The sequence below is a fragment of the Streptomyces sp. ADI96-02 genome, assembly GCF_003846185.1.
In the GTDB taxonomy this organism is placed as follows: Bacteria; Actinomycetota; Actinomycetes; order Streptomycetales; family Streptomycetaceae; genus Streptomyces.
This window is the reverse complement of sequence record NZ_ML123034.1, coordinates 2,257,697-2,339,809: the sequence shown is the minus strand read 5'-3', so window position 1 is coordinate 2,339,809 and position 82,113 is coordinate 2,257,697. Positions and strand designations below refer to the sequence as shown.

Here is an 82,113-nt window from a genome sequence, read left to right as displayed (position 1 = left end):
CAGCGCGTCGCAGACCGCCGCGCTGCGGTGCCGCTTCGCCCACTGCCCGCGCATTAGCTCCACGGCCTTCTCCGCCTCCCCGTGGTCGGCCGCGTGGCGGGCCGCGACCAGCGATTCGTCGACCCCGGCCGCCTGCGCCGACGCCAGCAGGTCCGCCAGCTTCGCGTACTGCGTACGGGCGTCGCCGTCCAACTCCAGCGACTCGTACAGCTCGGCCAGTTCGAGCACGTCCTGCGGGCGCGGAAGCGTCGCGACCGCCTTCTGGTACGCCGCCAGCGCCTCGTCGGGGCGCTCCAGGGCCGCCAGCGCGCGGGCCCGCCCCGCCTGCGAGGCGTGGCTGCCGGGGTCCGTGCGCAGCGCGGCGTCGAACTGGGCCAACGCCTCCTCCGGCTCCCCGCGCTCCCAGGCCAGCTCGCCCAGCCGGTGCAGCGCCCCGGCCTTCTCGGCGGGGGCGGTCGCCAGGTCCGCCGCCTCCCGCGCCAGGGCCAGCGCGTCCTCACGCCAGCCCTGGCCCCGGTAGAGGTCGGCGGTCCGGCCCAGCGCCGGCACGCCCTTGCGCAGTTCGCCGAACTTCTCCGTGGCCGCGGTCGCCGCCGTCCGGTCGCCCAGCCCCTCGTACGCGTCGATCAGGACCGGGTACACGCTCCAGGCGCCCGGCTGCCGGGCCTTCACCGTCTCGCCCCACCTCTTCGCCGCGAGGAAGTCGTGCCGCGCGTTGGCCAGCGCCGCGAGCCCCACCCATGCCCGCGTGTTGCCGCGTTCGCCGGGCTCCGCCGCCAGCGAGCGCTTCAGGGCGTCCTCGGCCCGCCCGTAGTACGCGGTGTCCGCCGAGCGCCGGCCCCACTCGACGTACGCCGCGCCCAGCGCCGCCCATGACGGCGCGTCGGCGGGGTGGGACTTCACCCACTTCTGCCGGTCTCCGATGAGCGCAGTCAGGTCCGAGAGCGAGGCCGGGGAGCCCGCGGTGGCCGCAGCCTCGGCCCGTTCGACCGGCCCCGGGGTCCTCGGCCCCGCGTCGCGCCCGCCGTCCGGTACGGCCACCAGAGCTCCGGCGACCAGGACCCCGGCCGCGACCGCCCCGAGCGCGGCCCGGCGCAGGGTCGTGCGCAGGGTGGGAGCCGGCGGCGGAAGCGCCGTCGCGCCCTCGGTGGGCGCGTGCGGCTGGTGCGGCGGGTCCAGCGGGTGCCCGGACGGCTCGAACGACGTGGACGGCTCGGACGGCACGGCCGGTCCGGACGGCACGGACGGTTCGGTCGGTCCGAACGGTTCGGACGGCTGGCGGGACTCCGGATCCTGCGGCGGCATGACATCCATGGCCCTCACTGTGCGCCAGTCATACGAGCACACCGCGTCTTGGGATCGTCGTCGCAGACGGGTTCACACCATTGGCCCCGGGTGTCAGGCTTGGATCATGAGCGATCTCCTCGAACGGCTGCGCGCGGGTCTTCCACCGGAGACCCTGATCACCGACGCGGACGTCACCGCGTCGTACGCCCACGACATGGCGAGCTTCTGCGAGGCGGGCGTCCCGGCCGTCGTCGTCCTGCCGCGCACGGTCGAGCAGGTCCAGCACGTCATGCGGACCGCCACCGCGCTGCGCGTCCCGGTCGTCCCGCAGGGGGCCCGCACGGGCCTGTCCGGTGCGGCCAACGCCTCGGACGGGTGCATCGTGCTGTCCCTGGTGAAGATGGACCGGATCCTGGAGATCAGCCCGGTGGACCGGATCGCCGTCGTCGAGCCGGGCGTCGTCAACGCGACCCTGTCACGCGCCGTGAACGAACACGGCCTCTACTACCCCCCGGACCCCTCCAGCTGGGAGATGTGCACGATCGGCGGCAACATCGGCACCGCGTCCGGCGGCCTGTGCTGCGTGAAGTACGGCGTCACCGCCGAGTACGTCCTCGGCCTGGAGGTCGTCCTCGCCGACGGGCGGCTGCTGACCACCGGCCGCCGCACCGCCAAGGGCGTCGCCGGCTACGACCTCACCCGGCTCTTCGTCGGCTCCGAGGGCAGCCTGGGCATCGTCGTCAAGGCCGTCCTGGCGCTCCGGCCGCAGCCGCCGCAGCAGCTCGTCCTCGCCGCCGAGTTCCCCTCCGCGACCGCCGCATGTGACGCTGTGTGCCGAATCATGGAGCGTGGTCACACCCCGTCACTCCTCGAACTGATGGACCGGACGACCGTACGCGCCGTCAACGCGCTGTCGGGCATGGGGCTGCCCGAGACCACCGAAGCACTGCTGCTCTGCGCCTTCGACACCCCCGATCCGGCGGCCGACCTCGCCGCCGTCGGAGCGCTGTGCACCGCCGCCGGAGCCACCGAAGTGGTCCCCGCCGACGACGCGGCCGAGTCCGAACTCCTCCTCCAGGCGCGCCGGATGTCGCTCACCGCGCTGGAGACCGTCAAGTCCGCCACGATGATCGACGACGTCTGCGTACCGCGCTCGCGGCTCGGCGCGATGCTGGAGGGCACGGCGGCCATCGCCGAGCGGTTCGACCTCACCATCGGCGTCTGCGCCCACGCGGGCGACGGCAACACCCACCCCGTCGTCTGCTTCGACCACACCGACCCCGACGAGTCCCGCAGGGCCCGCGCCTCCTTCGACGAGATCATGGCGCTCGGCCTGGAACTGGGCGGGACGATCACCGGCGAACACGGCGTCGGCATCCTGAAGAAGGAGTGGCTGGCCCGCGAACTCGGCGAGACCGGAATGGAGTTGCAGCGGAACGTCAAGGCGGCCTTCGATCCGCTCGGCCTCCTCAACCCCGGCAAGCTCTTCTGACGCCCGCCCCGATGATGTCGCCCGGCCTCGCCGACGCGGCCCCCTTCGCCGATGCCGCCCGCCGCCGCCCCCGCCGACGGCCGTCCTCACGCCTCGCCTTCCTGCGGCGACGACTCGTCCGAGGACCACGGCTCGCTCAGCCAGACGTCGTCGGCGGGCAGCGGGGCCAGCAGCTCCGCCAGCGCCTCGTCGAGGCCGAGCCGTTCGCTCTCCGTGCCCGGCGGCACGATCCGCAGCGTCCGCTCCACCCACGCGGCGGCAGCGGCGGACGGCACCTCCAGCAGGGCGTTGCCGTCCGGAGAGGTGAGGGCCACACAGATCACGCTGTGCTGGCCGACCTTGGTCGGCCAGATCCGCACGTCCCCGCCCCCGCACGGCCGGAACACCCCCTCCACCAGCAACTCCCGTGCGAACGTCCAGTGCACGGGCGACTCGGAACCGATGTGGAACGCGATGTGCACGGCGTACGGATCGTCGGTGCGATACGTCAGCCGGGCGGGCACGGGGATCGAGCGCTCGGGCGACAGGACGAGTTTCAGCTCCAGCTCACGTTCGACGATGTTCATCATGACGGTGCACGACCTTCCGGTGCTCGCGGGCCGGTCCCGTGACCGGCCCCGGCAGGAGAGAGCGCCCTCCACTTCGTTCATTACGCGACTTTCCGGAAAATCTTCGGCCCGTCCGCGAAGCGCGTGTCCCAAACACCCGGACCGGCCCGGCCGCGGTCGGCGGTCTGGTAGATGTGGACTCCTGTATGGAGGCCGTCCGCCCTCCCGGCGCCGAACGGCCCGAGGCCACCAAGAGATACGGGACCCGCTGATGAGCGCGCCAACTCCGGCACCCGGTGACGAGAGCCCCCGCGAGGGCTACTACCCCGACCCGTCCATCCCCGGTTACGTCCGGTACTGGAACGGCGCTTCCTGGGTGCCCGGGACGAGCCGTCCCGCCCCCGACCAGCAGCGGACCGCGTCGGCGGGCGCGCCGATGGAGGAGACCGGTCCGATCTTCTTCGACGAGGAGGACGACGCGCCGGACGGCTCGAACGCCCTGGACGCCTTGGAGCCCGGCCCGGCTCCGGTGGCCGGGGCCCCGCACGGCGCGGCCCGCTCGGAGGCCGCCTCCGTGTGGCAGGCCGACACCGCGCGGCAGGGCGGGTTCGGCGGCGAGCGGGACCGCCGGGTCTCCTGGGGCGACCCGGTTCCGGAGCCCGCCGCGCCGCCGCAGGACCGCCCCGGCCGGCCGGCCCCGGCGGGGCAGCCGGCGCCCGCCGGTCCGGCCGACCCCCGTACCGCCGCCGACCCCCGTGCCGCCGCCGAGCCTCGTGCCGCCGCCGACCCCCGTGCCGCCGTCGCCCAGGTCCCGGACCCGGGCTCGGCCTCGGCCGGCGGTGCCCTGCCCGGCATGCCGGACGGTGGCGGGCGGACGACTCCCGGCGGAGCCGGCGTGCGCCCGCCCACCGAGGGCACGGTCACCATCCGCGCCCTCGACCGGGGCGGCGAGAGCGTTCCGCCGCGCGGGCGCGAGGCGGACGCCGCGCCGGGCGAGGGCACGTTGACGATCCGGGCGACGGGCTCCGGCGCCGTCGCCCGCCGCCCCTCCGGCAGCGCGCCGCAGCCGCCGACCGCGCTCCGGCCGGCCGCCGCACTCCCGCCGGCCGCCGTACCCCCGGACCCGGCCGCGCCCCGGCCCGCCGCCGTGCCGCCGCAGGCCGTGCCCCCCGTGCAGCAGCAGCCCGCACCGGCCGCCCCGCAGCGGGCCGCGCTCCAGGGGCCGGTCCGGGCCCCCGCGCCCGACCTCGCTCCGGTGCAGCCCGCACCGCCTGCCCCGATGGCGTCAGGATCCGGCGGTGGCACCACCTCCTGGGCGCAGCAGGTCCACCAGCTGGCCCAGCCCGAACCGCGGCGGCACCAGCCGTTCGCGCAGCCCGGCGCGGACCAGCCCGTCGTCCCCTGGAAGCCGCCGGTCGACGATCCCTTCCAGCAGCTCGCCCGTTCCCAGGCCGCGGCCCGGCCCGCCGGTCTCGGGAAGCGGTTCGCCGCCCGGCTGGTCGACAGCCTCGTGCTCGGGGCGGCCGTCGGCGCGGTGGCCGCGCCCCTGGCCACCCGGGCGCTGGACCACATCGACCGGAAGATCAGCGCGGCCGAGCAGACCGGCCGGACCGTCACCGTCTGGCTGCTGGACTCCACCACCGGAGCCCTGCTCGGGACGCTGCTGGCGGCCTTCCTCGTCCTCGGTTTCCTCCTGGAGGCGCTGCCCACCGCCAAGTGGGGCCGCACGCTCGGCAAGAAGCTCCTCGGGCTCGACGTACGGGACATCGAGTCCCACGACGCGCCCTCGCTCGGCGCCGCGCTGCGGCGGTGGCTGGTCTACGGAGTGCTGGGCCTGCTCGTCATCGGGGTGGCCAACGTCCTGTGGTGCCTGGTCGACCGGCCGTGGCGGCAGTGCTGGCACGACAAGGCGGCCCGTACGTTCGTGGCGGGCTGACCGGGCGTCACGGCTGACCGGGCGTCACCCGGGCGTGGGACGGCCCGCGGAGCCGTATGCCGCCCGGCGTCCCCCGAAAGCACCTGAGCCGTTGCGGCCCTCGGAGGTGCGGGGTGCACTGCCCCCATGAGCAACGACCAGCCGACGCCCGGCCAGCCGCCCGAGGACGATGATCCGTTCCTCAAGAAGCCGCAGGAGCCTACGCCGCCGTCAGCGGGTTCGCCGTACGGGAACGTTCCGCCGCCCCCTCCGCCGCCGCCGAACGATCCGTACGGTGGTGGCGGCGGCTACGGCGGTGTCGATCCGCTGGCCGGAATGCCGCCGCTGGCCGAGCCGGGCAAGCGCGTCCTGGCGCGGCTCATCGACTTCCTGATCATCTCGATCCCGCTGTACCTGATCTCGCTGCCCTGGGGCGGCGCGGTCGACGTCTCCTCGGACAACGGCGACGACGGCTTCGGCGACGCGGTCGGCAACGCGTACACCGGACACCAGCTGCTGTGGTCGCTCATCGGGCTGGTGGTCTACGTCGCCTACGACACGTACTTCACTCACAAGGACGGGCGCACGCTCGGCAAGCGCCTGCTGAAGCTGCGTGTGGCGATGCTCAACGACGGGCGGGTGCCCGACGTCAGCGCCTCGCTGCTGCGGGCCGTCGTGCTGTGGGTTCCGGCGCTGCTGTGCTGCCCGTGCCTGTGGTGGCTGATCAACATCGTGCTGATGTTCATCGACAAGCCCTACCGGCAGGCGCTGGAGGACAAGGCGGCCAAGACCGTGGTCGTCGTGGCCCGTTAGACCCCGCCTTCCTGTCCTTCCGTTCGCCCATCCCCGCCCCCGGTTCAGCGGCGCAGCGAGTGCTCCTCGGTCCGCTCGGACGTGCGGGCGGCCGGGACCCGGCGCGGGGCCGGCCCGTCCGGGGCCCGGTGGGCGAGGGCGGCGGGCCGGACCGGGCGCGGGGCCGGCAGCACCGCGGCCACCAGGAGCCCGAGCGCGAGGGCCGCCGTGCAGACGGCCGCCACGGCGACGTCCGACGCGGCGCCGGACAGCAGCAGCAGGGCGAGGGCCGAGACGATGACGGTGGCCGAACCGTAGGCGAACTGTGCGGCAGTCGGACGCGGCATGGCGGTTCCGTCCTCGGGACGTCGGATGGGTCGGGCGGTCGACACGGTCGCGGGCGTCGAGCGACCTTACGACGGTGGATGCCCGACCCGGGCGGGCGGTAAGCGGGGCTTCCCTGTGGTGCCGGTGCACAGGGGGCGCACGGATTCACGCTTCTCACCAACCGGACGGTTCGACGCGCCTGTTGGCGGCGAATGTCCGCATTCCGGAAGAGCGCTCCTGCATAGTGCACTTGGTCTGTGCAAGTCAAGGTCTGTCTTTTCTCTCGTAACTCCGATCAAATGTCGTCACTTGTGACGCGTTTACGCGCGCGGCCCTCTTCACACCCCCCTGGCCGCTGCGCGGACGCCCGGGGAGGACTGCATCAAGTGACCAATCAGAGACGGGCACTTCGCACCGCTGCTGTTGTCGTGGCCATGGCCGCGACCGCCGCGACGGCGTCGACCTTCGCCACCGCCCAGGCGAACGACTCAACGTCGGGTTCGGGTGCTTCCATCGTCGACCGCCGTGACCCGGCGCCGGCCAAGGGGCACCAGAAGCACGACCTCGAAGGTCCCTTCAGCGAGCAGCAGGCCGCCGAGCGCGAGGCCGCGCTGGAGCAGGTGCTGTCCGGGGACAAGAAGGTCGCGAACCGGAGCGGTTCGCAGGTCGTCAAGCTCGGCGACAAGAAGTACGTGGAGCTGGGCCGGGAGAAGACCGACAAGATCTTCACCATCCTGCTGGAGTTCGGCGACAAGGTCGACGACACCACCATGATCGACCCGGACGGCGACGGCCCCAAGCCGCCCGTCCAGAAGTACGGCGGCACCCCGGGCCCGGCGCACAACCAGATCGCCAAGCCGGACCCGAAGAAGGACAACAGCACCGCCTGGAAGGCCGACTACAACCGCAAGCACTTCCAGGACCTCTACTTCGGCGAGGGCAAGGGCGTCAACTCGCTCAAGACCTACTACGAGAAGACCTCCTCGGGCCGCTACTCGGTCGAGGGCGAGGTCTCCGACTGGGTCAAGGTCCCGTACAACGAGGCCCGCTACGGCTCCAACTACTGCGGTTCGACCAACTGCGCCAACGTCTGGGACGCGGTCCGCGACGGCGTCAACGCGTGGGTCGACGACCAGAAGGCCAAGGGCCGTACGACGGCGCAGATCAAGGCCGACCTGGCGGAGTACGACGCCTGGGACCGCTACGACTTCGACGGCGACGGCAACTTCAACGAGCCGGACGGCTACATCGACCACTTCCAGCTGGTCCACGCCGGTGAGGACGAGTCCGCCGGCGGCGGCGCCGAGGGCACCAACGCCATCTGGGCGCACCGCTGGTACGCCTACGGCACCAACGCCGGCGCGACCGGTCCGGCCGGCAACAAGGCCGGCGGCGCCGAGATCGGCGACACGGGCATCTGGGTCGGCGACTACACCGCACAGCCCGAGAACGGCGGCCTGGGCGTCTTCGCCCACGAGTACGCCCACGACCTCGGCCTCCCGGACCTGTACGACACCTCCGGCGGCGGCGAGAACTCGGTCGGCTTCTGGTCCCTGATGTCGGCGGGCTCCTGGCTCGGCACCGGCAAGGGCGAGATCGGCGACCTGCCCGGCGACATGACGTCGTGGGACAAGCTCCAGCTGGGCTGGCTCGACTACGCCAAGGCCAAGGCGGGCAAGACCTCGCTGCACAAGCTGGGCGTCTCGGAGTACAACACCAAGGACAAGCAGGCGCTCGTCGTCGAGCTGCCCGAGAAGGCCGTCACCACCACGGTCGTCAAGCCCGCCGAGGGCGCGAAGCAGTGGTGGAGCGACATGGGCGACGACCTGTCGAACACCCTGACCCGCTCGCTCGACCTGACGGGCAAGTCGAAGGCCGTGCTCGACCTCTCGGGCTGGTACGACATCGAGGCCGACTACGACTACCTCTACACCGAGGTCTCGGAGAACGGCGGCTCCAGCTGGACCCCGCTCGACGGCACCGCCGACGGCAAGGCCATCCCGCGCGACGCCAGCGACAAGCCGGCCCTGACCGACGTCTCCGGCGCGTACAAGAAGCTCTCCTTCCCGCTGGACGCCTACGCGGGCAAGAAGATCGACCTCCGCTTCCGCTACCAGACCGACGGCGGCGCGGGCGGCAAGGGCTTCACGGCCGACGGCATCAGCGTCACCGCCGACGGCGCCCCGCTCTTCTCGGACAACGCCGAGGGCGACGACAACGGCTGGACCGCGAAGGGCTTCTCGCGGATCGGCGAGTCCTTCACGCAGGACTACCCGCAGTACTACATCGCGGAGAACCGCCAGTACGTCTCGTACGACGAGACCCTGAAGGTCGGCCCGTACAACTTCGGCTTCTCCACGACCCGCCCCGACTGGGTCGAGCACTACTCCTACCAGACGGGTCTGCTGGTCTGGCTGTGGGACACCTCGCAGAAGGACAACAACACCTCGGTCCACCCGGGCCAGGGCCTGATCCTTCCGGTCGACTCCCACGCCAAGCCGCTCAAGTGGACGGACGGCACGGTCCTGCGCAACAAGATCCAGCCGTTCGACGCGCCGTTCAGCTGGTACCCGAACAAGGGCTTCACGCTGCACAACGCCGACGTGCCGCTGAAGATCAAGCCGTCGCTCGGCGCGCCGGTCTTCGACGACCGCAAGGGCACCTACTGGTACGCGGAGAACCCGACGGGCAGTGTCAAGGTTCCTGACACCAACACCCGGATCTCCATCGTCAGCCAGCCGCGCGACGGCTCGACGATGACGCTGCTGGTCAGCCCCTCGGGCAAGTAGTACCGCATCACCGCAGGTCAGACCATGATCGGCCGTCGCCCTCTAGCGGGCGGCGGCCGATCGTGTTTAGGTGCCTCTTGTCCGTATTCTTATTGACACGACGTCTCATGGGGGAGCGCGCGGTATGGCCGACGGAGGTTTCTGCAGGTTGCCGAACGGCACGGTGGTGGTGGCCCTCACCCTCACCCGCCCGGCCGACGGAACGGCGCCGTGCGGCGGCGCGGCCGGAGCGCCGGGCGCGCCGGTCCGGGTGCTGGTGCACGCCGCGAACCGGGCCCGCGCCCTGACCAGGCTGCGGAACCTGGGGCTGCGCGCCGTCTACCTGCGCGGCAACGCCCGGCCGCCCACGCCGGACGAGATCACGGCGGTGCTGCACCACCCGGACGGCCTGCTCTGGCGGACCGCGCCGCAGTCCGGCCAGGAGCTGTGGCACCCGATCCGGGCGCTGCTGGGCCCCGCCGGACACGCCGGACCCGCCCGCCCGGCGGCCTGAGGGGGCCTGAGGCGGGCTGGGACCGGTCGGGAGCGGCCAGGACGGCGGCCCCGGCGCCTACCCGGCCTCGGCGACCACCGGCGTGCCGGAGAGCTTCACGCCCGCCGTCCGCAGCTCCGCCAGGGCCCGCTCGGTGGTCGGCCCGGCGACCCCGGCGGTGAGGTCGAGCAGTACGTGCGTGACGAAGCCCTCGCGGGCGGCGTCCAGCGCGGTGGCGCGGACGCAGTGGTCGGTCGCGATGCCGACCACGTCGACCTCGGTCACCTCGCGGTCGCGCAGCCACTGGGCGAGACCGGTCCCGTTCTCGTCGGCGCCCTCGAAGCCGCTGTACGCGGCCGAGTACGCGCCCTTGTCGAACACGGTGTCGATCGCGCCGGAGGCCACGGCGGGCGCGAAGTTCGGGTGGAAGCCCACTCCCTCCGTGCCGGCGACGCAGTGCACCGGCCAGGAGCGCTCGAAGTCCGGCGTGGCGGAGAAGTGGTCCCCGGGGTCGATGTGGTGGTCGCGGGTGGCCACGACATGGCGGTAGCCGGGTTGGGCGTCGCCGATCAGGTCGGTGATGGCGGCGGCGACGTCGGCACCGCCCGCCACCGCGAGGCTGCCGCCCTCGCAGAAGTCGTTCTGAACGTCCACGACGATCAATGCGCGGTGCATGGCGGGTCCTTCGGTGGGGGAGGGAGCGGTGAGGTGCACGGGGACGCCATCGAGCCTAAGGGCTGTGCCCCTCTCCGCTCCGCCGCGTCTCACACGTACTCCGTCGGAATCACCGGCTCGCCGCGGGACAGCTGCGTGGCCGACAGCGGCAGCCGGCCGCGGGCCGCGACGTGCCGCTCGCGGGCCGCCTCCAGGGGCTCGCGGGCGACCACCTCGCCGCCGCGCACCAGCTCCACCAGCAGCTCGCTGCCGGCCAGCTCGGCGGGCACCTCGCCGGTGCCGACCACCTCCGCCTCCGCGACCCCGTACGCGTCCATCCGGCGCGCCGCCCACTTGCGCCCGCCCCGGGACGCCTTCGACCCCAGCGACTTCTTCGCCACCGGGACCAGCGCGTCGTCCGGGTCGGCCGAGCCGGCGCGGGCGACCAGTTTGTAGACCATCGAGCAGGTGGGGTGCCCGCTCCCGGTCGCGAGCTGGGTGCCGACCCCGTACGCGTCCACCGGAGCGGCGGCCAGCGAGGCGATGGCGTACTCGTCCAGGTCCGAGGTCACCACGATCTTCGTCCCGGTGGCCCCCAGCTCGTCGAGCTGCTGGCGCACCCGGTGCGCGACCAGCAGCAGGTCGCCGGAGTCGATCCGTACGGCGCCGAGTCCGGGCCCCGCGATCTCCACCGCGGCCCGGACCGCCTCCGCCACGTCGTACGTGTCGACCAGCAGCGTGGTGCCGTGCCCCAGCGAGTCGACCTGGGCGCGGAAGGCGTCGCGCTCGGTGTCGTGGAGCAGGGTGAAGGCGTGCGCGCTCGTGCCGACGGTGGGGATGCCGTAGCGGAAGCCGGCCGCCAGGTCGGAGGTGGTGTCGAAGCCGCCGACGTACGCGGCGCGGGCCGAGGCGACCGCGGCCAGCTCGTGCGTGCGCCGGGCGCCCATCTCGATCAGCCGGCGGCCCCCGGCGGCGGCCGACATCCGCGAGGCGGCGGCGGCGATGGCGGAGTCGTGGTTGAGGATGGAGAGGATCACCGTCTCCAGCAGCACGCACTCGGCGAAGGAGCCCTCGACCCGCACGACGGGCGAGCCGGGGAAGTACACCTCGCCCTCCGGATAGCCCAGGACGTCGCCCCGGAAGCGGAAGTCAGCCAGCCAGTCGAGCGTGGGGCCGTCGACGACCTTCCGCTCGCGCAGGAAGCCGATCATCTCGTCGTCGAAGTGGAAGTTCTCCACCGCGTCCAGCAGCCGCCCGGTGCCGGCGACGACGCCGTACCGCCGCCCCTCGGGGAGCCGCCGGGTGAACGCCTCGAAGACCGAGTGCCGGTCGGCGGTGCCGGCCCGGAGAGCCGCCTGCACCATCGTGAGCTCGTACTGGTCGGTGAAGAGGGCGGTCGACGGTACTCCGACCCGTCGACCAAGGTCCGCTGAGTTCATGGCACGGATGCTACCCCCTATTCGTCAGAGTGACGAGATGTGGGGTCCGTTTGTGCGCCGGCCCCGCTCGGGTGGCAGCATGGGACAGGTGAGCGTTGCTGCCCCCTTAGAGATCGAACGTCCTGAATCCGCCGAGGAGACCTTCGCGGTCCCCGAGCCGGACGTCCCGTGGGTGACGCTCGTCCACAACGACCCGGTCAATCTCATGAGCTATGTGAGCTATGTCTTCCAGGCCTACTTCGGCTACTCCAAGGACAAGGCGCACCGGCTCATGCTCGACGTGCACCAGAAGGGCCGCGCCGTCGTCTCCAGCGGAAGCCGCGAGGAGATGGAGCGCGACGTCCAGGCCATGCACGGTTACGGGCTGTGGGCCACCCTCACCCAGGACCGCAACTGACCGCCGCCCCCGCCCCGCCCGACCCACCATCGGAGAATCCATGGCCGGCCATTTCGAGGCCACCCCAGGCGGCGGCGCGGCCGTCGCGCTCGACGAGGTCGAGATCTCGATCCTGCGCTCCCTCGCCGTGCAGCTGCTCGAACTGATCGGCCCCGGCGACCAGCCGGCCGAGGGCGAGGACCCGCTCGCCGCGCTCTTCGCCGAGGGCCCCAGCGAACCGCCCTCCGACCCCGCCCTCGCCCGCCTCTTCCCCGACGCGTACGGAGGTCCGGGGGAGCGGGCCGCGTCCGCCGAGGCGGACAAGGAGCTGCGGGAGGCGGCCTCGGAGTTCCGCCGCTTCACCGAGAACGACCTGCGCTCGCGCAAGCGCGAGGACGCGCTCGCCGTCGTGCGGACCCTGGACGCCCTCGCGCCCGGCGGGGACGGCGGCGCGGTGCTCACCCTCTCCGGCGACCAGTGCCGCAGCTGGCTCGGCGCCCTCAACGACCTCCGGCTCACCATCGGCGCCCGGCTGGAGGTCTCCGACGAGGACGAGGGCGAGGAGGGCTCGCTCTACCGGCTCCCCGACGGCGACCCGCGCAAGCCGATGGTCATGGCCTACCTCTGGCTCGGCGCGCTCCAGGAGACGCTCGTCGAGACGCTGATGCCGTGAGCCGGCGGGTCCGGGCGGCGTTCGCTCAACGAACGCTCAAATTCGAATAACGATCCTGTCACCCGAACGGCCTTTTTTATTGCGGATGGAAACGCTTGTCCGCTTTTTCCTGTGGTGTGCACCACAGAATGTCCCACGGTGTCCACGGGCGGCCGTGATAAATCTTCACGACCGCCCGGGGACGCCACCCCTGTTCCCGGGGGCGCTACGAGCCGGCCGAACGCCGGCGGCACTCCATCCATATCCGGGGGGATCAGGACCTGATCCGCAGCCAGGGACGGCGCGCGGATCAGCGTGGAGAAAGGCGCACCACCATGACATCGGCGCAGGTCGACGACGGACGGGCCGGCAAGGGACCACTCGGCGTTGAAACCGGGGACACCGAGGCCGGCGAGGGATACCAGCGCGGTCTGGGAGCCCGGCAGATCCAGATGATCGCCATCGGCGGAGCCATCGGCACCGGACTCTTCCTCGGTGCGGGCAAAGCCATCGACCGGGCCGGACCGAGCCTCATCCTGGCCTACGCGATCGCGGGCCTGGTCATCTTCTTCATCATGCGGGCCCTGGGCGAACTCCTCATGTACCGCCCCGTTTCCGGTTCCTTCGCGGAGTACGCCCGCGAATTCCTCGGCCCGTTCTTCGGATTCGTGACCGGCTGGACCTACTGGCTCTTCTGGGTCGTCACCGGAATCACCGAAGTCACCGCCGCGGCCACCTACATGACGTACTGGTGGGACATTCCGCAATGGCTGTCCGCGCTGGTCTTCACCATCATTCTGTTCGGCGCCAACCTGATCTCCGTGAAGCTCTTCGGCGAGCTGGAGTTCTGGTTCTCCATGGTCAAGGTCACCGCGATCATCGGCATGATCCTGATCTGCGCCGGCGTCCTGACCGTCGGCTTCTCCGACGCCGGTGACACCGCGACCGTCTCCAACCTCTGGAACGACGGCGGCTTCTTCCCCAACGGCATCAGCGGCACCCTCATGACGCTCCAGATCGTCATGTTCGCCTTCCTCGCCGTCGAACTCGTCGGCGTCACCGCCGGGGAGTCCAAGGACCCCAAGACCGTGCTGCCCAAGGCCATCAACACCGTGCCGTGGCGCATCGCCGTCTTCTACGTCGGCGCGCTGGTCATGATCCTGTCCGTCGTGCCGTGGTCCACGTTCAAGCCCGGCGTCTCGCCGTTCGTGAAGGCCTTCGAGGAGATGGGGCTCGGCATCGGCGCCGCCATCGTGAACTTCGTCGTCCTGACCGCGGCGCTCTCCTCCTGCAACTCCGGCATGTACTCCACCGGCCGCATGCTCCGCGACCTCGCCCTCAACGGCCAGGGCCCCCGCGCCTTCACCAAGCTCACGAAGAACGGCCTGCCGCTCGCCGGCACCGCCTTCTCCGCCGCCCTGATGCTCGTCGGCGTGTGGATCAACTACCAGTGGCCGGGCGAGGCGTTCAACTACGTCGTCTCCTTCGCCACCATCTCCGGCATGTGGGCCTGGATCATGATCCTGGTCAGCCAGATCCGCTACCGGCGGATGGCCGACGCGGGCCTCCTCCCGCAGTCCACCTTCAAGGCGCCCGGAGCCCCGTACACCAGCTGGTTCGCCCTGTGCTTCATCGGCCTGGTCATCGTCATGATGGCCGTCGACGAGGACGCCAGGATCTCGCTCTACTGCGCACCGCTGTGGGCCCTCCTGCTCGGCGTCTCCTACCTGGTCCTCAAGGCGCGCAATCCGGAGAACACCGCCTTCACCAAGCGCTGACGGCCTCCTCCCGGACCGCCCCGGGCCGCCCCAACGGCCGCGGCGTCCAGCCTGCGGGCCCTCCCGTACCACTCACCGGTACGCGAGGGCCCGCAGGCCCGGCCCGGCCGGCGCACCGGAGGCCGGTCATATCCTGGCGCCATGCTCACCATCACCCAGGCGCTCCACGACCGGATCGTCGCCCACTGCCGCGCCGACCACCCCGACGAAGCCTGCGGAGTGGTCGCGGGCCCGGCCGGGACCGGACGCGCCGAACGCTTCATCCCGATGCTCAACGCCGCCCGCTCGCCCACCTTCTACGAGTTCGACTCGGGCGACCTCCTCAAGCTCTACCGCGAGATGGACGACCGCGACGAGGAGCCGGTGATCGTCTACCACTCGCACACCGCGACCGAGGCGTACCCCTCCCGCACCGACGTCACCTACGCCAACGAGCCCGGCGCGCACTACGTCCTGGTCTCCACCGCCGACACCGACGGCGCCGGCCCCTTCCAGTTCCGCTCGTACCGCATCGTGGACGGCGAGATCACGGAAGAAGACGTGCAGGTCGTCGAGGCGTACTGAGCGCGGCGCCGCTCATTCCGTCTGGCACACTGCACCCCGAGACCCGTACAAGGCAGCAGGAACCAGGAAGCCGGTGCGAATCCGGCACGGTCCCGCCACTGTGACCGGGCCCCCTCCAAGCGCACAGCGCACCGGAGGGCGGCCCGGGAGTCAGGAACTGGCCCGCAGCCTTCCCGCACCGACCAGGGGACGCGGAAATCCCCCGGAGAGGCCCCGCCATGCCCCGGCGCACCCCCGCGCTCATAGCCGCCGCCGTGCTGCTCCCGCTCGCCCTGACCGCCTGCTCGACCCCGGCCGGCGACGACGCCCCGGACGCCGGGCGGACCGACGGGAGGAAGACCGGCGCGAACAGCGACGGCTTCCCCTACACCGTCACCAACTGCGGCGTCACCACGACCTACCAGGCCCCGCCCGAGCGCGTCGTCACCATGAACCAGCACGTCACCGAGATCATGCTGGAACTGGGCCTGGCCGACTCCCTCGTCGGCACCGCCTACCTCGACGACCGGGTCCTGCCGAAGTACGCGAAGGACTACGCCTCCGTACCCGTCCTGGCCAAGGAGTACCCCTCCTACGAGCAGCTCCTCGCCGCGAACCCCGACTTCGTCTACGGCGGCTACGCCACCGCGTTCGCCGCGGGCGACGGCCGCAGCCGCGAGGCGCTGGAGAAGTCCGGCATCGAGACCCGGCTCAACACCGAGTACTGCGCCGAGGACGACACCCCGATGGACACCCTCTACCAGGAGGTCCGCGAGGTCGGCCGCACCTTCGGCGTCGCCGACCGCGCCGAGGCGTGGATCGAGCGGGCCGAGGCGCAGAACGCCGCCATCGCGAAGAGACTGGCCAACGTCGACCCCGTCCCCGTCTTCGCCTACGACAGCGGCGACAGGACCGCCTTCACCGCCGGTGGCAAGGGCATCGGCAACGAGCTGATCGAACGGGCCGGCGGAACCAACGTCTTCGCCGACCTCGACAAGACCTTCGGCGACGCCTCCTGGGAGAACGTCGTCGCCCGCAAGCCCGAAGCCGTCGTGATCTACGACTACGGCTCCACCACCGTCGCCCAGAAGAAGAAGCGCCTCCTCACCGACCCGGCCCTCGCCGACGTCCCCGCGATCAGGAACAAGCGCTTCGCCGTGCTGCCGCTCTCCGACGCCGTCCTCGGCGTCCGCGTCCCCGCCGCCGTCGGCAGACTCGCCGCCCAGCTCCACCCGGCGGCGGAAACGGCGGCCACCGCCCCGTGACCTGCCGCACCCCCGCACCGCGGCGGGCGCTGCGCCGCACCCTGGTCCTCGGCTCCCTGGCCGCGCTGCTGGCCGCCGCCGTCCTCGCCGCGCTCGCCCTCGGCTCCGTCCGCATCCCGCCCGGCCAGGTCCTCGACATCCTGACCGGGCGGGCGGCGGCGAGCCCGTTCCGCACGATCGTCCTGGACGTCCGGCTGCCGCGCGTGCTGCTCGGCGTCGTCGTCGGCGCCGGACTCGCCGTCATCGGCGCCGTCCTCCAGGCCCTCGTCCGCAACCAGCTCGCCGACCCGTTCCTCCTCGGCGTCTCCTCCGGCGCCTCCACCGGCGCGGTCCTGGTCATCGTCCTCGGCGTCGGGGCCACCCTCGCCACCACCGTCACGATCCCCGCCGCCGCCTTCGCCGGAGCGCTGCTCTCCCTGCTGACCGTCTACGCGCTGGCCCGCGGCGGCGGCGGGCTGACCACCAACCGGCTCGTCCTCGCCGGGGTCGCCGTCTCCTACGTCCTGTCCGCCCTGACCAGCCTGATCCTGGTCACCTCCGCCCGCGCCGACCACCTCCAGGAAGTCCTCCACTGGACCCTCGGCGGCCTCGGCGCGGCCCGCTGGGACATGCTCGCGCTCCCCGCGGCCACCCTGGTCCTCGGCACCGCCGTCCTGCTCGCCCTGGCCCGCCCGCTCGACCTGCTCCTGGTGGGCGAGGAGGGAGCCACCGTCCTCGGCCTGGACACCGCCCGCTTCCGGGCCGCCGTCTTCGTCCTCGCCTCCCTCATGACCGGCGTCCTCGTCGCGTACAGCGGTGCGATCGGCTTCGTCGGCCTGATGGTCCCGCACATGGCCCGGATGGCCGTCGGGGCCGCGCACCGCGCCCTGCTGCCGGTCACCGCCCTCGGCGGCGCGCTCTTCCTCGTCCTCGCCGACCTCGCCGCCCGCACCCTCGCCGCCCCGCAGGACATCCCGGTCGGCGTCCTCACCGCCCTGACCGGCGGCCCGTTCTTCCTCTGGATGCTCCGCCGCCGCCCCGAGGGAGCCCCCGCATGACGACCCCGCCCCCCGAGGGAGCCCGCCCGTGACCACCCTGCGCACCGAAGGGCTCTCGTACGGCACCGGCGAGGGCCGCCACCTCGTCGACGCCGTCGACCTGACCGCCGCCGACGGCGAGACGGTCGGACTGGTCGGCCCCAACGGCAGCGGCAAGACCACCCTGCTGCGCTGCGTCTACGGCGCTCTGCGCCCCACCCACGGCCGGGTCCTCCTGGACGGCGACGACCTCGCCGCCCTGCCCGTCAAGGCCCGCGCCCGCCGCATCGCCACCGTCCCGCAGGACGGCCACGCCGGATTCGAACTCACCGTCGGCCAGGTCGTCGCGATGGGCCGCGCCCCGCACAAGCGGTTCTGGGAGGCGGACGACGCCGCCGACGCCTCCCTCGTCGCCGCGGCCCTGTCCCGGGTCGGCGTCGCGCACCTCGAACCGCGCGCCTTCGCCTCGCTCTCCGGCGGCGAACGCCAGCGCGCCCTGGTCGCCCGCGCCCTCGTCCAGCAGCCCGCCCTGGTCGTCCTCGACGAGCCCACCAACCACCTGGACATCCGCTACCAGCTGGAGATCCTCTCCCTCGTCCGCGACCTGGGCACCACCAACCTGCTGGCCCTGCACGACCTCAACCTCGCCGCGTACTATTGCGACCGCCTCTACGTCCTCAAGGAGGGCCGCGTCCTCGCCTCCGGGCCCCCGGCCGACGTCCTCACCACCGAACTGCTGCGCGCGGTGTACGGCGTCGCCGCCGAGGTCAGCACCCATCCGGTGACCGGCACACCCACCGTCGTCTACCTCCCGCACGACCTGGGACAGCCCAGCCCATCCACATGGTGAACGCCCACCATCCGCGATATGGGACGACACTCGGGTTTCCGGACCGGGAATCGATACGATGCCCGCATGGTTCCCTCTGACGTGAGCAAGAAGACGCCGGGCACGCTGCTCGTCGCGCGGCTGCACGTCGACCTGTGCAGGCTCGCCAGCGCGATCTGTCCCGCCCGTAGCCTGCCCGTGAGCCGCCCGGCCTGAGTCGCGGTCCGCGCGCCCACCCACACGCACCACCCCCTGCGCGGGGGCAGAAACGCGCGCCCCACGCCACCTCCACGCTTTCGACAGGAGCCCACGCCATGGCCATCGAGGTCCGCATCCCCACCATCCTCCGCACCTACACCGACGGCGCGAAGGCCGTCGAAGGCAACGGGGACACCCTCGCCGACCTCCTCGCCGACCTGGAGACCCGCCACACCGGCATCCGTGAGCGCATCGTCGACGGCGAACAACTGCGCCGCTTCGTGAACGTCTACCTCAACGACGAGGACGTCCGCTTCCTCGACGGCATCAGCACCCGGCTCAACGACGGCGACAACGTCACGATCCTCCCCGCCGTCGCCGGCGGCATGCGCTGATGCGGTACGACTCCCCGCTGGCGGCCGTGGGGAACACCCCCCTCGTCCGCCTCCCGCGGCTGTCCCCGTCCGAGGACGTCCGCATCTGGGCCAAGCTGGAGGACCGCAACCCCACCGGCTCGATCAAGGACCGCCCGGCGCTCCACATGGTCGAACAGGCCGAGAAGGACGGCCGCCTGACGCCCGGCTGCACCATCCTGGAGCCCACCAGCGGCAACACCGGCATCTCGCTCGCCATGGCGGCCAAGCTCAGGGGCTACCGCATCGTGTGCGTCATGCCGGAGAACACCTCCCAGGAGCGGCGCGACCTGCTCGCCATGTGGGGAGCCGAGATCATCTCCTCACCGGCCGCGGGCGGCTCCAACACCGCGGTCCGCGTCGCGAAGGAACTGGCGGCCGAGCACCCGGACTGGGTGATGCTCTACCAGTACGGCAACCCGGACAACGCGGGCGCCCACTACGCCACCACCGGACCGGAGATCCTCGCCGACCTCCCCTCCATCACCCACTTCGTCGCCGGCCTCGGCACCACCGGCACCCTGATGGGCGTCGGCCGCTACCTGCGCGAGAACGTGCCGGACATCCGGATCGTCGCCGCCGAACCGCGCTACGACGACCTCGTCTACGGACTGCGCAACCTCGACGAGGGCTTCGTCCCGGAGCTCTACGACGCCTCGGTCCTCACCACCCGCTACTCCGTCGGCTCCGCCGACGCCGTCACCCGCACCCGCGAACTCCTCCAGCAGGAAGGAATCTTCGCGGGCGTCTCCACCGGAGCGGCCCTCCACGCGGCGATCGGCGTGGGAGCCAAAGCGGTCAAGGCGGGACAGAGCGCCGACATCGTGTTCGTCGTCGCCGACGGCGGCTGGAAGTACCTGTCCACCGGCGTCTACACCGCCCCGACGACGGAAGCGGCCATCGCGACGCTGCACGGCCAGCTCTGGGCCTGAGCCGCGCCGAGCGCCCCTGGGCCCATGGGCGCGCGAGGAGCGGGGAGCCGGGGCGGAGCCGCCGAAGCCCCCCGCTCCTCGGGCCCCCGCCTCCCCGCGCACCGTCACCTCGCGCCCAGCCCCCGCACCCGCTTCCACACCGCCGGATCCACCGACCCCACCCGGCGGCGGAACCCGCCGAGCGCCACCTCCCGCAGCTCGTCCGTCTCCAGGAAGCTCCGCCGCCCCCGCGCGTCGCCCACCGTCCCCGCCGGCAGCGCGATCACCCCGGGCCGCTCCTCGTGGTGCTTGCTGGTGATCTTGGCGACCAGCGCCGTACGGCTCCGGCCCCGGCCCCGTACCGAGAGCACCAGGCACGGCCGGTCCTTCGACCCGGGCCCGTCCTCGTACGGCACGTCCGCCCACCAGACCTCCCCGGCCCGTGGCGCCCGCCCGTCCCCGCTCCCCGGGCCGCCCTTCGGCCCACGGGGCGGCGCGCCCGGCGGCCGGGTGCGCCCTCCGGGACGCCGCGACCGCGGCCCGCGGTCCGACCGGCCCCGCCCGTCGACCACCGCCGCGACGAGTGCGAGCACCACCACGGCGACCAGCGCCACCCACCAGATCGAGTCCATCCCCCGACCGTACCGGCGGCGCGCACCGGACAGGCCGCGCCGCCGGACTCCCGCCGCGGGCGCGCTTCCATCGAACCGGTGACAGAGCAGGTGAGTTCCCCCACAACGGCAGGCAGCTGAGGAGCGACGCGCTCTTTTGCGCCTTACGCTCGACGAACCGCTCAACGTTCCGGCAGGAACCGCACGAACCCTCCCCGTTCCCACGTCTCGGAGGTTCACGCTCCATGAAGCTCACCGTCGTCGGCTGCTCCGGCTCGTTCCCGTCCACGGGTTCGGCATGCTCGAGCTACCTCGTCGAGGCCGACGGCTTCCGGCTGCTCCTCGACATGGGCAACGGCGCCCTCGGCGAGTTGCAGCGCCATGTCGGTCTCTACGACCTCGACGCGATCTTCCTCAGCCATCTCCACGCCGACCACTGCATCGACATGTGCGCGTACTTCGTCGTGCGCTACTACCGCCACGACGGGGCACGCCCCGTCCCGCTGCCGGTGTACGGCCCGGAGGGCACCGAGCGGCGCCTGACCGCCGCCCACGGCGACACCCCGTCGGAGCGGGCGATGAGCGAGGTCTTCGACTTCCACACCCTCAAGCCGGGCGCGTTCGAGATCGGCCCCTTCGCGGTGCGTACGGACCGGCTCTGCCACCCGGTCGACACCTTCGGCATCCGCATCGAGCACGGCTCCTCCTCCCTCGCCTACTCCGGCGACACCGGGGTCTGCGAGGCGCTGGAGGACCTGGCCCGCGACACCGACCTGTTCCTGTGCGAGGCGTCGTTCGTCGACGGCAAGGAGGACATCCCCGACCTGCACCTGAACGGCCGGGAGGCCGGCGAGGCGGCGGCCCGCGCCGGAGCGCGGCGGCTGGTGCTCACCCACATCCCGCCGTGGACCGACGCGGAGCGCAACGTCGCCGACGCCCGTACGGTCTACCCGGGCCCGGTGGAACTGGCGGCCCCGGGCGCTGTCTACGAGGTCTGAGGCCCGCGCCGGGTACGACGAAGCCCCACCCTCCCGAGGCGGAGGGCGGGGCTTCGGCGGCGTCGGGGTCGTGACGCGGCCGGGGCTACTTCGCCTCGGCCTTGAGCAGCTCGGCCAGCTCCTCGTCCGACTCCCGGCCCGGGGTCGGGAGGTTGAACCGGATGATCGCGAAGCGGAAGACCACGTAGTAGAGCACCGCGAAGCACAGGCCGACCAGGACCAGCAGCCAGGGCTTCGACGCGATGCCGAGGTTCAGCCCGAAGTCGACCAGGCCGGCGGAGAAGCCGAAGCCGTTCTTGATCCCGAGCGCCCAGGTCAGGGCCATCGAGACGCCGGTCAGCACCGCGTGGACGGCGTACAGCACCGGGGCGATGAACATGAACGTGAACTCGATCGGCTCGGTCACGCCGGTGACGAACGAGGTGAGCGCGAGGGAGAACATCATCCCGCCGACGACCTTGCGGCGCTCCGGACGGGCGCAGTGGACGATCGCCAGGCAGGCCGCCGGAAGGGCGAACATCATGATCGGGAAGAATCCGGTCATGAACTGCCCGGCCGTCGGGTCGCCCTCCAGGAAGCGGGCGATGTCGCCGTGCTTGCCGTTGAACTCGCCCGCCTGGAACCACGGGAAGGAGTTCAGCAGGTGGTGCATGCCGACCGGGATCAGCGCACGGTTGGCGACGCCGAAGATGCCCGCGCCGACCGCGCCCGAGCCGACCAGCCACTCGCCGAAGTTGTGCAGACCGGCGCCGAGCACCGGCCAGATGATGCCGAAGACGATGCCGATGAGCAGGCCCGCGAACGCGGAGAGGATCGGGACCAGGCGGCGTCCGCTGAAGAAGCCGGCCCAGTCGGGCAGCTTCGTCCGGTAGAACTTCTGGTACAGCAGGGCCACGACGATGCCCATCACGACACCGCCGAGGACGCCGGCGTTGACCGGTGCGTCGCTCATCACGATCTTGCCGTCGACGACGGAGGCGACCTGCGGGAGGTTGCCGTCGGTGAAGGTGGCGAGCACCTTCTGGAAGACCAGGTAGCCGGTGACGGCGGCCAGCGCGGTGGAGCCGTCCGACTTCTTCGCGAAGCCGATCGCGATGCCGACGGCGAACAGCAGCGGCATGTTGTCCAGGAGGGCGCCGCCGCCCGCCGCCATGTAGCCGGCGAGCTTCGTGACGAAGGCCGGGAACGACTCGCGGCCCAGCATGTCCTCGTTGCCGAGCCGGACCAGGAGGGCGGCGGCCGGCAGGACGGCGACCGGCAGCATCAGGCTGCGGCCGATGCGCTGCATGACGGCCATCACGCCCGCGCCCTTCTTCTTCTCGGCCGCGGGTGCGGTCTCAGCCGTGGTCATCAACTTCCTCCAGAGGGCACGGCGCCGCCCGGATTCAGCGATGTGGGGAGGCGGCGACTCGACAGACGCGGCAGAGAGCCGTGGTCTGTACCACGCAGTGGTGTAGACCAGTTTTAGCACGGTGAGGGTTGTATAAGGAACCTGCGATTCCGCGCTGATTCGCAGTAGCAGATCCGGCACGTTCGGTGACATGCCGAAGGCCCCCGGACCGACTGGTCCGAGGGCCCTCCGCCGCCGGGTCCGACACCCCGGTGGCCAGCTACTTCGTCAGATCCCGCTCGGTCTCCCGCTCCAGCTCGCCCGGCTCGCGGCCCGGCGTCCTGAGGTCGAACTTCGTGATCGCGAAACGGAAGATCACATAATAGACGACGGCGAAGCAGGCACCGATCGGGATGATCAGCCAGGGTTTCGTGTCCAGATGCCAGTTGACGACATAGTCGATCAGCCCGGCCGAGAAGCTGAACCCCGCATGCACCCCCAGCGCCCAGGTGACGCCCATCGAGACACCCGTGAGCACCGCGTGCACGCCGTACAGCAGCGGCGCGACGAACATGAACGAGAACTCCAGCGGCTCCGTCACGCCCGTGACGAACGACGTCAGCGCCACGGAGAGCATCAGCCCGGACACCTCCTTGCGCCGCTCCGGCCGCGCCGTGTGCGCGATGGCGAGAGCCGCGGCGGGCAGGCCGAACATCATGATCGGAAAGAAGCCCGAGGTGAACTGGCCGGCCGACGGGTCTCCCGCGAAGAACCGCGAGATGTCGCCCTGGACCGTCGAACCGTCCGCCTTCGTGAACGAACCCGCCTGGAACCAGAAGAACGTGTTCAGGAACTGATGCATCCCGATCGGGATCAGCAGCCTGTTCGCGAAACCGAAGATCGCCGCGCCCCACGCGCCCAGGTCGATCAGCTGCCTGGAGAACGAGGTCAGCGCGTTCCCCACCGGCTGCCACAGCAGCCCGAACAGCACCCCGAGGACCACGCAGAGGAACGCCATCAGGATCGGCACCAGCCGGCGTCCGTTGAAGAACCCGAGCCAGTCCACCAGCTTCGTACGGTGGTAGCGCTGCCACACCACGGCCGTCAGCAGGCCGATGGTGATGCCGCCGAGCACGCCCGGATTCTGCGGCACGCCGTCCGGCAGCGCCTCGGTCACCGAGTCGTGGACGGGGAACGCCTTCAACACGCCCTGGTAGACGAGGAAGCCGACGACCGCCGCCAGGGCCGTCGATCCGTCCGCCTTCTTCGCGAAGCCGATGGCCACGCCGATGCAGAAGAGCAGCGGCAGCCCCACCTGCCCGTCGAGGATCGCCGTCCCGCCGTTGAGGAGCACCTTGGACGTCTTGTCCCAGAAGGTCCCGTGCAGGTACGAGCCGAAGAGGTTGCCGAGGCTGACGAGCAGGCCCGCCGCCGGGAGGACCGCGACCGGGAGCTGGAGGCTGCGGCCCACCTTCTGGAGCCCCTGGACCGGCCCGTTCCACCATGCCGGCCGGGGTGCCGCCGCAGCGCTCGAACTCATCGGCGTCCTTCCGGAACAAGCCACGTTTGGCGGTCGTTGCAAACTGGTGTAGACCAGTCGCGACACGGTCCGGGGCCCGCTCCGAAGGGCGGAGCGCCGGTGATCATCATCCTTCGGGATCATGGGGTCACCCGCCCGCGAAGTTGGGCCAACCGTGCGTTACCGTGACGAAACGGATCCGCAGCGGGCGGCCGTCTGCGCGCGAAGAACCAGGGAGAAGGACATGGCCACCAAGGCTGAGAAGATCGTCGCCGGACTCGGCGGCATCGACAACATCGACGAGATCGAAGGCTGCATCACCCGTCTCCGCACCGAGGTCCACGACCCGAGCAAGGTCGACGAAGTCGCCCTCAAGGCCGCGGGCGCCCACGGCGTCGTCAAGATGGGCACCGCGATCCAGGTCGTCATCGGCACCGACGCCGACCCCATCGCCGCCGACATCGAAGACATGATGTGACCGGCACCGAAGACATGATGTGACCGGCACCGAAGACGTGATGTGCCCCGGCGCCGAAGACCTGATGTGACCGGCTGACACCCGCCGTACCACCGCCGGACGGCTCCGCCCCCGCGGCCCACGGGCCCCGCACCCCACCCGGGTACGGGGCCCGTCCCGCACCCGGACGACGCGCCGACACCGCACCCGGACGCAGCAGCCCCCGCACCCGAACGGAGCCACCCCCGCCAACGGATAAAGTCGCCCCCATGTCTCGCATCGACGGCCGCACCCCCGAACAGCTCCGCCCCGTCACCATCGAACGCGGCTGGAGCAAGCACGCCGAAGGCTCAGTCCTCATCTCCTTCGGCGACACCAGAGTCCTGTGCACCGCCTCCGTCACCGAAGGCGTCCCGCGCTGGCGCAAGGGCAGCGGCGAAGGCTGGGTCACCGCCGAGTACTCCATGCTGCCCCGCTCCACCAACACCCGCGGCGACCGCGAAGCCGTACGCGGCAAGATCGGCGGACGCACCCACGAGATCAGCCGCCTGATCGGCCGGTCCCTGCGCGCCGTCATCGACTACAAGGCCCTCGGCGAGACCACCGTCGTCCTCGACTGCGACGTCCTCCAGGCCGACGGAGGCACCCGCACCGCCGCCATCACCGGCGCGTACGTCGCCCTCGCCGACGCCGTCGCCTGGGCCCAGGGCAAGAAGATCGTCAAGGCCGGCCGCAAGCCGCTCACCGACACCGTCGCAGCCGTCAGCGTCGGCATCGTCGACGGCACCCCCCTCCTGGACCTCTGCTACGAGGAGGACGTCCGCGCCGAGACCGACATGAACGTCGTCTGCACCGGAGACGGCCGCTTCGTCGAGGTCCAGGGCACCGCCGAGGGCGCGCCCTTCGACCGCAAGGAGCTCGGCGCGCTCCTCGACCTGGCCACCGCCGGCTGCGTCGACCTCGCCACGCTCCAGTCCGACGCACTCGCCCGCACCCTGAACGCGTAGCGACTCACCCTCCCCGGGTAAAGAAGCAACCAAATACACACCGCACAGCGTCGTTACGCACACGGACGCACGGGTCGAACCGTGCGTCCGTCCGCGTACCGATTCCCGGGGAGGGACCGCACCATGGCCTCGCGCCGCCACCAACGCCTCGCACTTGCCACCGCCACCGCACTGCTCGCCGTCACCACCGCCGCGGGCTGCGGCGCACTCGACAAGACCCTCGACTGCGTCCGCACCGCCGACGCCATCGCCACCAGCGTCGACAAGCTCCAGCAGGCCGTCGCCGACGCCTCCGGCGACATCACCCAGGCATCCGAATCCCTGGACGAGATCGACCGCGAGCTGAAGAAGCTCGACGACACCACCGACAACGCCGACCTCTCCCAGGCCATCGGCGACCTCAAGACCGGCGTCACCAACGTCCGCGACTCCATCGAGGGCGGCGACGCCACCCCCGACATCAGCCCGATCACCGACGCGGCCACCGAGATCGGCAAGGTCTGCACACCGTAGGCGGGGCCGCCGCGGCCACCACGAACGGCCGAGCCACCGGTGCGGACGACGGTCGGGCCGGCGCACGGGACGATCCTCGGCCCGGCGCGGGCCCGCACCGGACCGCCCCGTACGCCCCGGCCATAATCGGGCCATGAAGCGCTTGATCCTCGCCACCCGCAACGCCGGGAAAATCACCGAACTGCACGCCATCCTCACCGACGCGGGGCTCGACCTCGACCTCGTCGGCGCGGACGCCTACCCGGACATCCCGGACGTCAAGGAGACCGGCGTCACCTTCGCCGAGAACGCCCTCCTCAAGGCCCACGCACTGGCCCGCGCCACCGGACTCCCGGCCGTCGCCGACGACTCCGGCCTCTGCGTGGACGTCCTCGGCGGCGCGCCCGGCATCTTCTCCGCCCGCTGGTCCGGCACCCATGGCGACGACCGGGCCAACCTGAACCTGCTCCTCGCCCAGCTCGGCGACATCGCGGACGGCCACCGCGCCGCCCACTTCGCCTGCGCCGCCGCCCTCGCCCTGCCCGACGGCACCGAACGCGTCGTCGAGGGCCGCCTGCGGGGCACCCTGCGCCACGCGCCCTCCGGCACGCACGGCTTCGGCTACGACCCGATCCTCCAGCCCGACGGCGAGACCCGCACCTGCGCGGAACTCACCCCGGCCGAGAAGAACGCCATCAGCCACCGCGGCAAGGCGTTCCGGGCGCTGGCACCGGTGGTGCGGGAGCTGGTGGGGTGACAGACGGAGGGCGGTGGCGACCTCCCTGACGGAGGTCGCCACCGCCCTGTCTCTGTGGGCCCGGTGGGACTCGAACCCACGACACACCGGACCTAAACCGGCGCCCTCTAGGCCAGCTGGGGTACGGACCCGCGGGAACCACTCTACTGTGCGGCCCTGGACGTCCTTGAGAAGGTTCGCGTCTGGCTGTGACACGAGGGGCACAGATACCGGAGATTCTCGCGGCGGTTGTCGAGCCGGTCGCCGTTGATGTGGTCGATCTCCAGGACGAGCTGCTTGCCCCGCCAAGCGTCTCCCGTTCCGCACCTCGTGCAGACGCGAGGCACCCCGACATCGTCGAGCGCCCGCCGCAGCTGGGCGGTCTTCGTCCGGGAGGCGCCGGAGTCCGGTCGCCGCAGTACCTGGTCGGCCGACTTCCGGTGGCGGGACCGGTTCCCTCGGCCGTGCCCCTGTCCGGTGAAATGGGCCGTCGACAGGCCGTGTGCTTCGGCGTCCCGCTTCAAACGAGCGCGAGCGCTGCTACTGTCCGCCAGTCCCAAGATCCTCAGCGCGCCCGCCAAGCTGTTTGACCTGGCGATCGCTTCGGCCAGGGCGGTGCGCGGATTCGATGGTGACGTGCACCGCCGCCCGCTGGTGAAATGAGTGGTGTCGATGCCGAGTTGGTCCATTCTCCTTCGTAGATGGCTGTAGGGGCGGTCGCCGGGCGGAAGTCCCAGGTACGTGAACATGTCCCGGATGCTGTGGGAGTGGGCGGCGGCTTCGGCCAGGACCTCCTTCGGATACGTCCGGCGTTCCCGGGCCGGCAGAGCCTCTTCCACGAAATGGGAGGTGTCGATGCCGTAGTGGATGAGCCGGCCGCGTACGTAGCGGAGGGACGCACTGCCCACGGGTGCGCCCAGACGGTGCAGGAGGTCGACGAGGCTGCGGGCCGTGGCGGTGTACCGTGCCAACCGGTCGCGGGGGCAATGGGTGCTCACGCCGCGCTCCGCCGCTTACGTCCGCGATACGTGTCCGTCGTAGCATGGCAATTCGGGCACAGGAAGCGCAGGTTCTCCGGGCGGTTGTCCCACCACTGGCCGTTGACGTGGTCGACTTCGAGCCGGAGCGACTGCCCCAGCCATTCCCCGCGATTGCCGCACTCGGCGCACACGTTCTCGACGCCCCTGCGAACGAGCTCTCGGTGAAGCCGTTCGCCGGGTGCGCGGCCGTCGGACGGGTCGCGGAGAGTCAGCAGGTCGCCCAACGAGCCTCTGGGCCTCCGCCGGCCGGGAGCTCTCGGCGTGAAGTGCGAGGTGTCGATGCACAGGGCGGTGATGCGGCGGCCGATGTGGGCGTGATTCCCGCCGACCGGGCTGATGCCCAGCCCACGCACTACTTCGGCCACACTCGTGGATCGGGCGACCAGCTCACGCAACGTCTCTTCCGTGTGGCGCAGGCGCCCTTCGGTGAAGTGAGAGGTGTTTATGCCCGCCTCTGACATCTTCTTGCGCAGGTAGCGTCTGCTCCCCGGCGTCGGTGTTCCTCCGCACCACCGCACGGCGTCACTCGCGTTCGTCGTCATCCGTGCCGCTTCTTCGAGCAACTCGGGTGTATAGCGAACAGCCATGCCAGTCCTCCTCCGCGTCCGGCCGCGCGTTCGCAGCCTCGTACGGAGTAACGAACCGATTGTCGGACGGTCACGTCCGAAATTCGGTGGCGAGGGGTCCGGTGAGGAGGACGCGGCGGGGGAGGACGCGGTGAGTTCGGCGTCGAGGGGAGGCCCGGGGAAGGCGGCGGTTCAGAACTTCGGGGGCGGTGTCTGGGCCTGGACCAGCGCGGCGGCTTCCTCGTCCGTGGCCACCGAGGGCGGGGAGCCGGCCAGGGGCTGCTGCGCGGTCTCCTTCATGCAGGCCACCGCGATCACCCCGACCAGGGCCGCCGCCATCGCGTAGTACGCGGGCATCAGGTTGGAGCCGGTCCAGCTGATCAGGGCCGTGATCACCAGCGGGGTCGTGCCGCCGAAGATCGACGCGGAGAGGTTGTAGCCGACCGACAGGGACCCGTAGCGGACGTTCGTCGGGAACAGTGCCGGCAGGGCCGCCGACATCGTGCCGAGCAGGCACACCAGCGAGAGGCCGAGCATCAGCATGCCGGCGGTGATCGGCAGGATGCCGTCCACACGGATCAGCAGGAACGCGGGCAGCGACAGGACGAGGAAGCCCAGCATGCCCGTCATCAGCAGCGGCTTGCGGCCGAAGCGGTCCGACAGTTTGCCGACCCGGCTGATGATCAGCATGAGGAACACCATCACGGCGAGCAGGATCAGCAGTCCGTGGGTCTCGCTGTAGCCGAGCTCGTCGGAGAGGTACGTCGGCATGTACGACAGCAGCATGTAGTCGGTGATGTTGTACGCGCCCACCAGGCAGATGCAGAGGATCAGCGTCCGCCAGTGCTGTCGGAAGATCTTGGCGAGGTCGCCCTTGGCGGTGGACTCGACGCCGTCCGCCGCCTCGCTCGCGTGCGCCGTGCCGCCCTCCAGCTTCTGGAAGGCCGGCGTCTCGTCCAGGCGCAGCCGCAGGTAGAGGCCGACCAGTCCGAGCGGTCCGGCGACCAGGAACGGGATCCGCCAGCCCCAGGACTCCATCTGCGCGGTGTCCAGGACGGCGTACAGGGCGGTCACCAGGCCGGCCGCGCCGACGTAGCCCGCGAGCGTGCCGAACTCCAGGAAGCTGCCGTAGAAGCCGCGGCGCTTGTCCGGGGCGTACTCGGCGATGAACGTCGAGGCGCCGCCGTACTCGCCGCCGGTGGAGAAGCCCTGGAGCATCCGGAAGACGATCAGCAGGACGGGGGCCCAGAGGCCGATCGTGGCGTGCGAGGGGATCAGGCCGATGGCGAACGTGCCGACCGCCATGAGGATCATCGTGAGGGCGAGGACCTTCTTGCGGCCGAGTTTGTCGCCCATCGGGCCGAAGAACATTCCGCCGAGCGGCCGTACGAGGAAGGCCACGGCGAACGTCGCGAAGGAGGAGAGGAGCTGGGTCGTCTCGTTTCCGGACGGGAAGAAGACGTGGCCGATGGTGACGGCGAGGTAGGAGTAGATGCCGAAGTCGAACCACTCCATGGCGTTGCCCAGCGACGCCGCCTTCACCGCCCGCTTGACCGCCCGGTCGTCCGTGACGGTGATGTCCGTCCGCCGGAGCCGGGGGTTCCGGCGCTTCCTGATCGCGCGGAAGAGGGTGGGATGACGTTTGACCGCTTCCGGGTCGGCCGCCTGGTGGTGGTCGGAGGCCGCCATGGCCGGATCCTTTCCTCGCAGGTGTTCCAGGAAAGGCTTCTGCGCGGACATGGCGGTCGCAAACCGACTCGATCACCGAATGTGACCTGCGTCATATGTTTTCGGCCGGGAGTGGCCGGGAATCCGATCCGGTCCGAGCAGATCCGATCCGGTCCGATCCGGTCCGGGCTGATCCGGGCTGATGCGGGGCGATTTCGGCCCGATCGGTGTGCCGTGGGGTGCCCCGTCGGCCGCCCCGCCCCGGGCCGCACGGTGTACGCGGGCCGGGGCGGGGGAGGGCAGGGGCGGAGCAGGGGAGGCGGCCGGGGCCGGTCCCGGGCGGTGCGGGTAGCCCGACCGGGCGAACGGATCCGGTCAGATCCCGAGGTCCTTGATGATCTTCGCGACGTGACCGGTGGCCTTGACGTTGTAGAAGGCGTGCTCCACCTTTCCGTCCTCGCCGACCACGACGGTGGAGCGGATGACGCCCGTCACCACTTTGCCGTAGAGCTTCTTCTCGCCGAAGGCCCCGTACGCCTCCAGCGTCTCCTTGGCCGGGTCGCCGACCAGCGTGACCTTCAGGTTCTCCTTCTCGCGGAACTTCGCGAGCTTCTCCGGCTTGTCGGGGGAGACGCCGATGACGTCGTACCCGGCGCTCGCGAGGAGGTCGAGATTGTCGGTGAAGTCGCAGGCCTGCTTGGTGCAACCGGGGGTAAGCGCCGCGGGGTAGAAGTACACGATGACCTTGCGGCCCTGGTGGTCCGCGAGCGAGACCTCGTTGCCGTCGGCGTCGGGAAGGGTGAAGGCGGGAGCGGTGTCGCCGGGCTGGAGTCGCTCGCTCATGTGGTTCTCCTCGGGTGGCGCGTGGGTCGGACGGGACCGAGCGTAATAGGGGTGCCGCCGGGTGTGCGGGGGTTCGAGCTGACAGACTGTCGATGAAGGTTTACCGGACGACGACCACGGAGGCGGCGCAGTGTCGGATGCCAGGAGCCCTGCGCAGATCGAGGCGGACATCATCAGCAGGCGCGAGAAGCTCGCGGTGGTGCTCGATGAGATCGGGGTGCGCGTGCACCCCAAGACGATCATCGGTGACGCGAAGGCGAAGGCGGCGCAGTCCGTGGACCGGACGGCGGGCCGCGCGTTCGTCGCGGTGAACCGGTCGGTGTCGGGCGTGAGGGGCCAGTTCGTCGCCGAGGACGGATCGCCGCGGCTGGAGCGGGTGATCCCCGTGGCCCTGCTCGTGGTGGGTGTGGTGGGGCTGCTCACCCTCTCGTCCCGGCGCGACAGGTGATCGGCCGCACCCCGGAGGCGTACGGTCCGGGGTGGGGCAGGTAGGTTGCGTGCCGTGAGCGAGAACACCCGTGGCGTCGCTGGCGGCGCCCCCCATGACGACGACAAGCTGCCCATCCGGATGCTGCACGACCGGGTGCTGGTGCGCACGGACGCGTCGGAGGGCGAGCGGCGTTCCGGCGGCGGCATCCTGATCCCGGCGACGGCCGCGGTGGGCCGGCGGCTCGCGTGGGCCGTCGTGGTCGCGGTCGGCCAGAACGTGCGGACGGTGGAGCCCGGCGACCGGGTGCTGTACGACCCCGAGGACCGTGCCGAGGTCGAGGTGCGGGGCGTGGCGTACGTGCTGATGCGGGAGCGCGATCTGCACGCGGTGGCGGCGGACCGCTTCGAGGGTTCGGTGGACTCGACCGGGCTGTACCTGTAGTCCGACCGGTAGTCCGACCGGCTGCATCTCTCTACCTGTGGTCCGGCCGAGGCGGAAGGGCCTGGTGACCGTTGTCACCAGGCCCTTCACCGGTTTCTTGCTACGGTGGTGGGACCCCGACGAGACGCGCCGTACCGGGCAGGCAAAGACGACGCACCCGTGTTGTCCGCGTGTTCGTCGTCGGAGGTTCTGTCATGGCCTGGGTTCTGCTGCTCGTCGCCGGTCTGCTCGAAGTGGGCTGGTCGATCGGGATGAAGTACACCGAGGGGTTCACCCGGCTGTGGCCGAGCGTGTTCACCGGTCTCGGGATCGTGGCGAGCATGGTGCTGCTGTCGCACGCGGCGAAGACGCTGCCGATCGGTACGGCGTACGGCGTGTGGGTGGGCATCGGCGCGGCCGGTGCGGCGGTGCTGGGCATGGTCGTGCTGAACGAGCCGGTGACCGCGGCCCGGATCTTCTTCGTCTGTCTGCTGCTGGTGGCCGTCGTCGGTCTGAAGGCGACCTCGGGTCACTGACGCCCTGCCCCTCGCCTTCGCCTTCGCCCGCGTCTTACCGTCTCACCGCTCTACTGTTCGGCGAGGCGCGGGCCGCGGGCCCCTTCGACGACTCCGCCGGTGAGTCCGCCGCCCCCGGTGGCCCCGGAGCCCGCGGTGGAGCCGCCGGTCGCGCCGCCGCCGGTCGACCCGCCCGGCCCGCCGGTCCCGCCTGTTCCGCCGGTCTCTCCCGTCCCTCCTGTCCCTCCTGTCCCTCCTGTTCCGCCCGTGCCGTCCGTGGCGCCGGAACTGTCCGCGCTGCCGGTGGATGTGCCGTCCGCCGTCCCGGTCGTGCCGGGGTCGCGGCCGGGCGGGCCGGGGGTGGACGAGGCGCTGTCGGACGGGGTTCCGGGCGGCGTGCCGGAGGGGGAGTCCGAGGGGTCGGCGGTGGCGTCCGGGTCGTCCGGGTCGTCCTCCAAGGGCGGTTGCGGTTCGTCGGAGTCCGGCGCGATCTCCAGGTCGAAGTCCTGGACCGGCGCGCCGCGCAGCGCGGCCCGCGTGTAGTCGGCCCAGGTCTCGGCGGGCGCGCCGCCGCCGTTGACGCGCGGGAGGCCGAGGGCTCCGTACAGCGGTGTCTGGACACCGGTCTCGGGGTCCTGGCCCATCACGGCGACGACGGTCGCCAGGTCGGGCGTGTAACCGGCGAACCAGGCGGCCTTGTCCTCCTCGGCGGTGCCGGTCTTGCCCGCGGCGGGGCGGCCCGCGGCCCCGGCGGCGGTGCCGGTGCCGCCTTCCACGACGCCGCGCAGGACGTCGGTGGTGGTGTCGGCGGCCTCGCGGCTGACGGCCTGGTCGGCCTGTCGGTCGGGCAGCCTGATCTCGGAGCCGTTCTTGGTGACCTTGTCGACCAGGGTGTACGGGAGGCGCCGGCCGTGGTCGGCGAGGGTGGCGTACGCCTCGGTGAGGTCCAGGACGCTGGCGTTGGCCGGGCCGAGGGCGATGGAGGGGGAGGCGGTGAGGTCGGGGGTGTCGGCGGGGATGCCGAGGGCGACGGCGGTGTCCTCGACCTGGGCGGGACCGACGTCCTGGGCCATCTGGGCGTAGACGGAGTTGACCGACTTGTCGGTGGCGTCGCGGACGGTGATCCGGCCGTAGTCGGCGTCGTCCTCGTTGGCGGGCGCGTACCCGGTGGAGCCCCGCGGGCCCCGCACGGGTCGCTTGTTGTCGCCCTCGTAGACGGTGCCGGGGGTGATGCGCCGGCCGTCCTGGGTGGTGGAGTCGTTGGCGAGGGCGGAGACCAGGACGAACGGCTTGAAGGTGGAGCCGACCTGGTAGTCGCGGCGGGTCGCGTTGCTGACGTACTGCCGGGTGTAGTCGACGCCGCCGTACAGGGCGACGACTTCGCCGGTGTCCGGGACGATGGAGGCTCCGCCGACGCGTACGTTGCGGTCGGCCTCGCGGTCCGGGTCGGTCCGGGACGTCACGTTGGCGTCGACGGCCTCGACGAAGGCGTCCTGCTTCCCGCGGTCGAGGGTGGTGGTGATGCGGTGGCCGCCGGTGGCCAGGGTCTTCGCGTCGATGATCCGGTTGGCGGTGAGGTAGTCCTCGACGGCCTGGACGAGGTAGCCGCGCTGTCCGGAGAGCCCGTTGGGGGGCTTGGCCGGGCCGGGTACGGGGAACGTCGTCGCCGCCCGGTCGGCGGGGTCGAGCCACTTCTCCTTGACCATGCCGTCCAGCACGTAGTTCCAGCGGTCCAGGGCGGCGGGCCTGCTGTCGGGGTGGGCGACGACGTCGTAGGCGCTGGGGGCGTTCAGGAGGGAGGCGAGGTAGGCGCCCTGGGCGGTGGTGAGGTCCTCGACGTTCTTGCCGTAGTACGCCTGGGCGGCGGCCTGGATGCCGTACGCGTTGCGGCCGAAGTAGCTGGTGTTGAGGTAGCCCTCGAAGATCTGGTCCTTGCTCTCCTCGCGGTTGAGCCTGACCGAGATGAAGAACTCCTTGACCTTGCGCGGAACGGTCCGTTCCTGGCCGAGGTAGTAGTTCTTGACGTACTGCTGCGTGATCGTCGAGCCGCCCTGCTTGCCCTTGCCGGTCACCGTGTTCCAGCCGGCCCGGAGCATGGCCTTCACGTCCACCGCGCGTTCGGTGTAGAAGTCGCGGTCCTCGGCGGCGAGTACGGCCCGCTGGACGGTGAGCGGGACCTGGGAGAGGCGGATCTTCTCCCGGTTGACCTCGCCGTCGCGGGCGATGACGCTGCCGTCCCGGTAGAGGTAGACGTTCGACTGGGCGTCGGCGTGGGCGTTGGCGGCCGGGATCTCGACGAGCCGGTATCCGGCGTAGAACCCGCCGACGATCAGGAGCGCGAGGCCCAGCGCCGTGCCGAGGGCCATCCGCCAGGTGGGGAAGAGGCGGCGCCATCCGGTCCTCCGGGGGCGCTTCGTGCGCTTCCTCTTTTTCGGTGCGCGGGGCGCACGCCTGTCGTCCCCGGGGGCGTCCGCGGCGCCGGAGGGGTCCCGAGGGTCCCAGTTCTGCTGCTCGTCGCTCATGTCGGTGGGGCTCCTCGGAGGCGGTCGGTTCATCCATAGTGCCCATTTCGCCGGGAAACCCTCGGATTCTTCGCGATCGTCCCCCGAAATGCGGTCGCGGCAGCCGCCACCCGTGCACTAAGGTCGTGCGCTTTGGCGTCCGGAACGGGTGGCGGCCCGGACACGCGGCGTGCCCGGGGCGGGTGCGCGGCGGCGGGGAGCCGGTCGACGGCGGGGACGAGGGGGCGGCGTGCGGCTGTACGCAGTGGTGGCGGCGGGCTGGTTCCGGCGTTATGCCACGTATCGGACGGCGACGGCGGCGGGGGTGTTCACCAACACCGTCTTCGGCTTCATCATGGCGTACACCTACATCGCCCTGTGGGACGAGCGTCCGCTGCTCGGCGGATACGACACCTCGCAGGCGCTGACGTACGTCTGGCTCGGGCAGGCGCTGCTGATGGCCTGCGCCCTGATGGGCGGCGGCTTCGAGGACGAGCTGATGGAACGCATCCGGACCGGGGACATCGCGGTGGACCTGTACCGGCCCGTCGACCTCCAACTGTGGTGGCTGGCCGGTGACCTGGGCCGGGCCGCGTTCCATCTGCTGGGGCGGGGCGTGGTGCCGATGGTGCTGGGGGCGCTCGCCTTCGACCTGGCGCTGCCCGGCTCCCTGTGGACGTGGCCGGCGTTCCTCCTGTCGGTGGTGCTGGGCGTGGTGGTGAGTTTCGCGGTGCGTTTCCTGGTGGCGCTCTCGGCGTTCTGGCTGCTGGACGGGGCGGGCGCGATGCAGATCGCCTGGCTGTCGGGCCTGTTCTTCTCCGGGATGCTGCTGCCGCTCAACCTGTTCCCCGGGCTGCTGGGCGAGGTGGCCCGCCTCCTGCCGTGGTCCGCGCTGCTCCAGGTCCCGGCCGACGTGTTCCTCGGTACGTACACGGGGTGGGGGCTGGTGGAGGCGTACGCGTTCCAGGGCGGGTGGGCGGTGGTGCTGCTGCTGGCCGGGCGGCTGGTGCAGGCGGCGGCTACCAGGAGGGTGGTGGTGCAGGGTGGCTGACGCGGCGGCGGCGGTGGCGGCCGGTGCGGGCGAGGGCCGGGAGCGGGAGCCGGAGCCGGAGCCCGGAGCGGTAGCGGTAGGGGAGGCGGGTGCGGGACGGGACGCGGGAGCGGTAGGTGAGGCGGGTGTGGAGGCGGGTGCGGAGGCGGTCGGGTCCGAGGGCTTCCCCCTCGACGAGGGCTTCCGCCTCGGCGAGCGCGTCCCGTTCGACCGGCGGTCCCGGGTGGCCGAAGGGCTCAGGGCGTACGGGCTGATCGTGGCCATGTGGGTGCGCTCGACGATGACGTACCGGGCGTCCTTCGCCATGACGACGCTCGGGAACCTCGCCGTGACGGCCTTCGACTTCGTCACGATCATGCTGATGTTCACGCACGTCGACGCGCTGGGCGGATACACGCTGCCGGAGATCGCGCTGCTGTACGGCCTCTCGGCGACCGCGTTCGGCCTGTGCGACCTGCTGCTGGGCTCGATGGACCGGCTGGGGCGGCGGGTGCGGGACGGGACGCTGGACACACTGCTGGTGCGGCCGGTGCCGGTGCTGGCGCAGGTGGCGGCGGACCGGTTCGCACTGCGCCGGGTGGGGCGGATCACGCAGGGGCTGCTGGTCCTCGGCTACGCGGTGGCCTCCCTGGACATCGCCTGGACGCCGCTGAAGATTCTGATGCTGCCGGTGACGGTGGTGAGCGGCGCGGCGATCTTCGGGGCCGTCTTCGTCGCGGGCGCGGCGTTCCAGTTCGTCGCCCAGGACGCCTCGGAGGTGCAGAACTCCTTCACGTACGGCGGGACCACGCTGCTCCAGTACCCGCCGACGATCTTCGCGAAGGACCTGGTGCGCGGGGTGACGTTCGTGGTGCCGCTGGCCTTCGTCGGGTGGCTGCCCGCGCTGTACGTGCTGGGCCGGGAGTACCCGGTGGCGCTGCCGGAGTGGGTGGCGTTCCTGCCGCCGCTGGTCGCGGCGGGGTGCTGCGCCCTGGCGGGGCTCGCGTGGCGGGCGGGGCTGCGGGCGTACCGGAGTACGGGCAGTTGAGCGGGGCGGCGGGGGCGCGGGCGGGCCGCGGACGGACGACGGACACGGAGGAGGGTGCGGGCATGGGGACGGACACAGGGGCCGCCGGTAGGCGGGCGGACATCCGGGCGGGTGCGGGTGCGGGCGGCGGAGTGGGTGCGAGCAGCAGGAAGGCGGATGCGGAGGCCCGTGCGCGTACGGGTGGGCGCACGGGCACGGGCACGGGTATGCGCACGGGCACGGGTACGCGTGCGGGCGCGGACGGCGGTTTCATCGCGCTCGACGGCGTCGAGAAGGTCTTCGAGGTCCGCCGCAGGACGGGCCTGCTGCGCCGCGAACGACGCGAGGTGCGCGCGGTGGACGGCATCAGCTTTCGCGTGGCGCGCGGCGAGATGGTCGGCTACATCGGCCCGAACGGGGCCGGGAAGTCGACCACGATCAAGATGCTGACGGGCATCCTCACGCCGAGCGGCGGCCGGCTGCGCGTGGCGGGCATCGACCCGTCCCGGGAGCGGACCCGGCTGGCCCACCGGATCGGCGTGGTCTTCGGTCAGCGGACCACGCTGTGGTGGGACCTGCCGCTGCGCGACTCGTACCGGCTGATGCACCGGATGTACCGCATCCCCGACCGGCGGTTCCGGGAGAACCTGGACCGGTGCGTCGAACTCCTCGATCTGGGCGAGCTGTTGGAAGTCCCGGTGCGGCAGCTCTCGCTCGGTCAGCGGATGCGCGGCGACATCGCGGCTGCCCTGCTGCACGATCCGGACGTCCTGTACCTGGACGAGCCCACGATCGGGCTCGACGTGATCTCCAAGACCCAGGTGCGCGCCTTCCTGAAGGAGCTGAACGCGGAGCGCGGGACGACGGTCCTGCTGACGACGCACGATCTGACCGACATCGAGCAACTGTGCCGGCGGGTGATGGTGATCGACCACGGCCGGCTGATGTACGACGGTTCGCTCGCCGGTCTCCATGAGGCGGGCGGCAGCGAGCGCATGCTGATGGTCGACCTGGAGCGTGAACTGCCCCCGATCGAGCTGGAGTCGGAGCCGTCCCTGCGGGTGGTCAGGGTGGAGGGCGCCCGCCAGTGGCTGGCCTTTCCGGCGTCGGCGTCGGCGGCCCCGCTGGTGGCGCGGATCGCGGCGGAGCATCCGCTGGTCGACCTCTCGGTGCGCGAGCCGGACATCGAGTCGGTGATCGCCCGGATGTACGAGTCGGGCGCGGCGCCGAGCCCGACGCCTCCGGGCGACCAGGGCGACCAGGGCGACCAGGGCGACCAGGGCGACCTAGGCGACCAGGACGTTCGGGGCGACCAGGATGTTCAGGGCGGTGGCCCGGCGCGGGCGGATCGGGGAGCTGCGGGTCGGTGACGGGGACGGGCGGCTTCCCTAGGCTGCGCGGTATGACAAGTGAACGTCCGGAGATGCGTGCCTCCGATGCCGAGCGTGAGCGGATCGCCGAGGTGCTGCGCGATGCCGTGGCCGAGGGCCGGCTGGAGATGGACGAGTTCGAGCAGCGCCTGGACGCCGCCTACCGGGCCCGTACGCACGGCGAGTTGGAACCGCTCGTCCGCGACCTTCCGGCGTCCGGCTCGGCCGTGGCTCCGGTGGGACCGTCGAGGCCCGCCGCACCGCGCGGCTCCGCCTCGAACTGGCCGGACCGGATCGGCGGCCCCGCGACGTCGAAGGGGGCGTTCGCCTTCTGGGGCGGGTTCAACCGGAAGGGCCGCTGGACGGTGGGGCGGACGTTCACCGCGTTCGCCATGTGGGGCGGCGGCGAGATCGATCTGCGCGAGGCGGACTTCGAGGACCGCGAGACCGTCATCCGCTGCTTCACGATCATGGGCGGTCTGCACGTGACGGTGCCGCCCGAGCTGAACGTCGAGGTCCGGGGTGTCGGCATCATGGGCGGCTTCGGCGAGGGCTCGAACGGCGAGGCCGACCCCGCCCCCGACGCCCCTCGGGTGCGCGTCACCGGCTTCGCGCTGATGGGCGGGGTCGGGGTCGAGCGCAAGCGGACGAAGGCGGAGCGCCGCCGCCTGGAGAAGGCGGCCGAGGAGGCGGAACGGGCATCTGCCGAGCAGAAGCGGCTGGGCGGCGGCGGCCCGGACGCGGCCGGAGGGGGCGGGCGCAAGGAACTGGGCTGAGCAGCGGGCTCGGGGGCGGGGGCTCAGCGACGGGGCTCGGGGGCCGAGCGATGGGCTGGCTCGCCCGGCCGCCGGCCGGCCTGCCCCGCCTGCCCCGCTCGCCCCGGCGGCCCGCCCCGCTCGCCCCACCTGCCCCGGCGGCCCGCCCCGCTCGTCCCGTCGGCCCGGCGGATCAGAGCGCGTCGGACTTCGGGGTGCGGACCCGGTCCACGGACTTCAGGTCCACCTGGTTGCCGAGCGCGCGGTACCCGGCGTCGTTGAAGTGCAGGTGGTCGCCGGAGTCGTACGCCGGGCGGAGCCGGTTCGGCGCGTAGGGATCGCGTACGGCCTCGTCGAAGTCGACGTACGCGTCGAAGACGCCGCCCGCCCGGATCTGCTCGTTGACCGCCAGGCGTACGGCGTTGCGCTCGGGTGTCCAGGTCGGGTAGCCCTCGAACGGGGTCAGCGTCGCGCCGACGACCGTGAGGCCGCGGGCGTGCGCCCGGTCGGTCAGGGTGCGCAGACCGCGCACGATGCGCTGCGGGTCCGTCTCCTGGGGGGCCTGCTGGACGTCGTTGATGCCGAGGGCCACGAACACGGTCTTGGCCCCGGCGACCGAGAGGGCGTCGCGCTGGAACCGGGAGAGGCCGCTGCCGCCCCCGGTTCCAGCGCTGAGGAGGCGGTTGCCCGCGATGCCCGCGTTGGCGACGCCGTACCGGTCGCGCAGCCGGTCCGCGAGGACGTCGGTCCAGCGGGAGTTGGCGTCGGTGGTGGAACCGCTGCCCGCCGTCAGCGAGTCCCCGATGACGACGACGGTCCCGGGCGCGGTGACGTTGCGGACGTCCACGGCGGTCAGATAGCGCCAGTTGGGGTTGGACCAGGTGCCGCGGGCGTCGATGAGGAAGGACGTCTGATGCGTGTTCGGGTGGTAGGTGACGGGGCCGCTCGGGCGCGGGGTGCGGAAGCTGACCTGGAGGTCGGCGTCCGGGGCGACGGGGACGACGACCGGGTCGCTGACGACCCGTCCGCCCGCCGGGACGGTGACGACGGGCGAGCCCTTGAACGTCACCGGGCGGGTGTTCACCGTGGCCTGGTCGACGACGAGCGGGGCGGTGCCGAAGAGGTTGGACAGCGTGATGCGGGCCGCGTCGCCGCCGACGCTGGTGTGCACGACGTTGCGGATGGTGCGCCCGGGGAGGCCGTTCGGGGTGCCGGGTTCGGGTCCGACGGGCGCGGCCGTCCAGGTGGCGATCCAGGCGCCGCCGGAGGTGGCGGGGGCCACGGGGTTACGGGCCGCGGCGTGCGTCTCGGCGGGCGGAAGCGGCGCAGAGCCGGAGCCGGACAGCAGCGTCGTGCCGAGGGCGACGACGGCGGCGAGGGCGGCGGTACCCGCCACCAGGGCGATGAGCAGGGCATACCCCTGGCGCCTGGGCATGTGCGGTGGTTCTCCTTGTGATGATCGTGCTGGTCCCATGATGCGACAGGCCGTGGGGAACTCGACGTGCGGCCCGGGAGTAGGTGAGGTAGGGACAATGCGTACGGCACGGGGGGCGAGGCGTACGCGGACGGGTGGAGCGGATGGACGAGACCGGATCCGGAGAGCAGGACGCGGTGCGAAAGCCAGGGCAGGACCCCGAAGGGACCGGGACGGAAACCGGGCCGGCGGGCAGGGACGGCGGCGACGCCGTGGCGGCCGGTGCGCGCGGCGCCACGACGGGGAAGGATATCGGCGCTGACGGCCCGTCGGCGAATGGCGAGGACGCGCCGGGAGCCGGCTCGCGGTCGGCGGGGCCGCGGCCGGAGGGACCGCAGCCGACGGGGCCGCGGTCGGCGGGCTCGCGGTCGGCGGGGCCGCTGGCCTCGTTCGCGTACACCGCCGCGGATGAGGAGAAGCAGCGCGGCGTACGGCGCATGAAACTCACGGCCACCGGTCTCCTCCTGCTCGTCGCGGTCGTGTACGTCCTGGCCACCTGGGCGAAGAACTCAGGCGTGGCGGGCTGGCCGGGCTACGTCGCGGCGGCTGCCGAGGCGGGGATGGTGGGTGCGCTGGCGGACTGGTTCGCCGTCACGGCCCTCTTCCGGCGTCCGCTCGGGCTGCCGATCCCGCACACTGCCATCATCCCCACCAAGAAGGATCAGCTGGGGCAGTCACTTGGTTCCTTCGTGGGGGAGAACTTTCTCTCCGGAGACGTCATTCGTGACCGAATTCACGCTCTCGGCGTCGGTCGGAGGGTCGGCGCGTGGCTGGCCGAGCCGGAGCACGCCGAACGGGTGACGGCGGAGCTGGCGACGGCGCTGCGCGGTGCGCTGACCGTGCTGCGGGACTCCGACGTGCAGGCGGTCGTCGGCGAGGCGATCACCCGGCGCGCGGACGCGGTGGAGGTCGGTCCGGGCCTCGGCAAGATGCTGGAGCGGGTCGTGGAGGACGGCGGCCACCGCCGGGTCGTCGATCTGGTCTGTGTCCGGGCGCACGACTGGCTGGTGGAGCACGGCGAATCCGTGATGGACGCGGTGCAGGGCGGAGCGCCGGGATGGACGCCGCGCTTTGTCGACAAGCGGGTGGGCGAGCGGGTCTACAAGGAACTGCTGCGGTTCGTCACGGAGATGCGGGACATGCCGGGCCATCCGGCACGCGCGTCCATCGACACCTTCCTCACCGATTTCGCGGCCGACCTCCAGAGCGACGCCGACACCCGGGTGCGGGTGGAGCGGCTGAAGTCGGAGATCCTGGGCCGCGGCGAGGTGCAGGACGTCATCGCGTCGGCCTGGTCCTCGGTCCGGACGATGATCCTCTCGGCGGCCGAGGACGAGCGCAGCGAGCTGCGGCTGCGGGCCCGCGCGTCCCTGATGTCGCTCGGCGCACGGCTGGCGAGCGACGAACGGCTCCAGTCGAAGCTGGACGGGTGGCTGGAGGACGCGGCGGTGTACGTGGTGACGACGTACCGGGCGGAGATCACGTCGCTGATCAGCGACACGGTCGCGAGCTGGGACGCGGACCAGACGTCGAAGAAGATCGAGGCGCACATCGGCCGTGACCTGCAGTTCATCCGGATCAACGGCACGGTGGTGGGTGCGCTGGCGGGCCTGGCGATCTATTCGGTGTCACGGGCCCTGGGCGGCTGATCCACCGTACGGAGTGCCCCGGGTGCCCGGACTGTGTCGGGGCGTCGGGTGCGTCGGGTGTCTCGGGCGCTCCGGGGCCCGGGTGCGTACCCGTTCTGTCGCACGGATACGCACCCGGCTTCAGCGGGCCGCCGCCCGGGCATACGGGCGGGCGGCTGCCCGGTGCTCAGGGAGTACGGGCGCGGAGCGGGTGTCAGCGTGCCCGGCGGGTGACGGCCCAGGAGGCGGCGGCGACCCCGCCCGCCACGGTGAAGACGGCGGGCCAGGCGCCGAGCTTCTTGGCGAGCGGGTGCGAACCGGCGAACGCCGCCACGTACGCCACGGTCAGCGCACCGGCCGCACGCGGCCCGGCCTGACGGTTCCACTCGTACGCCGCCAGCGACCCGGCCGCCGCGAGGGCCACGCCGCCCAGCGGGCGCTTCTTCGTCCACCGGGCAACGCCATAACCCCCGACGAGACCGCTCGCCGCCACCGCCGCTGCCGGAACCTTCGCCATCGCCACCACCATCGCTTCCCTCACGTACCTGTGGTCCTCTTCTCCGCCCGAGGCTAACGCCCACCACGACGCCATCACCGGGCGGCCCGGGCGCGCGACCCCGCGCCGGGGCCCGCCCCGGCCGACGACCCCGCGCCGGGACCGGCCCACGTGCCTCACCCTCTCCCGGGCACCGGCCGAGGCGGGGCGGCCCGAGCCGGTGCGGTTCAGGAACTCAGGGCATCGCTGAAGAATCCGATGGACGGGTTCTCCGGGGTGCCGATGAGGAGAGCGCGGTCGAGCATGCCGTTGTTGTGCTCGCAGCTCGTCTCCGGCAGCAGCACACAGGCATGGCAGGCCGCCATGTTGATCCCTCCGACGCCGCTTCCCTCCGATTCGACGCAGAGGGGATCCGCGGAGCACCAGCGCGCTCTGTCGAGGGCCGAGTCCAGGGATTCCTTGAGGCGGTTGGGCTCCCCCTGGGCGACCAGGCCACCCAGGCTGCCGGCCGAGTCGCTGGTCGCGGTGCAGATGAGGATTCCCGCCATAGGCTCGCTCGCGTACAGGCGCTCCCGCAGCGAGGCCGCCGGATAGCCTCCGTCCAGGCTCCACTCGTTGATCAGAGCGTGCGCGAGGGTGTGGAGGAGAATCATGCGAGGTGAGGCCGGTGAGTCGGGCACGGTGCTCGAGTCCTGGGCGCGTTCGCGCAACATGCGGGCGTGGTTGTCCCGTATGCGATCGGCTCGCGCCGCCACGGCGGCGTTCCGCGCCCAGGAATCCAGGCGCTGTTCGTCGAGCCGGAGGAAGACGCCTTCGCCCTGGACCTCCATCGCGGGCAGCCAGTCCAGCTCCTTCAGGGAGAGGGCGGCTTCGTGGACGTCCGTCCGGGTCTCGGGTGTGTCGACCCGCGAGAAGGACTTCAGGGCACGGACTTCCCGCAGTCGCTTCACGAGCATCGGACCCGTGACCCCGTACGGCGTCAGGACGTCCGCCGGGGACAGGGGATGCTCGCAGACGAAGTGGTCCTGACGGTCCGACTCGCTCTCGGGTCGCCCCTCGACGAGTCGCTCGTACTCCTGCTTGCGGAGCCGGACGAAAGCACCGTCCACCGTGACGTCCCCGTCGGAGCCCGCGTCCTCCTGGTTCTCCGTGGCCAGGAGGGCGATGACCTTGGCGGCCGAGAACTCGTAGTTCCGCTCGATGCCGAGCACCTTGAGGTAGACCCCGATGCCGTGCTCGTCGCGCCGCTCGTACATGGCTCGCAGATCGTCCAGATGGGCTCCGAGCTTGGTGAAGTGCTCCTCGCTGTACGGCGGAATCGACAATGCCGTCCGCACGATCGGCTGCCAGGCCACGGAGGAGCCTCGCTGCAGGGTGCGCGGCCTCTCCGAGCAGGGGTCGGTCGGAGCGTCCTTGAGCCAGGGCCGTTTGCCGCTGCAGAACACCTTCAGGCCGGACAGCGCGGTGGCACTGAAGGCTCCCTCCATGGAGACCTCGGGGACATCACAGGTGCAGGAGACCAGGATCGAGCGGAGCGACGCCGTCTTTCCGCTGGTACGCAGACGCATCTCCCCGCCACAGAATCCGCTGTCGCCCTCCTGCCGGTTACCACGATGCGCCCACTTCCAGTACGGGAAGTCGTCGATGTGGCCCCTGCCGCAGGCCATGACGAAGCGGGAGGGAACGAGGTCCTCCTCGCAGTCACCGCACTCGTTCTTCCCCGGAGGGGAGTTGAACCGGCGAACGTGCTGAAGCGTCTCGCACTTCGGGCACGAGTGCCACAGAGGGAAGCGACGGACGTGCACGCCGTCCTTGCTCGTCTCGTCCGAAGCGGGCGGCAGACGGAACGACTTCACGCCGAGGGCACGGGCCAACCGGTGCTCGGAGATCGTCGGCGCCTCGCTGATGTTCCAGGAGTCCGTTCCGGCCACCATGAACGACTCGTTGTCCACCGCGACCATCGAGCCGACACCATAGGTCGTGATCATCTGGGCGCGGCGCACGGAACCGCGGCGCGGGTAGCTGCGCTCCGGTGCTCCGGCCCTGCGGCGTCGAGCGGGGGGAGGGGTCATCGGGTTGCCTCCATGAACAGGCCGGACTCGGCGTCGACATCGCGCAGACTCCACAGGGTCGGCCAGGCGTTTTCGTCGGTCTCGTCGTCGAAAGCGCGCAGCAGGGAGGGTGTCCGTCGTCCTCGCTTCGGCTCGTAGAGCAGGCCACCCCGGGATTCCGCCAGATGTGACCACCAATCGACGAACTCGTCGTAGGCGTCGGCCGTCGCCGCGTATTCGTCCTTCTCCACCCGTTCGACCCGGTCCAACAGCCTTTCCCGGACAAGCCGGTTCAGATCGTCGCGGAACTCGTCGATCCGTCCTGCGGCGTCGTTGGAACGCGCCGCGGGAATCATGATCCGGGCGAGCGCGACGACGACGGCATGCAGACCCCGCTCGCGGGAGCGGGTGGAGAAGGGGGTCACGCTCGTCGACTCCACCTCGCGATACAGCGCCGAGTGGAAGTGCTGGAAGCTCTCGTAGTGCGAACGGTCGCGTGAGCGGTTGGAGTTGAGCATCACGGCCACCAGCCCGGGGTGGCGGCGTCCCACTCTGCTGGTCGCCTGGATGTACTCGGCGGTCGTCTGGGGCTGCCCCATGACCGCCATCAGCCCGAGCCGATCCACGTCGACGCCGACCGAGATCATGTTGGTGGCCAGCAGGACGTCCACGACATCGGGATGCCCCAGCCTCTGTTCCACCTGCTTGAGACGTTTCGGCACCTCGCTGGAGTTGGCGCGGCTGGTCAGCTCGGTCTGCTCCAGGACCTTTCGTCGTAGGCCGCCGTCGCGGTCTGCCAGATAGCCGAGGTGCGCGTCCACGTCGTCGTGCACCTGGAGCTCCGCCGCGGCCAACAACCTGAGGCTGTTGAAGTAGCCGACGAGCGTCCAGTAGGCGTCGCGGACCTGATCACTGCCCTCGCCCTGCGCGGCCCGGTGGAGCAGGTTGGCGTACGTGCGGATGAGCAGCGTGGACTGGCTCGTACTCGGGGTGAGCAGACCGACGTACTGACGACTCGCCTTGCGCCCCTTGGGCGTCTCGACGGCGAACCACGAGTCCCTGGCGTCGATGCCCGCCGGGGGGAACTGGGCGACATCGCGGGCGAACAGCTTGTTGCCCTGTTCGCCCGCCCGGCGGATCGTCGCCGTCGACGCGATGATCTTCGGCTCGTTCGCGAGCAGATCCACCGCCGTCTCGTACAGGCCGGTGAGCGTTCCGAGGGGACCCGAGATGAGATGCAGCTCGTCCTGGACGATCAGCTCCGGAGGCGGAGTTCCGTCCTGGCGGTCGCGGTTGAACAGCGCGGCGGTCTGCTCACGCCACGGCATCGCGGCGAATTTGTCCACGGTGGCGATCACCAGAGTGGGGCGCGCGTCGTAGACCGCCTCGTCGATCAGGTGGACCGGCAGCCCGTCGTGGAAATCGCACCACGTGTCGGGGCAGCGGACGTGCATCCGCTTCGCCTTCTCGTCCACCTCGTACTGGTACGCGTCGATACGGGTGCCGCACCAGGGGCACGCGTGCAGTTGGACCGGGTTCTTCTCCTGGAGCTCCTTCTCCTTACGGAGCTCCACCAGGCTCTCCTCGGCGACCGACAGTTTGTTGGGCGTGGCGGACTGGCCCACCCACATGCCGATGGAGATGGGCTCCGTCCCCAGGGCCCGTTCGTCACCCAGGCGAATGCGCTCCATGGCGCAGATGAGGGAGGCGGCACGCTCGAACTGCTGCAGAGTGAGCAGCCGCAGGGTGTAGCGCATCAGCACCGTCACGCCGCCGCCGCGCTCGTCCAGCCGCAGGCGTCGCAGGAAGGTCGTGAAGGCGATCAGGCCCAGGTACGCCTCGGTCTTGCCGCCACCGGTGGGGAACCAGAGGAGATCGGCGATGCGACGGTCCTCGTGCTTCGGGTCCACGATCCCTTCGAGGCAGAGGAGCAGGAAGGAGATCTGGAACGGCCGCCACCGGCCCACGGAGGTGTCCGGGGCGCCCGTCCGGCCGTTCTTGACCCACTCGCTGCGTCCACGCTGCTGAGCCATCGCCCGGTTGGCGAGTCGGAACGCCCGCATCGCCCCGGAATCCGTGCCCAGAACCCTGATACCGCGACGCATGCGAGCCAGAGCGGTTCTGCAGTGCTCGATCTGCGTCCGCGCGGGAGCCTCGTGCCGGGTGTCCCGGAATGCCTCCGCCTCCGCCTCCTTGGCGTCGATCCACTCCGCGTACCCGGCCATCAGGCCGTTGAGCGCGGACAGGACCTCGTTCTCGGGGCGGGTTGCCAGCCCCTCCATGGTCAGGGCCGAGTCGTCGATGTCGGGGTTGGAGTCGGTGAGCAGCACGTCGTGTGCCGGCACGAACTCGGTGCGTACGGTGGCGATCTCCGCACGGGAAGTGTTCGGTGCGCCGATGGCGGGAGGAGTCCAGTCCCAGCCCACGGAGCATCCGTGCCCGACGGCGAAGGTCGGCGCGTGACGGTGCAACAGTCGGCTCGTGGCGACCTCCGGATCGAGCCCTCCGCGCTCGGACAGGCGCTCGACGATGCCCCGAACGGCGGATTCGGTGGTGACGGTCAGGCGAGGCTGGTAGAGACAGAAGGCGTCCTGCAGCGCGTACCTTCCCACGCGTTGTGTGTTGATCAACGTGACGGTCACGGTGACCGTTCCGCTCGAAAGAGCCTTCGGGCGGACGACGACGTCCAACGCCGCGCCTTCATGGAGGTCGTCCACCCGAAGGCGACCGGGAACGGTCACGTCGATGGTCACCGGGCGCGGGGACAGCTCCCGCCGACGCCATCGTTCCTTCTGCTCGGACACCGTCCGGGCCTGGGCCCGCTCGGCGGCCACCGGGCGCCCGTCGGCGTCGACGGGATCGTATGCCGCGGCCTCCGTGCGCACGACGAGTCGGGGAGCGACGCCAGGATCGACGGCGAACGTCAGCCCCATGGACGAGGGGCGCCGGTCGCCGACCTGGGCCGCTCCGAGATCGAGCTGGGGTTCTTCGACGTCTCTGCCTCTCCGTACGAGCGGAGCGTCGTCGAGCCCCTCGTTCTCGGCGGCGTCCTCCTGAAGCACCCGCTCGGACTCGGGATCGGAGGACCTGGGGAACAGCACCCCTATCGGGTAGGTGGTGATCGGCGGGTCCTGGGTCAGGATCTCGTCGGCGGATGCGGGTCCGAGCAGATCCTTGCGGAGCTGCTCGACCAGCCCTTCCCGAAGTGCGTAGTGAGCGGCGTGAACGCCCCTGTCCTGCGTCATCCGACGATGCCTTCCTGCGTGGTCCTGCTGACGCGCCTGAAACGGCCGAGCCCCGACATACGGGGCACCGTCCAGATGCCGTGGTCGCCCAGTCCGGCACGGGCGCCTGCGGCGGTGCTGCCGGCGACGCTCTCCAGACAGTCCACCCGGAAGCCGCCGATCTCCACGGGCCAGTTGATCTCCCAGGTCCTGTTGATCTTCAGGGACGTGTGGAGATCCTTGCGGAACCGCTCCGAGACGACGGAGATCGGCCGATCCCCGTGAAAGACCGTGTACGGGGGGCTCTGATCGACGGCCATGGCCAACTCGTGCTGCGGCCGGAGGGTCAGCACGTCACCGGGGGACACCGACGAGGCCAAGTAGTCCTGTACGGTCCCGGCGTCGTCAACGAAACCGTCCGCACCGGGCGGATGCTCCCGACACACATCCCGCCCCGAGGCCACGATGCCGTCGCGGATGTACGGCTTCCAGCCGCCGAGGTACCAGCGTTCGGTGACCCTGTCCCGGCGTACGAGCGCGGTGTCGGGCGCCGCGATGCGGAAGAGGTCGTCCCGGGCACGGGTCATCGCCACGTACAGCGAACGGGCCTCGGCCGCGGGATCGACGTGACTGTGCTGCTTGCGCAGTTCCGCCGTGGTGGTGGGCTCGACCACGATCACCCGGTCGAACTCCAGTCCCTTGGCGCGGTGTACGGTCGACACCACGAGGCCCGCGGGTTCCACGGCCGCGAGGTCGTCCGGGAAGCGCCCGTCCGCCACCAGACGCCGCACGGCCGCCACGTCCATCAGCCCCCGGGGGGCGCGGGCCGCACCGCGCAGGGAACGCCAGATCCTCGAAGGATCCCCGACGGGAACGGTCGGGGCCGCGGAGAGCAGTTCCCGGAAGCGTTCCTCGGTCAACGTGGTGGTGCCGGTCCCGCGGAGGACGGAGCTGACCCAGGCCGGAACCGGCCGATCCTGCAACGCGCGCTGGACACGGTGCGCGACTCCGAGGGAGAACAGTCTCTCGGACAGGACGAGAGCCTGACGGTTGTCCCTGCAGAGGATGGCGCACGTACCCGGGTAGGCCCGGAGGGATTCGACGGTGAATCGATCGTCCAGCGGACCGAAATCCGGGCACGAGAACAGAAGGTCGGTCAGCTGCCGATGGAACTTCTCGCCCGCGGCGTCGGACTCGGCGGGCGCCGAAGGCAGTCTCTTGAGCGCTGCACCGAGGGCCAACGCCGTGCGCGCCTCTTCCGTACGCGCCCGGAAGTTGGCGGTGAGGTGCAGTTCGACGAGGTCGTCCGGATAGGAGGCCCGGAGCCAGTCGAAGAAGTAGTTCGTCTCCGCCGCTCGGGCGTCCTGGTCGGAGACCTGGAAGCCGAAGATCGCCTGGGCGCCGTCCCCCACCACGGTGAAACCGCAACTGTCCTGGAAGCGGTCCAGCAGCGTTTCCACCATGTCGCGGCGGTCACCCACCAGGTCCTGGACCTCGTCGATCACCACATGGGCCGGTGCTCCCTGTTCGCTCTCCTCGATCGCCCCCCTGAGGATGGCCTCGGTCGTCTCCCTGATGCGCTCGTCGAAGCGCAGGGCACTCCAGTCGCGGTCGGGCTGTTCTCCGCGCAACACCGAGTAGGCCCACGAGTCGAAGGTCTGCACCCTTACCCTGCGGGCCTCCCGGGCATGCAGAGCGATCCGTTCGCGCAGCTCGCGCACCGCCGCACGGGAGAAGCTGAGCACCAGGATCTCGCCCGCTTCGAGAGCCTCCTCCTCGTCGCCCATGAGAGCGTCGAGACGACGGACCAGGGTGTGCGTCTTGCCCGCGCCGGCACCGGCGGTGACGAGCAACCGGGCATCCCAGGGCTGCTCGACCACGGTTCGTTGTTCCGCCGTCAGGGCCGGGCTGTCGTGGTACGCGTCGGTCACTTGGCCCTCCACAGGTGCTCGAACTGCGTGAAGGCGAGCGCCTTGCCGTAGTTGGTGATGTTGTCCCGGACGTTGAGGATCAGGCAGGTCTCCTTGCCTCCGTTACCGGGACCGCGAAGACCGCGGCCGATCATCTGCTGGTAGACGTTCGGGCTGTAGGTGGGGCGGGCGACGACAACCGCCCGGGTGGCGGGTGCGTCGAACCCCTGGGTGAGAACACCGTAGTTCGTGAGGACGCGAACGCGCCCGCGGCGGAAGTCGTCGATGCTCTTCCGGCGTTCCCCCACGGAGGTGGCCGAGTCCACCGACGCGGCGGTGATCCCTCGGCCCTTGAGTTTCGCGGCGAGGAACTTGGCGTGCCCCACCGAGGTGGCGAAGACCAGGACGGGCCAGTCCGCGGGCATGTCGCCGATCTCCTCCAGGATGCGCCTGTTGCGGTCGTGGTCGTCGGCGAGACGCTGCTCGGCGGCCTTCGACAGCAGGCTCATCTGATCGGCCCGCTCCTTCTCGTCGTTGGTCAGCTCGATGGTGCCGCCCAGGAGCTCCCGGTGGTCGACCTTGGCCAGCATGCCGAGTTCCTGCAGCTCACCGTAGGCGTCGCCGGTGCGGAAGACTCCGTCGTCGAGTCGCTGTGCACCGAAGCGCTGGACCAGACGCCGGGTCTCCTCGTCGTTCGTGTTGCGGAACGGCGTGGCCGTGAGACCGAGCAGATGGCGCTGTGTCTCGCGGGCCGTCAGCCCCAGCTGTTCGAGGATCTTCGTGTACTGCGGTGAGATGGCCACGTGGGCCTCGTCGACGATGACCAGGCTCGCCTTCCGGAGCCAGGAGTACCCCTCGGTGCCGAGGCAGTTGCCGAGCTTGGCGTCCGTGGCCACGACGAGGTGCGGTCGGTCGCCGACCGGGCCGGCCTCGTTGGTCGTCCACAGCCTGCTGATCGTCAAGGGGCTCTCGGCGCCGACCTTCGACCACACGAAGCTCCAGCTCTGCACCGCCTGCTCGCACAGTTCCTCGGTCTGGGCGATCCAGAGGATGGGGCCGTCCAGCTCTCCCAGGGACTTGACCCAGCGAATCACGGCCTCCGCCGCCACCCGGGTCTTGCCGGCACCGGTGGGCAACGACAGCATGCCGCGTTGCGGTGCGAACCGGTCGAGCATGGCGAACACCTTCGTGGCGAGGCGCTCCTGGTAGTCGTGCAGTCGTGGGAACTCGGTGGGGCCGGGGATCTCGATCCGCGGCGGAAGGGGCGGCGTCCTGGTGCCGGCGAAGGAGTCGGGGAAGCCGAAATCGGCGACGAACTTCACCGCGGGCGAGGAGCCGGTGAAACTCGACGGAGCGTGGCTCGGATAGGCGGCCTGCAGATCACGGACGTGCATCTGCAACACTCCGTCACCGTGGGCGTTGTACGCCATTCGTGCGATCCGGCGGGCCGACGGATCGACGTCGCCCGACTCGGCCCGCTCGCTCTCCAGCAGGCCGGGCGGAAGGCCGGCCCGGAGCGCGGCCTCGCCGATGAGCAGCTCCAGCTTCGCCTCGACGCTCTCCGCCTCGCGGACCCGGCGCAGGGCCGTCTGGAGTTGCTGGTCGGCCTCCTGCCGTTCCTGGGCGTCGAGAACAGCCCGGCATCCCGCCTCCTTCAGCCCCCAACGCAGCTCACGGTCGACGGCCATCAGGGCGGCCGGCCTGTCCACGGGTTCGAGGACGAGCACGGTGTCGCCCTGGAGGGCGCTGCTGCGAGGGTGGGAGGTTGCGCCCTGAGGCGTACGGGTCACCTCCTCCAGCTCGGAGCAGCGCTGCAGGCGGTAGTTGTTGACCGCGTTTCCGATCCGCTGGCGAAGCGTGGGGAACTCGTCGTGCAGGAGCGTCGGCTCGCCGATGCCCACATGGCGGGTCTCCCTGCTGATGACGTCGCTGTAGCGCAACATGCCCCACGTCTTGACGAGCAGGGCGGCGTCCTCCGGGCTGCCGGCCAACAGCGCGGGGATACGCTCGGCACGCAGCGCGCGGTACTCCGCATCCGAAGCCGCGACAGCGATCTTGCCGTCCTCCTGCGCGGACCATTCCGACCCGATGCGGCATCGGGTCGGTTCCCCTTCGGGAAAGTCGACCTCCAGCCGGGTCAACATCACGTACGTACGGCCGACGAAGGTGTCGTCGTCACTGGTGCCGAGCTGTTCGAGCAGGCGGTCCCACTGCTTCGTCGGGACGTCGTCCACCACGGTCGGAAGGTGCAGCTTGCGGGCCTTCTCGGCACTGATGTCAGCGACCGGCAGTACGTCGGCGTAGGCGTGCAGCTGAGGGCCCACCGCGTCGGGAACCGGGACGATGCCCTGCGAGGTGGGGATCCGACCGAGCCGGCCGAGCATCCAACGCAATGGGGAGTGGACGGACTTGCGCGTGGACAACTGGGCGCCGAACTGCATGGTCCAGGTGTCGACGACGCTCGCGTCGGGCAGCGCCTTCACGAAGGCGGCCCGCCCTTCGTCCGACAGCAGATCCAGGACGTGCAGCGGCCCACCGATGGGGGAACCCTCCAGCTTGAGCCTGCTGAAGGACGGGCGCGCGGCATTGCTGCTCAGTGTCCGGCAGTAGCTGTCGTAGATCGCCGTCGCGTACTCGGAGAACCACGCCTCGTCCGGCGAGGGACGGTGGCCGGCGGTGGGCGCCGAGCGCAGCCCGAACTCGTGGAAGACCATGCGGTCGTCGGAGTGGAAGTCCAGGTCCACCGCGACCGAGCGGTCCCGGCTGCCGTCGCCGGGCACCACGGCGCCGGGGAGAAGGCAGTCGCGCATGCGGTGAAAGCGCCCGTCCACCGTCCGGACGAACAGGGTCGCCATCGGGTCGGCGACGTGAGCGATCACCTCGCCGCTCACCTGGCTGCCGCCCGCACTGTGGAACAGCTCCCAGAAGCGCCCCCAGTCCTGGGGCCCGTAGCCGTTGAACCCCTGCTCCAGGACGCCGATGAAGCGTCCGCGGGAATCCGCCTCCCTGATGCCGATCGTCGTGAGATCGCTGATGAGCGACTCGTCCTCCGAGAGTGAGGGGGCCACGTACGTGGTGCCGTCGCGCAGTCCGTCCTGGACGGCCCGACGGTAGACCTTGCCCACGACAGCGGGCACCAACCCGCTCTCCTCGGTCAACACGATGCGGGCCGCTCGGGCCTCGTCCGCGAAGGGCGATCCCTCGCGGACCATCGCGGCGAAGATGCGGATCGCGACAGCGGAGGCTTCGGCCGTACCGTCGCTGACCAGAGCCTCCAACCACTCCCGGACGGTCGCACGGCCCTGCCTGGTCTGCTCCAGAATGTGCCCCACCTTGCCGGGGCGGAACTCCGCGGCCTCCACCGAGGGGTGAACCCAGTTCGCAGGACGCCCGGGGTAGGCGTTCCACATCCGGAGCCACTCGAGCCTGAGTGGTCCCTTCCCCACCGGCGCGGGATGGAAGCGCAGCTCGCGGGGAACCCTCAGGACGCCGTCCTGGTCGGGAAGCGACGGAAGCTGGGCGGTCAGCTTCCAGATCTGTTCGGTCAGGTACTTGTCGGCCCAGTTGAGAGTCTCCGACTCCCTGGTCCGACCGGGCAGCAGGGGGAGGTAGGCGCCGGGATCCTCGGGCGGAGCCAGCAGCGGCAACGATTCGACGACCAGCTTCGCGGCGACCTGGATGATCTCCTCGTTGAACGGACTGGAGTCCAGAAGGTTCTGTCTGTCCTCATTTGTCTTCCAGGCGCCGTTGAGGATGCCGGCCAAGGTCATCGGGTACTTGGTCGGGAAGAACGACCAGAACTCCCCTCGTCCCTTGGGGACGAGGAGGACGGTGTCACCGGTGTATTCGGGGACGGCCCAGGAGACGTCGATCGTTCCGCGATCGTGCATCTCGCCCGCGCTGGCCCGTGCCCGTTCGGTGGGGCGATGGGCGTGGGTGAAGACCTTCCAGGTGGAGTGGGATTCCGGCTTACCGGTGCGAGCCTCGTGGATCGTGTGCAGGACGCCCTCGTGCTCGACCGTGATCTCCCGCCGGATCTGCGGCATGGTCCGACGGTCCTCCAGGACCACGGTGCCCACGTGGTGGGAGAACAACTGGAAGCGCGCCGGGAACTCCCGCTGCGGCCCGTGGCTGCCGGCGACCGTATGGATGTCGTGTCCGAGTCGATCGGCCGCTCCGGGCAGGAGAGGCAGCCGCACCACGGTGGTGGCCCAGCCGAGCAGCTTGTCGAGAACGGGATCCTCGGTGCGCTCCTTCGTGGCGTCCAGCGGGCGGGCCATGCGCAGGACCGGCGCCTCGAAGTCGTCCCGTGTCGCGTTGTCGCCCCCGGCCTTCCTGATCTCCGCGTACGACCAGGCCCGGTCGAATCCGAATGCCCCTGAGGTGCTGAAGAATTGAGGAGCGTCGGTGACCGCGAGAACCGATTTCACCCCGACGCCGAAGCGGCCGATCTGCCCTCCTCGCTTCTTCGACACACTCATGCGGAGAATGGTCTCGGCACCTTCCGCCGTGACCTCCCTGCCCTCGTTCGCACAGTACAGGTGCTTGTTCGTGAGAACGACGTGCACCTTCCCGCCCGGGGAGTGCGCGATCTCGTCCGCGGCGTTCTGGACGAGTTCGAACAACTGGCGGTCCCCATAACCGCCTTGCGTGATCCGCCGTTCGCCGTTGGCATGCTCCAGAATCAGCCCCGGATCGACGCGATACGTCTCCAGTACCCGCGCCGACTGGTCGATGATCGTCCGGATGACGGAGGACTCGCCCGAACTGTCCGTCACATTGGGGTGATTCAAGGTTTTCCCATTCCGTGGCCGTGAGCTGAACGCGCAAGGAGTCGGGGCCGGTCGCAGCGGGGGATGCGGCCGGCCCGCGACCTCAACGATAGGAGTTCCGAGCCCGACGATGTGTCGGGTCAGTCGAGCCTGAACACGATGACGACGACATCGGGGCGTTCACGGTTCCGGCGACGGCGATGGCGGGCGGCTCCGCCCCTGTTGTTGGGCGGACGGGTGACGCTGACACGGGAGCGGGTCGAGAGGAGAGGGGGCCGCCGCCGAGTGACCTTGTCGCCCACCGGGCCCGGCGCTTCGGGGGTGGTGGGCTCGGAGGCCCTACGGGCGGCTGCCCTGTCGCGGCGGAGCCGCAGGGCGTTGATGTACGAAGGCGTCGTTCCGGCGGCGTCGAGGAATTCGGACCGCAGATGCGGGTCTTCGATGGAGTCGTACTGCTCGACGAGCCCGAAGCAGGCGTCGTCCGACTCGGGCGGGTTGGTGTCCATGGGCAGCTCCCTGGGCTCTGGCTGAATGTGTACCGGGCGTGACGGAAAATGGCGCACGTGCAGAAGGGCGGAAAAGCGCACGGAAAGGTGGGCCGATTCGCCAGGAGGAAGGTTTTTTCGAGAAACGGCAAGGGGCGGAGGATTCGTTGTCCGGAAGAACGTGGCAGAAGCCAAGCGCATGTGATCGAGCAAGGCAAGAGGTTTGGTGATTTTCCTTACGGAATATCGATTCCGGGTGCGGCGGGGGAATTCTGGGCATGCAGAACAGGACCCTCGCCAGAAATGGTTCGACAGCGCTTGGTGAGGCGTTTCCCGCTTTCACGTTACATGATCGAACGGCGGCGTCACAAGGTGCTCGCGGGGCCGGACAGAGCTTCCGGGAGGCGTTGTCGCCTACTCGCTTTTCCGGGCAGATCGGTAGAGGTTCGGCCAAGATTCGACACTTCGGTCATTCTGCCCTTTCGGCATGTTGTCGGTCATTTGGTCGATGGGGCGCAGGGTTAAGGATGAGGGTCGGCGCGAGTGTGTCAAAGGGCGTTGTCGGGCGCGGTGTCAGTGTCAAACGCCAGGTGTATCGTGCAGGTCATGGGCCGCGCCGCAGCTGAGGAGTGATGAGGTTGGACACCGGAATGGACTTCGGTCCCTGGCTCGCCCGACAGCTGAAGCAGTCGGGCATGAGCCAGGCCGATCTCGCCCAGCGAATCGGACTGACGAGGGCCGCGGTCTCCGCCTGGATCACCGGCAGGGCGACTCCGCGAGAGGAGACGATCAACAGGATCGCCGAAGCGCTCGGTACGGATCTGGGGACGATCCACACCCGTACCGCCGACACCTTGGCCGGCCTGCCGATCTCCTGGTACCACCGCCCGGGACACGCGGACGGGGGAAGGGAGTTCGGGAACGCTGCTGCCTTCGCCTTCGAGGCGGACGTCGGTGTCCTGGCGCGCGAGGCGACCCAGAACAGCCTCGACGAACGCCTGGACCTCGCCCAGCCGGTCCGGGTCCGCTACACGCTGCACGAACTCTCCGGTGAGGCCCTGGCCCGGTTTCGCGACGAGATCCGCTGGGACGACCTGCTGCCGCACTACGAGGCGGCGGCGCAGCAGGACCAGAAGGTCGGACGCATGATCGCGGCCGGTCTGAGCGACATGTACGAGCGGGACCGCCTGGTTCTCCTCCGTATCGACGACTACAACGCCTCCGGTCTGACCGGCGACGACTACGAGACGGGACGTTTCGCCGCGGTCGTACGGCGCCAGCTGGACAGTCAGAAGTCGGTGAACGCCGCCGGTGGCTCCTACGGCCTGGGGAAGGCGACGCTCTGGGCGACCAGCCGCCTCGGGCTGGTCCTCATGAACTCCACTCTGTCGGAGCCGCACGAGGGGCGGACCGAGCGGAGGCTCATCGGCCGACTCGACCTCCCCTGGCGCAGGGTGGGCGGACGGGCCTGGGCCGGTCCCGCGTGGTTCGGAAGGCCGGACCCTGACGCGGAGGACCTGCACGTGGCGCGCTCGTGGTGGGCCGACGAGGAGAGTGTCGAGCGTCTGCACCTCACCCGGGAGAGCGCCGAGCCCGGTACCTCCTTCCTCATCGTCGGCGCGCACGATGTGGCCAGTCTCGTGGAAGGGACCGACAGCAACGAGGACGTCGAGGACGACGACAGCGTGCACCGCATGCACTATCGCCTTCTGGAGGCTCTCGGCCGGAACTTCTGGGCGGCCATGACCGGCGGAGGCGGTCAACGGCCCCTGCTGGAGGCGTCCGTGAGGACATTCCGCAACGGTGTGGAGATTCTTTCCGAGACGAGAGTCGATCCGCGTGTCACGCAGCCCTCACGGACGCGGGCCTTGCAGGCGTTCCTGGACGGAACGACCGTCGAGAAGATGACGGAGTCGGGGCAGGTGGCGATGGCGACCGTCCCGCTGGTCGTGCCGGGACGCTCCGGTCGCGGGAGCGGTGGCGAGCACCGGGCGGTCGTGCTGGTCACGGAGGCGGAGGACGGGGACGACGGAAAGTCGAACAGGGTGACGACGATGCGCGGCAACCGCATGACCGTCAAGGTCGGTTGGGTCCCCGGCCTTCCGGTCGGCACCAACCCCTTCCAGGCCGTGCTGCTCGCCGGCAGGGCAGCGGGCGACGACGCTCCCTTCGCGGACGAGGCCGAGGCGTTCCTGCGGGCGGCCGAACCGCCCGAGCACGACAAGTGGGGGCAGACGGAGGAACTGCGCATGCTCTACTCGCCGTCCGCGTATCGACGCATCGGTGCGCTCACGAGCGAGACGAACAAGGCCGTGCGCGCTCTGGTGGCCCTCCCGAGAAAGAATCGCAAGGGCGGGCCGGAGCGCCTGCGCAAGCGCCTTTCCGTGGGGGGACGCAGGACGGCCCGGCCCACGCCGGCGTCGAGCCCACCGGCACTGGCAGAGCTCGACGCCCGGATCGACGGCGGCGGCGCGTGGTGCGTCACGGCCGAAGTGAGGATTCCCGCCGGGGGAGACTCCTGGCGAGCCGCACCGGTGGCCAAGCTGGACGTGCGCTCCGGTCCTCGACCCGTTCTGGCGTGGTCGGAGCTCGTCGCCGTGCACAACTGCGAGATCGTCGACGGTGTGATCCGCTTCGCCCCCGGCTCGCGCACCGCCACCTTCCGCGGGACCACCGACGTATCCACCCATCCGGTACGAGCCCTGTTCAGCGGACTCGTCCTCGACCTGCGCACGGACAAGGGGGCCCAGGCATGAGGGCCTTTCCCTACCAGCGACTTCTCGGCGTGGTCGCGCTCCGGGTCACCGCCGTCGAGCTTCGGGGCCCCGACGACGTCAGGGAACCCCTCGAGACCAGTGCGTTCTCCGCCGTCGAACAGGTGGTGGCCCCCGGGGTGGCGGAGCGGGACGACTGGGAGTGGCTCCGCATGAAGGTGTCGGTCACCGTGCCGGGCAGGGCGACATCCCCCGACAGCCCCTGGAACGACCTGATGGTCGCCGTCGTACTGAGTGAGGGCGCCACCAACACGCGCGTCACGGCCGTGCTCGCGCGCGGCGAGGAGAGCGGTCGGCAGTGGGTGGGACACGTCGACCTGTGGCGTGCGGACCACTTGGACCGGGTCACGATGTCCGCACACGTCGTCGCCACCGTCGATGGAGTGCCGGGGCGGGAGATCGCCGTTTCGACCAAGGACTGGATCGTCGATCTGAAGGCCGACGTCCCGCTGCGCGACCGGGAACTGGACGTCGTCGAAGTCGGTTTCCGCGAGGGTCCGCAGTGGCTGCGCCGCTTTCACGAGGTGCCCTGGGCGGTGGACACGTCCGGCGACCTCCCCGTCGTCCATATCAACACGGACTTCGAGGGCGTCACCGATCTGGTCGGTGGCAACGGCACCTCGATCGACAACCTGGTACGGGACCTGCTCCTCGCCCAGATGTGCACGGACGTGTGGACGGCCGTCTTCCACACCGCTGTCGGGGATCTGGAGACCGAGGAGGACGGAACGCCGTTGTTCCCCCGCGACTGGCGGGGCGAGGTGCTGCGCGAGATGTTGCCCGACGTCGTGCCGGACCTTTCGGTGGAGGACGCCCTGGGGGAGGTCCACCGTCGCCGGACCGGAACGTCCGGGTGGACGGACCTCCAACCGCGTATCCATTACGCCGCCACGCGCAGGGCGGACGTGCCCAAGGCGCTGAGCACCACCATCCGTGGCCTGGAGAGCATCCACCGGGGGACCGACGCATGACCGACAAGCCGAACTTCCATCCGGAGCGCCTGGCGTTGCTCGCCGACCTCAACGCGGCCCAGTACCTCACCGAGGGGCTGCTCACCGGTAAGGAGGACGTACCGGCCATAGCGCTCAACAGGATCACCGAACCGCTGCCGTACGAGGGCGAGAGCCGTGCGGAACTGGACCCGGTGCGCGCGCTGATCGATGACGCGATGTACGAGTTCCGGGACGACAGACCCACGACTGCCGACGCCTGGCTCGCACCCCGGCTGCACGCGGCGCTCCGGCTCACCCGACGGGAGGCGGCCGACCGCAGGTTCTGGAACTACCTGGCCCTCGGGGTGGCGCCCGACTACGTGGTCTGGCGCCACCTTTCGGAGCCGAGGAAGAAGCAGGAGGAGAGCAGCGGCCCGCCGAAGGTCGCCGTCGACCGGTTTCGGGGTCCGGCGTACAAGCAGGCGTTCGCCCGGCTGTGGTGGACGGCCGAACTGTTCCGCAACGGACCCGACTACGCACCCGTCGTCACCGTGTGCGGCAACCAGGACATGCTGAACACCGCGTTGCGCATGGACGTGATCGACCATCGGCCCACCGCGCAGGCGATGGTGCGCCTGCTGGAGCGGGGGACGGTGACGACCGGTCGGGAGGCGAACGCGCTGGCGGCAGCGGTCAACGCCTCCGCCGCGACCCTCATGTACGACGTCCTCGCTCCGGACGCGGAGCGGGACGGTCGACCCTCGCTGGAGTGGGTCGAGTCGGCGGAGTCAGCTCCGGCCGTGCCGCGCAGGGACCTGCCCGTGGGGCCGTACGAGGAGAAGGCTCCGGAGCGATCGGTGGACGCGCTCGTCGATCACTTCGCCGAACTCTTCGCCGGAGCCCCGGTACGGGGACGGACGGGCACCGAGGAGGAGACCGGCGGCGAGGTCTGAGGCGCGCCCCGCCGAACGGTGGCCGGCGGCGCGGCTGCCCACTGCGGCGGCGTCGGCGGCAGCCACTCCTCCAGCAGCGTGTACCACTTGTGCTGCGGCGGTTCGCGCAGCAGTGCCATGCTCAGGATGTGCAGCGACAGGCGTGGCGGGATGGCGTTGCCGATCTGCTGGGCCACGTCGGTGGAGCGCCAGGGGTACGCGGCGGGAAAGGACTGGAGAAGGCCGGCCTCCTGGGAGGAGAGGCGATCGAGCTCGTCCTCGTGCCTGATCACGATCTCGCCCGAGTCGTCCTTCCGCAGACGGTAGAGCCGGTTGCGGCGCACCTTGCCGGTGATCGTCGGGGCGGGCTCCCCGGACTCCCGGCGTCCGCGGTTCTTGGGGTCGCCGCCGGATCCGTAGTTGGAGACCATGACGAAGTCGGTCGTCCGCGTGGCGCCGAGCGCGTCGCCCATGGACACCCACGGCTTTATGTCATCGAACAATGACCCCTCATGGTGGTCTTCCCTGGGGTGCAGTCGTTCGGCGCCCTTCCGGTACCGCTGGTGCGTCGCCTCCGGGAAGCGGACCTTGCGGTGCACGTTCTGCGGGTCGAACTGGGCGATCAGTACCGCCCTGCGCCGCGTCTGCGGGACGCCGAAATCCTCGGTGTGCAGCACGTGTGCCTCGGCGGCGTAGCCCGTCCTCCGGAGGATGTCCACGAAGTGCTTCCACACCGGCAGCACGGTGGGCACCTGTTCCAGCACGACCACCTCGTACGGCCTGCGGCGCTTGAGCTTCGCCTCCATGATCCAGCGCAGCGGCTGCAGCACGAACCCGGTCCGGTCGTCCGCCATCGCGTCGGTCTCGGTCTTGACCTCTTTCCAGGCCACATCGAACGAAGCCTCGTCCTCGTGGTCCGCCAACCGCGTGGCCAGGCGCAGCACATCGTCCAGAGCCTGATGACCCTTGCGGCTTCCCGCCACGGAGAACGACTGGCAGGGGGGACCGCCGGTGAGCACGGTCGCTTCGACGACCGACGGGTCGCACGGGCCCAGCGCGGCGACGTCCTTCACCTCGGTCGTCAGGAGGCCGGCCGCAGCACGCGTGGCACGCGTGGCGTCGTCCCATTCGACGCCGATGCTCTCGACGCCCTCGTCCTTCATGATCGTGGCGGCGATGTCGAGGCCGCCGGGCCCTGCGAAGAGATCGACGATCCCGAATTTCGCAGGGGGAAGTGAAGGGGGAGAGGGGTGGGTCATGGTGGGTAAGTGTAGCCGGCGATCAGATCACTCATTCCGATCCCGACAGGGACCGCAGCCCGCCCGTGGATCAGCTCTTCAGGGCGGTGGCGACGGCCATTCCGAGAGCCGTTCCGACCGGCGGCGGAGAGGCGTGCCCGATCTGCCGGTAGCGAGCGGTCTTCTTCCCGGCGAACTGCCACTCCTGGGGAAACGCCTGCAGGAGAGCCGTCTGCGCGTCCGTGAGTTTGATCATTCCCGATTCGGCGTCGTCCGGCCCCGGAACCTCATCGGCCAAGGCCCCGCCGTTGACCCTCATCCGTTCCCACGCCTTCTTCGACCCCGTCGGCCCCAGGTCCGCGCCTCCTCGGTTGTCCGAGCCGCCCACCAGAGTCGGAGCGACATGCAGGGCCTGCGCCGCCCAGACGTCCGTCCCGGGCCAACCGCGGGCGGCCATGGACCGGCGCAGCGCCCGTCCCACCGGGACGTGCTCGGTGACCGTCGGAACCGGCGGGGCGAACGCGTCGAAGTACTGCTCCTTCAGCGCGACGAGCACCCCCTGCCGGCGATCCTGCGGAACACCGAAGTCGGCGGCGTTCAGGACGAACCAGCGGAAGCCGTAGCCGAGATGTTCGAGCTCCTTGCGGATGAACTCCCGCACGCTCTCGAAGTTCGGGGAGTCCACCAGCCCCGGAACGTTCTCGATGAGCAGTGCGCGGGGCTGGATGGAGTGCGCGAGCAGTACCGCGGCCTCCAGCAGCCGCAGCTCCTCCTCCGTCTCCGCTCGCGCCACCGTCGCGCTGGACTTGACCCGGGGCAGCCCGGCAGAGAGAAGGTCCACGTCGTAGGTGTGCTGGTGCTCGGCCGGATCGAAGTCCAGAAGATCCATCTCCAGGACATTCCACGACGGCCGGTTGAGCCGGAGGGTCTCGCAGGCCACCTGCTTCTTGTCGAGGAGCAGTACGGGGTCGAACCCCGCCCCCTCCAACCCCAGCGCCAACCCGCCCGCGCCCGCGCACACATCGACGAAGCTCAGTCTGTTCATCGGCCCCCGCCCTTGTCCGTCTTTCGTCGTTCCTGTTCCACGGCCGCCGCCACCAGCTCCGCGGCGGCGGCCGGCGGCTCGTGCTCCCAGAACCGCAGAACCGTCCACCCCGCTGCGGCCAGATGCTCGGTGGTCTCCCGGTCGCGAGCCATATTGCGATCGAGTTTGTCCCGCCACCACTGTGCGTTGGCCTTCGGTTGCGTGGCGTGCAGTGGGCAACCGTGCCAGAAGCAGCCGTCGATCATGACGGCCACCTTGGCCCGGGTGAAGGCGATGTCGATGGTTCGACGCGGCATGGTCGGCACGCGCGCGTTCACCCGGAAGCGATAGCCCGCGGCGTGCAGGATCCTGCGCACCGCCACCTCGGGCGCGGTGTCTCGGCTCGCCTGGCGGCTCATACGCGCCGAGACGCCGGGAGAGGAAGGTCTGGCCGTGCTCATCTCTCCCAGTCTCCTACGGCTTGTCCGGCCGGTGTTTGCTTCCCCCTGCCGTGGGGATCTCGTCCTGCCGGTCCGCCGAGGGCTGACAGGGCGACATGAAGGCTTCTCCGCACACTGCGAACGGGGCCCGTGTGGGGACGTCGGCCCTGAGACGATTGTTGAAATGTGATCGTATGGGAATGGCCGGTCGTCGGCGGGTCATTACGTGAACTCGTGGCACACGGCACGACCGGGAGCCCCGCACCCGGCCCCCGACCGGGTGCGGGGCTCCCGGTCGGGGGCGTCGTGTCCGGGTTCACGCGCCGTGGCAGGTGCCGTACGGGGTGCCCGAGCCGCACCAGCAGGGGGCCGTGCGGGGCGGGGGCCAGGGGAGGGCGCGGCCTCGGGCGGCGAGGGTGGTGGCGTACTGGGGGAGGAGGCCCGGGGTGGCCGGGGAGGCGGCTTCCGAGGCGGCGAACGCCTCGTAGGAGGGGACCGTGCCGGTGACGATGCCCAGGTTCCCCGTGCCCGTCGCGTGCAGGTCGCGCAGGGCCGTTTCCAGGCGGGCCAGGTGTGTGGCGCGGTCCGGGTACTCCTCGGCCAGCGCCGGGTAGGCCGTGAGCAGTTCGCGCAGTTCGTCCTCGGGCCAGTGCAGCACGGCGACCGGGAACGGGCGGGACAGCGCGGCGCGGTAGGTGCCCAGTTCCGCGCGCAGGCGGTCGATCTCGGCCTTGAGCTCGACCGGGTCCGAGGAGCCCAGCGACCACAGGCGCCGGGGGTCGTGGAGTTCGTCGAGGGGGACCGGGGCCGTGTGCAGCTCGCCGGCCAGCTCGTCCCACGCGTCGTGGTCGAGCCCCATCAGCCGGCGCACCCGGTGGCGGCCGGTCAGCAGGGACTGGGTCGCGTACGGGACCTCCTCGCCCGGGACCAGGAGCAGCGTCAGCGCGGTCGAGAAGGCGTCGTGCGCCGCCTCCAAATCGTCGTGCGCCTCCAGCGTCTCGGCCGCGATCCGCCAGGGTGCGGCGGTCGGCGGGGCCGCGGCGCGGATGCCGTCGATGATCGCGCGGGCTTCGGCCTCGTGCCCGTACTCCCAGAGGTTGGCGGCCTTGAGGGCCTTCACCAGGTGCGGTTGGTCGACGGAGGCGTCGGGGGCGGCGAGCAGGTCGTCGTAGAGCGTGCTGGCACGGGAGCGGTCACCGGCGAGTTCCAGGTGGGCCGCGGCCTGGAGGACCAGCGGTTCGCGGTCCTCGGGATACCGCGCCGCGGTGCGGAGCAGGCGCTCGGCTTCGGTGGTGTGGTCGGCAGGCGTGTCAGGGCGCATGAACCACACGGTACTGCCGAGCGGGCGGCGGGCGGGAGGAGAGGGCGGGAGCGGCCGGAGAGCAGGCAGAGAGCGGCCGGAGGGCGGGCGGAGAGCAGGCGGAGAGCGGACAGAGGGCGGCCGGAGGGCGGACAGAAGGCGGCCGGAGGGCGGGCGGAGAGCGGACAGAGAGTAGGCGGAGAGTGGGCGGAGAGTGGGCGGGGGCCTGGAAAGTTGGGGGATGTGGCCCTATCGTGCGCGCCGTGCGGGAGCCGTTACGGGTACGTGAGGGGATACGGCGGATACGGGCGTCCGGCGGGCGGCGGCCCGGTCGCCGGGTCCGTCGCGGCGGCGGGCGGCGTGGGCCCGCGGTGCCGGCGTACGGTCGCGCCGGGCGGCGGCCGGGGCCGTGGGGGCACGCTCTGGCCCGCGGGTTGTGGACCTCGGCCGAGCTGATCGTCACCCTCGGGATCGTGCTTCTGCTCCTCGTCGCCCACCAGCTGTGGTGGACCAACCGCGAGGCCCGCGCGGACGCCGGGCGCACCGTGCGGGCGCTGGAGCGGGAGTGGGGCGGGCCGGACCCGGGCGGCGGTTCACCGGCGGACGGCTCCGGCGGCGCGGCACCGGGTGGTGCGCCCGAAGCCCCGGCCTCCGGCCCGGACCCCGCCGCGGGCGACGGCAGGCCCGACGCCTCGGCGCGCGGAGGCGGCGCGCGCCGGCAACAGGCCTACGCCGTACTGCGCATCCCGCGCATCGCGCTCACCGCGCCCGTCGCCGAGGGCACCGGCAAGGCCGGCGTGCTGGACCGCGGATACGTGGGGCACTACACCCGCACCGCCCAGCCCGGAGCTGCCGGGAACTTCGCACTCGCCGGACACCGCAACACCCACGGAGAGCCCTTCCGCCGCATCGACCGGCTCCGGCGCGGCGACCGGATCACCGTCGAGACGCGCGACGCCCTGTACACGTACACCGTCGACAAGCGCCTCGCGCGGACCTTCCCGACCGACAGCGGCGTCATCGCCCCGGTGCCCCGCAGCAACGTGACGCCCTCCGCCGGATACGCCGAACCCGGCCACTACCTGACGCTGACCACCTGCACGCCCGAGTTCAGCTCCCGCTACCGGCTCGTCGTCTGGGCGAAGCTCAGCGCGGTGCGCCCCCGCTGACCCCGGACCCCGGACCCCGGACCCCGGACCCCGGACCGCGGCCCTCGGCCCCGGCGGCCGGCGTGCGCGCTCGTGGACCGGCCCCCGGGCGAACGGCCCCGGGGAGTAGGGTCCCTGGGTGTCCGGAGTGATCAGACGGCGTCCCCATCTGGTGTGGCTGCTCGTCCCCTATGCCCTGTACCTCGGTGCGCTGCCCTTCGTGAACCGCGTCACGCCCCTGGTGTTCGGCGTGCCGTTCCTCTTCGCCTGGCTGCTCGGCGCCACCCTCCTCACCCCCGTCGCCGTCTGGCTCGCCCGCCGCGGAGACCGGCGGGGACGGACCGGAGACCGGCGGGGACGCACCGGAGACCGGCGGGGACGCACCGGAGACCGGCCGGGCGGGCAGGAGCGCCGACCCGGCGGACGGGATGACCGGCCGGGCGGCCACGACGGCCCGGACGCCCGGCGGCGACGGGAGCTTCCGTGAACGGGAACGCCGCCGTCGCCACCGCCGTCTTCGCCGCCTTCATGGTCGCCACCGTCGTCCTCGGCCTGCTCGCCCTGCGCGGGCGCGGTGCCGGCGGCGGGCTCGCCGAGTGGTCCGTCGGCGGGCGGAGCCTGGGCCCGGTCTTCATCTGGGTGCTGATGGCGGGCGAGGGCTACACCAGCTTCAGCTACCTCGGAGCGGCCGGCTGGGGCTACAACTACGGGGCTCCCGTCCTGTACGTCGTCGCGTACATGTCCTGCGGCTACGCGATCGGTTACGTCGTCGGGCCGATGCTCTGGCGGTACGCGCGGCAGCACGGCCTCGTCGGGATCACCGACATGGTGGCGCACCGCTTCGGGCGGCCCTGGCTCGGCGCGGTGGTCGCGGTGCTCGCCACCGTCTTCCTGCTGCCGTACATCCAGCTCCAGATCACCGGCATGGGCGTCGTCCTGTCCACCGTCTCCTACGGGGCCGTCAGCCTGAACTGGGCCTACTTCGCCGCCTTCGCCGTCACCACCGCCTTCGTCGTGGTCAGCGGACTGCGCGGCAGCGCCTGGGTGTCCGTGCTCAAGGACGTCCTGGTCATCGCGACTCTGGGGTTCCTCGCGCTGTACGTGCCGCTGCACTACTTCGACGGGTACGGGCCCTTCCTCGACCGGCTCGTCGCGCAGAAGAGCGAGTGGCTGACCCTCCCGGGGCACGGGGGCGGCGACAGCGGGCTGGGGGAGGCGTGGTTCATCAGCACGTCCTTCCTGAACTCGCTGACCGTGGTGATCTTCCCGACCACCGTCGCCGGGTACCTCGGCGCGCGGAACGCCGACGCGCTGCGCCGCAACGCCCTGTACCTGCCCGCCTACAACGTCCTGCTGTTCGTGCCGATGCTGCTCGGCATGGCAGCGCTGTTCGTGGTGCCGGGGCTCGCGGGCGCGGAGTCGAACCTCGCGCTGTTCAAGCTGGTCGTCGACTCGCTGCCGGCCTGGGCGGTCGGTGTCATCGGGGTCGCCGCCGCGCTCTCCTCCATCGTGCCCATGGCCGTGTTCATGCTGGTCATCGGGACGATGTGGGGGCGGAGCGTGCTGTCGCTGACCCCGCGCTTCGCGCAGCGGCAGAAGTCCGCCGCGCAGGTCGTCGTGGTCGCGGCGGGCGGGCTCGCGCTGCTCCTCACGTACACCGCGCCGAACACCCTGGTACGCCTCTCCCTCATCTCGTACGAGGGGATGGCGCAGCTGTTGCCGATGGTGCTGCTCGCCCTGGTCTGGCGGCGGCTCACCTTCCGGGGCGCGTTCAGCGGGCTGGTCGTGGGCGTGGCCGCGGTCTGCGTGCTCGTCTTCACCGGGAACGATCCGGTGTGGGGCGTCAACGCCGGGCTCGTCGCCCTCGCCGCCAACCTGGCGGTCGCGCTGGCCGTCACCTTCGCCGGGCGTCCGGACGCGGACCCGAGGCCGGACGCCGAGGTGCTGGCGAGCGACGAGGTGGAGGGGAAGGAGGCAGACCGGCTCGACGCCCCGGTGTGACCCGGGTCATCGTGTATAACGAACGGAGTGCCGCAGACGCGTACGGGTGACGTCCGCGCCTCCGGCGGAAGGCCCCGGCGGGAAGCGGTACGGGACCGGCCGGGAGCGGTACAGGACCGGCCGGAAGCCGTACAGGACCGGCCGGAAGCCGTACAGGACCCGGCCGTGAGCGACGGCGCCACGGAGCGGAGAAGGGAGAGGCCGGTGCGGGACACCAACCCCCTGCGTCACGCCTTCGCCCGGCTGCTGCGCCCCGCGGGCCTGCTCGTCCTCCTCCTCGCCGACGTCCTGCTCGCCGAGGGCGGCGGCCTCTCCGCCGCGGTCGCGCTCGCCGCCACCGCCGCGGCCGGCTCCGCGCTCCTCGCCTGCTCCGTCATCAGCGCCCGCTGCGCGCCCCCGGTGCCCCGCACCCGGGTCCGTACGGCCATCAGGGACCGGGAGCAGCGCACCGCGTTCCTCCCGCAACGCGACCCCGACGCCCGGGGCCGCACCAGGCCCCGGGCACCCGGGCGCGCCCTCCTGACGGCCGCCGCGTAGGGCTTCCGCCCCCTCTCCTCCACAGGGCGCGACCCCGCGCGGGTCGTCATGCCGAGTACCCGTACGTACGTCTCCCGGCACGACGAGACCCCCGGAGGGCTCACCCATGTCCGCGTTCATGTCCGCCTTCGCGAGCCTGGTCGGCTCGCTCGCCGACCTCTTGCAGCCGCTGTTCCAGACGGCGTCCACCGCCGCCGCCATCGTCCTGTTCACCGCACTCGTACGGCTTGCCGTGCATCCCCTGTCGCGGGCCGCGGCGCGCGGGCAGAAGGCCCGCACCCGGCTCCAGCCGCAGATCGCCGAGCTGCGCAAGAAGCACGGCAAGAACCCCGAGCGGATGCAGAAGGCCATCATGGAGCTGCACGCGGCCGAGAAGGTCTCGCCGCTCTCCGGATGCCTGCCGAGCCTGCTCCAGATGCCCGCGTTCTTCCTGCTCTACCACCTCTTCTCCAGCGGCAGCATCGGCGGCGAGCCCAACGCGCTGCTCGGCCACGACCTGCTCGGCGCACCGCTGGGCGCGCGCTGGCACGACGCCCTCGCGGACGGCGGGCTCTTCGGCGCGCAGGGGCTGGTCTACCTCGGCCTGTTCGCGATCGTCGCCGCCGTGGCCACCTTCAGCTACACCCGCACCAAGCGGCAGATGGCCGCCAACCCGATGACGCCCGTCACCGGGCCGGACGGGCAGCCGGTCCCCGGCTTCGGCGCGATGACCAGGCTGATGCCGCTGCTCTCCTTCGCGACCCTGATCACCGTGGCCGTCGTCCCGCTCGCCGCAGCCCTGTACGTCGTCACGACCACCACCTGGACGGCGATCGAGCGGGCCTGGCTCTACCGCGACCTGGTCCCCGGCGGCGCCGTGGCCACCGCGGCCTGAACGGGGTCTTGCGGAGTGATCGCCCGTCTTGGAGGATCGGCCGAGCCCTTCGCCGGCCGCACCCGGCCGACGGGCCTCACCTCGAACAGGAGGAGCTGGACCGTTGAAACTGCTTCGCGTCGGTACGGCGGGCGCCGAGCGCCCCGCGCTTCTCGACCGGGACGGGACGCTGCGCGATCTCTCGGCGCTCGTCCCCGACATCGACGGCGACCTGCTCGCCGACGCGTCCGCGCTCGCCCGGGTGCGGGCGGCGGCGGAATCGCCCGGCGTGCTGCCGGCGCTGGACCCGGCGGGGCTGCGGATCGGCCCGCCGCTGGGCCGCATCGGCAAGATCGTGTGCATCGGGCTGAACTACCACGACCACGCCGCCGAGACGGGCGCGGAGATACCCGCCGAACCGATCCTGTTCCTCAAGGCTCCGGACACCGTCGTCGGCCCCGACGACACCGTCCTCGTCCCGCGCGGCAGCCGCAAGACCGACTGGGAGGTCGAGCTGGCCGTGGTCGTCGGCCGGACCGCCCGCTACCTGGAGACCGCCGAGGAGGGTCTGGCGCACGTAGCCGGGTACGCGGTGGCGCACGACGTGTCGGAGCGGGAGTTCCAGATCGAGCGCGGCGGCACCTGGGACAAGGGCAAGAACTGCGAGACGTTCAACCCGCTGGGCCCGTGGCTGGTCACCGCGGACGAGGTGCCCGACCCGCAGGCCCTGCCGCTGCGGCTCTGGGTCAACGGCGAGCTGAAGCAGGACGGCAGCACCGCCGGGCAGATCTTCCCGGTCGGCGAGGTCGTCCGCTACCTCAGCCACTTCATGACGCTCCGCCCGGGCGACGTGATCAACACCGGCACACCCGCCGGGGTCGCCATGGGGCGGCCGGAGCCGAAGCCGTACCTCCGGGCCGGCGACGTGGTGGAGCTGGAAGTGGGCGGGCTGGGCCGGCAGCGGCAGGAGCTGAAGGACGCGTAGCGCCCCGCTGCGGGCACCTCGGCCCCGGCCCCGGTCCGTGCCCCGGCCTCGGTCCGTGCCCCGGCCCCGGTCCGCATCCCGTTTCCGAGGCGAGGGCGAGGGCAGGGCCGGGTCCGGGGCCGTGCCGCCCCCCAGGTTTACGAGGCCGGGGCCGGGGCGCCCGCCCCGCGTCCGAGGCCGCCCTGCGTCCGAGGCCGCCCTGCGTCCGAGGCCGCCCTGCGTCCGAGGCCGCCCCGGCTCAGGCGCCCCGCGCCGCCGTGAACCGCTCCAGGGCCTCGACCACCATCGCGTGGTCCTCCGCCTGCGGCAGGCCGGACACCGTGACCGTGCCGATCACGCCCGCGCCCTCCACCGCGATCGGGAACGAACCGCCGTGCGCGGCGTACGTGTCCGGGTCCAGGCGCGAGGACTCCTCGAACGTCGTCCCCTTCGCGCGGAACCGGCTGCCGACCAGGTACGAGCTCTCGCCGTACCGCTCGACGACCCGGCGCTTGCGGTCGATCCACGCGTCGTTGTCCGCACTGGAACCGGGCAGCGCCGCGTGGAACACCTGCTGCGCGCCGCGCCGGATGTCGATCGCCACCGGCGCGTGCCGATCCCGCGCGATCGATACCAGCAGCCCGCCGAGCGCGTAGGCGTCGTCGTAGCCGAAGTGCGCCAGCGTCAGCCGCCGCTCCTGGGCGATCAGTTCGGAGATGGTCGGGGAAGTGGTGCTCATGCGTGCTGCTCCTCGTCGTGGTGGGGCAGAAGCGTGACGGAGACGCCTTCGCGGGCCGAGCGGCGGGCGGCCTCCAGGACATCGAGCGCCGCAGCCGCCTGGACGGCGGTGACCGGGTTCTCGCCGTCGCCGCGCAGGGCGGCGGCCACGGCCGCGTAGTACGCCGGGTAGTCGCCGGGCAGGGTGCGGACCGGGACGCCGCCGCCGGTCAGCGGGGACTCGCCGGAACCGAGCCGGCCCCACAGCTCCTCGGGCTCCTCGCCCCACGGCTCGCCCGCCGCCGGACGCAGCCCCTCGCGCAGGGCGGCCTCCTGCGGGTCCAGGCCGTACTTCACATAGCCGGCCCGCGAGCCGAGGACCCGGAAACGCGGGCCGAGCTGGGCCGTGGTGGCGCTGACGTACAGGTGCGAGCGCACCCCGTTCGCGTGGGTGACGGCGATGAACGTGTCGTCGTCGGCCGCCGCACCCGGACGGCGTACGTCGGACTCGGCGTACACCTGGACGGCCGGGCCGAACAGCGCCAGCGCCTGGTCGACGACATGGCTGCCCAGATCGTAGAGCAGACCGCCGATCTCCTCCGGATCGCCCGACTCGCGCCAGCCGCCCTTCGGCTGCGGACGCCACCGCTCGAACCGCGACTCGAAGCGCTGCACCTCGCCCAGCTCGCCCTCGGCGAGCAGGCCGGCCAGCGTGCGGAAGTCGTTGTCCCAGCGGCGGTTCTGGAAGACCGAGAGCAGCAGCCCGCGCTCCTTCGCCAGGGCCGCCAGCTCACGCGCCTCGGCGGCGCTCCCGGCGACCGGCTTGTCCACGACCACGGGCAGCCCGGCCCTCAGCGCGGCCGTCGCGAGCGGGACGTGTGTCTTGTTCGGGGTGGCGATCACGACGAGGTCGAGCTCGTCGGCGCGGTCCCACAGCTCGTCGGGCGAGGCCGCGAACCGGACGTCGGGGAAGGCGTCCCGGGCCTCGGCCCGGCGCTGCTCGTCCGACGTGACGACCGTGTCGAGGACCAGGCCCTCGGTCGTCGAGATCAGCGGGGCGTGGAAGACGGAGCCGGCCAGGCCGTAGCCGACGAGAGCGACGCGGAGGGGGGCGTTGGCAGTCATGCCGACCACTTAAGCAACGCTGTTGCCAAAGTGCAAGCGACCGGCACAATGGGACGGTGAACAGGAGTGAGCCGTGAACCGGAGCAGTACGAAGGCCCAGGCGGGGGCCAACCTTCCGGCGCTGCGCCACCACAACGCCGCACTGGTTCTCGACCTGCTGCGGGCGGCCGGGGCGGAGGGCGTGAGCCGGCTGGAGCTGGCCGAGCGCACCGGCCTCACCCCGCAGGCCGTCAGCAAGATCACCGCGCGGCTGCGGGCGGAGGGGCTGGCCGTCGGCGCGGGCCTGCGCCCCTCCACGGGAGGCAAGCCCCGTACGGTGCTGCGCCTGGTCCCGGACGCGCGCTTCGCCGTCGGACTGCACCTGGACCGCGACGGGCTGACCGCCGTCCTGGTCGACCTGGCGGGCCGCCCGGTCGCGGTCAGCAGCGCGCCGCTGGACTTCGGAGCGCCGGCGGACCGGGTCCTCGCGGACGCGGCGGACGCGGTGCGGGACCTGCGGGCCGCCGAGCCGCGCAGACCGGTGCTCGGGGTCGGCGTCGCCGCGCCCGGTCCGCTGGACCACCGCAACGGCGTACTGCACCGGGTCACCGGCTTCCCGCAGTGGGACGGCTATCCGCTGCGCGACGCGCTGGCCGAGCGGACCGGGCTGCCCGTGGTCGTCGACAAGGACACCAACGCCGCCGCCCTCGCCCTCGCCCTGGACGACCCGGGCGGCGACTTCGCCTACCTGCACCTCGGGACGGGGCTCGGCGCGGGCCTGGTGCTGGGCGGCGAGGTGCACCGGGGCGCGCGGACGGGGGCCGGCGAGTTCGGCCACCAGACGCTCCAGTTGGACGGGCCGTCGTGCGAGTGCGGGGGCCGGGGCTGCGTCGAGGCGCTGTGCCTGGCCGCCGAGGCGCGCGGCGACCGGGCCGAGGCCGCGCGGGTCCTGGGCATGGGCGCGGCCAACCTGGTCGGGCTGCTCGACATCGACCGGGTGGTCCTGGGCGGCCGTACGGTGGCCGCCGACGAGGACGCCTACGTACGGGGAGTACGGGCCGTCATCGAGGAGCGGGCCGCGCGCGGCGGTACGGGGGCGGGCGTGTCCGTCACAGCGGCGCGCGGCGGCGACCGGCCCGTGGCGGAGGGGGCGGCGCAGTTGGTGCTGGCCCCGGTGTTCGGGCGGGTGGGCGGTGGTCTGTGAGGAGCAGCTGTGAGGAAGCTCCGCGAGGGGCCCCGTGAGGACGTTCTGTGCGGCAGCTTCGCGTGCGGGGCCGGGAACGGGAGCGGGAGCGGGGGCGGGGGCGGGATCACCTGACCGGCAGTCGAGAACTGCCAGTCAGGTGATCATATTAATTGTGTCGGCATGTCGACTCTTCGCTCTCGCGCGCGCGTGACAGTGTCGCCGACCGGGGCCACGCCCCCACGCCCCGGTCGTTCGCGAACAGCGAAGGGTGTTCCTCCATGCCTCCCTCCACCCCCGCACGGCTGCACGACGGCCGTGCCCGCACCGCCGCCCTCGGGCTGGCCGCCGGGATCGCGGTGCCGGTCCTCCTCGGCGGTCCACAGGCCGCCGCACTCCCGTCCCTCGCCCGCGCCGCGTCCGTGGCCGCCGAGGAGCAGCCGGGCTGCGGCGACACCGGAGCCAGGGCCTTCCCCATCAAGACCCGCATCCACGACGCGCCGGACACCTATGCCTCGGGCGGCGGATTCGGCACCTGGCTCCTCGACCTCACCAACACCACCTCCGCGCCCTGCCGCGCCCTGCACCCGGTGCTCGTCCTGACGGACCGGGACCGCGAACTGGCCTCCGAGCAGATCCGGTTGACGTTCAGCGAACCCGCCCGGCCCGGGACCGAGCACCGGGTCAGCTGGGAGACCACCGACCGGGACGAGCAGATCGGGGTGTTCGACGGCGGCGACCCGGACGGGGACTTCCTCGGCATCACGGTCCCCGCCGGACGTACCGTCACCGTCCGCGTCCGGATGGCGTTCACCTCCGACACCCGGCCCGCCCGTGTCACCGCCCACGCCGCCGTCGTCCAGCGCCGCCACCAGGACCGGGCGAAGGGCGGCGGACGCGACGACGGCGAATGGGTGGGGGAGTCGGGCGCGTACGCGTTCGAGGTCGTCGACGGGGTCACGGGCCGCCGGCCCGAGCCGGACGCCACGCCGCCGGAACGCGCCGAGCCGCACCCCACACCGTCTCCGGCCGCGCCGTCGCGCCCCGCGCCGCCGGACGACGCCACGCCACCACCGCCCCCCGTACCGCCGGACGCCACCGCTCCCGGCGTCGGCAAGGAGCGCCTCCCGGCGGGCGAGGCGGACCCCGACCCCGATCGCGACTCCGACCCTGGATCCGGCACCCGGCCACCGGTCCCGCCCACCTCACCAGTGCCGTCCATCCCGTCCATCCCGTCCGCCCCGTCCATCCCGCCGGACGGCGGCGTCGGCACGGTCCCGGGCACCGGACGCGACGGGGACGCGGACGGTCCCGGCCGCCCGCCCGGCGACGCCGGGCACCCGCTGCCCGAACTCGCCCGCACCGGCTCCGCCCGGCCCGTCCGGACCGGAGCCGCCGCCGGGGCGCTGATCATCTGCGGCGGCGCGCTCGTCCTGCGGGCGCGCCGGATGCGCCGCGACCACGGCTGAGGGGGCGGGCACTCCTGCCGGGCGGCGGCGCGACCTCGTACGGGGGCCGCCGCCGTCAGACCAGGTCGACCAGGTCCGCGATCGAGTCGACGATCTCGGTCGGCCGGTAGGGGTACCGCTCCACTTCCCCCGCCGCCGTCAGACCCGTCAGCACGAGGAACGTCTGCATGCCCGCCTCCAGCCCCGCGAGCACGTCCGTGTCCATGCGGTCGCCGATCATCGCGGACGCCTCGGAGTGCGCCCCGATGACGTTCAGCCCCGTCCGCATCATCAGCGGGTTCGGCTTGCCGACGAAGTACGGCTCCTTGCCCGTCGCCTTCGTGATCAGGGCCGCCACCGAGCCGGTCGCGGGCAGGGCGCCCTGGGGCGAGGGGCCGGTGTTGTCAGGGTTGGTGGCGATGAACCGGGCGCCGTTGTCGATCAGCCGGATCGCCTTGGTCAGCGCCTCGAACGAGTACGTCCGCGTCTCGCCCAGGATGACGAACTCGGGCTCGTGGTCCGTCATGACGTATCCCACGTCGTGCAGCGCCGTCGTCAGGCCGGCCTCGCCGATGACGTAGGCCGTGCCCCCGGGGTGCTGGCTGTCCAGGAACCGGGCCGTGGCCAGCGCCGAGGTCCAGATGTTCTCCACCGGGACGTCGAGGCCGATCCGGTTCAGCCGCGCGTGCAGGTCGCGTGCCGTGTAGATCGAGTTGTTCGTCAGCACGAGGAACGGCTTGCCGGAGTCCCGGAGCTTCCTGATGAACGCGTCCGCCCCCGGGATGGGAACGCCCTCGTGCATCAGCACGCCGTCCATGTCGGTGAGCCACGAGTCGATGGGCTTGCGATCTGTCATGGGTGCGGGCTCCCTGCCGTACGCGGACCTCGGACGACCATGCTATTCAGTCATCCCGGACCGGGCCCGCGAGGGGCGGGGCCGCCCCGCAGCCGTCCGCCCGGACCCCCGCTGTGACGTGCTCGGCTCTCCCGCTGTCACGCGCTCGATGTCCCGCCCGATCGCCCGATCGCCCGATCGCCCGCTCGCCCGAACGGGCGAGTGCGGATGCGGACCGGGGTCGCAGCCGTGAACCTTCCCACAGGAGGTTTCACGATGCGTTCACTGCCCCTTACGTTCTGTGCCGCGACGGCCGTCGCGCTCATAGCCCTGCCCGCGCCCGCCGCCCTCGCGTCCCCGGCGGTTCCTGCCGCCCCAGCCGCCCCGGCAGCTCCCGCCGCTCCGGCCGGTGACGGGAACCGAGGCCACGTCCAGGTCACCCCGTCCACGATCGCCCCGGGCGGGCGGGTGGAACTCTGGGTCGACAGCTGCGGCAAGGCCCGGCACGCCGAGGGCGTCTCCGACGCCTTCGTCTCGGACGTCCGCTTCAGACCCGCCGACGAGCAGGGCCTCTTCGCCGAGGCCACCGTCCGCTTCGACGCCGAGCCCCGCTCCTACGAGGTCCGGGTGCGGTGCGCGGACGGCCGGGGCCGGGCGACGGGCACCCTCACCGTCGTCCACCACAGCCGCCCCTCGCCCGTGGCCCCGGTGAAGGCGGGCGGCGGAGGGGCCGCCACCCTCGCCGAACGCTCCGCCGAGTCCCAGGGCCCCGGCACCCGGCACGCGGTGATCGGGCTGGTGCTCGCGGCCGTCGCCGCGGTCGCCGTCGCCCTGCGCACCTCGCGCCGCCGCCGCGACCCGGCCGCGGACTGACGTGTCCGGGCGGAGCGGCCCGGCGGGGACCGGGCGGCTGTGCACCGGAGTGGCGTGGGCCGTGCTGCTGCTCGGCCTCTGGCTCTGGGGCCGCGAGGCCGCGGACGGGCCCGGCGGCCGGTCGGCGCCCACGACCGGCGACATCGCCGCCGTCGGCCGGCCGTTCGGCGCACCGCTGCCGCCGGCCCGCGACCCGCTGGGCGGCGCGGCCCCGCGGCGCGTGGAGATCCCCTCGGTGGGGATCGAGGCGCCGGTCGTCCCGCGCGGGCTCGACCGGGACGGGGCCGTCGACCCGCCGCCGTTCGCACAGCCGCGTACGGTCGGCTGGTACGGCCGGGGCGCGGAGCCCGGCACCGCGGGCGCGGCTCTGTTCGTGGGGCACGTCGACACCGCGACGAAGCCGGCCGTCTTCTACGGGCTCAGCTCCGTGCGGCCGGGCGAGAGGATCCGGGTGACCCGGTCCGACGGCAGCGTGGCCGAGTTCACCGTGGACGACGTCCAGGTCGTCACCCGGGAGCGCTTCGACGCCGAGAAGGCGTACGGGCCCCGCGAGGACGGCCGGGCCGAGCTGCGGCTGATCACCTGCGGCGGGACGTACGACCGGGAGACCCGGTCCTACACCGCGAACGTGGTGGTCTCCGCCTACCTGACCGGCGCACGCGACGCGGCGGAGCACCACGGCCGCGTCTGAGCGGGTCCGGGGCGGGGCGTTCCGAGAGGCCCCGGCGGGCCCCGGACCGGAGCCCGCCGGGGACGACGACGGGCCTGCGAGTCACCGGCACGGCGGCGGCGGTCGGGGCGCTCCTGCTGCTGGCGGGATGTTCCGGTGACGGGGAGGGCGGCGGCAAGGGCAGCGCACAGCCCGTCCAGCAGCAGCCCAGGGAGCGCGACCCGTACTGGGTCAACCTCGACGGCGACGCGGCCCGCCGGGCTGGTGCGTGACGTCGCGCTCTGCTGATCCAACTGTACGGACCGCCGGCCCTCTTGGGGGCCGAAGCTCCCAGACGGATGGTCCGGAACCGAAACTGCCGTCGGGAGCCGTCGGCCAGGAGCCGTCGGCCGGGAAGGAGAGGAAACGGTCAAGGCCCCCTCACGCTCGGTGAGGGGGCCTTGACTGTGCGTGCGCCGTCAGGGACTCGAACCCCGGACCCGCTGATTAAGAGTCAGCTGCTCTAACCAACTGAGCTAACGGCGCTCGCTGACCTGGAGAACTTTACCCGATCTCGGCGGGTGCTCCGAACCATTCACCGGCCGCCACGCCCTGTTGGATAGTCGTTTTTTCCAATAAATCCGTCAAAATGGGATAGGTCGGGAGAGTTGAGACACTGACGTCCGTGGCAGACCGCCCAGAGATCTTGACGAGTGCGGAGGGGATTCGCATGAGTGTGCCGGTCTTCGAGGAGTACGAACCCGCCGTCGACTGCGTCTGCGCGGGGTGCGCCCTCCGGCGGCGCGGCGCCGCGCGGACGCCGGTGAGCCGCGGCGGTCACCCGGCCGCACACGGAGCCCGCCGGGCCCTGGTCCTGGCCACCGCCGCCGGTGTGGTCCTCTCCTGCGGCGCGACGGGCGCCGCCGCTGCCGCGGGCCACGCGCCACGGGTCGCCAGGCCCGACACGGACACCGGACCCGGAACGGGCACGGACGCCGCCGGCCCGGACACCGACCCGGACACCGGCACGGAACCGGCCTCTCCGCAGGGCAGGCGGGGCCCGCTGATGGGGACCGGCGCGTCGGGCCCGCCGTCCGCCGGCGCCGCGCCGCGCACCACGACCCGGGCCGACATCATCGGCCGGGCCCGGAAGTGGGTGACCGCCCAGGTGCCGTACAGCATGGAGAAGTACTGGTCGGACGGGTACCGCCAGGACTGCTCCGGCTATGTGTCGATGGCCTGGGACCTCGGCGGCAACGAATGGACCGGGAGCCTCGCCGACTACGGCACCCGGATCGCCCGCGCCGACCTCGAACCCGGAGACATCCTCCTCTTCCACAACCCGGCCGACCCGTCCCGGGGCTCCCACGTCACGATCTTCGGCGGCTGGGCCGACGGCGGCCGCACCCACTACATCGCCTACGAGCAGACGCGCCCGCACACGCGGAGGCAGTCGACGCCGATGGCGTACTGGAACAACTCCGACCGCTACGTCGCCTACCGGTACAAGGGCGTGGAAGGCGGTTCGCCGGGCGGGGGCGGGGGCTCCTCCGCCGCCTTCCCCGGCGCCGGACGCTTCGGCCCCGGGGCGGACAACGCCGACGTGACCCGGCTCGGCAGGATGCTCGCCGCACGCGGCGGCAAGCGCTTCTACGCGGTCGGCCCCGGGCCCGTCTGGTCGGCGGCGGACCAGCGCGCGACCCGGGCGTTCCAACGGGCACAGGGGTGGCGGGGCGCGCAGGCCGACGGGATTCCGGGGCCGGAGACCTGGCGGCTGCTGGTGGGCGGCACGGGACGCGACATCCCGGCCGCCGGCACGGGCGGCAGCCCGAATACGGCCGCCGCCTTCCCCGGGCGCGGCTATTTCAAGCCGGGTCAGTCCAACAGCCATGTCGACCGGCTCGGCAGACAGTTGGTGAAGAAGGGATACGGCAAGCACTACGTGTCGGGCCCCGGCCCGCGCTGGACCGAGGCCGACCGCCGCAACGTCGAGGCGTTCCAGCGGGCCCAGGGCTGGCGCGGCGGCGCGGCCGATGGCTATCCGGGGCCGGAGACCTGGCGCCGGCTCTTCGCCTGACGGAAAGGAACCGGGAACCGGTGAACCCAGACCAGAACGACCCTTCCCCCACCGACCACCACCCCCTGACTCCCCCGTTCCGCCCGGCGGGCGGCGGCGGCGCGGGCGGAGCGCCGTCCGCGGCGGACTGGACCCCGCTCCCGGCCTACGGGGCGCGGAGCGGCCCCGGCCCGGCCGAACCCGACCCCGGCCCGGACACCGAGCTGGACCTCGTGCTCGACCTCGCCCCCGGCGACCGCGTCACCTCGGCCGTGTTCTCGGTGCCCGGCACCGCGTTCCCGCCGTCCGCCCCCGCTCCCGCGCCTGTGTCGTCCGCGTCCTCCGCGTCGGCCCCCGTACCGCCGCCGACGGCCCGCCGGCAGCCCGTCATCGCCAACGAGTCGACCGCCACCATCCCCGTGCACCTCCTCTTCCGGGACGATCCGGAGCCCGTCGAGCCCTCCGCGCTGCCCGCCGCCGTCGCCCGCCGGGCCCTCCCGGCACCCGGCGACCGCGGCCCGGCCGGGCCCGCGAGGCCGCCGGTCCCGCGCGCGCCGCGGGCCAGGGTGCTGCCCTCCACCCGGCCGTCGCCGCTCGCCGACCCCCGGCTCGCCGAACGGCCCGGTCCGGTGCTGCCCGGCTGGGCCGCGCTGTTCACCGGGGCGTGCGCCGCCGCCGGCGTGCCGGGCGTCCTGTGGTGGTACGGGGCGCTGCCCGCCGTCGCGGAACGGGCCCTCGGCCTGGCTCCGCGCGCCCACGGGGCCGTCGGCGCGGGCGGCTGGGCCCTGCTGGCGTTCCTGGTCACGGTGGTGCTGTTCGCGCTCGGCGGTCTCGGGCGCGGCCGGGTCGGGTACGCCTGGGTGCTGACGCTGTTCGGCGAGTACCGGGGGAGCGTGCGGCGCACCGGCCTCCTCTGGGTCTCGCCCCTCCTGCTGCGCCGCCGGGTCGACGTACGGCTGCGGCACTGGCGCAGCGAGCCGCTGCCCGCCGTGGACGCCGACGGCGCCGCGCTGCGGGTCGTCGTGCTGGTGGTCTGGCGGATCGAGGACACCGTGCGGGCCGCGCTCGGGATCGCGGACCACGAGGCGTACCTGCGGGCGCAGGTCGAGGCGGCCCTGGCCCGGGTCCTCTCGCAACTGCCCGCCGACGCCTTCCACCAGGATGCCCCGACCCTGCGCGACGCGGAGGCGGTGGGCGACGCGCTGACCCGGGTGCTCCAGGCGGACTGCCGGCCGGCGGGCGTCGAGGTGTACTCGGCGCAGCCGACCGCGATCGAGTACGCCCCGGAGGTGGCGGCGGCGATGCAGCGGCGGCGGATCGCCGCGATCGACGCCCGGCACCGGGACAGCGTGCTGACCTCCGTGGTGGACGCGGTCGACGACACCGTCGACCGCCTCACCGCGCGCGGCATCGTCGAGCTGGACGACTACGAACGCAAGGCGCTCGTCAAGGATCTGACGGTCGCTTTCTACACCGGGCGGACCGGCGGGGGCGACGGGGTCTGAGCGGTCGCCGGGCCTCGGAAGGGGCCCGGGAGCGCCGTGCAGGGCTTCCGGAATCCGATGTCCAGTGGTCTGGACATGTTCACGTCGTGTCAATAATCTATGACCTGGTCTAGACCGCAGAACAACGCACCACGCGCGCGCAGTCGAGCAGTGCTCATGGCACCTCCCCCACGTTCCAGAGGAGCGACAGCAATGCGGAAAAGGGCAAGCGCGGCCGTCATCGGCCTGGCGATAGCGGGCGTCTCGGTGCTCGCGACCAGCAGCGCCAGCAGTCACGGCTACACGGACACACCCATCAGCCGTCAGAAACTCTGCGCCAACGGCACGGTGACGGGCTGCGGCAACATCCAGTGGGAGCCGCAGAGCGTCGAGGGGCCCAAGGGCTTCCCGGCGTCAGGACCCGCCGACGGCAAGATCTGCTCCGGCGGCAACAGCACGTTCTCCCAGCTCGACGACCCGCGCGGCGGCAACTGGCCGGCCACGCAGGTCACCGGGGGGCAGGGCTACAGCTTCCGCTGGCAGTTCACCGCCCGCCACTCCACCAGCGACTTCCGCTACTACATCACCAAGAACGGCTGGGACTCCACCAAGCCGCTCACCCGGGCGGCCCTCGAATCGCAGCCGTTCATGACCGTCCCCTACGGGAACCAGCAGCCGCCGGCCACGCTGACCCACCAGGGCACGATCCCCACCCAGAAGACGGGCAAGCACGTCATCCTGGCCGTCTGGAACGTCGCGGACACCACCAACGCGTTCTACGCGTGCTCGGACGTTAAGTTCTGACGCTCCATCAGTTATCGTGCGGCGCCATGAGGAGTACCGGCACCGTCGCGGAGCTCGTACGACGTCAATGGGGCGACCACCGGCCCGCCCTGAAGCACGGCCCCACCGTGCTCACTCATCACCAGGTGGTCGAGGGCGCCGCCGCACGGGCGGCGCTCCTGGCGGATCTGCTGCCGACGGGCGGCGAACCGCACCTCGCGGTGCTGCTCGACAACACCCCTGAGTTCCCGCTGTGGCTCAGCGCGGCGGCCCTGGCCGGGGCCGCCGTCGCGGGCATCAACCCCACCCGGCGCGGACCCGAGCCGGCCCGCGACATCCTGCACACCGAGGCCCGCGTCCTGATCACCGAGCGCGCCCACCTGCCGCTGCTCGCGGGACTGGAGCTGCCCGGCGTCCGCGTGCTCGTCACGGACACCGAGGCGTACGCCGCCCTGCTCGCCCCGTATGCCGGGGCGCGGCCCGGCGACGCGGTCGTGGCCCCGGTGGGCGGCGACAGCCGGATGCTCCTCTACTTCACCTCCGGATCGACCGGCGCGCCCAAGGCGGCGATCTGCACCCAGGGCCGCCTCGCCGGGGCCGGACACGCGCTGGCCGGCCGCTTCGGCGTGCGCCCGGCGGACGTCCACTACATCTGCATGCCGATGTTCCACGGCAACGCGGTGATGGCCGGCTGGGCCCCCGCCCTGGCCGGCGGCGCGGCCATAGCGCTGCGCCCCCGCTTCTCCGCCTCGGGCTTCCTCGACGACGTGCGCGCGTACGGGGCGACGTACTTCACCTACGTCGGCCGCGCGGTGCAGTACCTGCTGGCCACCCCCGCGCGCCCCGACGACCGCGAGCACTCCCTGCGCCTGGGCTTCGGCACGGAGGCCGGAGCCGTGGACGTGGCCCGCTTCCGCGAGCGGTTCGGCGTGGAGCTGGTCGAGGGATACGGCTCCTCCGAGGGCGGCGCGGCCCTCCAGCGGAGCCCCGACGCCCCGCAGGGCGCGATCGGCCGGCCCGCCCCCGGCGACGACCTCGCCGTCGTCGACCCGGAGAGCGGCGAGGAGCGGGCGGCGGCGCGCTTCGACGGCGGCGGGCGGCTGCTCAACGGGGACGAGGCGATAGGCGAACTGGTCAACCGGGGGCCGACGCCCTTCGAGGGGTACTGGCGCAATCCGGAGGCGGACGCGGCCCGGGTCCGGCGGGGCTGGTACTGGACCGGCGACCTCTTCTACCGCGACGCGGACGGCTTCCTCTACTTCGCGGGCCGCACCGACGACCGGCTGCGCGTCGACGGCGAGAACCTGGCCGCCGCGGCGATCGAGGACATCCTGGCCCGCTGGGACGCGGTGGCGGCGGCAGCCGTCTACGCGGTGCCCGACCCGGTGACCGGGGACCTGGTGATGGCCGCGCTCGCGCTGCGCGAGGGGGCCGCCTTCGACCCGGCCGCCTTCGCCGCCTTCCTGCGCGGCCGGCCGGAACTGGGGACGAAGATGGCCCCGCGGTTCGTCCGGATCGTGCCGCGCATGCCGGTCACCGCCACGAACAAGGTCCACCGGGTGGCGCTGCGCCGGGCGGGCTTCCGCTGCCCGGACCCGGTCTGGTTCGACCGGGACGGGGACGGGACGTACGCGCCGCTGGACGCCGGGGCGCTCGCCGGGCTGCTGGCCCGGTACGCGGAGCACGGGACCCGGCCGCCGGGCGGCTGACCGGGGCGGGCGGGCCCGGCACGGCGCGGGTACAGCACAGTGGGCGGCCTCCGCGAAGGAGACCGCCCACTGGGTGTC

At 71.8% G+C, this 82,113-nt stretch carries 71 protein-coding genes, 2 tRNA genes, 2 pseudogenes and 2 riboswitches; of the genes and pseudogenes, 46 read left to right on the top strand and 29 right to left on the bottom strand.

All coding sequences use genetic code 11. The features are described 5' to 3' along the window. On the bottom strand, nucleotides 1–1,314 hold a 1,314-nt coding region (locus EES43_RS10190), incomplete at its 3' end, for a tetratricopeptide repeat protein (protein WP_124271884.1). Between the two features lie 97 nt (nucleotides 1,315–1,411). Here EES43_RS10190 and EES43_RS10185 point away from each other — a divergent pair. Further along, the gene (locus EES43_RS10185; protein ID WP_124268440.1) at nucleotides 1,412–2,779 is read left to right on the top strand and encodes an FAD-binding oxidoreductase; all 1,368 of its coding nucleotides are present in this window, start codon (nucleotides 1,412–1,414) and stop codon (nucleotides 2,777–2,779) included. An 86-nt stretch (nucleotides 2,780–2,865) separates the two neighbouring features. Here EES43_RS10185 and EES43_RS10180 read toward each other — a convergent pair whose 3' ends face one another. Continuing rightward, the gene (locus EES43_RS10180) at nucleotides 2,866–3,348 is read right to left on the bottom strand and encodes an SsgA family sporulation/cell division regulator (protein ID WP_124271883.1); all 483 of its coding nucleotides are present in this window, start codon (nucleotides 3,346–3,348) and stop codon (nucleotides 2,866–2,868) included. 250 nt (nucleotides 3,349–3,598) lie between these two features. Here EES43_RS10180 and EES43_RS10175 point away from each other — a divergent pair, with 250 nt between their 5' ends. Then, entirely contained in the window at nucleotides 3,599–5,263 is a 1,665-nt protein-coding gene (locus EES43_RS10175) for an RDD family protein (RefSeq protein ID WP_124268439.1), read from the top strand. A 126-nt stretch (nucleotides 5,264–5,389) separates the two neighbouring features. Further along, nucleotides 5,390–6,055, top strand: a complete 666-nt coding sequence (locus tag EES43_RS10170) for an RDD family protein (RefSeq protein WP_124268438.1) — start codon at nucleotides 5,390–5,392, stop codon at nucleotides 6,053–6,055. Nucleotides 6,056–6,099: 44 nt separating this feature from the next. On the opposite strand, the gene EES43_RS10165 is transcribed toward EES43_RS10170, so the two are convergent. Then, a complete protein-coding gene (locus tag EES43_RS10165) occupies nucleotides 6,100–6,381 on the bottom strand; it encodes a hypothetical protein (RefSeq protein WP_124268437.1) in 282 nt (93 codons plus the stop codon). Nucleotides 6,382–6,747: 366 nt separating this feature from the next. On the opposite strand from EES43_RS10165, the gene EES43_RS10160 reads away from it, so the two are divergent. Then, nucleotides 6,748–9,150, top strand: coding sequence for an immune inhibitor A domain-containing protein (locus EES43_RS10160; protein WP_124268436.1), 2,403 nt, complete (start codon nucleotides 6,748–6,750; stop codon nucleotides 9,148–9,150). 124 nt (nucleotides 9,151–9,274) lie between these two features. Further along, on the top strand, nucleotides 9,275–9,643 hold the full coding sequence (locus EES43_RS10155; protein WP_124268435.1) for a hypothetical protein: 369 nt from the start codon (nucleotides 9,275–9,277) through the stop codon (nucleotides 9,641–9,643). Nucleotides 9,644–9,700: 57 nt separating this feature from the next. On the opposite strand, the gene EES43_RS10150 is transcribed toward EES43_RS10155, so the two are convergent. Further along, nucleotides 9,701–10,297 (bottom strand): isochorismatase family protein, encoded by a 597-nt coding sequence (locus EES43_RS10150; RefSeq protein ID WP_124268434.1) that lies wholly within the window; start codon nucleotides 10,295–10,297, stop codon nucleotides 9,701–9,703. Nucleotides 10,298–10,386: 89 nt separating this feature from the next. Continuing rightward, nucleotides 10,387–11,715, bottom strand: a complete 1,329-nt coding sequence (locus EES43_RS10145; RefSeq protein ID WP_124268433.1) for a nicotinate phosphoribosyltransferase — start codon at nucleotides 11,713–11,715, stop codon at nucleotides 10,387–10,389. Nucleotides 11,716–11,794: 79 nt separating this feature from the next. Here EES43_RS10145 and clpS point away from each other — a divergent pair, with 79 nt between their 5' ends. The 10 genes from clpS (at nucleotide 11,795) to EES43_RS10095 (ending at nucleotide 19,717) form a co-directional block, all read left to right on the top strand. After that, the gene (gene clpS, locus EES43_RS10140) at nucleotides 11,795–12,112 is read left to right on the top strand and encodes an ATP-dependent Clp protease adapter ClpS (RefSeq protein WP_124268432.1); all 318 of its coding nucleotides are present in this window, start codon (nucleotides 11,795–11,797) and stop codon (nucleotides 12,110–12,112) included. A gap of 40 nt (nucleotides 12,113–12,152) precedes the next feature. Beyond that, nucleotides 12,153–12,764, top strand: a complete 612-nt coding sequence (locus tag EES43_RS10135) for a DUF2017 domain-containing protein (protein WP_124268431.1) — start codon at nucleotides 12,153–12,155, stop codon at nucleotides 12,762–12,764. A gap of 314 nt (nucleotides 12,765–13,078) precedes the next feature. Next, nucleotides 13,079–14,521, top strand: coding sequence for an amino acid permease (locus EES43_RS10130; protein WP_124268430.1), 1,443 nt, complete (start codon nucleotides 13,079–13,081; stop codon nucleotides 14,519–14,521). 141 nt (nucleotides 14,522–14,662) lie between these two features. Then, on the top strand, nucleotides 14,663–15,085 hold the full coding sequence (locus EES43_RS10125; RefSeq protein ID WP_124268429.1) for a M67 family metallopeptidase: 423 nt from the start codon (nucleotides 14,663–14,665) through the stop codon (nucleotides 15,083–15,085). A gap of 60 nt (nucleotides 15,086–15,145) precedes the next feature. Next, a riboswitch (cobalamin riboswitch) is annotated at nucleotides 15,146–15,245 on the top strand. Nucleotides 15,246–15,303: 58 nt separating this feature from the next. Next, entirely contained in the window at nucleotides 15,304–16,329 is a 1,026-nt protein-coding gene (locus tag EES43_RS10120) for an ABC transporter substrate-binding protein (protein WP_124268428.1), read from the top strand. After that, a complete protein-coding gene (locus EES43_RS10115; RefSeq protein WP_124268427.1) occupies nucleotides 16,326–17,366 on the top strand; it encodes a FecCD family ABC transporter permease in 1,041 nt (346 codons plus the stop codon). Before EES43_RS10120 ends, EES43_RS10115 begins: the two co-directional genes overlap by 4 nt. A gap of 28 nt (nucleotides 17,367–17,394) precedes the next feature. Further along, nucleotides 17,395–18,195, top strand: a complete 801-nt coding sequence (locus EES43_RS10110; RefSeq protein ID WP_124268426.1) for an ABC transporter ATP-binding protein — start codon at nucleotides 17,395–17,397, stop codon at nucleotides 18,193–18,195. 66 nt (nucleotides 18,196–18,261) lie between these two features. After that, a complete protein-coding gene (locus EES43_RS31710) occupies nucleotides 18,262–18,390 on the top strand; it encodes a putative leader peptide (protein WP_277426054.1) in 129 nt (42 codons plus the stop codon). Between the two features lie 98 nt (nucleotides 18,391–18,488). Next, complete coding sequence (locus EES43_RS10100; RefSeq protein WP_124268424.1) at nucleotides 18,489–18,767, top strand: MoaD/ThiS family protein; 279 nt, start codon at nucleotides 18,489–18,491, stop codon at nucleotides 18,765–18,767. Then, a complete protein-coding gene (locus EES43_RS10095; protein WP_124268423.1) occupies nucleotides 18,767–19,717 on the top strand; it encodes a PLP-dependent cysteine synthase family protein in 951 nt (316 codons plus the stop codon). The genes EES43_RS10100 and EES43_RS10095 overlap by 1 nt, the downstream gene beginning before the upstream one ends. A 104-nt stretch (nucleotides 19,718–19,821) precedes the next feature. Here the strand turns inward: EES43_RS10095 and EES43_RS10090 are convergent, their stop codons facing one another. Further along, nucleotides 19,822–20,328, bottom strand: coding sequence for a type II toxin-antitoxin system PemK/MazF family toxin (locus EES43_RS10090; protein WP_124268422.1), 507 nt, complete (start codon nucleotides 20,326–20,328; stop codon nucleotides 19,822–19,824). A 224-nt stretch (nucleotides 20,329–20,552) separates the two neighbouring features. On the opposite strand from EES43_RS10090, the gene EES43_RS10085 reads away from it, so the two are divergent. After that, on the top strand, nucleotides 20,553–21,305 hold the full coding sequence (locus tag EES43_RS10085; protein WP_124268421.1) for an MBL fold metallo-hydrolase: 753 nt from the start codon (nucleotides 20,553–20,555) through the stop codon (nucleotides 21,303–21,305). Nucleotides 21,306–21,390: 85 nt separating this feature from the next. Here EES43_RS10085 and EES43_RS10080 read toward each other — a convergent pair whose 3' ends face one another. Continuing rightward, entirely contained in the window at nucleotides 21,391–22,656 is a 1,266-nt protein-coding gene (locus EES43_RS10080) for a PTS transporter subunit EIIC (RefSeq protein WP_124268420.1), read from the bottom strand. Between the two features lie 259 nt (nucleotides 22,657–22,915). Continuing rightward, nucleotides 22,916–24,175: a PTS transporter subunit EIIC gene (locus EES43_RS10075; RefSeq protein WP_124268419.1), complete on the bottom strand. Its 1,260-nt coding sequence runs from the start codon at nucleotides 24,173–24,175 to the stop codon at nucleotides 22,916–22,918. A 121-nt stretch (nucleotides 24,176–24,296) separates the two neighbouring features. Here EES43_RS10075 and EES43_RS10070 point away from each other — a divergent pair, with 121 nt between their 5' ends. The 4 genes from EES43_RS10070 (at nucleotide 24,297) to rdgB (ending at nucleotide 26,867) form a co-directional block, all read left to right on the top strand. Then, nucleotides 24,297–24,632 carry a PTS glucose/sucrose transporter subunit IIB gene (locus tag EES43_RS10070; RefSeq protein ID WP_277426053.1) on the top strand — a complete coding sequence of 112 codons (336 nt, stop codon included), beginning with the start codon at nucleotides 24,297–24,299 and terminating at the stop codon, nucleotides 24,630–24,632. 248 nt (nucleotides 24,633–24,880) lie between these two features. Beyond that, a complete protein-coding gene (gene rph / locus EES43_RS10065; RefSeq protein ID WP_124268417.1) occupies nucleotides 24,881–25,618 on the top strand; it encodes a ribonuclease PH in 738 nt (245 codons plus the stop codon). A 123-nt stretch (nucleotides 25,619–25,741) separates the two neighbouring features. Further along, nucleotides 25,742–26,131 (top strand): hypothetical protein, encoded by a 390-nt coding sequence (locus tag EES43_RS10060; protein ID WP_124268416.1) that lies wholly within the window; start codon nucleotides 25,742–25,744, stop codon nucleotides 26,129–26,131. Nucleotides 26,132–26,264: 133 nt separating this feature from the next. Continuing rightward, entirely contained in the window at nucleotides 26,265–26,867 is a 603-nt protein-coding gene (gene rdgB / locus EES43_RS10055; RefSeq protein WP_124268415.1) for an RdgB/HAM1 family non-canonical purine NTP pyrophosphatase, read from the top strand. 55 nt (nucleotides 26,868–26,922) lie between these two features. Here the strand turns inward: rdgB and EES43_RS10050 are convergent. The 5 genes from EES43_RS10050 to bcp form a co-directional block, all read right to left on the bottom strand. Continuing rightward, nucleotides 26,923–26,998, bottom strand: a tRNA-Leu gene (locus EES43_RS10050). 12 nt (nucleotides 26,999–27,010) lie between these two features. Next, nucleotides 27,011–27,844 (bottom strand): HNH endonuclease signature motif containing protein, encoded by an 834-nt coding sequence (locus tag EES43_RS10045; RefSeq protein WP_124268414.1) that lies wholly within the window; start codon nucleotides 27,842–27,844, stop codon nucleotides 27,011–27,013. Further along, nucleotides 27,841–28,473 (bottom strand): HNH endonuclease signature motif containing protein, encoded by a 633-nt coding sequence (locus EES43_RS30580; protein WP_206430024.1) that lies wholly within the window; start codon nucleotides 28,471–28,473, stop codon nucleotides 27,841–27,843. The genes EES43_RS10045 and EES43_RS30580 overlap by 4 nt, the downstream gene beginning before the upstream one ends. A 171-nt stretch (nucleotides 28,474–28,644) precedes the next feature. After that, nucleotides 28,645–30,141: a glycine betaine/L-proline transporter ProP gene (gene proP, locus EES43_RS10035; RefSeq protein WP_124268412.1), complete on the bottom strand. Its 1,497-nt coding sequence runs from the start codon at nucleotides 30,139–30,141 to the stop codon at nucleotides 28,645–28,647. A gap of 354 nt (nucleotides 30,142–30,495) precedes the next feature. Then, nucleotides 30,496–30,963, bottom strand: a complete 468-nt coding sequence (gene bcp / locus EES43_RS10030; RefSeq protein ID WP_124268411.1) for a thioredoxin-dependent thiol peroxidase — start codon at nucleotides 30,961–30,963, stop codon at nucleotides 30,496–30,498. Nucleotides 30,964–31,093: 130 nt separating this feature from the next. On the opposite strand from bcp, the gene EES43_RS10025 reads away from it, so the two are divergent. From EES43_RS10025 to EES43_RS10015, 3 genes are all read left to right on the top strand, one after another. Next, nucleotides 31,094–31,411, top strand: a complete 318-nt coding sequence (locus EES43_RS10025; protein ID WP_124268410.1) for a DUF3618 domain-containing protein — start codon at nucleotides 31,094–31,096, stop codon at nucleotides 31,409–31,411. Nucleotides 31,412–31,531: 120 nt separating this feature from the next. Continuing rightward, nucleotides 31,532–31,834, top strand: a complete 303-nt coding sequence (locus tag EES43_RS10020) for a GroES family chaperonin (RefSeq protein ID WP_124271882.1) — start codon at nucleotides 31,532–31,534, stop codon at nucleotides 31,832–31,834. Nucleotides 31,835–31,925: 91 nt separating this feature from the next. After that, a riboswitch (guanidine-III (ykkC-III) riboswitch) is annotated at nucleotides 31,926–31,992 on the top strand. 36 nt (nucleotides 31,993–32,028) lie between these two features. Then, nucleotides 32,029–32,349 carry a DMT family transporter gene (locus tag EES43_RS10015; protein WP_124268409.1) on the top strand — a complete coding sequence of 107 codons (321 nt, stop codon included), beginning with the start codon at nucleotides 32,029–32,031 and terminating at the stop codon, nucleotides 32,347–32,349. A gap of 50 nt (nucleotides 32,350–32,399) precedes the next feature. On the opposite strand, the gene EES43_RS10010 is transcribed toward EES43_RS10015, so the two are convergent. After that, nucleotides 32,400–34,850: a transglycosylase domain-containing protein gene (locus tag EES43_RS10010; protein WP_206430022.1), complete on the bottom strand. Its 2,451-nt coding sequence runs from the start codon at nucleotides 34,848–34,850 to the stop codon at nucleotides 32,400–32,402. A gap of 229 nt (nucleotides 34,851–35,079) precedes the next feature. Between EES43_RS10010 and EES43_RS10005 the strand changes: the two genes are divergently transcribed. From EES43_RS10005 to EES43_RS09990, 4 genes are all read left to right on the top strand, one after another. Continuing rightward, nucleotides 35,080–35,880 (top strand): ABC transporter permease, encoded by an 801-nt coding sequence (locus tag EES43_RS10005; RefSeq protein WP_124268407.1) that lies wholly within the window; start codon nucleotides 35,080–35,082, stop codon nucleotides 35,878–35,880. Nucleotides 35,881–36,103: 223 nt separating this feature from the next. Then, a complete protein-coding gene (locus EES43_RS10000; RefSeq protein WP_124271881.1) occupies nucleotides 36,104–36,907 on the top strand; it encodes an ABC transporter permease in 804 nt (267 codons plus the stop codon). A 206-nt stretch (nucleotides 36,908–37,113) separates the two neighbouring features. Then, on the top strand, nucleotides 37,114–38,256 hold the full coding sequence (locus tag EES43_RS09995; protein ID WP_241192630.1) for an ABC transporter ATP-binding protein: 1,143 nt from the start codon (nucleotides 37,114–37,116) through the stop codon (nucleotides 38,254–38,256). Nucleotides 38,257–38,309: 53 nt separating this feature from the next. Continuing rightward, entirely contained in the window at nucleotides 38,310–39,032 is a 723-nt protein-coding gene (locus EES43_RS09990) for a DUF1707 SHOCT-like domain-containing protein (RefSeq protein WP_124271880.1), read from the top strand. 172 nt (nucleotides 39,033–39,204) lie between these two features. On the opposite strand, the gene EES43_RS09985 is transcribed toward EES43_RS09990, so the two are convergent. Next, nucleotides 39,205–40,446, bottom strand: coding sequence for an SGNH/GDSL hydrolase family protein (locus tag EES43_RS09985; RefSeq protein ID WP_124268406.1), 1,242 nt, complete (start codon nucleotides 40,444–40,446; stop codon nucleotides 39,205–39,207). 143 nt (nucleotides 40,447–40,589) lie between these two features. Here EES43_RS09985 and EES43_RS09980 point away from each other — a divergent pair, with 143 nt between their 5' ends. Then, complete coding sequence (locus EES43_RS09980; RefSeq protein ID WP_124268405.1) at nucleotides 40,590–42,134, top strand: DUF445 domain-containing protein; 1,545 nt, start codon at nucleotides 40,590–40,592, stop codon at nucleotides 42,132–42,134. Nucleotides 42,135–42,327: 193 nt separating this feature from the next. Here the strand turns inward: EES43_RS09980 and EES43_RS09975 are convergent, their stop codons facing one another. The 6 genes from EES43_RS09975 to EES43_RS09950 all read right to left on the bottom strand — a co-directional run bounded on the left by EES43_RS09975 (nucleotide 42,328) and on the right by EES43_RS09950 (nucleotide 55,072). Then, nucleotides 42,328–42,642, bottom strand: a complete 315-nt coding sequence (locus tag EES43_RS09975; protein ID WP_124271879.1) for a hypothetical protein — start codon at nucleotides 42,640–42,642, stop codon at nucleotides 42,328–42,330. 194 nt (nucleotides 42,643–42,836) lie between these two features. Further along, nucleotides 42,837–44,681: a DUF1998 domain-containing protein gene (locus EES43_RS09970; protein WP_124268404.1), complete on the bottom strand. Its 1,845-nt coding sequence runs from the start codon at nucleotides 44,679–44,681 to the stop codon at nucleotides 42,837–42,839. Next, complete coding sequence (locus EES43_RS09965) at nucleotides 44,678–47,905, bottom strand: helicase-related protein (RefSeq protein WP_124268403.1); 3,228 nt, start codon at nucleotides 47,903–47,905, stop codon at nucleotides 44,678–44,680. Before EES43_RS09965 ends, EES43_RS09970 begins: the two co-directional genes overlap by 4 nt. Further along, the gene (locus tag EES43_RS09960; RefSeq protein WP_124268402.1) at nucleotides 47,902–49,815 is read right to left on the bottom strand and encodes a UvrD-helicase domain-containing protein; all 1,914 of its coding nucleotides are present in this window, start codon (nucleotides 49,813–49,815) and stop codon (nucleotides 47,902–47,904) included. Before EES43_RS09960 ends, EES43_RS09965 begins: the two co-directional genes overlap by 4 nt. After that, complete coding sequence (locus EES43_RS09955; protein WP_124268401.1) at nucleotides 49,812–54,587, bottom strand: DEAD/DEAH box helicase; 4,776 nt, start codon at nucleotides 54,585–54,587, stop codon at nucleotides 49,812–49,814. The genes EES43_RS09960 and EES43_RS09955 overlap by 4 nt, the downstream gene beginning before the upstream one ends. 119 nt (nucleotides 54,588–54,706) lie before the next feature. After that, the gene (locus EES43_RS09950) at nucleotides 54,707–55,072 is read right to left on the bottom strand and encodes a hypothetical protein (protein ID WP_124268400.1); all 366 of its coding nucleotides are present in this window, start codon (nucleotides 55,070–55,072) and stop codon (nucleotides 54,707–54,709) included. A gap of 611 nt (nucleotides 55,073–55,683) precedes the next feature. On the opposite strand from EES43_RS09950, the gene EES43_RS09945 reads away from it, so the two are divergent. The 3 genes from EES43_RS09945 to EES43_RS09935 are packed head-to-tail and all read left to right on the top strand — an operon-like array spanning nucleotide 55,684 to nucleotide 59,710. Beyond that, nucleotides 55,684–57,807 (top strand): helix-turn-helix domain-containing protein, encoded by a 2,124-nt coding sequence (locus EES43_RS09945; RefSeq protein WP_241192364.1) that lies wholly within the window; start codon nucleotides 55,684–55,686, stop codon nucleotides 57,805–57,807. Continuing rightward, nucleotides 57,804–58,796, top strand: a complete 993-nt coding sequence (locus EES43_RS09940) for a hypothetical protein (protein ID WP_124268399.1) — start codon at nucleotides 57,804–57,806, stop codon at nucleotides 58,794–58,796. The genes EES43_RS09945 and EES43_RS09940 overlap by 4 nt, the downstream gene beginning before the upstream one ends. Next, on the top strand, nucleotides 58,793–59,710 hold the full coding sequence (locus tag EES43_RS09935) for a DUF6339 family protein (RefSeq protein WP_124268398.1): 918 nt from the start codon (nucleotides 58,793–58,795) through the stop codon (nucleotides 59,708–59,710). The genes EES43_RS09940 and EES43_RS09935 overlap by 4 nt, the downstream gene beginning before the upstream one ends. On the opposite strand, the gene EES43_RS09930 is transcribed toward EES43_RS09935, so the two are convergent. From EES43_RS09930 to EES43_RS09915, 4 genes are all read right to left on the bottom strand, one after another. After that, a complete protein-coding gene (locus EES43_RS09930; protein WP_124268397.1) occupies nucleotides 59,632–60,948 on the bottom strand; it encodes a DNA cytosine methyltransferase in 1,317 nt (438 codons plus the stop codon). The two genes, EES43_RS09935 and EES43_RS09930, sit on opposite strands and share 79 nt — an antisense overlap. Nucleotides 60,949–61,018: 70 nt before the next feature. After that, complete coding sequence (locus tag EES43_RS09925) at nucleotides 61,019–61,972, bottom strand: DNA cytosine methyltransferase (RefSeq protein ID WP_124268396.1); 954 nt, start codon at nucleotides 61,970–61,972, stop codon at nucleotides 61,019–61,021. Further along, on the bottom strand, nucleotides 61,969–62,412 hold the full coding sequence (locus tag EES43_RS09920) for a very short patch repair endonuclease (protein WP_241192363.1): 444 nt from the start codon (nucleotides 62,410–62,412) through the stop codon (nucleotides 61,969–61,971). The genes EES43_RS09925 and EES43_RS09920 overlap by 4 nt, the downstream gene beginning before the upstream one ends. 295 nt (nucleotides 62,413–62,707) lie before the next feature. Continuing rightward, on the bottom strand, nucleotides 62,708–63,712 hold the full coding sequence (locus EES43_RS09915) for an SEC-C domain-containing protein (protein WP_124268395.1): 1,005 nt from the start codon (nucleotides 63,710–63,712) through the stop codon (nucleotides 62,708–62,710). Nucleotides 63,713–64,113: 401 nt separating this feature from the next. Here EES43_RS09915 and EES43_RS09910 point away from each other — a divergent pair, with 401 nt between their 5' ends. The 6 genes from EES43_RS09910 to EES43_RS09885 all read left to right on the top strand — a co-directional run bounded on the left by EES43_RS09910 (nucleotide 64,114) and on the right by EES43_RS09885 (nucleotide 69,215). After that, complete coding sequence (locus EES43_RS09910) at nucleotides 64,114–64,860, top strand: class E sortase (protein ID WP_124271876.1); 747 nt, start codon at nucleotides 64,114–64,116, stop codon at nucleotides 64,858–64,860. Between the two features lie 118 nt (nucleotides 64,861–64,978). Continuing rightward, the gene (locus tag EES43_RS09905; protein ID WP_206430021.1) at nucleotides 64,979–65,326 is read left to right on the top strand and encodes a DUF3311 domain-containing protein; all 348 of its coding nucleotides are present in this window, start codon (nucleotides 64,979–64,981) and stop codon (nucleotides 65,324–65,326) included. A gap of 41 nt (nucleotides 65,327–65,367) precedes the next feature. Next, nucleotides 65,368–66,840 carry a sodium:solute symporter family protein gene (locus tag EES43_RS09900; RefSeq protein ID WP_124271874.1) on the top strand — a complete coding sequence of 491 codons (1,473 nt, stop codon included), beginning with the start codon at nucleotides 65,368–65,370 and terminating at the stop codon, nucleotides 66,838–66,840. Between the two features lie 204 nt (nucleotides 66,841–67,044). Beyond that, the gene (locus EES43_RS09895; RefSeq protein WP_124268394.1) at nucleotides 67,045–67,377 is read left to right on the top strand and encodes a DUF6412 domain-containing protein; all 333 of its coding nucleotides are present in this window, start codon (nucleotides 67,045–67,047) and stop codon (nucleotides 67,375–67,377) included. A gap of 106 nt (nucleotides 67,378–67,483) precedes the next feature. Further along, nucleotides 67,484–68,251 (top strand): YidC/Oxa1 family membrane protein insertase, encoded by a 768-nt coding sequence (locus EES43_RS09890; protein ID WP_124268393.1) that lies wholly within the window; start codon nucleotides 67,484–67,486, stop codon nucleotides 68,249–68,251. A gap of 103 nt (nucleotides 68,252–68,354) precedes the next feature. Next, on the top strand, nucleotides 68,355–69,215 hold the full coding sequence (locus EES43_RS09885) for a fumarylacetoacetate hydrolase family protein (protein ID WP_124268392.1): 861 nt from the start codon (nucleotides 68,355–68,357) through the stop codon (nucleotides 69,213–69,215). A gap of 238 nt (nucleotides 69,216–69,453) precedes the next feature. Here EES43_RS09885 and EES43_RS09880 read toward each other — a convergent pair whose 3' ends face one another. Both EES43_RS09880 and EES43_RS09875 read right to left on the bottom strand, forming a co-directional pair. Further along, nucleotides 69,454–69,933 (bottom strand): heme-degrading domain-containing protein, encoded by a 480-nt coding sequence (locus EES43_RS09880; RefSeq protein WP_124268391.1) that lies wholly within the window; start codon nucleotides 69,931–69,933, stop codon nucleotides 69,454–69,456. Then, complete coding sequence (locus EES43_RS09875) at nucleotides 69,930–71,036, bottom strand: Gfo/Idh/MocA family oxidoreductase (protein WP_124268390.1); 1,107 nt, start codon at nucleotides 71,034–71,036, stop codon at nucleotides 69,930–69,932. Before EES43_RS09875 ends, EES43_RS09880 begins: the two co-directional genes overlap by 4 nt. Before the next feature lie 73 nt (nucleotides 71,037–71,109). Between EES43_RS09875 and EES43_RS09870 the strand changes: the two genes are divergently transcribed. Next, nucleotides 71,110–72,219 (top strand): ROK family transcriptional regulator, encoded by a 1,110-nt coding sequence (locus EES43_RS09870; RefSeq protein WP_124268389.1) that lies wholly within the window; start codon nucleotides 71,110–71,112, stop codon nucleotides 72,217–72,219. 260 nt (nucleotides 72,220–72,479) lie between these two features. Further along, nucleotides 72,480–73,667, top strand: coding sequence for a peptidase (locus tag EES43_RS09865; protein WP_124268388.1), 1,188 nt, complete (start codon nucleotides 72,480–72,482; stop codon nucleotides 73,665–73,667). A 55-nt stretch (nucleotides 73,668–73,722) separates the two neighbouring features. On the opposite strand, the gene EES43_RS09860 is transcribed toward EES43_RS09865, so the two are convergent. Beyond that, entirely contained in the window at nucleotides 73,723–74,502 is a 780-nt protein-coding gene (locus EES43_RS09860; protein WP_124268387.1) for an HAD-IIA family hydrolase, read from the bottom strand. Between the two features lie 255 nt (nucleotides 74,503–74,757). Between EES43_RS09860 and EES43_RS09855 the strand changes: the two genes are divergently transcribed. The 3 genes and pseudogenes from EES43_RS09855 to EES43_RS31835 form a co-directional block, all read left to right on the top strand. Beyond that, nucleotides 74,758–75,354 carry a hypothetical protein gene (locus tag EES43_RS09855; protein ID WP_124268386.1) on the top strand — a complete coding sequence of 199 codons (597 nt, stop codon included), beginning with the start codon at nucleotides 74,758–74,760 and terminating at the stop codon, nucleotides 75,352–75,354. A gap of 1 nt (nucleotide 75,355) precedes the next feature. Beyond that, entirely contained in the window at nucleotides 75,356–76,045 is a 690-nt protein-coding gene (locus EES43_RS09850) for a class F sortase (protein WP_124268385.1), read from the top strand. 74 nt (nucleotides 76,046–76,119) lie between these two features. Continuing rightward, nucleotides 76,120–76,284 (top strand): annotated as a pseudogene (locus EES43_RS31835) (endoglucanase); the annotation flags it as partial. A gap of 191 nt (nucleotides 76,285–76,475) precedes the next feature. Here the strand turns inward: EES43_RS31835 and EES43_RS09840 are convergent. Further along, nucleotides 76,476–76,549: transfer RNA gene (locus tag EES43_RS09840), tRNA-Lys, on the bottom strand. A 184-nt stretch (nucleotides 76,550–76,733) separates the two neighbouring features. On the opposite strand from EES43_RS09840, the gene EES43_RS30975 reads away from it, so the two are divergent. The 4 genes and pseudogenes from EES43_RS30975 to EES43_RS09825 all read left to right on the top strand — a co-directional run bounded on the left by EES43_RS30975 (nucleotide 76,734) and on the right by EES43_RS09825 (nucleotide 82,035). After that, the gene (locus EES43_RS30975; RefSeq protein WP_206430020.1) at nucleotides 76,734–78,080 is read left to right on the top strand and encodes a peptidoglycan-binding protein; all 1,347 of its coding nucleotides are present in this window, start codon (nucleotides 76,734–76,736) and stop codon (nucleotides 78,078–78,080) included. Nucleotides 78,081–78,268: 188 nt separating this feature from the next. Next, nucleotides 78,269–79,564: pseudogene (locus EES43_RS09835) on the top strand (SPFH domain-containing protein); the annotation flags it as partial. 192 nt (nucleotides 79,565–79,756) lie between these two features. After that, nucleotides 79,757–80,347, top strand: a complete 591-nt coding sequence (locus EES43_RS09830; protein ID WP_124268383.1) for a lytic polysaccharide monooxygenase auxiliary activity family 9 protein — start codon at nucleotides 79,757–79,759, stop codon at nucleotides 80,345–80,347. 26 nt (nucleotides 80,348–80,373) lie between these two features. Next, entirely contained in the window at nucleotides 80,374–82,035 is a 1,662-nt protein-coding gene (locus tag EES43_RS09825) for an AMP-binding protein (protein WP_124268382.1), read from the top strand. Nucleotides 82,036–82,113: the final 78 nt, after the last annotated feature.

Coding starts and splice junctions, on each gene's coding strand:
- EES43_RS10185 (WP_124268440.1), top strand. CDS start 1,412: ATGAGCGATCTCCTCGAACGGCTGCGCGCGGGTCTTCCACCGGAGACC.
- EES43_RS10180 (WP_124271883.1), bottom strand. CDS start 3,348: ATGATGAACATCGTCGAACGTGAGCTGGAGCTGAAACTCGTCCTGTCG.
- EES43_RS10175 (WP_124268439.1), top strand. CDS start 3,599: ATGAGCGCGCCAACTCCGGCACCCGGTGACGAGAGCCCCCGCGAGGGC.
- EES43_RS10170 (WP_124268438.1), top strand. CDS start 5,390: ATGAGCAACGACCAGCCGACGCCCGGCCAGCCGCCCGAGGACGATGAT.
- EES43_RS10165 (WP_124268437.1), bottom strand. CDS start 6,381: ATGCCGCGTCCGACTGCCGCACAGTTCGCCTACGGTTCGGCCACCGTC.
- EES43_RS10155 (WP_124268435.1), top strand. CDS start 9,275: ATGGCCGACGGAGGTTTCTGCAGGTTGCCGAACGGCACGGTGGTGGTG.
- EES43_RS10150 (WP_124268434.1), bottom strand. CDS start 10,297: ATGCACCGCGCATTGATCGTCGTGGACGTTCAGAACGACTTCTGCGAG.
- EES43_RS10145 (WP_124268433.1), bottom strand. CDS start 11,715: ATGAACTCAGCGGACCTTGGTCGACGGGTCGGAGTACCGTCGACCGCC.
- clpS (WP_124268432.1), top strand. CDS start 11,795: ATGGGACAGGTGAGCGTTGCTGCCCCCTTAGAGATCGAACGTCCTGAA.
- EES43_RS10135 (WP_124268431.1), top strand. CDS start 12,153: ATGGCCGGCCATTTCGAGGCCACCCCAGGCGGCGGCGCGGCCGTCGCG.
- EES43_RS10130 (WP_124268430.1), top strand. CDS start 13,079: ATGACATCGGCGCAGGTCGACGACGGACGGGCCGGCAAGGGACCACTC.
- EES43_RS10125 (WP_124268429.1), top strand. CDS start 14,663: ATGCTCACCATCACCCAGGCGCTCCACGACCGGATCGTCGCCCACTGC.
- EES43_RS10120 (WP_124268428.1), top strand. CDS start 15,304: ATGCCCCGGCGCACCCCCGCGCTCATAGCCGCCGCCGTGCTGCTCCCG.
- EES43_RS31710 (WP_277426054.1), top strand. CDS start 18,262: ATGGTTCCCTCTGACGTGAGCAAGAAGACGCCGGGCACGCTGCTCGTC.
- EES43_RS10100 (WP_124268424.1), top strand. CDS start 18,489: ATGGCCATCGAGGTCCGCATCCCCACCATCCTCCGCACCTACACCGAC.
- EES43_RS10095 (WP_124268423.1), top strand. CDS start 18,767: ATGCGGTACGACTCCCCGCTGGCGGCCGTGGGGAACACCCCCCTCGTC.
- EES43_RS10090 (WP_124268422.1), bottom strand. CDS start 20,328: ATGGACTCGATCTGGTGGGTGGCGCTGGTCGCCGTGGTGGTGCTCGCA.
- EES43_RS10085 (WP_124268421.1), top strand. CDS start 20,553: ATGAAGCTCACCGTCGTCGGCTGCTCCGGCTCGTTCCCGTCCACGGGT.
- EES43_RS10080 (WP_124268420.1), bottom strand. CDS start 22,656: ATGACCACGGCTGAGACCGCACCCGCGGCCGAGAAGAAGAAGGGCGCG.
- EES43_RS10075 (WP_124268419.1), bottom strand. CDS start 24,175: ATGAGTTCGAGCGCTGCGGCGGCACCCCGGCCGGCATGGTGGAACGGG.
- EES43_RS10070 (WP_277426053.1), top strand. CDS start 24,297: ATGGGGTCACCCGCCCGCGAAGTTGGGCCAACCGTGCGTTACCGTGAC.
- rph (WP_124268417.1), top strand. CDS start 24,881: ATGTCTCGCATCGACGGCCGCACCCCCGAACAGCTCCGCCCCGTCACC.
- EES43_RS10060 (WP_124268416.1), top strand. CDS start 25,742: ATGGCCTCGCGCCGCCACCAACGCCTCGCACTTGCCACCGCCACCGCA.
- rdgB (WP_124268415.1), top strand. CDS start 26,265: ATGAAGCGCTTGATCCTCGCCACCCGCAACGCCGGGAAAATCACCGAA.
- EES43_RS30580 (WP_206430024.1), bottom strand. CDS start 28,473: ATGGCTGTTCGCTATACACCCGAGTTGCTCGAAGAAGCGGCACGGATG.
- proP (WP_124268412.1), bottom strand. CDS start 30,141: ATGGCGGCCTCCGACCACCACCAGGCGGCCGACCCGGAAGCGGTCAAA.
- bcp (WP_124268411.1), bottom strand. CDS start 30,963: ATGAGCGAGCGACTCCAGCCCGGCGACACCGCTCCCGCCTTCACCCTT.
- EES43_RS10020 (WP_124271882.1), top strand. CDS start 31,532: ATGCTGCACGACCGGGTGCTGGTGCGCACGGACGCGTCGGAGGGCGAG.
- EES43_RS10015 (WP_124268409.1), top strand. CDS start 32,029: ATGGCCTGGGTTCTGCTGCTCGTCGCCGGTCTGCTCGAAGTGGGCTGG.
- EES43_RS10010 (WP_206430022.1), bottom strand. CDS start 34,850: ATGAGCGACGAGCAGCAGAACTGGGACCCTCGGGACCCCTCCGGCGCC.
- EES43_RS09995 (WP_241192630.1), top strand. CDS start 37,114: ATGCGCACGGGCACGGGTACGCGTGCGGGCGCGGACGGCGGTTTCATC.
- EES43_RS09990 (WP_124271880.1), top strand. CDS start 38,310: ATGCGTGCCTCCGATGCCGAGCGTGAGCGGATCGCCGAGGTGCTGCGC.
- EES43_RS09985 (WP_124268406.1), bottom strand. CDS start 40,446: ATGCCCAGGCGCCAGGGGTATGCCCTGCTCATCGCCCTGGTGGCGGGT.
- EES43_RS09980 (WP_124268405.1), top strand. CDS start 40,590: ATGGACGAGACCGGATCCGGAGAGCAGGACGCGGTGCGAAAGCCAGGG.
- EES43_RS09975 (WP_124271879.1), bottom strand. CDS start 42,642: ATGGTGGTGGCGATGGCGAAGGTTCCGGCAGCGGCGGTGGCGGCGAGC.
- EES43_RS09970 (WP_124268404.1), bottom strand. CDS start 44,681: ATGACCCCTCCCCCCGCTCGACGCCGCAGGGCCGGAGCACCGGAGCGC.
- EES43_RS09965 (WP_124268403.1), bottom strand. CDS start 47,905: ATGACGCAGGACAGGGGCGTTCACGCCGCTCACTACGCACTTCGGGAA.
- EES43_RS09950 (WP_124268400.1), bottom strand. CDS start 55,072: ATGGACACCAACCCGCCCGAGTCGGACGACGCCTGCTTCGGGCTCGTC.
- EES43_RS09945 (WP_241192364.1), top strand. CDS start 55,684: ATGAGGTTGGACACCGGAATGGACTTCGGTCCCTGGCTCGCCCGACAG.
- EES43_RS09940 (WP_124268399.1), top strand. CDS start 57,804: ATGAGGGCCTTTCCCTACCAGCGACTTCTCGGCGTGGTCGCGCTCCGG.
- EES43_RS09935 (WP_124268398.1), top strand. CDS start 58,793: ATGACCGACAAGCCGAACTTCCATCCGGAGCGCCTGGCGTTGCTCGCC.
- EES43_RS09930 (WP_124268397.1), bottom strand. CDS start 60,948: ATGACCCACCCCTCTCCCCCTTCACTTCCCCCTGCGAAATTCGGGATC.
- EES43_RS09925 (WP_124268396.1), bottom strand. CDS start 61,972: ATGAACAGACTGAGCTTCGTCGATGTGTGCGCGGGCGCGGGCGGGTTG.
- EES43_RS09920 (WP_241192363.1), bottom strand. CDS start 62,412: ATGAGCACGGCCAGACCTTCCTCTCCCGGCGTCTCGGCGCGTATGAGC.
- EES43_RS09915 (WP_124268395.1), bottom strand. CDS start 63,712: ATGCGCCCTGACACGCCTGCCGACCACACCACCGAAGCCGAGCGCCTG.
- EES43_RS09900 (WP_124271874.1), top strand. CDS start 65,368: ATGGTCGCCACCGTCGTCCTCGGCCTGCTCGCCCTGCGCGGGCGCGGT.
- EES43_RS09890 (WP_124268393.1), top strand. CDS start 67,484: ATGTCCGCGTTCATGTCCGCCTTCGCGAGCCTGGTCGGCTCGCTCGCC.
- EES43_RS09880 (WP_124268391.1), bottom strand. CDS start 69,933: ATGAGCACCACTTCCCCGACCATCTCCGAACTGATCGCCCAGGAGCGG.
- EES43_RS09875 (WP_124268390.1), bottom strand. CDS start 71,036: ATGACTGCCAACGCCCCCCTCCGCGTCGCTCTCGTCGGCTACGGCCTG.
- EES43_RS09865 (WP_124268388.1), top strand. CDS start 72,480: ATGCCTCCCTCCACCCCCGCACGGCTGCACGACGGCCGTGCCCGCACC.
- EES43_RS09860 (WP_124268387.1), bottom strand. CDS start 74,502: ATGACAGATCGCAAGCCCATCGACTCGTGGCTCACCGACATGGACGGC.
- EES43_RS09855 (WP_124268386.1), top strand. CDS start 74,758: ATGCGTTCACTGCCCCTTACGTTCTGTGCCGCGACGGCCGTCGCGCTC.
- EES43_RS30975 (WP_206430020.1), top strand. CDS start 76,734: ATGAGTGTGCCGGTCTTCGAGGAGTACGAACCCGCCGTCGACTGCGTC.
- EES43_RS09830 (WP_124268383.1), top strand. CDS start 79,757: ATGCGGAAAAGGGCAAGCGCGGCCGTCATCGGCCTGGCGATAGCGGGC.
- EES43_RS09825 (WP_124268382.1), top strand. CDS start 80,374: ATGAGGAGTACCGGCACCGTCGCGGAGCTCGTACGACGTCAATGGGGC.